The sequence below is a fragment of the Halomonas sp. 111 genome (assembly GCF_052379685.1).
GTDB lineage: Bacteria > Pseudomonadota > Gammaproteobacteria > Pseudomonadales > Halomonadaceae > Vreelandella > Vreelandella citrativorans.
This window is the reverse complement of the sequence record NZ_JBQSYV010000010.1, coordinates 1-113750: the sequence shown is the minus strand read 5'-3', so window position 1 is coordinate 113750 and position 113750 is coordinate 1. Positions and strand designations below refer to the sequence as shown.

At 56.0% G+C, this 113750-nt stretch carries 108 protein-coding genes, 3 pseudogenes, 1 CRISPR repeat array and 1 riboswitch (1 of these 113 running past the window's edge); of the genes and pseudogenes, 58 read left to right on the top strand and 53 right to left on the bottom strand.

All coding sequences use genetic code 11. The annotated features are described in order from the left end of the window. The 9 genes and pseudogenes from casA to ACT3T7_RS09540 form a co-directional block, all read left to right on the top strand. Window positions 1-631, top strand: partial view of a type I-E CRISPR-associated protein Cse1/CasA gene (gene casA, locus ACT3T7_RS09580; protein WP_444630885.1) — the final stretch only. It extends 1064 nt beyond the left edge of the window; only the last 631 of its 1695 coding nucleotides appear in the window; the start codon falls outside the window, past its left edge; its stop codon occupies window positions 629-631. Beyond that, a complete protein-coding gene (casB, locus tag ACT3T7_RS09575) occupies window positions 628-1326 on the top strand; it encodes a type I-E CRISPR-associated protein Cse2/CasB (protein ID WP_444630884.1) in 699 nt (232 codons plus the stop codon). Before casA ends, casB begins: the two co-directional genes overlap by 4 nt. Window positions 1327-1395: 69 nt before the next feature. After that, window positions 1396-2493: a type I-E CRISPR-associated protein Cas7/Cse4/CasC gene (gene cas7e, locus ACT3T7_RS09570; RefSeq protein WP_444630883.1), complete on the top strand. Its 1098-nt coding sequence runs from the start codon at window positions 1396-1398 to the stop codon at window positions 2491-2493. Between the two features lie 11 nt (window positions 2494-2504). Continuing rightward, the gene (gene cas5e / locus ACT3T7_RS09565) at window positions 2505-3287 is read left to right on the top strand and encodes a type I-E CRISPR-associated protein Cas5/CasD (RefSeq protein WP_444630882.1); all 783 of its coding nucleotides are present in this window, start codon (window positions 2505-2507) and stop codon (window positions 3285-3287) included. Further along, window positions 3287-3985 carry a type I-E CRISPR-associated protein Cas6/Cse3/CasE gene (gene cas6e, locus ACT3T7_RS09560; RefSeq protein ID WP_444630881.1) on the top strand — a complete coding sequence of 233 codons (699 nt, stop codon included), beginning with the start codon at window positions 3287-3289 and terminating at the stop codon, window positions 3983-3985. The genes cas5e and cas6e overlap by 1 nt, the downstream gene beginning before the upstream one ends. 3 nt (window positions 3986-3988) lie before the next feature. After that, window positions 3989-4909 carry a type I-E CRISPR-associated endonuclease Cas1e gene (gene cas1e / locus ACT3T7_RS09555; RefSeq protein WP_444630880.1) on the top strand — a complete coding sequence of 307 codons (921 nt, stop codon included), beginning with the start codon at window positions 3989-3991 and terminating at the stop codon, window positions 4907-4909. A 1-nt stretch (window position 4910) separates the two neighbouring features. Then, window positions 4911-5207, top strand: coding sequence for a type I-E CRISPR-associated endoribonuclease Cas2e (cas2e, locus tag ACT3T7_RS09550; RefSeq protein ID WP_444630879.1), 297 nt, complete (start codon window positions 4911-4913; stop codon window positions 5205-5207). A 110-nt stretch (window positions 5208-5317) separates the two neighbouring features. Beyond that, window positions 5318-7117: a CRISPR direct-repeat array (repeat unit 29 nt; unit sequence CCGTTCCCCGCAGGCGCGGGGATGAACCG). A gap of 225 nt (window positions 7118-7342) precedes the next feature. Then, on the top strand, window positions 7343-7528 hold the full coding sequence (relB, locus tag ACT3T7_RS09545; protein WP_444630878.1) for a type II toxin-antitoxin system RelB family antitoxin: 186 nt from the start codon (window positions 7343-7345) through the stop codon (window positions 7526-7528). A gap of 115 nt (window positions 7529-7643) precedes the next feature. After that, window positions 7644-7877, top strand: a pseudogene (locus ACT3T7_RS09540) (transposase); the annotation flags it as partial. 89 nt (window positions 7878-7966) lie between these two features. Here ACT3T7_RS09540 and ACT3T7_RS09535 read toward each other — a convergent pair. Beyond that, complete coding sequence (locus ACT3T7_RS09535; RefSeq protein WP_444630877.1) at window positions 7967-8827, bottom strand: LysR family transcriptional regulator; 861 nt, start codon at window positions 8825-8827, stop codon at window positions 7967-7969. 135 nt (window positions 8828-8962) lie between these two features. Here ACT3T7_RS09535 and ACT3T7_RS09530 point away from each other — a divergent pair, with 135 nt between their 5' ends. From ACT3T7_RS09530 to ACT3T7_RS09520, 3 genes are all read left to right on the top strand, one after another. Then, complete coding sequence (locus ACT3T7_RS09530) at window positions 8963-9595, top strand: ankyrin repeat domain-containing protein (protein ID WP_172117895.1); 633 nt, start codon at window positions 8963-8965, stop codon at window positions 9593-9595. Then, window positions 9592-9726: a hypothetical protein gene (locus tag ACT3T7_RS09525; protein WP_264298659.1), complete on the top strand. Its 135-nt coding sequence runs from the start codon at window positions 9592-9594 to the stop codon at window positions 9724-9726. Before ACT3T7_RS09530 ends, ACT3T7_RS09525 begins: the two co-directional genes overlap by 4 nt. A 241-nt stretch (window positions 9727-9967) precedes the next feature. Continuing rightward, window positions 9968-11155, top strand: a complete 1188-nt coding sequence (locus ACT3T7_RS09520) for an amidohydrolase family protein (RefSeq protein WP_444630876.1) — start codon at window positions 9968-9970, stop codon at window positions 11153-11155. Window positions 11156-11264: 109 nt separating this feature from the next. On the opposite strand, the gene ACT3T7_RS09515 is transcribed toward ACT3T7_RS09520, so the two are convergent. The 5 genes from ACT3T7_RS09515 to pdxR all read right to left on the bottom strand — a co-directional run bounded on the left by ACT3T7_RS09515 (window position 11265) and on the right by pdxR (window position 15463). Further along, window positions 11265-11669, bottom strand: coding sequence for a VOC family protein (locus tag ACT3T7_RS09515; protein WP_444630875.1), 405 nt, complete (start codon window positions 11667-11669; stop codon window positions 11265-11267). Between the two features lie 38 nt (window positions 11670-11707). After that, window positions 11708-12400 (bottom strand): uracil-DNA glycosylase family protein, encoded by a 693-nt coding sequence (locus ACT3T7_RS09510; protein WP_444630874.1) that lies wholly within the window; start codon window positions 12398-12400, stop codon window positions 11708-11710. A 31-nt stretch (window positions 12401-12431) separates the two neighbouring features. Further along, window positions 12432-13157 carry a phosphatidylcholine synthase gene (pcsA, locus tag ACT3T7_RS09505; protein WP_287076878.1) on the bottom strand — a complete coding sequence of 242 codons (726 nt, stop codon included), beginning with the start codon at window positions 13155-13157 and terminating at the stop codon, window positions 12432-12434. Between the two features lie 181 nt (window positions 13158-13338). Then, window positions 13339-13947 (bottom strand): DNA-3-methyladenine glycosylase I, encoded by a 609-nt coding sequence (locus tag ACT3T7_RS09500; RefSeq protein WP_444630873.1) that lies wholly within the window; start codon window positions 13945-13947, stop codon window positions 13339-13341. Window positions 13948-13984: 37 nt separating this feature from the next. Then, entirely contained in the window at window positions 13985-15463 is a 1479-nt protein-coding gene (pdxR, locus tag ACT3T7_RS09495) for a MocR-like pyridoxine biosynthesis transcription factor PdxR (RefSeq protein WP_444630872.1), read from the bottom strand. Window positions 15464-15556: 93 nt separating this feature from the next. Here pdxR and ACT3T7_RS09490 point away from each other — a divergent pair, with 93 nt between their 5' ends. Further along, entirely contained in the window at window positions 15557-16012 is a 456-nt protein-coding gene (locus tag ACT3T7_RS09490; RefSeq protein WP_444630871.1) for a GNAT family N-acetyltransferase, read from the top strand. A gap of 79 nt (window positions 16013-16091) precedes the next feature. Here ACT3T7_RS09490 and ACT3T7_RS09485 read toward each other — a convergent pair whose 3' ends face one another. The 4 genes from ACT3T7_RS09485 to ACT3T7_RS09470 form a co-directional block, all read right to left on the bottom strand. Beyond that, window positions 16092-16589, bottom strand: a complete 498-nt coding sequence (locus ACT3T7_RS09485; protein WP_087110995.1) for a 6,7-dimethyl-8-ribityllumazine synthase — start codon at window positions 16587-16589, stop codon at window positions 16092-16094. A gap of 109 nt (window positions 16590-16698) precedes the next feature. After that, a riboswitch (FMN riboswitch) is annotated at window positions 16699-16864 on the bottom strand. Between the two features lie 79 nt (window positions 16865-16943). After that, window positions 16944-17090 (bottom strand): hypothetical protein, encoded by a 147-nt coding sequence (locus ACT3T7_RS09480; protein ID WP_444630870.1) that lies wholly within the window; start codon window positions 17088-17090, stop codon window positions 16944-16946. A 100-nt stretch (window positions 17091-17190) separates the two neighbouring features. Continuing rightward, a complete protein-coding gene (locus ACT3T7_RS09475) occupies window positions 17191-18039 on the bottom strand; it encodes an ABC transporter substrate-binding protein (protein ID WP_444630869.1) in 849 nt (282 codons plus the stop codon). 222 nt (window positions 18040-18261) lie between these two features. Further along, window positions 18262-18450 (bottom strand): YqaE/Pmp3 family membrane protein, encoded by a 189-nt coding sequence (locus ACT3T7_RS09470; RefSeq protein WP_172117904.1) that lies wholly within the window; start codon window positions 18448-18450, stop codon window positions 18262-18264. A 450-nt stretch (window positions 18451-18900) separates the two neighbouring features. On the opposite strand from ACT3T7_RS09470, the gene ACT3T7_RS09465 reads away from it, so the two are divergent. Further along, window positions 18901-21993 (top strand): bifunctional diguanylate cyclase/phosphodiesterase, encoded by a 3093-nt coding sequence (locus ACT3T7_RS09465; RefSeq protein WP_444630868.1) that lies wholly within the window; start codon window positions 18901-18903, stop codon window positions 21991-21993. A 2-nt stretch (window positions 21994-21995) separates the two neighbouring features. Here ACT3T7_RS09465 and ACT3T7_RS09460 read toward each other — a convergent pair whose 3' ends face one another. The 4 genes from ACT3T7_RS09460 to mobA are packed head-to-tail and all read right to left on the bottom strand — an operon-like array spanning window position 21996 to window position 25866. Then, on the bottom strand, window positions 21996-23027 hold the full coding sequence (locus ACT3T7_RS09460; protein ID WP_444630867.1) for a CobW family GTP-binding protein: 1032 nt from the start codon (window positions 23025-23027) through the stop codon (window positions 21996-21998). Window positions 23028-23030: 3 nt separating this feature from the next. After that, window positions 23031-24023, bottom strand: coding sequence for a GTP 3',8-cyclase MoaA (gene moaA, locus ACT3T7_RS09455; protein WP_172117907.1), 993 nt, complete (start codon window positions 24021-24023; stop codon window positions 23031-23033). Further along, on the bottom strand, window positions 24020-25267 hold the full coding sequence (moeA, locus tag ACT3T7_RS09450) for a molybdopterin molybdotransferase MoeA (RefSeq protein WP_444630898.1): 1248 nt from the start codon (window positions 25265-25267) through the stop codon (window positions 24020-24022). The genes moaA and moeA overlap by 4 nt, the downstream gene beginning before the upstream one ends. After that, a complete protein-coding gene (gene mobA, locus ACT3T7_RS09445) occupies window positions 25264-25866 on the bottom strand; it encodes a molybdenum cofactor guanylyltransferase MobA (RefSeq protein ID WP_444630866.1) in 603 nt (200 codons plus the stop codon). Before mobA ends, moeA begins: the two co-directional genes overlap by 4 nt. A 242-nt stretch (window positions 25867-26108) precedes the next feature. On the opposite strand from mobA, the gene ACT3T7_RS09440 reads away from it, so the two are divergent. From ACT3T7_RS09440 to ACT3T7_RS09430, 3 genes are read left to right on the top strand one after another with little or no spacing between them, the layout of a single operon-like run. After that, complete coding sequence (locus tag ACT3T7_RS09440; protein ID WP_172117909.1) at window positions 26109-26435, top strand: DUF1244 domain-containing protein; 327 nt, start codon at window positions 26109-26111, stop codon at window positions 26433-26435. 4 nt (window positions 26436-26439) lie between these two features. Further along, on the top strand, window positions 26440-26958 hold the full coding sequence (gene moaB, locus ACT3T7_RS09435) for a molybdenum cofactor biosynthesis protein B (protein ID WP_444630865.1): 519 nt from the start codon (window positions 26440-26442) through the stop codon (window positions 26956-26958). After that, window positions 26951-28186 (top strand): molybdopterin molybdotransferase MoeA, encoded by a 1236-nt coding sequence (locus tag ACT3T7_RS09430; protein WP_444630864.1) that lies wholly within the window; start codon window positions 26951-26953, stop codon window positions 28184-28186. The genes moaB and ACT3T7_RS09430 overlap by 8 nt, the downstream gene beginning before the upstream one ends. A 21-nt stretch (window positions 28187-28207) precedes the next feature. Here the strand turns inward: ACT3T7_RS09430 and ACT3T7_RS09425 are convergent, their stop codons facing one another. The 6 genes from ACT3T7_RS09425 to ACT3T7_RS09400 all read right to left on the bottom strand — a co-directional run bounded on the left by ACT3T7_RS09425 (window position 28208) and on the right by ACT3T7_RS09400 (window position 32494). Next, complete coding sequence (locus ACT3T7_RS09425; protein WP_444630863.1) at window positions 28208-29374, bottom strand: glutathionylspermidine synthase family protein; 1167 nt, start codon at window positions 29372-29374, stop codon at window positions 28208-28210. 18 nt (window positions 29375-29392) lie between these two features. Next, entirely contained in the window at window positions 29393-30004 is a 612-nt protein-coding gene (locus ACT3T7_RS09420; RefSeq protein WP_444621549.1) for a DUF1190 domain-containing protein, read from the bottom strand. Between the two features lie 11 nt (window positions 30005-30015). Continuing rightward, the gene (locus ACT3T7_RS09415; protein WP_172117914.1) at window positions 30016-30426 is read right to left on the bottom strand and encodes a DUF350 domain-containing protein; all 411 of its coding nucleotides are present in this window, start codon (window positions 30424-30426) and stop codon (window positions 30016-30018) included. Between the two features lie 65 nt (window positions 30427-30491). Beyond that, window positions 30492-31217 (bottom strand): DUF2491 family protein, encoded by a 726-nt coding sequence (locus ACT3T7_RS09410; protein ID WP_193054238.1) that lies wholly within the window; start codon window positions 31215-31217, stop codon window positions 30492-30494. Window positions 31218-31321: 104 nt separating this feature from the next. Further along, on the bottom strand, window positions 31322-32017 hold the full coding sequence (locus tag ACT3T7_RS09405) for a PspA/IM30 family protein (RefSeq protein ID WP_172117916.1): 696 nt from the start codon (window positions 32015-32017) through the stop codon (window positions 31322-31324). 21 nt (window positions 32018-32038) lie between these two features. Then, window positions 32039-32494 carry a DUF2170 family protein gene (locus ACT3T7_RS09400; protein ID WP_172117917.1) on the bottom strand — a complete coding sequence of 152 codons (456 nt, stop codon included), beginning with the start codon at window positions 32492-32494 and terminating at the stop codon, window positions 32039-32041. A 448-nt stretch (window positions 32495-32942) separates the two neighbouring features. Between ACT3T7_RS09400 and ACT3T7_RS09395 the strand changes: the two genes are divergently transcribed. The 5 genes from ACT3T7_RS09395 (at window position 32943) to ACT3T7_RS09375 (ending at window position 36498) form a co-directional block, all read left to right on the top strand. Further along, window positions 32943-33626: a GntR family transcriptional regulator gene (locus tag ACT3T7_RS09395; protein WP_444630862.1), complete on the top strand. Its 684-nt coding sequence runs from the start codon at window positions 32943-32945 to the stop codon at window positions 33624-33626. Between the two features lie 87 nt (window positions 33627-33713). After that, window positions 33714-34754, top strand: a complete 1041-nt coding sequence (locus tag ACT3T7_RS09390) for a GlxA family transcriptional regulator (RefSeq protein ID WP_444630861.1) — start codon at window positions 33714-33716, stop codon at window positions 34752-34754. Continuing rightward, window positions 34745-35911 (top strand): MFS transporter, encoded by a 1167-nt coding sequence (locus ACT3T7_RS09385; RefSeq protein ID WP_444630860.1) that lies wholly within the window; start codon window positions 34745-34747, stop codon window positions 35909-35911. The genes ACT3T7_RS09390 and ACT3T7_RS09385 overlap by 10 nt, the downstream gene beginning before the upstream one ends. Before the next feature lie 48 nt (window positions 35912-35959). Continuing rightward, a complete protein-coding gene (locus ACT3T7_RS09380; protein WP_444630859.1) occupies window positions 35960-36325 on the top strand; it encodes a hypothetical protein in 366 nt (121 codons plus the stop codon). Next, entirely contained in the window at window positions 36325-36498 is a 174-nt protein-coding gene (locus ACT3T7_RS09375; protein ID WP_444630858.1) for a DUF1289 domain-containing protein, read from the top strand. The genes ACT3T7_RS09380 and ACT3T7_RS09375 overlap by 1 nt, the downstream gene beginning before the upstream one ends. Window positions 36499-36534: 36 nt before the next feature. Here ACT3T7_RS09375 and ACT3T7_RS09370 read toward each other — a convergent pair whose 3' ends face one another. From ACT3T7_RS09370 to ACT3T7_RS09350, 5 genes are read right to left on the bottom strand one after another with little or no spacing between them, the layout of a single operon-like run. Then, entirely contained in the window at window positions 36535-36984 is a 450-nt protein-coding gene (locus ACT3T7_RS09370; protein ID WP_441677503.1) for a phosphatase domain-containing protein, read from the bottom strand. After that, window positions 36981-38084, bottom strand: a complete 1104-nt coding sequence (locus ACT3T7_RS09365) for an MBL fold metallo-hydrolase (RefSeq protein WP_444630857.1) — start codon at window positions 38082-38084, stop codon at window positions 36981-36983. The genes ACT3T7_RS09370 and ACT3T7_RS09365 overlap by 4 nt, the downstream gene beginning before the upstream one ends. Then, window positions 38081-39127: an ABC transporter ATP-binding protein gene (locus tag ACT3T7_RS09360; protein ID WP_444630856.1), complete on the bottom strand. Its 1047-nt coding sequence runs from the start codon at window positions 39125-39127 to the stop codon at window positions 38081-38083. The genes ACT3T7_RS09365 and ACT3T7_RS09360 overlap by 4 nt, the downstream gene beginning before the upstream one ends. Next, entirely contained in the window at window positions 39115-40815 is a 1701-nt protein-coding gene (locus ACT3T7_RS09355; protein ID WP_444630855.1) for an ABC transporter permease, read from the bottom strand. Before ACT3T7_RS09355 ends, ACT3T7_RS09360 begins: the two co-directional genes overlap by 13 nt. 2 nt (window positions 40816-40817) lie before the next feature. Next, a complete protein-coding gene (locus tag ACT3T7_RS09350) occupies window positions 40818-41810 on the bottom strand; it encodes an ABC transporter substrate-binding protein (RefSeq protein ID WP_172117926.1) in 993 nt (330 codons plus the stop codon). Between the two features lie 146 nt (window positions 41811-41956). Between ACT3T7_RS09350 and ACT3T7_RS09345 the strand changes: the two genes are divergently transcribed. Beyond that, the gene (locus tag ACT3T7_RS09345) at window positions 41957-42712 is read left to right on the top strand and encodes a DeoR/GlpR family DNA-binding transcription regulator (protein WP_444630854.1); all 756 of its coding nucleotides are present in this window, start codon (window positions 41957-41959) and stop codon (window positions 42710-42712) included. Window positions 42713-42844: 132 nt separating this feature from the next. Continuing rightward, on the top strand, window positions 42845-44122 hold the full coding sequence (gene mtnK / locus ACT3T7_RS09340; RefSeq protein WP_444630853.1) for an S-methyl-5-thioribose kinase: 1278 nt from the start codon (window positions 42845-42847) through the stop codon (window positions 44120-44122). An 86-nt stretch (window positions 44123-44208) separates the two neighbouring features. Here mtnK and ACT3T7_RS09335 read toward each other — a convergent pair whose 3' ends face one another. The 6 genes from ACT3T7_RS09335 to mtnB form a co-directional block, all read right to left on the bottom strand. Continuing rightward, window positions 44209-45261 (bottom strand): substrate-binding domain-containing protein, encoded by a 1053-nt coding sequence (locus tag ACT3T7_RS09335; protein ID WP_444630852.1) that lies wholly within the window; start codon window positions 45259-45261, stop codon window positions 44209-44211. A gap of 42 nt (window positions 45262-45303) precedes the next feature. Beyond that, window positions 45304-46392, bottom strand: a complete 1089-nt coding sequence (locus ACT3T7_RS09330) for an ABC transporter permease (protein ID WP_444630851.1) — start codon at window positions 46390-46392, stop codon at window positions 45304-45306. Beyond that, window positions 46328-47821: a sugar ABC transporter ATP-binding protein gene (locus tag ACT3T7_RS09325; protein WP_444630850.1), complete on the bottom strand. Its 1494-nt coding sequence runs from the start codon at window positions 47819-47821 to the stop codon at window positions 46328-46330. Before ACT3T7_RS09325 ends, ACT3T7_RS09330 begins: the two co-directional genes overlap by 65 nt. A gap of 168 nt (window positions 47822-47989) precedes the next feature. Then, a complete protein-coding gene (locus ACT3T7_RS09320; RefSeq protein WP_444630849.1) occupies window positions 47990-48538 on the bottom strand; it encodes a 1,2-dihydroxy-3-keto-5-methylthiopentene dioxygenase in 549 nt (182 codons plus the stop codon). Between the two features lie 40 nt (window positions 48539-48578). Then, window positions 48579-49304, bottom strand: a complete 726-nt coding sequence (gene mtnC, locus ACT3T7_RS09315; RefSeq protein WP_444630848.1) for an acireductone synthase — start codon at window positions 49302-49304, stop codon at window positions 48579-48581. After that, window positions 49301-49888, bottom strand: coding sequence for a methylthioribulose 1-phosphate dehydratase (mtnB, locus tag ACT3T7_RS09310; protein ID WP_444630847.1), 588 nt, complete (start codon window positions 49886-49888; stop codon window positions 49301-49303). Before mtnB ends, mtnC begins: the two co-directional genes overlap by 4 nt. 139 nt (window positions 49889-50027) lie before the next feature. On the opposite strand from mtnB, the gene mtnA reads away from it, so the two are divergent. After that, on the top strand, window positions 50028-51044 hold the full coding sequence (gene mtnA / locus ACT3T7_RS09305; RefSeq protein WP_444630846.1) for an S-methyl-5-thioribose-1-phosphate isomerase: 1017 nt from the start codon (window positions 50028-50030) through the stop codon (window positions 51042-51044). A 13-nt stretch (window positions 51045-51057) separates the two neighbouring features. Here mtnA and recQ read toward each other — a convergent pair whose 3' ends face one another. The 7 genes from recQ to ACT3T7_RS09270 all read right to left on the bottom strand — a co-directional run bounded on the left by recQ (window position 51058) and on the right by ACT3T7_RS09270 (window position 59511). Continuing rightward, on the bottom strand, window positions 51058-52878 hold the full coding sequence (recQ, locus tag ACT3T7_RS09300; protein WP_444630845.1) for a DNA helicase RecQ: 1821 nt from the start codon (window positions 52876-52878) through the stop codon (window positions 51058-51060). A 78-nt stretch (window positions 52879-52956) separates the two neighbouring features. Next, entirely contained in the window at window positions 52957-53817 is an 861-nt protein-coding gene (locus ACT3T7_RS09295) for a carbohydrate ABC transporter permease (protein WP_444630844.1), read from the bottom strand. Continuing rightward, window positions 53814-54698 carry a carbohydrate ABC transporter permease gene (locus ACT3T7_RS09290; RefSeq protein ID WP_193056699.1) on the bottom strand — a complete coding sequence of 295 codons (885 nt, stop codon included), beginning with the start codon at window positions 54696-54698 and terminating at the stop codon, window positions 53814-53816. Before ACT3T7_RS09290 ends, ACT3T7_RS09295 begins: the two co-directional genes overlap by 4 nt. A 60-nt stretch (window positions 54699-54758) precedes the next feature. Then, window positions 54759-56039, bottom strand: coding sequence for an ABC transporter substrate-binding protein (locus ACT3T7_RS09285; RefSeq protein ID WP_444630843.1), 1281 nt, complete (start codon window positions 56037-56039; stop codon window positions 54759-54761). Between the two features lie 18 nt (window positions 56040-56057). Continuing rightward, window positions 56058-57185 (bottom strand): ABC transporter ATP-binding protein, encoded by a 1128-nt coding sequence (locus tag ACT3T7_RS09280; RefSeq protein WP_444630842.1) that lies wholly within the window; start codon window positions 57183-57185, stop codon window positions 56058-56060. Window positions 57186-57347: 162 nt separating this feature from the next. Then, on the bottom strand, window positions 57348-58295 hold the full coding sequence (locus tag ACT3T7_RS09275) for a hydroxymethylglutaryl-CoA lyase (RefSeq protein WP_444630841.1): 948 nt from the start codon (window positions 58293-58295) through the stop codon (window positions 57348-57350). 10 nt (window positions 58296-58305) lie between these two features. After that, complete coding sequence (locus ACT3T7_RS09270; protein ID WP_193056703.1) at window positions 58306-59511, bottom strand: CaiB/BaiF CoA transferase family protein; 1206 nt, start codon at window positions 59509-59511, stop codon at window positions 58306-58308. A 150-nt stretch (window positions 59512-59661) separates the two neighbouring features. Between ACT3T7_RS09270 and ACT3T7_RS09265 the strand changes: the two genes are divergently transcribed. From ACT3T7_RS09265 to ACT3T7_RS09250, 4 genes and pseudogenes are all read left to right on the top strand, one after another. After that, on the top strand, window positions 59662-60564 hold the full coding sequence (locus ACT3T7_RS09265; RefSeq protein WP_193056704.1) for a LysR family transcriptional regulator: 903 nt from the start codon (window positions 59662-59664) through the stop codon (window positions 60562-60564). Window positions 60565-60966: 402 nt separating this feature from the next. Further along, window positions 60967-61854 (top strand): annotated as a pseudogene (locus tag ACT3T7_RS09260) (TRAP transporter substrate-binding protein). Between the two features lie 57 nt (window positions 61855-61911). Continuing rightward, window positions 61912-62451 carry a TRAP transporter small permease gene (locus tag ACT3T7_RS09255; protein WP_444630840.1) on the top strand — a complete coding sequence of 180 codons (540 nt, stop codon included), beginning with the start codon at window positions 61912-61914 and terminating at the stop codon, window positions 62449-62451. After that, a complete protein-coding gene (locus ACT3T7_RS09250; RefSeq protein ID WP_444630839.1) occupies window positions 62448-63743 on the top strand; it encodes a TRAP transporter large permease in 1296 nt (431 codons plus the stop codon). Before ACT3T7_RS09255 ends, ACT3T7_RS09250 begins: the two co-directional genes overlap by 4 nt. Before the next feature lie 78 nt (window positions 63744-63821). Here ACT3T7_RS09250 and ACT3T7_RS09245 read toward each other — a convergent pair whose 3' ends face one another. The 3 genes from ACT3T7_RS09245 to ACT3T7_RS09235 are packed head-to-tail and all read right to left on the bottom strand — an operon-like array spanning window position 63822 to window position 67749. Further along, complete coding sequence (locus tag ACT3T7_RS09245; protein ID WP_444630838.1) at window positions 63822-65249, bottom strand: FAD-binding oxidoreductase; 1428 nt, start codon at window positions 65247-65249, stop codon at window positions 63822-63824. Further along, window positions 65246-66550, bottom strand: coding sequence for an L-fuconate dehydratase (locus ACT3T7_RS09240; protein ID WP_444630837.1), 1305 nt, complete (start codon window positions 66548-66550; stop codon window positions 65246-65248). Before ACT3T7_RS09240 ends, ACT3T7_RS09245 begins: the two co-directional genes overlap by 4 nt. A gap of 35 nt (window positions 66551-66585) precedes the next feature. Further along, window positions 66586-67749: a fumarylacetoacetate hydrolase family protein gene (locus ACT3T7_RS09235; protein WP_444630836.1), complete on the bottom strand. Its 1164-nt coding sequence runs from the start codon at window positions 67747-67749 to the stop codon at window positions 66586-66588. 314 nt (window positions 67750-68063) lie between these two features. On the opposite strand from ACT3T7_RS09235, the gene ACT3T7_RS09230 reads away from it, so the two are divergent. The 5 genes from ACT3T7_RS09230 (at window position 68064) to nanR (ending at window position 73018) form a co-directional block, all read left to right on the top strand. Then, window positions 68064-69065 (top strand): sialic acid TRAP transporter substrate-binding protein SiaP, encoded by a 1002-nt coding sequence (locus ACT3T7_RS09230; RefSeq protein ID WP_444630835.1) that lies wholly within the window; start codon window positions 68064-68066, stop codon window positions 69063-69065. Window positions 69066-69122: 57 nt separating this feature from the next. Then, complete coding sequence (locus ACT3T7_RS09225) at window positions 69123-69665, top strand: TRAP transporter small permease (protein ID WP_444630834.1); 543 nt, start codon at window positions 69123-69125, stop codon at window positions 69663-69665. A 42-nt stretch (window positions 69666-69707) separates the two neighbouring features. Continuing rightward, a complete protein-coding gene (locus tag ACT3T7_RS09220) occupies window positions 69708-71087 on the top strand; it encodes a TRAP transporter large permease (protein WP_444630833.1) in 1380 nt (459 codons plus the stop codon). A 55-nt stretch (window positions 71088-71142) separates the two neighbouring features. Next, window positions 71143-72219 carry an Ldh family oxidoreductase gene (locus ACT3T7_RS09215; RefSeq protein ID WP_444630832.1) on the top strand — a complete coding sequence of 359 codons (1077 nt, stop codon included), beginning with the start codon at window positions 71143-71145 and terminating at the stop codon, window positions 72217-72219. Between the two features lie 76 nt (window positions 72220-72295). Next, on the top strand, window positions 72296-73018 hold the full coding sequence (gene nanR / locus ACT3T7_RS09210; protein WP_444630831.1) for a transcriptional regulator NanR: 723 nt from the start codon (window positions 72296-72298) through the stop codon (window positions 73016-73018). Window positions 73019-73029: 11 nt separating this feature from the next. Here nanR and ACT3T7_RS09205 read toward each other — a convergent pair whose 3' ends face one another. The 5 genes from ACT3T7_RS09205 to ACT3T7_RS09185 form a co-directional block, all read right to left on the bottom strand. Further along, window positions 73030-74607 carry an aldehyde dehydrogenase (NADP(+)) gene (locus ACT3T7_RS09205; protein ID WP_444630830.1) on the bottom strand — a complete coding sequence of 526 codons (1578 nt, stop codon included), beginning with the start codon at window positions 74605-74607 and terminating at the stop codon, window positions 73030-73032. Between the two features lie 11 nt (window positions 74608-74618). Then, a complete protein-coding gene (gene araD1, locus ACT3T7_RS09200) occupies window positions 74619-75617 on the bottom strand; it encodes an AraD1 family protein (RefSeq protein ID WP_444630829.1) in 999 nt (332 codons plus the stop codon). A gap of 26 nt (window positions 75618-75643) precedes the next feature. Then, window positions 75644-76927, bottom strand: a complete 1284-nt coding sequence (locus ACT3T7_RS09195; protein WP_444630828.1) for a TRAP transporter large permease — start codon at window positions 76925-76927, stop codon at window positions 75644-75646. A gap of 3 nt (window positions 76928-76930) precedes the next feature. Then, window positions 76931-77524: a TRAP transporter small permease gene (locus tag ACT3T7_RS09190; RefSeq protein ID WP_172117969.1), complete on the bottom strand. Its 594-nt coding sequence runs from the start codon at window positions 77522-77524 to the stop codon at window positions 76931-76933. Between the two features lie 106 nt (window positions 77525-77630). Next, entirely contained in the window at window positions 77631-78707 is a 1077-nt protein-coding gene (locus ACT3T7_RS09185) for a TRAP transporter substrate-binding protein (RefSeq protein WP_444630827.1), read from the bottom strand. A gap of 330 nt (window positions 78708-79037) precedes the next feature. On the opposite strand from ACT3T7_RS09185, the gene ACT3T7_RS09180 reads away from it, so the two are divergent. The 4 genes from ACT3T7_RS09180 to ACT3T7_RS09165 all read left to right on the top strand — a co-directional run bounded on the left by ACT3T7_RS09180 (window position 79038) and on the right by ACT3T7_RS09165 (window position 83589). Continuing rightward, window positions 79038-80840, top strand: a complete 1803-nt coding sequence (locus ACT3T7_RS09180) for an IlvD/Edd family dehydratase (RefSeq protein ID WP_172117971.1) — start codon at window positions 79038-79040, stop codon at window positions 80838-80840. Between the two features lies 1 nt (window position 80841). Next, window positions 80842-81786: a DMT family transporter gene (locus ACT3T7_RS09175; RefSeq protein ID WP_172117972.1), complete on the top strand. Its 945-nt coding sequence runs from the start codon at window positions 80842-80844 to the stop codon at window positions 81784-81786. A 31-nt stretch (window positions 81787-81817) separates the two neighbouring features. Continuing rightward, window positions 81818-82588 carry a FadR/GntR family transcriptional regulator gene (locus tag ACT3T7_RS09170; protein WP_444630826.1) on the top strand — a complete coding sequence of 257 codons (771 nt, stop codon included), beginning with the start codon at window positions 81818-81820 and terminating at the stop codon, window positions 82586-82588. 74 nt (window positions 82589-82662) lie between these two features. Continuing rightward, a complete protein-coding gene (locus ACT3T7_RS09165; protein WP_444630825.1) occupies window positions 82663-83589 on the top strand; it encodes a Gfo/Idh/MocA family protein in 927 nt (308 codons plus the stop codon). Between the two features lie 59 nt (window positions 83590-83648). On the opposite strand, the gene ACT3T7_RS09160 is transcribed toward ACT3T7_RS09165, so the two are convergent. The 5 genes from ACT3T7_RS09160 to ACT3T7_RS09140 all read right to left on the bottom strand — a co-directional run bounded on the left by ACT3T7_RS09160 (window position 83649) and on the right by ACT3T7_RS09140 (window position 89208). Then, on the bottom strand, window positions 83649-84557 hold the full coding sequence (locus ACT3T7_RS09160) for an NAD(P)-dependent oxidoreductase (protein WP_172117975.1): 909 nt from the start codon (window positions 84555-84557) through the stop codon (window positions 83649-83651). An 83-nt stretch (window positions 84558-84640) separates the two neighbouring features. Further along, window positions 84641-85696 (bottom strand): Ldh family oxidoreductase, encoded by a 1056-nt coding sequence (locus tag ACT3T7_RS09155; RefSeq protein WP_172117976.1) that lies wholly within the window; start codon window positions 85694-85696, stop codon window positions 84641-84643. A gap of 38 nt (window positions 85697-85734) precedes the next feature. After that, the gene (locus tag ACT3T7_RS09150; RefSeq protein ID WP_444630824.1) at window positions 85735-86613 is read right to left on the bottom strand and encodes an NAD(P)-dependent oxidoreductase; all 879 of its coding nucleotides are present in this window, start codon (window positions 86611-86613) and stop codon (window positions 85735-85737) included. Window positions 86614-86681: 68 nt separating this feature from the next. Then, on the bottom strand, window positions 86682-87650 hold the full coding sequence (locus tag ACT3T7_RS09145) for a GntR family transcriptional regulator (RefSeq protein ID WP_444630823.1): 969 nt from the start codon (window positions 87648-87650) through the stop codon (window positions 86682-86684). A gap of 28 nt (window positions 87651-87678) precedes the next feature. Continuing rightward, window positions 87679-89208: a UxaA family hydrolase gene (locus ACT3T7_RS09140; RefSeq protein WP_172117979.1), complete on the bottom strand. Its 1530-nt coding sequence runs from the start codon at window positions 89206-89208 to the stop codon at window positions 87679-87681. Window positions 89209-89623: 415 nt separating this feature from the next. Here ACT3T7_RS09140 and ACT3T7_RS09135 point away from each other — a divergent pair, with 415 nt between their 5' ends. From ACT3T7_RS09135 to ACT3T7_RS09105, 7 genes and pseudogenes are all read left to right on the top strand, one after another. Continuing rightward, the gene (locus ACT3T7_RS09135; protein WP_444630822.1) at window positions 89624-90769 is read left to right on the top strand and encodes an iron-containing alcohol dehydrogenase; all 1146 of its coding nucleotides are present in this window, start codon (window positions 89624-89626) and stop codon (window positions 90767-90769) included. 128 nt (window positions 90770-90897) lie between these two features. Further along, window positions 90898-91890, top strand: coding sequence for a tripartite tricarboxylate transporter substrate binding protein (locus ACT3T7_RS09130; protein WP_444630821.1), 993 nt, complete (start codon window positions 90898-90900; stop codon window positions 91888-91890). Window positions 91891-92156: 266 nt separating this feature from the next. After that, window positions 92157-92954, top strand: coding sequence for an HpcH/HpaI aldolase family protein (locus ACT3T7_RS09125; RefSeq protein ID WP_444630820.1), 798 nt, complete (start codon window positions 92157-92159; stop codon window positions 92952-92954). 67 nt (window positions 92955-93021) lie between these two features. Further along, window positions 93022-94008 (top strand): Bug family tripartite tricarboxylate transporter substrate binding protein, encoded by a 987-nt coding sequence (locus ACT3T7_RS09120; RefSeq protein ID WP_444630819.1) that lies wholly within the window; start codon window positions 93022-93024, stop codon window positions 94006-94008. Window positions 94009-94017: 9 nt separating this feature from the next. Next, window positions 94018-94512: a tripartite tricarboxylate transporter TctB family protein gene (locus ACT3T7_RS09115; RefSeq protein ID WP_444630818.1), complete on the top strand. Its 495-nt coding sequence runs from the start codon at window positions 94018-94020 to the stop codon at window positions 94510-94512. Next, a complete protein-coding gene (locus ACT3T7_RS09110) occupies window positions 94500-96005 on the top strand; it encodes a tripartite tricarboxylate transporter permease (RefSeq protein WP_444630817.1) in 1506 nt (501 codons plus the stop codon). Before ACT3T7_RS09115 ends, ACT3T7_RS09110 begins: the two co-directional genes overlap by 13 nt. 73 nt (window positions 96006-96078) lie before the next feature. Continuing rightward, window positions 96079-96340 (top strand): annotated as a pseudogene (locus ACT3T7_RS09105) (dihydroxy-acid dehydratase); the annotation flags it as partial. A 97-nt stretch (window positions 96341-96437) separates the two neighbouring features. On the opposite strand, the gene ACT3T7_RS09100 reads toward ACT3T7_RS09105, so the two are convergent. Then, window positions 96438-97406 carry a LysR substrate-binding domain-containing protein gene (locus ACT3T7_RS09100; RefSeq protein ID WP_444630816.1) on the bottom strand — a complete coding sequence of 323 codons (969 nt, stop codon included), beginning with the start codon at window positions 97404-97406 and terminating at the stop codon, window positions 96438-96440. A 168-nt stretch (window positions 97407-97574) separates the two neighbouring features. Between ACT3T7_RS09100 and ACT3T7_RS09095 the strand changes: the two genes are divergently transcribed. The 13 genes from ACT3T7_RS09095 (at window position 97575) to ACT3T7_RS09035 (ending at window position 111318) form a co-directional block, all read left to right on the top strand. Further along, window positions 97575-98795, top strand: a complete 1221-nt coding sequence (locus ACT3T7_RS09095) for an aldose epimerase family protein (protein ID WP_444630815.1) — start codon at window positions 97575-97577, stop codon at window positions 98793-98795. Window positions 98796-98870: 75 nt separating this feature from the next. Further along, window positions 98871-99863, top strand: coding sequence for an arabinose ABC transporter substrate-binding protein (locus tag ACT3T7_RS09090; protein ID WP_087111166.1), 993 nt, complete (start codon window positions 98871-98873; stop codon window positions 99861-99863). 40 nt (window positions 99864-99903) lie between these two features. Beyond that, on the top strand, window positions 99904-101397 hold the full coding sequence (araG, locus tag ACT3T7_RS09085) for an L-arabinose ABC transporter ATP-binding protein AraG (protein WP_444630814.1): 1494 nt from the start codon (window positions 99904-99906) through the stop codon (window positions 101395-101397). Window positions 101398-101434: 37 nt separating this feature from the next. After that, window positions 101435-102445: an L-arabinose ABC transporter permease AraH gene (gene araH / locus ACT3T7_RS09080; protein ID WP_087111170.1), complete on the top strand. Its 1011-nt coding sequence runs from the start codon at window positions 101435-101437 to the stop codon at window positions 102443-102445. Between the two features lie 56 nt (window positions 102446-102501). Then, entirely contained in the window at window positions 102502-104247 is a 1746-nt protein-coding gene (locus ACT3T7_RS09075) for an IlvD/Edd family dehydratase (protein WP_087111171.1), read from the top strand. 502 nt (window positions 104248-104749) lie between these two features. Continuing rightward, the gene (locus tag ACT3T7_RS09070; protein WP_444630813.1) at window positions 104750-105037 is read left to right on the top strand and encodes a hypothetical protein; all 288 of its coding nucleotides are present in this window, start codon (window positions 104750-104752) and stop codon (window positions 105035-105037) included. Between the two features lie 172 nt (window positions 105038-105209). Further along, window positions 105210-106316, top strand: a complete 1107-nt coding sequence (locus ACT3T7_RS09065; protein WP_444630812.1) for an acyltransferase family protein — start codon at window positions 105210-105212, stop codon at window positions 106314-106316. An 11-nt stretch (window positions 106317-106327) separates the two neighbouring features. Beyond that, window positions 106328-107488, top strand: a complete 1161-nt coding sequence (locus ACT3T7_RS09060) for a serine hydrolase (protein WP_444630811.1) — start codon at window positions 106328-106330, stop codon at window positions 107486-107488. 86 nt (window positions 107489-107574) lie between these two features. Next, window positions 107575-107853 carry a peptidylprolyl isomerase gene (locus ACT3T7_RS09055; RefSeq protein WP_087111190.1) on the top strand — a complete coding sequence of 93 codons (279 nt, stop codon included), beginning with the start codon at window positions 107575-107577 and terminating at the stop codon, window positions 107851-107853. A gap of 183 nt (window positions 107854-108036) precedes the next feature. Further along, window positions 108037-108972: an ABC transporter ATP-binding protein gene (locus tag ACT3T7_RS09050; RefSeq protein ID WP_193056716.1), complete on the top strand. Its 936-nt coding sequence runs from the start codon at window positions 108037-108039 to the stop codon at window positions 108970-108972. Further along, window positions 108969-109730, top strand: a complete 762-nt coding sequence (locus ACT3T7_RS09045) for an ABC transporter permease (RefSeq protein WP_172119068.1) — start codon at window positions 108969-108971, stop codon at window positions 109728-109730. Before ACT3T7_RS09050 ends, ACT3T7_RS09045 begins: the two co-directional genes overlap by 4 nt. 58 nt (window positions 109731-109788) lie before the next feature. After that, window positions 109789-110793 (top strand): nucleoid-associated protein YejK, encoded by a 1005-nt coding sequence (gene yejK / locus ACT3T7_RS09040; protein WP_444630810.1) that lies wholly within the window; start codon window positions 109789-109791, stop codon window positions 110791-110793. A 36-nt stretch (window positions 110794-110829) separates the two neighbouring features. Next, complete coding sequence (locus ACT3T7_RS09035) at window positions 110830-111318, top strand: tellurite resistance TerB family protein (protein WP_444630809.1); 489 nt, start codon at window positions 110830-110832, stop codon at window positions 111316-111318. Window positions 111319-111335: 17 nt separating this feature from the next. On the opposite strand, the gene ACT3T7_RS09030 is transcribed toward ACT3T7_RS09035, so the two are convergent. Beyond that, complete coding sequence (locus tag ACT3T7_RS09030; protein ID WP_444630808.1) at window positions 111336-112355, bottom strand: serine hydrolase domain-containing protein; 1020 nt, start codon at window positions 112353-112355, stop codon at window positions 111336-111338. Between the last annotated feature and the right edge of the window lie 1395 nt (window positions 112356-113750).

Here is a 113750-nt window from a genome sequence, read left to right as displayed (position 1 = left end):
GGAGGCCGCGCGAGAAGACGGGGAAGCATTCGAGGCATTGTTCAAGCATGCCCGGCTCTGGGTGTTCGGTTATGACATGGACAACATGAAGCCGCGCGGCTGGTACAGCGTGGAAATGCCGCTGGTGGGTGTGCCCGAGGGGCAGCAGGAAACGCTGCGCGGTTGGGCCAAGCGCTTCGTCGATTTGGCCTCGGATATCAGTTGGACGCTGCGCAATCAGCTCAAGCGCGCCTGGTTCAAGCGCCCGGAGGATGCCAAGGGCGACATGAGCCAGATCGACGCCCAGTTTTTTGAGGCGACTCAACTGGCGTTTTTCACCGCCCTGCGCGAGATGGGCGAGGTTCTGCGGGGGGATGGTCTGAGCGATGACACGCTCGAACTCTCACCCGAGACCTACCGCCAGTGGTATGTGTCGCTCAAAAAAGAAGCCATGGCGCTGTTCGACGCCCAAGCCATCAGCGGCCCGCTGGAAGGTATGAAGATGCAGCAGCTCGACCGCATCACCAGCGCGCGGCGCTATCTGCGGGCGTACCTGAATGGTAATGGCAAGAAAGTCCAAGCGTTTGCTAACGACGGTGGTTTTGACCTAAAAGCGCCCATGGCGGAACGTAATGAGGAGAGCCCAGCATGAATGAAGTAGACCAACAAACGTCGCCGCCAGCGACAGAGGGCGAGGCCAACGCGAGTGCCACGGTAGAGCGCTATCTGTATGCCCTCGACAGGCAGGAAGCCTATGAGCTGCGTCTGTGGTGGCGACGGCTGGTGATGGACGATCAGGAACTCAAGCGCTACACCAAACTGCGGCCTTTCCCGCGCGGCGTGCGCGCCGTGCTACGCCGCTGCGACAGCGTCGAGACGGTCATGCTGACCGAGGCGTTTCGCCATCTCTGGCAGGCGCTCGAGACCAAAGCATGGGAAGACACCCCGAGCGATGCCAACAGCCGCAAGCGCGATCAGCGTATCACGACGTGGGCCGCCATCGCTGCCGTCGCGAGCGAGCTGCGCGCCGAGACATTCGATGCCCCGCTGGGCAAACGCCTGGGCGAGAAGCGCCCCAGTACCGGTGATACCCCGCGAATGAGTGATCTGCGCTTTCAGCAGCTGCTTGATTGCCATACCTCAGAAGAGCTGATTCGCCGCTTCCGCCGGGCGCTTAAACTTGCGGATAACGCCGGTGTCAGCGTTGTCCGCTTGGCCGATATGGTCGCGCTCTGGGCGCGCGAACAGCGCGGCCAGTACCGGGCTGAGGCCACTCAGCGTTTCGCCTTCGTTATGAGCGACGCCTACTTCCAAGCGCGAGCACTGAAACCGGCCGCGGGCGACTGAACGGAAGCTGTCACTTATCAACAACCACTTTTTCGGCATTCGGCACATTTTTTATTCAGGGAACCCATCATGAGCCACTTTATCCAGCTTCACTTGTTGACCTCCTACCCGCCTTCCAACCTCAACCGCGACGACCTGGGCCGCCCCAAAACGGCGTTCATGGGCGGCGCCCGGCGGCTGCGTGTGTCTTCGCAAAGCCTCAAGCGCAACTGGCGCACCTCCGAGCTGTTCGAATCGGCGGTCGACGGCCACAAGGGCACGCGTACCAAGCGCCTGGGCAAGCAGCTGTATGAACGTATGAAAAAAGCAAATGCTGACGACAAAACCGCTGAAAATAGTGTAAAGCAGATCGTTGCTGTTTTTGGGAAGGCGAGCGGCAAAGAAAGTCATGGATATGAGACCGAGCAGCTAGTCCATATTGGTCCCGAGGAATTAGCAGCTTTAGAAAAATTGGTAGATGTGCTGGGAAGCGAGAATCGCTTACCAAATGAAAAAGAAATTATTGAGGTTCTTGCAAGACGCCCGACGGCTGTTGATATCGCTCTGTTTGGACGCATGCTAACCGGCGATAAAAACAAGATTTCCCAATTTAGTGTCGAAGCCGCCTGCCAGGTGGCCCACGCCATCACCGTCCACGCCGCCGAAGTCGAGGACGACTACTTCACCGCCGTCGATGACCTCAATAGCGGCGACAGCGACCGCGGGGCAGCGCATATCGGCGAGGCCGGGTTCGCCGCCGGGCTGTTCTACCTCTACCTCTGCATCGACCGGGACCTACTGGTCGAGAACCTCCAAGGCAAGGCCGAGTTGGCCGACCGCGCTATCGCCGCGCTGGTGGAATCTGCCGTCAAGATCTCCCCCAAGGGTAAGCAGAACAGCTACGGCTCTCGCGCCCACGCCAGCTACGTCTTGGCTGAAAAGGGCGATCAGCAGCCGCGTTCGCTGTCGGCATCGTTTCTGCAGCCTGTCATGAGCGAAGGTCAGGGCGTCGAAGCGATTAGAAAACTGGAAACCCAGGCCCAGGCGTTTGATGACGCTTACGGCGCAGGCGCGGATCGGCGCTTTATTCTCTCGGCAACGCCCGAGTACGAAACGCCAGCCCTGAAAGGCGACATTCAGCGCGGCAACCTGCAAGAGTTGCTGACCTTTCTCAAGGGCGACGACTAAGCGGAGGCGATATGCCATACCATCTGGTTTTTCGCCTCTATGCGCCCATGGCGAGCTGGGGCGAGGCCGCCGTTGGCGAGACGCGGCCGACGGCCACCTACCCAAGCCGTAGCGCCATTCTGGGGCTGATCGGGGCGGCGCTGGGTATCAAACGCGACGACGATGACGGTCAGCGCCGCCTGCGCGAAGGCCTTCAGGTAGCGGTCAAGCAGCGCTCGCCGGGGCTTTTAATGCGCGATTATCACACCGTGCAGATGCCTTCTTCGCAATCAAAGGTAACCCACCGCACCCGCCGCGAGGAGTTGGCGGTGCCTAAAGAAGCGCTCAATACCATTCTCTCCTCAAGAGACTACCGCTGCGATGGACTGTGGAGCGTGGCGGTGCGTCTCACCGCTAACGCCCTCTGGTCGCTCGATGAGCTCAAGGCGGCGCTAGAAAAACCCCGTTTTCCGCTCTATCTCGGCCGCAAGGCGTGCCCTCTGGCCGCACCTTTATTACCCACAGTGGTTGAGGCCAGCCATTGGCGCCAGGCGCTGGATCACCGCTTTGAAAGCGCATTGGACCCGGCGCGCACCTGGCTTGCGATGGTCGGTAACGAGAAGAAGGATCAGCAACTATTGTGCCTGCCCGAGCAAGTGCTTTACGCCTGGGAAGGCGATGCCGATGCACTCGATGGCAGCGATACAGCCAACGAATCTAGCGAGGTATGGGACGAGCCGCTACACCGCCGTCGCTGGCAATTCGGCCCCCGCCTGGAAAACCGGCGCACCGAGAAAGTGGAAGGAGAGCGCTAATGTATCTTTCAAGTGTCAGGCTGGATCTCAATAGCCTCTCGCGCGCCGAGCTGTTCGACGTATTGGAAGGCGGCGCCTATACCGCCCACCAATTGCTCTGGCGGCTGTTTCCCGGCGTGCCCAAAGGCGAGCGGCCGTTCATCTTTCGTCAGGAAATGGAAGAAGACGCCAACGGCAAGAGTGCCGGGCTGCCGCGCTTTTATGTCTATTCGACCCAAGCTCCGGAAACCATGGATGGGTTTGAGGTGCAGTGCAAGGCGTTCTCGCCTCAGCTCGTTGCAGGTGAACGACTGGCCTTTCGTCTGCGTGCTAACCCTACCATCGCAAAACCGGTGGGCGAGGGCCGTCGCTCTCGCCGCGCCGATGTGTTGATGGATGCGCGCTACCCCTTCCCCAAAGGGGAGCGCACGAGCCAGGCCTGCGTCGAGGCGATGGACGCTGCGGCGCGCCAGTGGCTCAAAAGCCGTGCTGAAAGCTTCGGTTTCACGCTGCCGGTCAAGCCAGAAGTAGGTGCTTATCGCCAGCACGCGCTGAGCAAGAAAGAGGGCGGGCAACCTATCCGCTACTCTAGCGTGGATTACGAAGGCCTGTTGGAGGTGGTCGATCCCGAGCGTCTCGGTCACGCTCTGCAGCAAGGCATCGGCCGCGCTAGGGCATTTGGCTGCGGAATGCTGCTGCTACGTCGCGTACCGGAGTGACTCATGAGCTTCATTCCCCTCAAACCCATCCCTCTCAAGGACCGTATGTCGATGATCTTCGTCGGCATGGGCCAGATCGACGTGCGCGACGGCGCGTTCGTTGTCATCGACGAGGTCAACGGCGAGCGCATGCATATTCCCGTGGGCTCGGTGGCCTGCCTGCTGTTGGAACCTGGCACCCGGGTTTCCCACGCGGCGGTCAAGTTGGCTTCGGTGGTGGGTACACTATTGATCTGGGTGGGCGATGCGGGCGTGCGGCTCTACAGCGCTGGGCAGCCAGGTGGCGCCCGCTCTGACAAGCTGCTTTACCAGGCCCAGCTGGCGCTAGATGAAAGCCTGCGGCTCAAGGTGGTACGCAAGATGTTCGAGCTGCGCTTTGGCGAAGAGCCGCCTTCGCGGCGTAGTGTCGAACAGCTACGTGGCATTGAAGGCGCGCGAGTACGCAAGACCTACCAGATGCTTGCCAAGCAGTACGGCCTGAAATGGCAGGGGCGGCGCTACGATCCGAAGCAGTGGGACGCCTCGGACGTGGCCAACCAGTGCCTGTCGGCGGCCACCGCCTGCCTCTACGGGATTACCGAAGCGGCAATTCTGGCCGCAGGCTACGCCCCGGCCATCGGTTTTCTACACACCGGCAAACCGTTGAGTTTCGTTTACGACATCGCTGATATCGTCAAATTCGAAACCGTGGTTCCGGCGGCGTTTCGTATCGCCGCCAAGAACCCGCCGATGCCGGAGCGGGAAGTGCGCATTGCCTGCCGTGACGCCTTCAAGCAGACCCGGCTGCTCCAGCGCATCATCCCCATGATCGAAGAGGTGCTGGCGGCAGGCGAGATCGAACCGCCACCACCCCCGGCCGATGCCGTGCCGCCGGCCATCCCCGAGCCGGCATCAATAGGCGATAGCGGCCACAGGAGTCATTAACATGGCCATGCTCGTCGTCGTCACCGAAGCTGTGCCACCCCGCCTACGTGGGCGGCTCGCCGTTTGGCTGCTGGAGATTCGCGCCGGTGTCTATGTGGGAGACGTCAGTAAGCGTATCCGCGAAATGATCTGGGAGCAGATCGAGGTATTGGCCGAGGAGGGCGGCAACGTCGCCATGGCTTGGGCCAGCCATCACGAATCCGGCTTCGAGTTTCAGACCTTCGGCGATAACCGTCGCGTGCCCATCGACCATGACGGATTACGCTTGGTGCGTTTTTTACCGCCTAAGGATAAGTGACTGTTTTTAATGCTCTTTAATAATATGGAGCTGTTCAAAAAATGATCAAAATCGCCGGTAGATTTTCTGCTGGCGATTTTTCTTTTTGAAAACAATTGACTACAATTAGACCGTTCCCCGCAGGCGCGGGGATGAACCGCGTCATAGCCGTCCGCGCCGTCTTTGAAAAAGCCGTTCCCCGCAGGCGCGGGGATGAACCGCCAGTAGCACGCCGCGAAGGGTCAAACGAAATCCGTTCCCCGCAGGCGCGGGGATGAACCGCGGCCTCATCAAAAGGTAGGTCGGCGTCTCGGCCGTTCCCCGCAGGCGCGGGGATGAACCGTCAATAGGTATTAGAAATGAAACACTAGGTGTCCGTTCCCCGCAGGCGCGGGGATGAACCGCAATGGGGGTTATTGCAAGAAGAGCTAATGATCCGTTCCCCGCAGGCGCGGGGATGAACCGTAGCGCCTTCAATTCGTTATTCGTGAGCTTGTCCGTTCCCCGCAGGCGCGGGGATGAACCGTCGAGGCGATTTTATAGGTGATGCCAAAAAGCCCGTTCCCCGCAGGCGCGGGGATGAACCGCATCATTGCAAGCATGAGATCAATTAGAAACACCGTTCCCCGCAGGCGCGGGGATGAACCGTATCGCCACAACATGGCGACGCTCTTGGGCGTCCGTTCCCCGCAGGCGCGGGGATGAACCGACGTGTTACTGCGATGGGTACCACTACCCCCACCCGTTCCCCGCAGGCGCGGGGATGAACCGTTTCGCGAGGCTATCGAAAACAACTGTAACCCCCGTTCCCCGCAGGCGCGGGGATGAACCGTGACTGAGGTGGCCACTCTTGGTTTGCGCGTCCCGTTCCCCGCAGGCGCGGGGATGAACCGGCCTTGCCATGCCTCTGCAACGTCTGTCTCAACCGTTCCCCGCAGGCGCGGGGATGAACCGAATCTATCTTCTAGTTAAGTTTCAGAGCTAAACCGTTCCCCGCAGGCGCGGGGATGAACCGCCCCTTGAGTAAAGTTGACATTAGAAACCACGCCGTTCCCCGCAGGCGCGGGGATGAACCGACTTTTCTATTTTTTCGCGGGAACGTTTATCACCGTTCCCCGCAGGCGCGGGGATGAACCGGACTCGAAAAAATCACAGAAAAACGCGCGAATCCGTTCCCCGCAGGCGCGGGGATGAACCGTCGCGGGACTGCTGTCGGAGAGCAATGTAACGCCGTTCCCCGCAGGCGCGGGGATGAACCGGCGCCGGATGCTTTCAGCGTCGCGAGCAGTACCCGTTCCCCGCAGGCGCGGGGATGAACCGTTCGGCCTCGGTGAGCGCCGGGCTGGTGATGCCCGTTCCCCGCAGGCGCGGGGATGAACCGATTGGTCTCACCGATGCGGATAGCGTTGCCAACCGTTCCCCGCAGGCGCGGGGATGAACCGCCGGCCCACTGCCCTAATAAAGGCCTCAATTACCGTTCCCCGCAGGCGCGGGGATGAACCGAGTTTAAGCAGTGGGCGAAGCGCGGTAATTGCCCGTTCCCCGCAGGCGCGGGGATGAACCGTCGTAAATATCGACAGCCGCGGGGACCAGCGTCCGTTCCCCGCAGGCGCGGGGATGAACCGTTTGGCTGGGATCACGCTGTTGATATGGAAACCCGTTCCCCGCAGGCGCGGGGATGAACCGTTGGTCGCTGGGTGCTTGTTGTCGTAAGGCTTCCGTTCCCCGCAGGCGCGGGGATGAACCGGTAAAGCCATTAGCAGCAATCGCCGTGGCCACCCGTTCCCCGCAGGCGCGGGGATGAACCGTTGGGGTTGTTGCCCAGCGCTTCGGCGATTTCCCGTTCCCCGCAGGCGCGGGGATGAACCGCACCGGATCCGCAACATTCTCAAAAGCCGGCCACCGTTCCCCGCAGGCGCGGGGATGAACTCAAGTCCTGAACGTCCTAATGGCTCATGGAGATACGTTCCTCACTGGCGTGGGGATGAACCAAACTCAAGATAAGACGGAAATCACTGAAAATGATGGGTTTTGATGCTGATTGAAACGCTGATCGCGGCGTATGCTATACGTGTATATCAAATCTCCAGGAGAGACCATCATGTTGGCAATACGACTGCCCAGCGACATCGAAGCGCGCCTAGAGGCCGGAGGCCTTGGCCAAGGCCTCCGGCCGCACCAAGACCTATTACGCCTGTGAAGCTATTCTCAAGCACCTCGATGACCTCGATGACCTCGAGGACGTTTACCTCGCCGAGCAGACCCTGGAGCGTCTGCGTCGTGGCGAGGAAACCACGCACTCCCTGGATGACGTGGAGCGTGATCTTGGGCTGGAAAATTGAGCTGACGGGGCCGCCCACAAGCAGTTGAAGAAGTTGGGTCATGTTGAGGCCAAGCGCATCCGTGACTACCTGCGCGAGCGGGTACAGCCGCGAGGCCCCGCGACAGCTGGGCGAGCAGGGCGTGACCCAGAGCATGTCACGCAAGGGGAATTGTCTAGATAATGCCGCGATGGAGAGCTTCTTTGGAACGCTGAAGTCAGAATATTTTTACCTGAACCGCTTTGACACGATTGAGCAATTACAGGCGGGCATCCGACACTACATCCATTACTATAACCACGAGCGCATCAAGTCCAAACTAAGAGGCCTGAGCCCGGTGCAGTACCGAACTCAGGCCTTATCCGCTTAGTGTTTTACTGTCCAGGTTTTTGGGGTCAGTTCAGATGAATGAGTCTTCTATATTTTCGACGTCCGATGGCACCACCATCCCTAAGAGGCCTATCGCTCAACCTCATCCGCAAGTATCTGAATGATCTCGGATACGAAAGGACTGTCCTGGTCCGCTTGGTGGATTGCGATTTCCATGGCGTCAACAGCAGGCAAGGTCGGAACTTCTTGCATGCCAGAATTGACCACGCGCCTTGGAAGAAGACTAATCCCGAGACCGGCATTGACCGCGCTCAGCAGGCCGGCGAGGCTGGAACTCGTGTAAACAAGATGCCATCCGCGCCTGACGTTATCGAGGGCAGTAATCATTTGGGCGCGATACAATCCATCCGAAGGAAAGGCAACAAGCGGCAGCGGGTCGCAATCGGCCAGCGCATGATTTTTGCTTTGATACCAGGACAGCGGCTCGGGCCAATGCATTACTCCGCGGGCCTCGCCGCGATGCTGTTTGACCAGAACTAGATCCAGTTCCCCTCGGTTATAGGCACCGTATAGATTGCGGCTCAGGCCACTGGTAACTTCCAGCTTCAAGTTCGGATGCTGCCGGACAAGCGCCGCAAGTACTTGTGTCACCCGGCCCGAAGCGAAATCCTCGGGCAGACCGAGCCGAAGGGTAATTTGACGCGCTACTCCAGACACGACGGCGGCAGCTTCCGCATTCAGTGCCAGGATACGACGTGCATAACCCAGTAGTCGCTCGCCCGCTTCGGTGGGTGTGATGCTATTGCGTCCGCGATCAATCAAAAGCCCGCCTGCCACCTCTTCCAGCCTCATTATCTTCTGGCTGACCGTTGATTGAGTTGAGTTCAATTGCCGTGCTGCGGCTGTAAAGCTGCGCGTGTCGACTACCGCCACGAAACTGCGCAACAGGTCGGAGTTGAACGGCTTATTCGATTTATCACTGGTTTTCATTCAGATATTTAATTTCCAAATGGCTTTTTTGTCCACTATATTTTTGTCTATGATTTTTATCAGCAAGAAGGGACTTTTATGCGCAGCCGCTTACAGGCCACTTTCGCCTTCACTCTCCTCGTAGGATGTATAACCATGATCGATTCCGTTGCTTTTGGCGGAGTCCCTGTCGCTCAGGCTAATCCTTTGCTGATCTCCGCTGCTGAAAACGATGATATCGCTGGTGTTCGAGAAATGATCGCCAGCGATATACCGCTCGACGCGCGGGATAGTCGTGGGCGGACAGCATTACTCGCTGCAACCCATGCGAACCGAGTTGAGACCGCTCGTCTACTTATTAGCGCCGGGGCTGATGTGAATGCTAAAGACGACATCGAAGATAGCCCCTACCTCTATGCGGGCGCGCGCGGACATCTGGAAATACTGCAGATGACGCTATCCCATGGCGCTGATTTGGCGAGTGTCAACCGCTATGGCGGTACGGCGCTGATTCCTGCGGCGGAACGGGGGCATGTGGAGACTGTTCGAACCCTAATAGAGGCCGGCACGGATATTGATCATGTCAACAACCTCGGCTGGACGGCGTTGCTGGAGGCTATCATCCTCGGCGATGGCGGACCGCGATACGGAGAGATTGTGGGGCTGCTGGTCGACGCCAACGCGGACGTGAACCTGGCTGATAGGGAAGGGATCACGCCGCTGCAACATGCGCGACAACGCGGATATGCTGACATCGCTAGTTTGCTAGAACAGGCGGGTGCGAAATGAATGACAAGGCGTATCTGGACGAGGCGATCAATCTTGCCCACAAGAATGTTGCCAATGGAGGGCGTCCATTCGGTGCCGTGCTGGTCACGGATGGCAAAGTGATCAGCCGAGCTGTCGCAGCCGCTTGGTGATCAACAATGGGCCTCTATCCAGCATCTGCCTCCTGACGACGCGGAGCAGTCTGACCTTTATCGTAATTGGGCTGGGTGTTCGGCGAAAAATGCCTAGCCACTTGGCATTTTATCGATTGGATCGTTGATTTACCTCTTCGAGGAAAATAGCACTGTCCTGATTCTATCGGAGGCACGAGCAGTTCCTCCTGAGCAGAGCTTAGTCGTATGACTCCAAAACCAGAATTGGAAACACACTGATATGAATGAATGCATTTACGCCAACGCTTTGACCCCTGATGGCAACAAAAGTGATCTCGCCACGCGCGATGGGTGCTTCGTTCCTATCGATACTGTCTCAACCGACGCCAAAAAAATCGATCTTGATGGACTGACTGTCCTTCCCGTTTTTGTGGAGGGCCATATTCATCTCGATAAGAGCTTTGTTGGCGACGGTTGGTTTCCTCATCGTCCGGTTGGCTCCCTTCGTGAGCGGCTTGACGTTGAAAAGCGCCTTCTATCCAGCGCATTGCCGGTTGTTGAACGCGCTGAGGCACTGCTCGCGCAGGCTCACTCTTTTGGCACGGTAGCAATGCGCAGTCACGTTGATATCGACCCAGTGCTCGGACTCGATAATCTGAATGCCGTCGTTGCTGCCTGCGAGATGTGGAAGGGCCGGGTCGACGTAGAACTCGTTGCTTTTCCGCAGGCTGGCATTGTGTCTAGTCCCGGTACAGCGGATCTGCTCGATGCCGCCATGCGTGAAGGCGCGACAGTGGTGGGCGGGCTTGATCCTACCGAGTTTGACGGTGACGCGGATGCGCATCTTGATGTGGTGTTTGGCACGGCCGAGCGCCACGGTGCGAAAATCGACATCCACTTGCATGAGCACGGCGCAGGCGGTATCAAGCAGATTGAGCGTATTGCCGCACGAGCGACAGCAGCCGGTATGTCGGGCCTCGTTACCATTAGCCATGCTTACGCACTTGGCGATGTGAGCCGTGATGAGGCACGTCGTGTGTCGGCGATCCTCGCCGAAGCGGGCGTTTCTATACTAACCAATGCGCCGGGAGATCATCCGTTCCCACCGATCGACGTACTACGCGCGGAAGGCGTTCATGTATTCGCGGGCAATGACAATATTCGCGATGCGTGGTGGCCTTACGGCAATGGTGATTTGCTTGAACGCGCGATGCTGATCGGCTACCGCTCCGGTCTTTATACCGACGAACAACTGGGTGTCGCTCTTGACATGATCACGGTGGACTCCGCAAGGGCGATTGGTCGTACGCTACCGGGATTCGCGATCGGTGACGAGGCGAGTTTCGTGATTGTGGACGCACTCAATGCTGCAGCCGCTGTAGCATCACCGCCCTCGGAGCGACTGCTGGTCCAACACGGCAAAATTGTTCAACCAACTCGCCCGTCGATTCGCTCGCGATTGCTTTGAAATGGCACACGAGTTTGCCCGTGCGAAAACTCAAGATAAGGACAATAATGTTGAATTTATCTTTTATCCACTCCCCGCAGGCGCGGGGATGAACCTCTGGGCTAGTGACTCACGTCAGGTCCATAAAGGGGTTGTAGGCGACTTCCCAGTAGTGGCCTTCCGGGTCGCGAAAATAACCGGAGTAACCGCCCCAGAACACTTCTTCTGCTGGTTTGATTAGCTCGGCGCCTGCGGCAACCGCTTGTTTGAGCACTTGGTCAACGGCCTCTTGGCTGGCGACGTTGTGGGCCAGCGTGATACCGCTGAAACCACCTTTTGAGTCGTCGGCAATGCCGATATCCTTAGCCAATGACGTTCTGGGAAACAGCGATAGCCAGGCGCCTTCCATCTTGAAAAAGGCCACCTCGTCGCTGTCTGTCTCGTGTTCTGGCAGTCCCAGGCCGTCCCGATAGAACTGGATGGCGCGCTTTAGGTCATGCACGCCGAGGGTAATCAGGCTGATCTTGGGTTTCATAGCGGTGCCCTTTAGATGTTGTTTTAAATAGGCCGCTGTCACAGGGTGAGGTTGTCTTGGCGCACGTCCAGCTGTTCCAGGCGCTGTTTCAATAACCCTGGAAAGCGCGCATACCAGGTTTGATTGAGCGGCGAGGGGTGCGGCAGCGGGTAGAGCGTAAAGGTTTGCTCTTTTCCATGATCACCCTCTAGCGTCACCTCAATGCTACTTTCAAAGCGGTCCTCTTGCTTCCAGAAGGCTTCCAGGCGCGCACGCTCCTCTTTTGAGCGGCCGATACCGAACCACAGGAACGCTTCTCGGCCCAGCGTAATCAGCGTTCGTCCTTCCCAGCGCGATATCAGCACTTCGTTCATTAAACCGTGAAAGTGACGTTTAACCTTCATCGACCACGCCTTGTTGCCTACGGGCTTGTAGGGCACGGTATTGATCCAGAAAAAGTGCTCGCCCACGGCTTTTGATGCTGTAAAGTCCGGCATCGTCTCGCCGTAAAGCTGCTCATAAAGCGCTTTTCTGACCAACTGGCCACCAGCACCGATAAACGGCTCGCCGTGACGCACCTCGTCGCGGCCTGGGTCGCGGCCAAAAAAGCCGATGCGCAGGTTCGGCTTGCCAAGGCCGATGATCGGCTCCAATGGATCGCGTTCAAAACGTTCGTAGACCTCGACATCAATCCCTTCGATGTCTGCCGCCAGGGCTCTGAATTTCTTCTCCTGAGTTGGCGTTAGTGACATCGTTCTACCTCTTTGTTAACCAATGTCGGGTTCAGACGAACCACTCTTGGGCTGTCCGCCATAAGCACATGCCAAAAAAGTAGACCGAGGCGACGCCCCATCCCCATAGTGCCCAAACAGCATGCTCAGTGCTTGGGAGAATAAGAAGCGTTGCACAAAGGCACCACAACAACGTAACGGCGATATTAAGCGGCATAAATTTGCGCACCCGGAAGGGGTGCAGGAACTTCATGCGAGTAACGGTGAGAATGGCCAAGACGATGATGGCGGCAAAGGTAAGCCAAGGCGGGAAGTCGAGAATGTAGAAATAGGCCGCAGCGATATTCCAAGCGGCCGGAAAGCCAACAAAATAGTTATCCTGGCTTTTCATATTGGTGTTGCAGAAACAGAACATCGACGAAAGCAGGATAATAAACACCGCCAGCAGTGAAAAACCGGTCGGCAAATCGATAAAGTAGTAGATAAACAGGGCGGGAATAAACGCCCAGGTAAGATAATCAATGACCATATCCAGTGTTGAGCCATCGAAGTGCGGCAGGATGGTCTTCACTTCATACTTGCGCGCCAACGTGCCGTCGAAGCCATCTACCATCATCGCCGCCCCCAGCCAGAGCAGACAAGCCACCGGATTGTCGTCGATCAAAGCGAATAGCGCCATGACGCCCAGTAGTACGCCGCTAGCGGTGAGAGCATGTACGCTCCATGCTTTGCATCGCGATGCGTGAGAGTCTGCTTGCGAAGAGAGCGGTTGAGCCACATTAAACCCCGTTGAGAACGTTATGTTCTGCTGCTGTTTGGTGTATAGATAAGCGTGTCAGTCGATACACTACTACAAGAAGGCATACCGAGAATACGCAGGCCGTTGAACTGCTCTAAGCATGGCCGTTTCTGACGCCGTCCGCCAGGCGATTGTCTGCGTCCTAACGTATGTAGAAGCCCTAAACGGGCCGCTGAAACTGTAAGCGTGCCTGCTTTACGCGTTCACGTGTTACGCAGGTCAGCGAATGGTCATTGAGCAGCCCCATCGCCTGCATCAACGCAAAGGCCGTAGTGGGGCCTATAAATTTCCAGCCGCGTTTTTTCAGCGCTTTGGAGAGCGCGATGGATTCAGGCGAGACGGTCTGGGTTTGCGGCGCTTTTAACGCATTGTGCGCTGGCTCGAAGCGCCAGAAGAACGCCGCCAGCGAACCTTCCTGTACGACTAATTCCTGTGCCCGTTGCGCGTTATTGATCGCTGCCTCAATTTTCCCACGATGGCGGATAATGCCCGCGTCTTGCAGTAATCGCTGCACATCACGCTCATCAAAACGCGCGACCTGATGAAAATCGAAGTGATGAAAGGCCGCACGAAAGTTCTCGCGCTTGTTGAGAATCGTCCGCCAGCTCAAGCCGGACTGAAAGCTCTCCAGGCAGAGCTTTTCAAACAGGCGCTGATCGTTATCAACGGGAAAGCCCCACTCGTTATCGTGGTAGGGCAGAAACTCCGGTGCACCGCCGCACCAGTAGCAGCGGGCGTGCCCATCGGGGGCGATAAATGCGTTCGCCATAGTGATTCCCCTGTTTTAGTTATAAAAATGTCAGGATTTATAACGATGTCAGATTTAGCCATGCGTGGCTGAGCCAGCGGCCCGCACGTAGTAGCTCATCCTCCGTCGCGCCTGCATAGCCCAACACAAGCCCTGCACGCTGTGGTTGCCCCAGATAGTACCGGGAGAGAGGGGAGAGCGTAATGTGTGCCTGTTGGGCCAGTTCAACCAGGCGCGCTTCCTGATTTAAAGTATCCAACTCGGCGACCAGATGCATCCCCGCATGGCCTGAGGAGAGCTTTAAACCGGCGTCAATAGCCGGGGCCAGTGCACGGCGCAGGCAAGCCTGGCGCTGACGATAGCCCATGCGCATTCGGGCGATATGGCGTGAAAAGTCACCTTTGGCAATGAACTCAGCAAGCGCTGACTGAATGGGATAGTTGCCTTCGCGGTGCAGGCGAGCGTGAGCCAACCGAAACGTATCGGCCAACGCCTCGGGCAGCACGATATAACCCAGCCTAAGCCCTGGATAGAGCACCTTGCTGAACGTGCCGATATAGATGACGGATGCCTGTTCCGATAAACCTTGAAGCGACGGCGTGGGCGGCGTGTCGTAGCGAAACTCGCTGTCGTAGTCATCCTCAACAACCCAAGCGCCGTGCCTGGCGGCGTGTTCGAGTAATGCCAAGCGTCGTGGAACCGGCATGGTAGCGCCGCTCGGGTATTGGTGGGAGGGCGTCACGTAGATCAACCGCGGCGAAGGCGTATTAGCTGGACAAAGCAACGGATTTAGTCCCTCTTCATCCACCGGGACAGGGATAATGTTCAGTCCCGCTGCCAAAAAGCAGGTTTGCGCGCCGCCGTAGCCGGGTTCTTCCATCCACACTGAGTCGCCGCTATCGGTCAGCAGCTGGGCCACCAGCTCGAACGCTTGCTGTGCACCTTGCGTGATCACAATTTGCTCAGGGCGACAGCGCACTGCGCGGGAAAGCGTCAGGTAATCACCCAGTGCCTCTTTCAGCGCGGGCAAGCCGCCATGCGTTTGATAGGAAAGCCATGCCGTATCGGCCTGGCGATAGTGGCGCCTTAAAAGGCGTTGCCACTGAGCGTGGGGGAACAGATCCAGCCCCGGCACGCCCGGCGCAAACGCTTGATAGTGTTGGCTTAGCGTACCGCAACGATCAATCAGCGCCTGCCCGCGGGTTGAGTAGCTAAACGCCGTTTCCAAAGGTGGCTTGGGATGAGTCGGTAGCGTAGGCAAGTTGGCCACATACATGCCCGCGCCCCGCCGAGAAACCACCAGCCCCTCGGCCAGCAGGCGGTCCATTGCCGCTAATACGGTATTACGGCTGATACCCAAGCCGCGCGCCAGGTGCCGTGAAGAGGGCAAATGACTCCCGGCGGCCAGTTCGCCGTGTTGAATCCAACGGCGCAACGCGCTGTAAAGCTGATGTACTAGCGTGGTTGTTTCTTGGGTGCCAATCTGTAGCGCCAAGGCATCAATAAGCCATTCACTCGACGGCGTTCGCTGCTTCACTGGTTCCCTCGCTATTTAATAAACTGGTTCTTCACCAAGAGCCACTATAACGAGAGACTTGCCTATTCCCACCTCTTTTTAAGGAGCGCTACTGTGAATAATGTTCGGGCTGCCGTACTTGATGACTTGGACGCGCTTAGCGTGCTGCTGGATGACTATCGCCAGTTTTATCAGCAACAAAGCGACCTAAAGGGCGCCCGCTACTTTTTAAATCAGCGCTTTGGGTTGGGCGACTCGTTCATTCTGGTGAGTGAAGAGGCGCAGGGAACAATCAGCGGTTTTGTGCAGCTTTTTCCCGGCTTATCGACGGTAGGCATGAATGCACGATGGACGTTGAACGATCTTTACGTGCTGCCTGAGTATCGCCGCCAAGGCGTAGGTAGGGCGCTAATGAGCGCCGCCGCCGATTTGGCCCAGGATCACGGTGTCGCAAGGCTGGTACTGATGACCCAAGTGGAGAACAAGCGCGCGCAGCACCTGTATGAGTCACTTGGCTGGCAGCGTAATACGGCGTTTTATAGCTACCTGCTGGATGTGAATGAGGCGTGAGTAGAGCAGGAGAATCAAGCAGAGAATCATGTTCGCTGATGGGGCCCTTGGCCCGGCGTTCGCCGGGCCAGGATAGTGCTCACGCGTCGCTAAGTTTGCGTGCGCGGTGCAGGTTTTCCATGGTGTTCAGGCACGCACTGGCGGCTTCCTTACCTTTGGCCAGGAAGTGCTGGAAATAAAAGTCGTGATGGGTGCTGTGCTCATGGAAATGGTGCGGCGTGAGCACCACCGAAATGACCGGCACTTGGGTGTCGAGCTGGACGCGCATCATGCCGTCGATGACCGCGTGGGCGACGAAGTCGTGGCGATAGATGCCGCCATCTACCACGAAGCCAGCACCGACAATCGCGCCATAGCGGCCGCTTTCGGCCAGTACCTTGGCTTGCAGCGGAATTTCATAGGCGCCTGAAACGGTAAACGTATCTACCTGGTCCGCAGATAAACCGTTGCGCTCCACTTCCTCAATAAATGCCTGGTAGGCCTGGCCGACGATATCGTTGTGCCAATGGCCCTGGATAAACGCAATGCGCTGGGACGTGGTATGTGAGGAGAGTGTTAAAGGAAAGGTCTGATTCATGGTCATTCTCTTGGATAAGTGGTACCAGAATCAGGGCATTCGGCATCCGCCATAGGCATAACGTACGCCTCCAGGGGGCTTTCTCCGTGGAATAACGCCGTTGAATGGATGCCGTTCTCTTTCATCCGGACTATCACCGTCGGCTTCGGTTTCTCACCGAATCTGCTGACCTCTCACGGGCAGACCAGTGAGAGCGCTCGCGGGCTTAGGCCGCTTTCGTTAGGAAAGGTACCATCACCGCCGGTGGGGACTTTCACCCCGCCCTGAGAACATTGCTGCATAGCAGCCTACCTATCTTACGCCGATTGTGAATGCGCAGCTAGAGGCCAAGTAAAACCTTGTCGAGCGCGCTGCTTAATCGACCCAGTCGGCATTTACCAGCTCGGTAAGCCGTTTGGGGCAGGCACTATTGGAGGCGTCTGCGGCGGGCAGTACTTCGTTATACGTTAAAAGCGACTCATCACAATAAATGGGCACGTTGGTCGCCAAGCCAACGGACATACGCCGCCCGGGTGACTGGTGCGCTCCTTAAGCATTGATACCTAATGAAAAGCCCCCGGTCTAGCGACACGGGGGCTTGGTCATGCATAGTGGTAGACGCTTATAGCGCTTCAACTACCTCATCAACTTGCAGTTTCAGGCTCTGCAGGCCGCCGCCTGATAAGTACCAAAGGGCCGGGGTTAGTACGACCAGGCGTGTATCCGGTGTGCCCGCGTCTGCTAGCGCTTGCGTTAACGCATCGGTATCAGCGGCGTCGTTACCAATGGCGGCGCTGCGGTCAACCACCAGCAATACGTCGGGTTGGATCTCACCAATGGCATCCATCGTCAGCGGCGTAAAGGTGCGGCTACCGCGCGTTATGCTGGTAACACTATCCGGCATTTCTAATGTGTTGATACCCAGTACGTCATGGACGACCGGATGAGTGTTCAGCCCCAGGTTGCCGTCATTGGAGGTAACCACCAGTACGCGCAACGCTTCATCCAGCGCTTGACGGTGATTTTCAATATCGGCATGCAGCTCTTTTAGTGCTTCTTCAGCGCGCTCTTCAACACCAGCATGGCTGGCAAGCTGGCGCACGTTGTCGTCAAAGGCTACTAGGTAATCATCGCCCTGTAGGCTGGTATTGAGCACCGGAGCGATCTCTTCGAACTCCGCTTCCCACTCGCCTTGACGGCCGGTGTAAAGGATAAGGCTGGGCTCGCTTGCGGCGACGGCTTCAAGGTCAGGAGAGCGTAAGCCGCCAAGGTCGGTATACGCGTCGTCGTTATAGGTTGACAGGTAGTCGGGCAGAATCTGTTTGGGAATCCCCACGATTTGGTCACTAACACCCAGTGCATCCAGCGTATCCAGGCTGCCTAAATCAAAGGTGGCAATACGTTCCTGGGCATGAGCAACAGAGCTAACCGCTGTGACAAGCAGTGTTGTGACGAGAACCTTGGGCTTCATGGGTATTCCTTTTATGAGAAAAAGTTTTATATGAGACTATTTCTCATATTGGCAAAAAAATGAGGTGCTGTCGTTACCGTGTTATGGAACAGGACGTTTCACTTTTTCGTTTTGGTGGGACTATCGAGGATTGGCGTTGTCAGAAGGGGAGCACGTATATGGGCGTTATAAAGCACTATCCCGCCTTACTGGGCGGGATAGTTAAGGTGCTGGGCAGGAGGACTATCTGCCGGAAGCGTTACGAATCTTTTTATCGGTTTGATATTGGCTCAGCGCATAGACAGACCAGATCGCCGCGGGCACCCAGCCAATGATAGTAAGCTGGAGTACCAGGCAGATAAGCCCGGCAAAAGGGCGACCGATGGTAAAGAACTGAAGCCACGGCAGTAGCAGGGCGAGTAGCAGACGCATGTCATTCTCTCCTTGATCTAAACAGCGAAAGGTTAAGTAACCGATGGCACATTATTGCAGATTGGCTGTTGCTACGCATATTCATTACACCACCGCTGCCAACATTAACCTGCCGCTGGTTGATTGAAGCAGTTTTCGTACAAAGCCTGGAAATGCCGTTTTCCCTTGGCGCACAGCGATAATAAAGCCAGATAATCGTGAGAATAGCAGTGAGAATTAAGTGTAATGTTTTTGTCTGCTGCCTCCATGCGCCAATGAAGAGCATTTTATGTTTGTAATATGGTAAATCGCGTTACTAAGGCACTCTAAATGGATGGAATGATTAAATTGTTTGCCGTTATTCTATCTAACGGTTGGCAGGATAAAGGGTAATGCTGACGACGTTTACGTGGTACATCATCACATCAATTTATGCGTTCTCTTTTGTTCTCTGGCCAAGGTCGATGCGCTATGCCTGTTGTAGATATGTTGATGAGAAAGGACCAGAACAAAGAGAGCGAAAAGTATGCCGATGATGCCTTTCGCCGCCAATGTCGCAATGTCTACGCGTTATACGTTGCTGCTTTACTGCTGCTGTTCAGCCTGTTCGGCTGGTTTTTAAAGGAGCAGCGTGAGCAGGAGATAGCCTCTGCTGAGGCGCAGAGCGATGCGCGTGCCAGCCTGATTGGTGAGTGGGTAGAAAGCATCTTCTCTCAAACGTACCACGTGCTGGTCAGTGTCGCTGACCTTCAGAACATGCCTGATGTGGTCAGCGCCACGCAAATGTCCCGAATGTTAAGCGATCGTCATCGCTATGCCCCCCCGGTCCAACGAGTGGGTCTGTTGGATAGCCAGGGAATCATGATCGCCAGTAGTGGAGATAACCACTATCAGGGAGCGGATTTTAGTCACCAGGATTTTTATAAAGTCTTGAGCGACCCTGACTATCCCATGGAGGACATCGTTACGCCGCTTTACTGGTCCAGCGAGGAACAAACCTACTCTCTGATACACGCGTTACGTCTGACAGATTCATCAGGTGCCTTTGCGGGCATGGCATCAGCACGTGTGGCATCACAAGCATTTGCCGACATGGTTAACCAAATGCAAATTCGTCAGGGTGAAAGCATCGCCCTGGTAGACGCCACGCTTACATTAATCGCCCGCAATCCTGGTGACGAGCACACGCAAACCGGGGGGCAAGTGGAAGGTGCGACCGTACAACGCGTCCTGAACAGCGGCCAGACCCCGTGGTCGGACGTGATGTGGTCCACTTTGGATCAGCGTGAGCGAATTTTTTGGATACAGCGCGTTGGAAACTACCCGATATGGGTGGTCGTCGGTATGAATTTGGACGAGGTGTTAGCGGGGTGGCGTCAGCGCGCCGGGATTACCATTGGTATCTTTATCGCTATTACGTTGTTGGGTGCATGGGGAGTGCGTCATTACCTTAAGCGGATAAGGTTAGCTCAGTTATTACAACATCGCCTTAAAGAGCTTGATCAGGCGCGTACCCAGGCCCAGACAGGAGAAGCTCAGCTCAGAACGCTTATTAACTCTATCCAGGATTTGATCATCGTTTTCGACCAAAACAATCAAATAACCTATACGCATGCCTTGGATGAAGGAATGTTGCTGAAAGGCAACGATAGTCTGTTAGGGAAACATTATAACGAGGTAATGCCCGCTGGTTTATCCAAGCGCTTTGATACTGTCTTTGAGCAGGTAAGGCAGCATCGCCAAGCAGTGACGCTTGAATATCAGTTGAGGGTGCCCAGGGGAGAACACTTTTTTCAGGCCGTAGTAAGCCCCTTGGTGCATCCTGATGGCCGCTTTTCAGGCACGTTGCTGGTCGCGCGCGATATTACCGAAGCCAAACAGAGTGAAGCGGAGCTTAATATCGCGGCTGCCGCTTTTCAGGCACACCTGGGCATCATCATCGCGGATGCCGAAGGGAAAATACTGAAAGCCAATCCCATGTTTACTCAGATTACCGGCTATAGCGAAGCCGAAGTGATTGGCCGTGACGCAAAGATGTTTAATTCGAACCGTCACGACCCTGGTTTCTATCGCCGTTTATGGCGCAGCGTCAAACAGCATGGCCGTTGGGAAGGCGAAGTTTGGAACCAGCGCAAGAACGGCGATATCTTTCCCGAGTGGGTCGTTATTAGCTCAATTCGCAATGCTGACCAGCAGCTAACCCATTACGTGGCCACCGTTGTCGATATTAGCGAGCGCAAAGCCGCTGAACAGGAGATCCACCAACTGGCGTTTTATGATTCGGTGACGGGGCTGGCGAATCGCCGCCTCTTTATGGACCGCTTGGGCGCAGCGCTTAAAGAGGCGCGCCGACATCGCTCTTATGGTGCGCTTCTGCTGATCGATATCGATCATTTCAAACAGGTTAACGATGTGTTTGGGCACTCTATCGGTGACCGTTTGCTTCAGGGTGTTGCGCGTCTGCTTCATCAACAGCTGCGGGAAAGTGATACCTTGGCACGTTTTGGCGGTGATGAGTTCGCGATACTCATTCAGTCGCTGGATACCGATGCGGCTAAAGCGGCTCAGTTGGCTGAGCTCATCGCCCATAAGTTGATGGTTGCCATACGCCGTACCAGTTCACTCATTGAGCACTCGGTCAGCGTGACGGCCAGCATCGGTATCACCCTCTTGGACTATTCGACCAACGAGCAAAATGAGTATCTTCAGCAGGCGGATATGGCGCTATTTCAAGCCAAGGCGAGAGGCCGTGATACGCTGTGCTTTTTTGACCCCGATATGCAGGCAACGCTGTTAGCCTCAACGCGTCTGGAACGTGACTTGCGGCAGGCACAGGCGCTTAACCAGTGGCAGCTTTATTATCAGCCCCAAGTGGAAGTAAATGGAAAGACGACCGGGGTCGAGGCACTTTTGCGCTGGCAGCATCCCGAGCGGGGTCTTGTATCACCCGGGGACTTTATACCGCTGTTAGAGAGTACCGGCCTGATTATTGAAGTAGGTGCATGGGTGCTGGAGAGGGCCTGCTACCAGTTGGCGAGCTGGGCACAGCATGATCGGTTCTGCCACTTGACGATGTCGGTAAATATCAGCCCTCTGCAGTTTCACGATGCTGAGTTTATACCGCGTATCACGGCTATCTTTGAACGTACCCAAGCACCGCTTGACCGCTTAAAGCTTGAAGTGACAGAGTCGCTGTTTGTGGATGACCGCGACAGGGCCCGCGATAAAATGTTGTTCCTAAAAGCGCTGGGCGTTCGCCTCTCACTGGATGATTTTGGTACCGGTTATTCATCCCTTGCCTACCTGGCCCAACTACCCTTGGACCAACTGAAAATAGACCAGAGCTTTGTGCGCCAGGTGCTGACCAGTAGCGCGAATGCGGCGATTGTCGAGAGTACCATTGCGCTGGCAAAAAGCCTGAACCTGGAGGTGATCGCCGAAGGAGTCGAAACGCAGGCGCAGCAGGCGTGGTTATTCGCCCATGGCTGCCACGCCTATCAAGGTTATCTGTTTGGGCGCCCGGTCACCATCGACGCGTTGGAAGCGGAGCTTGATGTTTTTTGATATCAGCCGTTTTGATGAAATGGCGCGGGGGAGAGCATTGACGCAAGTGCCGTGATATCTGGCACCGTACTCGCCAGCGCTTCAGGGATAATGATTTCCAGCCGCGAGTCCTGCCGCCAGGCGCTACTTTCTACGTTTAGCGCACCATCAGCGCGGTTAAGCTGCTGCCAGCCGTTGGTCGTATGAAACACGCCTTTAATACGGGCATCACGGGGTAATTCACCTAAACATTGCGCCAGGCTGTCCAGGTCAAAGTGCTCGTCAGGGTGCCAGCGCAATCCCAGGCTTACATAGCCCAGCGCCACACCGGTTTCCTGCTGTGGTGCGCCTTTGGCTGGTGGAAAGTCAAAAAATCCGCCCTCCAAACCAGGGGGCGCGGTTAACGTGCGGTGCGCTTCCGGAACGGCCTGGTCGTGGGCAGGGCTTTGGCCACTGTGTGTTAATCGTTCAAGTGGCAGTTCGCCATTGGTAACCGGCTCGACCCATTTACGCGGCGGCCATAAGGCATTGGCAAACTGCTGCGCTGCCTGCTGCTGTTGATCGGTGGCCTGGTCCCATAAGGTGATGGCTACCGCATCGGCGATCGCCAACTGGTCCTGAAACGTTTCATGATTGAGCGCACGCGGATCATCCAGACGGCGTGGGTCCAGCGTGGCAATAATATCGCGCACATCAACGACAGCGTGAAAGGCCTCGCCGCGCAACAGGTCCAGCAAACCGGCGGGGTGGCCAAGTCCAGATGGCTCGATAATCACGCGGTCTGGCTTACTGCGTGCCAGCAGGTTAACAAGCGCTGCCTGCATCACAAAGGCGAGCTGGCAGCACAAACAGCCGCCAGGCAAGCCTTTAATAACGATATCGTCGCGTTGCTCAAACATCGCCTGGTCGATACCAATTTGACCGAACTCATTCACTAAAATGGCCCACGTTTCATGCGCAGGCTTTTGTTCAATCAGACGGTGAATGAGGGTGGTTTTACCACTTCCCAAAAAGCCGGTGATGATATGAACCGGCACTTTTGCCAACGCTGCCACGAGTTAACCCCCTGTCATATTCATAAAGCGAACAACCTGAATATCGCCGTCGGTGGTGAAATGGTGCCGCTCGGGTTTGAGCGGTAGCGCATTCACAATCGCCTCTTTAAGGCGCGGCATATCACCGGGATAGCGGCGCAGCACGGCGCGCAAGTCGACCGAGTGTTCGTTACCCAAACAGAGCAATAAACGGCCTTCTACCGTGACCCGCACGCGATTACAGGTGTCGCAGAAGTTGTGGCTGTGTGGCGATATAAAGCCAACCCGGCTGTCACTGTCGGCCATCTTAAAGTAGCGCGACGGGCCTGGCGTGGTTTCGGTGGTTGGGGTTAGCGTATAGCGCTTTTCAATCAGGGCCTGGACATCATCGCTTGAGTAGAAGGTTTCTGCGCGTGAGTGATCGGACACATCGCCCAGCGGCATCTCTTCAATAAAGCTGATATCCAGCCCTTCGTCACGCGCAAAGTCGACAAGGTCCAGCACCTCATCATCATTACGACCTTTTAAAATAACCGCATTTAACTTGATGCGGGTAAATCCGGCCTCTTTTGCCGCATGGATGCCGTCAATAACGCGTGTTAAATCGCCGGTGCGGGTGAGCTTTTTAAAGCGCTCCGGGTCCAGTGAATCCAGGCTGATATTGAGACGGCGCAGGCCACCTGCGTAAAGCCTTTGGGCATGTTTACGCAGGCTGGCGCCATTGGTGGTCATGGTGAAGTCGCTAAGCCCGGGCAACTGGCCAATGTCATCGACCAGCTGTTCTATGTCCCGGCGCACTAGGGGCTCACCACCGGTCAGGCGAATTTTTTCAACACCCAGTTCGGTAAAGGCCTGGGCGACCATGCTGATCTCTTCAAGGGTGAGCACTTGGGCACGCGGAAGAAACGTCATTTCCTCGCTCATGCAGTACACACAGCGAAAGTCACAGCGGTCGGTCACCGAGATGCGGACGTAGCTAACTCGGCGACCAAAGTCATCAATTAGTTGCTTAGTCATGGCCATCTCACCAGTGGTTGAATGCAGACTACCTCGCCAGCTTGTGCACCGTCCTGGTCTTCGGGTAGTTCGATCAGACAGTTAGCCGCGACCATCGAACTTAACATGCCGGACCCTTGAGCACCGGTCGTGCGTACGTGGAGCACACCTTGCGTATCGCTATGGTAAATGCCGCGCAAAAAATCAGTACGCTGGTAGCGGCTGTTAAGCACTTCATCTGCGACAGCGTAAAGCCTGGGTGGCGGAGTCATGGCGAATGCCTGCAAGTGATGGAGCAACGGCACGACAAACTGTGAAAAGGTTACCATGACAGCGACAGGGTTGCCGGGCAAGCCCACAAAGGGCGTACGCGACTCTCCCAGCCAGCCGCAGGCCAGTGGCCGCCCTGGGCGTAACGCAACGCGCCAAAACGTTAGTTGGCCCAGTTGTTCAAGGGCAGGCCGTGTAAAGTCAGCTTGCCCCGCCGATACACCGCCGCTGGTGAGTACCAGGTCGCTCACTTGGGCGGCGTGGGATAACGCCTTACGTATCGCCTGCTGATCATCGGGAAGAATACCCAGATCAATCACCTTAGCGCCCTGTTCGGTTAATAAACCCATCAAGGTAAACCGATTGGCATCATAAATGCGGGCATTCTCCAGCGGCTCGCCAGGCGCTGTCACTTCATCGCCGGTGGAAAACAGCGCCACCGTCGGTGGCCGGACCACGCAAACCTGTGCCACGCCGAGCGATGCCAGTAGCCCCATACTGGCAGCGTCCAAACGCGTTCCTTTTGGAAGCGCCAGGTTGCCCTTGAGAATATCTTCCCCGGCCAGGCGTACGTTCTGGCCACGCTTAACGCGCTCAGGGTTTGCGATGTGGAGGTGCTCGCCGTGCGTTGTTAACTGCTCCTGCATAATAACTGTATCGGTGCCCTCTGGTAGCGGGGCACCCGTGGTAATCCGCGCGCAAGCGCCTGGCGGCACGGCGCCCTGAAAACCATGCCCTGCCAAAGAGTGACCGATAAGCAGCCATTGGGATGGCTGTGTGTCTGGCCAGGCAAGGGCAATACCATCCATCGCGGCGTTGGTACCGGGCGGTACGTTGATCGGCGCCATAATATCGTGCGCCAAGCGGCGGCCATGGGCACGATGCAGGTCAATGACTTCATGGGCAAGCGGTCTTTCGATAAGCGTTGTCAGCGCTTGGCGGGCTTCTTCCACGCTTAGCATCTGGTCGCCAAGCTCAAAGCAGGAGAGCGTCATGGTACGTTCCTGGCGGATAGGCATTGCGCTTCCAAGCGGCTTTTCTCTTCGGCGGTATTGAGATTGGCGAAGGCGTCGAGACAGTCGGACATATCCACACGGCGCATATTATGACGTGCGTACCAGCGCTGAATTTTACGCTCGCCGCTTTTCAGGGCCGCCTGAAGATCATCCGCCAGTGTGGTGCGTATCAAGGCCACCGTAGGATGCAGATGCTGACCATCAAACGCCACGGCGATATCGGCGCTTTGTATGCCTGCCAGCATTCGTGCGACCAGGTTGTCCGGGAGAAGCGGCGTATCGCAAGGAGCTATCAATAGCCACGGCGTGTTTGCTGCGCGCAGCCCGCTATAAATGCCCATTAAAGGACCCTGGAAGCCTGACTCCGCATCACTGATCACACGCCCAAACAGGCGGTAGGCGTCAAGGTTACGGTTAGCGCTAATCAGCAATTCAGCAACCTGCCCTTCAAGCCTGGCCGCTGTGTGGGCAAACAGAGGTCGCCCAGCAAAGGGCTCCAGCCCCTTATCGCGCCCGCCCATGCGGCGGCCTTCGCCACCAGCGAGCACCATGCCGGTTAATGCGTGGGTCGTGATCATTGGCATGTCTCCTCTGGCCGATCAGCCTTGCCATTTCCAAGTGTAGATCCCTTGTCGCTATGATGGCGGCCAAGGGCCTTGCTTGTCTATGCGCTTGTCTATGCGTTAGATGCTTGATGGTAAGCACTATGACCCATATCAAACAGTGGGTTCGCCTGGCTACGTTATCGGGTGGAACAGCGCCTATAAGCGGTGTCTTTTGGTATGCTGCACGACAGTCACTTTTTATGAGGGAAACGCTAATGTCAGATTTTAACGAGTTTGATCAGGCTACTCGCACTGAGCTTGAGGCTGCTGCCTTTCGGCGTTTGCTGAGCCACCTGGACGATAACAAGGACGTACAGAATATCGACCTGATGATCCTGGCGGACTTTTGCCGTAACTGCCTTTCCAAATGGCTGGTGAGCGCAGCCGAAGAGCGAGGCGAGCGGCTTGATTACGAAGCCGCGCGCGAGTACGTCTACAAAATGCCCTACAGCGAGTGGAAAACGCACTATCAGGGCACTGCAACGCCTGAACAGTTGGCGGCGTTGGACGCTCGCCAAGCCAAGAAAAGCGGTCAGGAGTAGCGTTATGGAGCCGATGGTTGCCCTCAACATAGCCATACTGACGATTTCAGATACGCGCACCGAAGAGAATGACCGCTCCGGCCAGCAGTTGGTCGAGAGTTTGACCGCCGCCGGCCATCGGCTCGCCGATAAGCGTATCGTGGCTGACGATATCTACCAGATTCGCGCTATCGTGGCCCAGTGGATTGCTGACGCCGGAGTGCAGGTGGTTATTACCACCGGCGGCACCGGCTTTACCGGGCGTGATTCCACACCGGAAGCCATTTCGGTACTGCTGGATAAGCATATCGAAGGATTTGGCGAGCGTTTTCGCCAGTTAAGCGGTGAGGAAATTGGCAGCTCCACCATTCAAAGCCGCTGCCTGGGTGGCTTGGCGAATGCCACGGTCATCTTCTGTCTGCCCGGCTCAACCGGTGCATGCCGTACGGGCTGGGAAGGCATTTTGAAAGAGCAACTCGATAGCCGCCACAAACCGTGCAATTTTGCCAACCTGGTGATCCCCGGGCGAGGTCAGCATGGCTGATTTGCAGCCGACTGATTTGCAAACAGCTGATTTGCAACCAGTAAGCGCCGCGCTTGAAGCGCTGCTGGCTGGCGTGAGTCCCGTCAGTGCGGAAGAAGCCGCCTTGGACGCCGCTGGCGGGCGGGTGCTGGCTGACGACGTGATGGCAGCGCTTAACGTCCCGCCCTTTGATAACAGTGCGATGGATGGCTATGCGTTGCGCACAAGCGATGCGGGTCGGTGGCTGCCCATCAGCCAGCGCATTGCGGCAGGAACGCAGGTAGCGCCGCTGGCCCCCGGTAGCTGTGCACGCATCTTTACCGGTGGCGAATTGCCAGCAGGCGCGGACTGCGTCGTCATGCAGGAGCGCGTTAGCGTTGAGGCAGGCAAGGCCTTGATACCGGACAATATTCCGCCTGACGATAATGTACGCCGCCAAGGGCGGGATGTGCGTGTGGGCGACTGTTTGCTCAACAAAGGGCTGCGTCTGGAAGCGGCCGCGTTGGGGCACTTAGCGGGGCAGGGCATTACCCAGGTAAGCGTACGCCGCCGCCCTAAGGTTGCCCTGCTCTCGACCGGCGATGAAATCGTCGACCCCGGCACGCCGCTGGCACCGGGGCAGATCTACAACTCCAACCGGCCCATGTTAAAGCGCCTGCTTGAGCGCTTTGGCGCTGACGTGGTGCAGGTCGTTAGTGTGCCGGATGACTACGCTCAAACGGTGGCACTATTAACCCAGGCCGCCGCTGACGCCGATGTCGTGGTAAGCACTGGCGGTGTCAGTGTGGGGGAAGAAGACCACGTTAAGGCCGCGCTTGATGCCTTGGGCGAGCTGGATTTATGGCGCTTGGCCATACGCCCAGGCAAGCCCTTGGCGCTAGGCCGCTTGCCTCGCGCTGACGGCAGTGAGGCAAGGTTTGTGGGTTTGCCGGGCAACCCGGTTTCGGGATTTGTGGGGGCCTGGCTATTTTTGCGCCCGCTCATGGGGGCGTTGTTGGCTTGCCCAGCACTGAAGGCATTGCCAACGTTAACCGCAACGGCGAATTTTGAGACCTCGACCGGACCGCGCCAGCACTATATGCGCGTAACGCTTAATTTTGCACCTTCCGGTATAACGGCCCAGGCCTTTGCTGACCAGAACTCCGGCGTATTGTCGTCGTGTATTGAGGCCGATGCCTTGGCGGTTATTCCTCCCCATCATCAGGTAACGCCAGGCGATACCATTAGCTGCTTATGGTTGGCGGAGTAAGCAGGCGTGTTCTCCTGACCGTTAAACAATGGCGTGGGGCACAAAGCAGGATGAATCCTTGGTAATTCGCCCTACGTCTTCCCGCACGCCGATCCCGCAAGCACGATCACCCACCACCCAACTGCCGATTAACGCGTGATGTTCGCCAAAGCGCGGCATGGGGTGGTAGGCCTGGCGAATCCAGGGGCTGTCCGTATAGGGGCCATCCACTGCCTCACGCTGCCCCTCTGGCGTTAACAGTTCAATATTGCTGCCTTCGCGTGAAAAGAACGGCTTGCGTACCCAGCCGGGCGGCAGCGGTGAAGGCGAGCGCTCTTCAAAATAGGCAGGTAGCAAATTAGGGTGGCCCTTAAAGTGCTCCCACAGCAGGGGCAGAATGCCCTTGTTAGACAGAATCGCCTTCCACGGTGGTTCAAACCAGTGGGTGTGCAACTGGGGAATCTTTTCGCCAAACGCATCGTCGGCCAACTCTTCCCAAGGGTAGAGTTTAAACAGTGCCTGAATGGGCTGATTATCCAGGTCAACAAAGTAGTCGCCGTCGCGCTGGTAGCCAATATCTTCGGTATAAATGAAGGGCGCTTTTAAACCGGCCTGAACGGCTACATCCTGCAGGTAGTGTACGGTTGCACGCTCTTCGTCATTATCCTTGATGCATGAAAAGTACATCTCGGCGCTGCCCAACCGGTCGCCAATATGCGCCATCGCGTTGATCAGGCGCTCCTGAATGGAATTATATTGGTCAGCGTGGCGCGGGATGATGCCCTGTTGGATGGCCTGCTCAAGCCATACCCACTGGAAAAAGCCCGCTTCATACAGTGAGGTGGGCGTATCGTAGTTAAGCTCAAGCAGCTTGGCGTGGCCCTGGCCTGAATAAGCAAAGTCCATTCGCCCATAAAGGTGTGGCTGACCAGACACCCAGGAGTCGTGAATGGTGTCCCACATGAACTCCGGCAGCGCCAGGCGTTGCATCAGCGCATTGGAGTGACAGACACGGTCAACAAGCTCCATGCACATTTCATGCAGCTCTTCGGTAGGCGCCTCAATATCCCGCTCTATTTGATCCAGTGAGAACTGGTAGTAGGCGCTCTCTTTCCAGTAGGGTTCGCCGCCGATGGTATGAAAATGAAACCCCAGCTCGTGGGCCAGGGTTTTCCAGTTGGCGCGTTCTGCAACATCAACTCTAAGCATGGGGATTTCCGAGGTACATCACGAGCCCCAGCCGCCGCGAGCGGATGAGCGAGAACCGAAGCCGCTACGCTGCGTGGCCTGGCGGTTCTGAGTCGCCGTGGTACGCAGGGCCTGGTGGCGCTGATTGACACGCTGGCTGGCCTGGTTAGTGGCGGTATTCCAGTTGCCCTGGTTCTGACGATTGCGGTAAACCGGTTCTTGGTATACTCCCCGGTTGGTCGCACCGTGGCTGGTGCGCGACATCATGTTACCCACCATGTAACCCATCATGGCGGGCATAAACCAGCCACCGCCGCTGCTGCCGGTGGCCGCCTGCGACTGCTGTTCGGTGGGGGCCGTGCAGGCTCCTTCACCGTGTTCAGCCTCACACTCTTCAAGCGTATTGAAGCGGGGGACTTCTTTAATGGACGCCTCGTAGGCATCTTCACAGGCGCTGCGGGTATATACATCGGCGGCCACGCACTCATCAACACTCTGGTAGCTGCGTGGGCTGTCAAAGCTTACATCGGTCGTTTGCTCTGGCTGGCCACACGCCGTTAGCCCGAATGCGCTGGCGCCCATCATCGCAAGCGAGAGGCGGGCGCTGCGTTTGCGTCGCGGCAGGTGTGGGGTCTGATCGTTATGTGCCATCGTTAAACTCCTTACCACGTCATCGAGGCGGCATTAATCAGGCCAACTGCAATGGAGACACTACCCGCCAGAATACCGTAAGCCATATGACCTTCAGTGATATGCAGTGACAGGCTTTCTCCCTGATTCTTCAGCACCATCTTCAGACCAAAGAAAGCCGCCAGTTGAACACCAAACGCGATGATGCCCCACAAGATGAAATCGATGAAACTGATGGAGTTGGCCATAGCGCTGTAGAGCGGCAGTGTAAAACCGACGATAGAACCCGCATAGGCCGTGGCCGCCGCAGCATTACCTTCGCGAATTAACGTCCACTCGTGGTGGGGCGTGATACGGCTATAACAGTACATAAACGCAACGAGAAGCACGAGTGCGCCGATCAGATAGCCCAAAAAGTGGGGTAAGCCTTGTAAATACTGCATGTATAAAATCTTCCTTGGTTGAGAGTCAACGTTGTGGTGATGGCGTGTGTTGGGGCTTGCCGCGTTTAAATAGCATCAATATCGACCGATGTAACATCAACACCGAGATTTTGTACCAGCATAAACCCACCCTCACCGTCATCTTCTGCATTCAGCAATACATATTCCATGCGTTCGGAGTCTTCAATAGGGCGCTCGTACAGCATGGCATGGTGGGTAACGCTGCGCGTCATGACGCTTTCGGTGGTCATTACCTGCTCTTCAAGCACGACGGGCGGCGACCAAAGGCTCGCTTCATCGCCCCACACACGCTGAAACTGGCAGGTGCGCTCGGAAGCATCGGTCGCCTCGACAGCAATCGTTTGTGCACCCAGCTGGCCTGCCTTTTTATCGCTTGCGTTGATCAGCGCATCGAACTCGATATCCGACAAATGTGTCACACGATAAAAATCAAACAGCTTGTACTCAATCACGCGCTGGTTTTCGACGTTGGCTTGCAGCCACGTATCGTTATCCAGATAAAAGCGTACCAAGTGGGCGCCCTGGCCAAGGTCGATATGCCCTACGGCCGCAACATGATGATAGGGCGTGCTGTCCCACCCAAAGAGTGCATCGGAATAGGCGCTTAACTCAGCCAACTGAATGTTGACGCGCCCATCCAGACGCAGCCCTGCAAAATCTTCTTGTGACATCCCGGTCGGCAGGCCAGCAGTGAAGGTGGATGCGTTTTCTGCCGCAGGGTTCGCCGCCTCATTGGAAGTGCCGAACAGGGCCTTAAGTGTCTTGAACATTCGAGAAGCCTCCAAAGGGCAAGCCGATAGCGCGAATCGTTGGTGCAGAATCAATATGGCTCAGTGACGTGCAGGCCCGCCGGTGGGCGGGCGCTGTGCCACGTTTACGCTTGTGGAGTATTTTTCTTGGCTTTCAGACGTGCCAGCACGTCTTCGGCTTTGCGCTCATTGGCGCCAATACCCGCCGCTTTCAGGCGTGCATCCAGTGATGAACCGCTCTCTTCGGCAGCCATTTGGTCGGCCGCCTGCATCTGGGCTGAGTTAAGCTGCTGGCGCTCACGGATCCGGTCAAGAGACTCCATCGCACTACCCATAGCGCTATTTTGCCCGGAGTGGCGCGCCGCTACGGCAGACTGAGCCTTCTGTGCAGACTCTGTCGCTTTTACCACGCTCACCTGCTGTTTTAGCTGGCGCAGCTGATTTTCCGTATTGCGAATGGCTCCGCGCAGGCTTTCAATGCTGGCGTCGTACTCGCTGACGATGCTGCGCTCGGCGTCCAGCTCATCTTGCATGCTGACCATGCGCTCGGCAACTTCGACCGCTAACGCTTCTTCGCCTTTATCCAGCGCGGCTTCAGCGCTCTGCTCAAGCTCGGCAATTTTGCTTTCCAGGGTATCTGCCTTGTTACTGTTCAGCTGGCGTTGACCCATTAAGCGCGCAAGTTCGGTTTTGGACTGTTTCAGGTGATTTTCAGAATCACGGATTTCCTGGTCCAAAATGCGCAGCGCTTGAGAGTCAACGACGGCCTGGCCGGTCTCATTCGCTTTACCACGTAACGCCGTCATGATTTTGCTTAACATAAAGTTGCTCCTAAACGCGTATTAAGAAAAGTGATCGTGAATTAAGTCGGCGACTTCCATGGCTGCGCTGGCCGTGGCATGTAATTCAGCACAAATAGACACCAGCTTTGAATCGCCAAACAGCTGCCCGTAGGCCACGTAAAAATCTCGATTATCGATGGATACGATACCGATAGAGGCAAGCGGAAGCGCAAGGCCCTGGCGCAGTAACACGTCGTTAAGCTCAGCCGGATTCGATACGCTGTCCAGCGGGGCAATGGCGGTCATAGCAATCCACTCATTGTCGCTGCGCGAAAGCGTTAAGGTTAAATTGCCGTAATCGTGAAGCTCCCAAATCAACGTTTGGTTGGCTTCATCTAAACTAACATTGGCCGCTGGCCACTCCAGTTCAACGGCTTCTTCCTGTGCGGAGGCATCGTTAATAACGCGATAGAGTTCGGCTGCCGAGAAAGCACCCGTTTCATTATGAGTAATCAAAGCAGCAAGCTCCTTATGCAAAATGAAGGTTATGTTAGCACTGACAATTCATCATCTTCTAATAACGCACTATCGCATTTGAGTAAAAGGCTACGCTAACACGCTGCGCGCCTGGATGTTTCACTATCAACAGCGCTGCTTGAGCGAGCCTATTTAAGACCCTCAGGCAGGAGAGGAGTTCTCCGTTAAGCGTACGATAAAAGGAGTCGATAACATGGATAAGGATAGTCAACCGCCCAGTTACGCTTCAGCAGCAGGCTGAGGTGCTACTGCTTACGTTATCTCCGTGAGCTTGTTTTAATGTAGGAGTGTTGGAAAGCTACTCGAATGTATATCAAGACGTATGATATATATTTCGCTAGTGGTGGAAGATGTTAAGCGTCACGTTCCGGCCCTGAAGACAGTAAGGCGGTCGGTCGCTCTTATAAATAAAAGGGGTGGGAAACAGATGGCTGAGAGCAAACGTTCCAACGCTCAACGGCTTAGGGACTCGTTGGAAGATGACATTATTAATGGACGGCGGGTGCCAGGTGAACGGCTCGACCCGGACGAGCTAGGGCGAACGTTTAATGTTTCTCGCACGCCCGTGCGTGAAGCCTTCCAGCAGCTGGTGGCTAGCGGTTTGGTCACCGTATCACCGAAAAAAGGCACCTTTGTGGCCAAGGTCGGCATCGACCAGTTAATCGAGATGTTTGAAGTCATGGCCGAGCTTGAGGGCATGTGCGGGCGCCTGGCGGCCCGACGCATTAGTGACCCGGAGCTGGCAGAGCTTCAGGCGGCCCATAAACGCTGTGAAGCAGCGGCACACGCGGGCGATACGGACGAGTACTACTACGAAAACGAAGCGTTTCATGACTGCATCTATGCGGCGAGCCACAATACGTTTCTAGCCAGCGAAGCTCGTCAGCTAAAACAGCGCTTAAAGCCCTATCGTCGCCTGCAATTGCAGGTTCGCCAGCGCATGCATAACTCCTTGAGCGAGCACCAGACCATTGTCGATGCCATTACCCAAGGCGATGCTGCTCTGGCTGAGCAGGCGCTATGCGACCACGTGCTGATTCAAGGCGAGCGATTCAGTGACTTTGTGGCCAGCGTGCGCCGTATGGAAGCGCCGATCAGCCAGCCGGGGTAGGTAATGTCCGTATTGGTGGGGTAATGGTCCTTGCCGACACGTCGAACTCGGCGGAAACTCTCACTATTAACGATCTGGAGAGAGAACGTGACGCGCCATATTGCCTTATTGGCTTACCCCGATTGTCAGCTGTTGGATGTCAGTGGCCCCTGGCAGGTGTTTGCCAGCGCCAACGCATTAACCCCGAAACCCCTATACCGCTTAACCCTGGTCGCCGATGCGCCTGGGCCGGTAATGACCAATGGCGGCCTGGCGGTGTACGCCAGCCACACCTATGCCGAACTTTCCCAGCGGCTGCCTTTGGATACGTTACTTATTGCAGGTGGCAGCGGTGTAATGGCGTTACGCCAAGACCCGCACGTGCTGGCTCTTTTACGTGAGCTGGCGCCTCACGTGCGCCGGTTAGGCTCTATCTGCTCAGGGGCTTTCTTGCTTGCTGCCGCCGGACTTTTAGATGGCCAGCGCGTCACTACCCATTGGCGCCACGCCGACCAGCTTGCCGAGGAGTACCCCGCGCTTAATGTTGAGCCCGATGCGCTGTATATTCAAAGCGGTGATCACTACACCAGCGCCGGGATAACGGCCGGTATCGATCTGGCGCTTTCGCTGGTAGAAGCCGACCACGGCGCTGCCCTTGCCGGGCAGGTAGCACGAGAACTGGTGATGTTTCTGCATCGCCCCGGCGGGCAGTCGCAGTTCAGCGAACTTCTACGCTGCCAGCAAGATGCTGGCCCGTTGCGTCGTTTGCTGGATCATCTGCATGCCGACCCAGGCGGGGCACATTCGCTGGAAAGTATGGCGGCCTTAATGGCCGTATCACCACGTCATCTTACCCGGCTATTCAAGCGCCACTTAACCACGACGCCGGTTACTTATTTGACCCAGCTACGCTTGGAGCAGGCGCGTTTGGCGCTGCTGGATGGGCATCAAACGGTATCGCTTGAGCGGTTAGCTGAGCGTTGGCGTTTGGGCGGCGCCGAGCAGCTGCGCCGCCAGTTTCAACGTTACTACGGTGTTTCCCCTTCTGTGTATCGTCAGCGCTTCGGCGCGGCGGCTAAATCTGCCCTTGCGTCTACCCTCACGCCTACTCTTGGGTCTACGCTTTTGGAGCCATCGCCATGCCAATAACCGTTACGCTGTTATCGCTGTGCCAAGCGCTGTTGGTCAGCGGTAATATCCTGCTGATCGCCGTGTCGCCCCTCATTGGTGCCTCGCTGGCACCTACCGCCAACTGGGCCACTGTGCCGGTGGCCAGCCAGTGGCTGGGGCTAATGTGTGCCACCATTCCCGCCTCGCTGATCATGGGGCGGCTGGGGCGCAAACGCGGGTTTGTGTTGGGCAATCTTATTGGCTTGATAGGTACGGCCGTGGCCATTTTGGCGCTACGTCAGCAAAGCTTTGGACTGTTCCTGCTGGCGACCTGGCTAATTGGTATCGGCATTGGCTTTGGGCAGCTCTACCGCTTTGCAGCCCTTGAAGCATCCCCCACGGCACTGCGCGATAAAGCGCTTGGTTTAGTGATGGGCGGTGGAGTGGTAGCGGCATTTGCAGGCCCGTGGCTTGCCCGCTTTAGTCGTGAGCTGAGCGAGACGCCGTTTTTGGGCAGCTTTGTCGGGCTCGGCGTGCTGTATGTGTTGGCACTTGGCATATTGCTTTGTACGCGGTTGCCGGTCGCTTTTGTGCAGGTAGTAGAGGGTGAGAAAAAGCCCTTGCCCGCTATCCTGCGCCAGCCCGGTTTTCTACTGGCCGTTAGCGCGGCGGCCATTGGCTACGGCGTGATGAATCTGGCCATGACCGCCACACCGCTGGCGATGGAAGGGGCCGGGCACAACTTTAACCATGTCGCCACCACTATTCAGTGGCATGTGGTTGCCATGTTCTTGCCCTCATTTTTTACCGGCCATTTGACGGCCCGTTTTGGTGCCCCACGCATGATTAGCGCTGGCTGCTTGCTGCTGGTGGCAAGCGCAATTGCTGCACAGTTTGATGCCGGGCTAGCGGGCTTTAATGTTGCGTTGATCCTGCTGGGGCTTGGTTGGAATTTCACTTTCCTGCCCGCTACCGGGTTATTGACGCAAAGCTATCAACCGGCAGACAAGGCGCGCACTCAAGCGGCCAACGAGTTTCTGGTATTCGGTACGGCGGCCTTGACAGCGCTACTGGCGGGGCCGTTGGTTAACACCCTGGGCTGGGCGATGCTCAATGCGCTGCTGATTCCTGTCTCGTTACTGCCTATGGTGCTGCTGGCATGGCAGCGGCGGCCAAACGCGCCTCTGCTTTCTTAAGATGTTATAACATAGTCATGTTTTTTATTTGTTACGTCAGGTGGTTGAATGATTGCTAAACGGGAACGCGGCAAGCTGGAGCGCCAGCTTGTTGCCTCGCTGACTGAAGTCTGTGAGCAGGCCAAGGCCGAGGTGGTTGGGTTCGTCTGGTTAACTCACTGCGTGGACTACCAACACTTCCCCGAAAGCCTGGTGGTTATCTGGGTATTTGATACCGATGCCCATTTAGCCTCAGCGCTAAAGGGCGAAGCCAAACAGCGCCTGCATGATTTCACGGCCAGCGCTTTGGACGAGGCGGGTGTGGCGCTGGATAGCATCACACCGCACATCGACTTCGATAGTGAACAGGCGTGCCAGCGCGCCCATGGCGGTGACTGGCAGCGTCGTCTGCGCGCGCGAAGTGTGAGGCACTGATGGCCAAGAAAATCGAAAGTCCTTGCATATCCGCCTGCCAGTTGAAGGGCGGCATGTGCACCGGCTGCGGGCGAAGCATAGAAGAAATTCGCCACTGGAAATCCATGAAGCGGCCCGAAAAAATCGCCACCATCAAGAGGGCCGAACAGCGTTACAAGAAGCTCAACAAGTAACGGGCGTTAGGAAAATATCGTTCGGGCGGCGTTTGGTTAAAAATCACCTGGGGCGCATTGCAGGCAGGTAAGGCCTAGAGCGCGCCACTGGGCGACGACTGCATCGCGGTCGTCCAGCACCAGCCAGGGCTCGAAACCGTCTTCACGCATGGTGCTGAGCAGGGCTTCTTTGACGGCTTCGTCATCCACGTGGTCATGGCCATCCGGGCGCAGGTACATGGCGTCAAACGGGATCGCGTTGCGCGTCAGCCACTCATGGGTATGTTCGCGGTGAGTGTCCGGGCGGCCGCTGCAAATGATGATCTGCTGCCCCTGGGCTTTCAATAATTTCACCAACCGGGCGACCGGTTCGATCACCGGCGCTTCGGCCATATGCGCAAAGAAGGGATCCCACTGTTTGGCGGGGCCTAATACCCATTCGTGTACTTTTGTGGGGTGAAATTCAGCTAACGTACCGTCAACATCGACAATCACGGCGTGGGTCATGCAAGGCTCCTGCTATTCAAGGTGTTGGCATTTAAAACGTGCGTATTCAAGGCGTGAGTATTTAAGAACAGGGTCTTTTGCGTGGCGAGGCGCGCACCCAGTAACGTGCGCCAAGCGTCGAGCGCGGGTTCGGGTAAGGGGGTAAATAGCGGCACGACACGTTCGGCCTTTACCTGGTCGGCAAGCTCGACCAGATGCGAGGCGCGCAGATGTACGTTCCAGCGCTGCCAGAGGATGTCACCAGCGGCAAGCTCGGCGCAGCGCGAAGGCGTCAGGTAACCGGTGTGCAGCAGGTGAAAGCCTGGCCACATGGCCGCCGTATCACCCCGGTCGCTAATCAGCTTGAGGCTTGGCTGGGAGGCATCGGAGCGCGCCAGAAGCGCTTCTATTCTTTTATCCGCATGGGAGCGGCGAAGTGTTGCGGGGAGCGCCAGCAGGGTTTGTAGATTGGCGCGAATAATCGGGTCAATAGCAAGCGAAAGCCCGCGAGCGTCCGCTTCTTCGGCTAGCCAAAGTGCCATCTCAAGCGCTCGGCCTGATTCAGGCACCGGGAAAACCAGTGGGCGGCTCAAGTGTTCGCTGATGGCGTCCACACATGCCTGCTGGGGCTGATCGTAGGTGCCGTAGGACGCATCAAGCAGTGCCATACGCGCCGGTGGCGGCGTATCAAACGGAAATAGCCGGGACTCAAAGCAGGCGTCGCCGCTGTAGAAAATGCCGCCCTCGACATCCAGGTGAATCCAAACCCCGCCCAACGAATGGCCCGCCTGCCCGGTAGTCACCGTAATACCGGCAATTTGGCAGGAGCCGCGTTCAGGCAGCGGCTGCCAGGCGCGCCCGTTGGGAAGTGCCTGAGCCACTAGAGGTGTGCAGTAAAGCGGTAGCGTAGCGGGTAGCTCGCTGACGCCGCCAATATGATCGATATGGTCGTGACTGATAATCACCGCATCGACATCAAGCCCGCGCGCCCAGGTAATTGGCTCGCCTGGGTGCAGTGCGCCGCCGGCATCCAACAGAAGCCGCTTGCCGTTGGCTTCCACCACAATGGCTGCGGGGCCTTTATCGCCCAGGCCGCTCAATATATTGATGCTGGCACTCATTGGTCTGGCTCCAGACACCAGCCTTCCAATAGCGTTAGCGCCACTTGCTGGCCCTCTTTCAAGGCGTGGGGATGATAGGCGAGCAGCGTTTCGCCGCCCGTCATGCGCAGGTGAATCTCATAGCGCTCGCCACGAAAGGTCTGGCGCTCGACGCGGGCGGTTAAATCCTGCTGGGTGGGCGCTTCGGGGTGCACCCGAATATGCTCCGGGCGCACCAGCACTGCCTGGTGACGCTGGACAGCGGGAGACGTCAGCCCCTGCATCAGTTCATGACCACTAACGCGCCTGCCCGGTGCGCCGGTGCTTATCATCAACTGGCTGCCCTGGCCGATAAAACTTGCTACCCAGGACGTGCGCGGCTCGCGGTAGAGCGTTTCGGGCGTGGCCCACTGCACCAGCTTGCCCGCCTGCATCACCGCGATACGGTCGGCCAGCGCCATGGCTTCGCTTTGGTCGTGGGTGACGTAGACCATGGTGGCCTCGGTGCGGCGATGAAAATCTGCAAAGCTGTGCTCCATGGACGCGCGCAGGTGGCGGTCCAGGTTCGCCAATGGCTCATCCAGAAGTACCACTGACGGGTTGGTGACCAGGCAGCGGGCGAGTGCCACGCGCTGGCGCTGGCCGCCGCTCAGGTCCTGGGGCGTGCGCTGGGCGTAGGGCTCAAGCGCCACCAGGGCAAGCGCCTGCTCGACGCGTCGTTGATAATCTGCTCCGCGCACACCGCGAAGCTTGAGTGGGTAGCCGACGTTATCGGCCACGCTCATATGCGGCCACAGCGCGTAGGATTGAAACACCATGGCCATATTGCGCTGCTCGGGGAGCACGTGGTGCTGCTCGCTCGCCAGAAGCTGGTTGCCCAGATGGATTTCGCCGCCGCTTACCTGCTCGAAACCGGCCAGCATACGCAGCATGGTGGTTTTGCCACAGCCGCTGGGGCCGAGCAGGGCGACGAATTCACCCGGCTCAACCGTTAATGAAAGCCCATCCACGGCTTTGTGTTCGCCAAACTGCTTGGTGACTTGCTTAAGGGTTAGCCCTGCCATGGCACGACTCCTTTGGGTAAACGCGGGGCCAGAAGGCTAAGCGACAGCATGAGTGAAGCGACCATCAGCACGACCAGCACGGACACCGCTGAGGCCAGAACGCTTTCGCCGCCTTCATCAAGGTTGAAAATCAGCACGCCCAGGGTTTCGTTACCGGCGCTCCATAGCAGTGCCGAGACGGTCAGCTCGTTGACAGCCAGCAGAAACACCAAAAGCCCACCGGCAAACAGCGCAGGTGCAATCAGCGGCATCACGATAGTGGAAAGGCGGCGCCACGGGCCGGCACCGGCGAGCTGGGCGGCTTCTTCAAGGGAAGGGTCAAGCTGTGCCAGGCTTGCGCTGACCGGTTTGAGGCACACCACCAGAAAACGTGCCAGATAGGCCACGAAGATCAGCCCCAACGTGCCGTAAAGTGCGACGTTGATAATGGGCAGTGGGCGCACGAACAGCAGAATGCAGGCAATTGCGAGTACCACGCCGGGCAGGGCGTAAGGCAGCTCGATAATACTCAGCGTCAGATTTTGCAGGCGCGCTGGAAGCCGCTGAAGGCGATAGGCCAGCGGCAGGCTGCACAGCATGAGCACCACGGCTGCGCCACCGGCAAGCCAGAAGCTATTGCGCATGGCACGCCACGTGGCGCCCTGGCGGCCAATCACTTCATGGTAGGCGTTCAACGTGGCGGTATCGGCGTTGAGCGGTACGCCCATGGCCGGCACCAGCGAGCTGACTACCAGCGCCACCAGAGGCGCGACAAGAATGACCAGCAACACGCTGACCAGTAGCGCCGTGACCAGCGAGCGAAAGCGGCCGAGTGAGAAATCATGGGCGCGCCCGCTATGCCCCACCAGCCCGAAACGGCTGCGGCCCATCCAGTGTTGCTGAAGCGCCACACCCGCCAGCGCCAGCACGCCGATCAGCAGCGAAAGGGCGGCCATCTCAGCCAGTACGCCGGTGCCAAAACTGGCCATGCGCTGATAAATCAGCGTAGGCAGTACGTAGTAGCTTGCTGGAATGCCCAGCATGGCCGGGATGCCAAAGTTACCCAGGCTTGAGATAAACGCCATGGCGGCACCGGCCACCAGGCCGCTTCTCGTCACGGGCAGAACAATATGCCGCCATACCTGATTCTGCCGGGCGCCGCTAATGCGGGCGGCTTCGACTAGTTCGCGGGGTAGAGAAAGTAGCGAGGTGCGCAGCGCCAGAAACACCAGCGGGGCGCTTTGAATACCTAACAGCAGGGCGATGCCTTCCGCCGAGTAGAGCGGCTGCGGGCTGCCCAACGGCGGCGCCATGCCGATGCTTTTTAATAGCGGGCTTGCCGGGCCAAATAGCTGTAACCAGCTAAGTGCCGTGACCTGGGGCGGAATCATCATCGGCAACATAAAACAGAACACCAGCCATGCCTTGCCGCGAATGTCGGTGAGGGTAATCACGAACGCAAACAGGCTGCCCAGCGCAAGGGCAATCAGCATGCCCAGCCCCGAGGTATACAGGCTGTGCCACAGCGCTCGCCAGGTACTCGCAGACTGGAGCACACGCCATAGCGGCGCGTTGCCCCCTTGGGTCAGGTCGCTTAACGCTTCAACCAGCAGGCGCAGGCTAGGCGCCAGGCTCAGCAGGACGACGGTAAGTGTCAAAAGGGTAAGCAGCCAGCGATGCTGGCTGCCTTGAGTAAGACTCGGTGACATGATCAGCCGCCGAACAGGTCGCTAAAACGCTGCTTCAGGGCTTCTTCCTGCTCAAGCGCTTGGGCGATATCAACAGGCATCAGCTCGATGGTGTCGCGGGCGGGGAAGCCTTCCGGTGGTGTAACACCCGGGTGGGCAGGCAGATAACCCTGCTCGCTGACCAACTGCTGACCCTCTTCCGAGAGTACGAAATCGACAAACTTCTGCGCCGCGTCGACGTTCTTGGCACCAGCCATAATGGCGACGGGTTCAGTGACCGCGCTCACACCCTCTTCAGGGAAGACAAACTCGACCGGCGAGCCTTTGGCCGCTTCGCGGATGGGCAGGAAATCCACCACGATGCCGTAAGGCTTGGTGCCCGCTGCCACTGCGTTGAACACCCCGCCGTTGCCACCCTGGGCCTCGGTGCGGTTGTCATGCAGGGCATCGTAATAGCTTTCCCCCAGCTCGGAGTTCTCGCTAATCGCTGCCATATGAATCAGTGCAGCACCTGAGTAAAGCGGGCTTGGCATGGTCACTAAGCCTTCATATTCAGGCTTGAGCAGGTCCTGCCAGCTTTGCGGCTGCTCGTCAGCGCCGGTGTTATACACGATGCCGGTAGTGATCAGTTTGGTGCCGTAGTAGAAGCCTTCGGGGTCAAAAAGCTCGGCATCAAAGGCTTCACGATTAGGGCTCAAATACGCCTGAAGCTGGTCTTCCTGCTTTAACGACTCCATGGTCATGCTGTCGGCGATCAGCAGCACATCCGGGTTACTGACCCCGGCGGAAAGCTCGGAGCGCAGTCGGGTCATCAATCGCGTGGTGCCGTCGCGTACCCACTCCACCTCAATATCCGGATAGGCTGCCTGGAAGGCATCGACCGTTTGCTGGGCGTCGCTGTTGGGCTGGCTGGTGTAGAGCACGAGCTTGTCGTCGGCAACGGCGTTTGCCGAAAGAGCCAAACTTGCCATCGTGGTGGTAAGAGCAATGGCGGTGCAGAGTGAGCGCTTAAGCATCAGAAAGTCTCCAGTGAGTTGACCCTCCTCACACTACTGTCATCACCTTACAACATCGTGACACTACCCTTTCGTTTGAAGGAGGAGAGCTTTCGTAAGCATCGGAAAGTCTTTCGTTAATAAAAAAGAGGGGAGATGAGAGCAGAATGAAAGGCTTAAACGAGCGTCGCCGAGCGCTGCTTGAGCGGGTGCGCCAGGAGGGGCGCCATTCGCTAGAGGCGCTGGCTGATCAGTTTGGGGTATCCGTACAAACGCTGCGCGGCGATATTCGCTTTCTTGCCGAAAAGGGCATGGTGCTGCGGCGCCACGGCGAGGTACTGCCGTTTCCCGACCGCGAAAATATCGACTACGACCAGCGCCAGATCGTCAACGAAGCTGGAAAACACCATATTGCCCGCCAGGCCGCTTCATTGATTCAGCCTCATCAGTCGCTGTTTCTAGGCACCGGCACCACCGTTGAGCAGCTGGCTGACGCGCTGCACGACAAACAGGGCCTGCATATCATGACCAATAATCTTCACGCGCTTATCAGGCTATCTGCGCTGGAGTGTGAGCTGGTGGTGGCAGGCGGCCGGGTGCGCCGCCGCGACCAGGACGTGATTGGCGGCGACGCGTGGCGCTTTTTTCAACGCTACCGAGCGGATGTAGGTATTGTTTCGGTAGGCGGCATGGATGCTCACGGCAACCTTTTCGACTATAACGACGATGAGGTCATGGCGCGTGAAGCGCTGTTGGCCAATGCGGCTTTGCGCGTTCTGGTGTTGGATAGCACCAAGTTTGATTTACCGCTGCGCTGTACGGCGGGACAACTAGCCGATTATGACGCGGTGATTACCGACGTGGCGCTCCCTGACCGATTGCGCAGCCCTCTTGCCGCACAGGGCGTTAGGTTTTTGATATGAGCAGTTTGATATGAACAGTTTGATATGAGCAGGTATAAGTGGTCGGCGAGGTAGCCGCAGCCGCGGGTATCTATTTGACATTGGCTCTCAGGTAATGACAAATACCCCAAAAATTGGCTTGAGGAGCACGCTGTGGAAAACGGTCAATCAGAAGCGACCTTGCGTTATGAAGCGCTATCCGTCGATACGCTGGCAACGCGGCTGGGTGATGTACACGAAGTCGCCAGCCGTGTTGGTGGCGACCCCGCGAGCTGGGAAATTTGTGAGGTGGGCGATGGCAACCTGAATCTGGTGTTTATCGTGACGGGTACCACGGGCAGTGTGGTGGTTAAGCAGGCGCTGCCCTATGTTCGTATGGTGGGCGAAAGCTGGCCGCTGCCGCTTTACCGAGCCCATTTTGAGTATTACGCCCTGGTGCGCCAGGCCAAGCGTGCCCCCAATATTGCGCCTGACGTGTTTTATTTCGATAAGCCCCAGGCCCTGTTTGTGATGGAGTATCTTTACCCGCACACGATTTTGCGTCGCAAACTGATTAAAGGTGAGCGCGTGGCTCGCTTGGGGGAAATCATCGGCCAGTTCTGCGCGCGCACGGCGTTTCGCGGCTCGGAGCTTTCCCTGCCAAGCCCTGAGAAGAAACAGGATGTGGGGCTTTTCTCCGGCAACGTGGCCATTCCCGCGATTACGGAATCGCTGGTGTTCACCGACCCCTATTATGGCGCCGAGATGAATCACCACACGCCGGAGCTTTCGCCGGTGGTGGACGAGCTGCGCCGCAACGCGCGCTTAAAAGCCAGGGTTCAGCGGCTATTGATGAAGTTCACCGCTAACACCGAAACCATGCTCCACGGTGACTTGCACTCGGGCTCGATCATGGCGACCGACACCGATGTGCGCGTGATCGACCCTGAGTTTTCCCAGTACGGGCCGATGGCCTTTGATTTGGGAATGGCCGTAGCCAACTTCCTGATGGCGTACTTTAGTCAGCCTGCCCATCGCCAGGATGACGAACTGGAGGCGTACCAGACGTGGATTCTCGACGTCATCGAGGCGTGCTTCACAAGCTTTGATGCCGAGTTCCGCCACTTATGGCAAACCGAGCGCACCGGCATTCTGTTCCCGAGGGCGCTGTTTGAAGACCAAGGCAACAGCGCGGACGACGCCTGCGATGCGCTATTGGAGGAGATTCGCCTGGATGCGCTGGCCTACTGCGGTATCGAGATGCATCGCCGGGTGCTGTCACTGGCCCATAATGCGGATTTCGAAGAGATCGAAGACACTGCCCTGCGCGCCCGGCTTGAAGCCCGCAATGTGTTGATGGGCCAGGCGCTTATTATGAATCCTGAGGCGGTTTGTGAAATACCTGCGCTTATTGAACTGGCCCAAGCGTATAACCGTCAGGATGTTCTATAAACAGCCTTCTATAAAAGACGTGCTATAAAAAAGCCGCGGGCTCTAGGCTCGCGGCGTTTGAACGGCTGTTGTATGACTCGCAAGGATTAACGCTCAGGCAGGGGCAGCCAATCAGCAAGCGCCACCTCAGCATGGGAGAACTGCGGCATATTCTCGCCCAGCGTTTCCATGTTGGTGATAGCGTTATCGTTCAGGAAGTCCTGAGTAATCAGCGTGGGCGGCACGATAACCTGCTGGCCGGGCGCTTCACCGGCCATCAAAAGCGCCAGTGTACGTACCGAGACTTCGCCTACCACCGTTGGGTTGGTGGCAACCGTTGCGGCCCAGGGCGAGCCGGGTTCACGCATGGCGGCAATATCAGAGGTGGAGATGTCGGCGGAATAAATAGCGATATCCTCACCCAGACCCATTTCATCCACGGCTATTTTCACGCCCGCTGCAAACTCATTATAGGGCGCGAAGAACACATCAATCATTGGGTTGGCCTGAATCACCGCGCGGGCCTGATTGGCAACCGAGTTGGCGATCGGGTTATCCAGCGTGCCGAATACGGCGGCTTCGGTCACACCTGGGTGAGCCTCTTTAAAATCTTCCCAAGCGGCGTTGCGGCGATCAAGCGGCGCGATACCTGGCACGTAAACATAGCCTGCGGTAAAGCGGTCACCGTTATCCTGTAGCGCCTGGTTAAGCACCAACTCGCCCAGCAGGTAATCGGACTGCTCGACTTGCGGGATGGCGGGGTTGTCCACTTCCACATCGAATGCCACAACATCAATACCTGCCTCTACGGCGCGTTGGGCGGCATCTTTCATGGACTCCGGCAGCCCGTGTTGAATGATGATGCCGTCGACGCCGAGCGCGATGGCCTGGTCCACCATATCTGCCTGCAGGGCCGCATCCTGGCGGCTATCCAGCACGCGCAGATCCACGCCCAGCGCAGCGGCTTGCGCCTCTACACCCGACAGATAGGCCTGGAAAAAATCGCCCGTGGAGATATAGCGGATAAGCGCGATGGTGACATCTTCCGGCGCATCGAAGGGTGCCGGGCGCTCCTCAGCCGTTGCCAGGATCGTTCCCAGTAGCGCCATGGCGGCGGTAAAACTTACAGCAAAGCGTTTGAGCATACGGTGTTTAAGCATAGCGGTGTCCCGATTGTTAACGTTTTTAGCGTTGAAGCGTTATTAATAACGGCCTGATTGGCCACGCCGTGAGGAGAGGTAAAAGGTGAACATGAGCGCCACCACCAATACCGCGCCTTTAACAAAATCCTGCGTGTAGTAGGGCGCATTCATCAGCGTCATGCCTTGAAGCAGTATCCCCACAAAAAGTGCGCCCATGGCAGTGCCAAATGCGTTGGGGCGTGCAGCACCTAGTACGGCAAAGCCAATTAGTGCCGCGGCCACGCTATCCAGCAACAGGTTATTGCCGCTGGCAATATCGCCCCGACCTAAACGGGCGGCCAGCAAAATACCGCCAATCGAGGCGGTAACACCAGAAATCATATACGCCGCGATCTTGTAGCGCTCTACCGGCGCCCCCACCAAGGCGGTCGCACGCTCGTTGGAGCCAATGGCATACATCAGCCTGCCGTGACGGGTAAAACCTAAAAACAGCCAAATAGCGACCGCGATCAGAACAAATACCACCACCGGAACCGGAATCAGGCGCTCCAGAATCAGGTCAAAGCGGTGCCTGCCCAGCCACAGAAACGCCGCCGAGAACGTGCCTTCCGCGGTGGAGCCATCGGCCAGCGACATACCGGTGGCGATAGAGTTGCCCTGGGTAGGAATGCGCTGAAGGCCAATCAGCAAAAACATCATGCCCAGGGTGGCCAGCAGGTCAGGAATGCGGAACTTGACGATCAGCAGGCCATTAATAAGCCCGATGAACGCACCCATCAACAGGCAGACTGCCACGGCCACATAGGCGGGCTGTTCAAGCACCACCATGCAGTACGCCGCCAGCATCAACGAGGTGGTGGCCACGGCACCAATGGATAGGTCAAACCCGCCTACCACCAGCGTGGTGGTCACGCCCAACGCCAGAATGCCGGTAATTGCCACAGACTGAAGCACAAATACCGCCGAACGCGGGTTCGCAAAGCCTGAGGCCGCCAGGCTGAAGTAAACGACTAGCGCCACCAGCAACAGCAAGAAACCGTAGCGAATGGCTAGCTCCAGGCAGCGAGCTTTCGCGGCGCTGGCGTTAGGCTTTTCCGGAGGCCTGGGCGACGAGGGCGTTGAGGTCGATATCTCGGTTGGATTGCTCACCGGCAATGGCTCCTTCATGTAACACAATAATTCGGTCAGCGATTTCAATCGCCTCGTCTAGTTCAGAAACAAACACCAGGGTGGCGCGACCTTTGGCGGTTGCCCGGATATGGCGGCCTATATCCTGTCTTGCCCCGATATCCACGCCTTGAAAGGGCTCATCCAGCAGCAACACGCGGCTGGGCGATTGAAGCCAGCGCCCGATCATGACCTTTTGCTGGTTGCCCCCGGAAAGCGTGCCAATCGAATCCGCGTGGGATTGGCAGACAATCCCCAACTGGGCAATCATCTGTTCGGTACTGGCGCGCTGCTGACGGGCGCTCAGAAACGCCCCACGGGTAAAGGCTTTTAAAAACGGCAGCGTCATATTGTCGGCTATATTAAAATCCCCAATCACGCCGTTGGTCGCTCTGTCTTTTACCGACATGAACACACCCCGGGCAAGCGCTTCACGTACATTGGCGGGCGCATAGGGCTGCCCATCGACCTGCATGATGCCGCTCGTTAAAGGACGCAGCCCAAACAGGGTCTCGACAAGCGCCGACATTCCACTGCCCAGCAGGCCGGTAAACGCGACGATTTCGCCGTCACCCACGCTCAAACTGATCGGCGCTGCCCCTTTAGCCAGTTCGATATTTTGCAGCGTTAGGATAGGCGCGCCCGGTGTGGCCGGTTCGATATCAGCATTATTGATCGCTTGGCCCAGCATGGCGTGCACGGCGGCCGTGAGATCCAGCGGCGCTTGATCAAATACGCCGGAGATCTGGCCATCGCGCAAGCAGATGATGCGATCCGCCAGGCGCCTGATATCGGACATGCGGTGGGAAATATACACAATCGCCACGCCCTGGGCGCGCAAGCGATCGATCACCGTAAACAGGCGCTCGGCTTCGGTAGCGGAGAGCGATGAGGTCGGTTCATCCAGAATCAAAAGCCTGGGCGCATGGGCCATGGCCCTGGCAATGCTGATCATCTGCCGGTCGGCCACCGAAAGATCGGCAACGCGGGCGTTCAGATCGATATCCAGGCCCATGGCATCGGCAACCTCGCTTGCCTGCTGACGAAGCTTCTTGGCACTGACCCATAAGCCGTGCGCGCCGGAGGCTAATCTATCCAGCATCAGGTTGTTGGCCACGTCCAGGTCGGGGATGACACCGTCATCGATGGATTGATGTACGGTCACCACGCCGTGGTGGATCGCCTCACGCGCATCGCGCGGGCAGTAGGGCATGCCGGCAAGCTGCATCTGGCCGTGGTCGGCTGCGTGGTAGCCGCTAAGTACCTTAACCAGGGTCGACTTGCCTGCCCCATTGGCGCCCATCAATACGACGACTTCGCCAGCATTGATATGCATATCAATGCCACGCAAGACCTGATTGTTGCCAAAGGATTTATGAATCCCCTGGATATCAAGCACGCTCGCTTGCAAGACGTTTCTCCTTGGTAGGCATACGCTGTGAAGGGCGCAAGATCATCGGTAACGGAGGCTGGAAAGTCAATCGCCGTGGCAGGGCATATGGCAAGCACGAAAAGCCTGAGGCCAGCGCAAAAAAGGACGCGGGAATTGAACCCGCGTCCTTTTAGTTACTGCCGATATTTACAGCTGATCAATCCGGTCAAACTTGCCAGCGATATCGCTCTCGGTCCAGTGGGGCACCCAGCCTTCTACGTTGTCGAAGAAACGCAGCGCGGTAAATTCAGGCGCGGGGCCCATATCGAACCAGTGGGGCGTGTTGGCGGGTACGCTGATCAGGTCGTTGCGGGTGCACAGCACCTGATACACCTTGTCTTCGATATGCAGGCAGAAAAGTCCCTGGCCTTTGACGAAAAAGCGCACTTCGTCTTCATTATGGCGATGCTCGTTTAAAAACTTCTGACGCATGGCATCCTTTTCAGGATGCGTAGGTACCATGTGCAGCACATCCACCGTCTGGTAGCCGCCCTGGGCTTTTAGCCGCTCAATATCATCCTGGTAGAGCGCCAGAATATCGTCCTGAGTGGCGTCGTCGGCAATATCGCCCGGCGTTGCCCAGCGCTCGAACAGTACGCCTACACGATTAAGCTCAGTTTTTATCTGCTCGCCGTCGGTAATATCGACCAGCGCGTTGTTCGGATCTTGATCGGCAAATACTTTAAGTTGTGACATTGAGGCGCTCTCCGCTAGCTAATACTTGAACTGTTAAAGGCTAAGTCGTCAGGTCGATCTCATCGAAGCTTGTGACGCAAGCGTGCTGTGTTCCTGCCTGGGTGCCTTCACGCACCAGTTGCAGCGTCTGCATTCCTGCCTGCTTGGCAGCATCAAGCTCTTCTACCACATCGGATAGGAACAGGATTTCGTCGGCGGGCAGCTGTAGCTTGCTGACGATATGCTGATACGCCTCAGCTTCACGCTTATGGCCGATATGGGTATCGAAGTAGCCACTGAACAGCGGGGTCAAATCGCCCTCTGTGCTGTAGCCAAACAGCAGCTTTTGCGCCTGCACGGAGCCTGACGAGTAGACGTAAAGCTGCTTACCGGCCTCTGCCCATTGGAGAAGGCGTGGGGCGACATCGCTATACAGGTGCCCTTTAAAGGCACCGCGTTGATAACCATCGGCCCACATCATGCCCTGAAGCGCTTTCAGCGGCGTGACTTTCTGGTCAGTTTCGATCCAGTGAAGCAGGGTTTCGACCACTTTATCCAGCGAGGCGTCTGGTTCCTTTAGCTCATTGCGTACCGCGTCTATCTGCTCTTCCACATCAGGTTGGGCTGAGTGGGTGTGCACGTACTCGGGCAGCTGATCATGAGCGTAGGGGAACAGCACCTTATGCACAAAGCTGATATCCGTCGTGGTGCCTTCGATATCGGTGACCACGGCGCGAATGCTGGTGTTATCAAGACCTAGCTTATTAACATCTGAACGATTGATCATTTGGACCACCGGCTCTCTTCAAGGATACAGGCAAGTAAAAACTCAATGGCTTCCAAATGGCGGCGACACTCGGCAATGCTGCTGCCCACGGCATAAATACCGTGGCCCGCCACCAGAAAGCCCCAGGGCATCGGCCAACCTGCCCGTACATGGTCGGCCAGCTCGCTCATATCCTGGGAGTTGGGGACCACCGGCAAGTGAATGGTGGCGTCATGCGTGCTATTACCCTGTAGCGCCTTTTGCATTTCAAAGCCGCTTAGCGCAATGCCTTCAGGAAAACGACGCGAAAGGACGGTGCTTGCCACGGTGTGGGTGTGCAGTACGCAGCCAATCTGTTCATCCATCCGATAAAGTGCCGCGTGAAGGTCGCTTTCGGCGCTGGGTTTGCCACTGCCTTCAAGTACGCGCCCTTCAAGGTCGCAAAGCAATAAGTCATCGGCTTGAATGTGTGTTTTATCACGGCCCGAGGCGGTGACCAGATAACCTTGCGGCACTCGGGCAGAAAAATTACCGCCCGTGGCGGGCGTCCAGCCTTGTTGGGCCGCCCAAGAGATCGCTGCTAGCAGTTCGTCTTGTAATATCATCGTAGGGTCAGTATCGCGTCGCTTTCAAAGACCTTCATTCTATATGATATGCTCCGCGGCTGATAAGCCACGTGCCGTATTCGCTCTTTCCAAACGATCTTTCCATACGTTCTTTATCGCAGTACTCAAGGAGCCTCTGATGCCTCATCTTCAGTCACGCAGTTTACGGGTGTACGCCGACTCGCTTGAGTATCTGGATCAGACTCGCCTGCCGCAGGCCGAAACGTGGGTACGCTGCGCAAGCCCAGAAGATTGGCAGGTGGCGGTAAAAAGCCTGGCGATTCGCGGCGCGCCATTAATCGGCCTGAGTGCGGCCTTTGTGTTGGCGCAGTATGCCGCGCAACATCCAGGGCAGGAGAACGAATGGCAGTGGGTAAGTGATCGCTTACGGGCTACGCGCCCCACGGCAGTTAATTTGATGTACTGCCTGGATGCCATGGAGGCCTGCTTTGCTCAAGGACCGGCTGCGCTTGCTGAGCGCGCCGCCATGCTGTTTGAAGAGGACCGCGAGCTGTGTTTGCAAATGGCCGAGCGCGGCGCGGACTTACTGAAAGACGGCGAGCGAGTGCTTACTCACTGCAATACCGGCGCCCTGGCGACGGCCGGTGTCGGCACGGCGATTGGCGCGCTGGCGGTCGCCAAAAAGCGCGGCGTAGCACTGCATGTGTACGTTAACGAAACCCGCCCGCTGCTTCAGGGCGGCCGATTAACCGCCTGGGAAATGGCCGACCTGGATATTCCATATCAGCTAATTGCGGACAGCATGGCGGCAAGCCTAATGGCCGCAGGCAAAGTGGATAAAGTGATGGTCGGTGCCGACCGCATCTGCGCCAACGGCGACTTTGCCAATAAAGTGGGCACTTACATGCTGGCAGTGGTCGCCAACCACCATAAGGTGCCGTTCTACGTAGTGGCGCCCTACACCACGGTAGACAAAGCCTGCGCCACCGGCGATGACATTCCGATTGAGCAGCGCGACGCCGCGGAAATACGCGGCGCCACTGGGGCATTCGGGGATGTCGTTTGGGCGCCGGAAAATGCGCCGGTGTGGAACCCTTCGTTTGATGTTACGCCCGCCGCGCTAGTCACCGGCTGGGTGCTCGATACCGGCGTGTTTGACCAGGCTGCCATCGCCCGCGGCGAACACTGCCGGTAAACGGTCTCTGCATTTAAAGCGTGGCATCCGCGTGGGTTTGAATCACCGCTAGAAAGCCTTCGCCATAATCCTCAAGCTTGCGGGCGCCAATGCCGGAGATATCGCCAAGCGCCTGCAAACTATGCGGCTTCTGTTCGGTCATTTCGGCAAGCGTGGCGTCGTGGAAGATAACGTAGGCAGGCACGCCCTGGGCTTCGGCAAGCGCTTTGCGGTGCTGGCGCAGGGCTTCCCACAAAGGGCCGTGGCCGGGTGCTGCCGAATTGCTCTTGCTGCCGCGCCGGGCGGTCCTGGTTTTGCTGGGCTTGCGCAGGGTTAGTGGCTGCTCGCCGCGCAGCACCGGCTTGGCGTCTGCCGTTAAGCGAATCCCGCCATGACCTTCCATATCCACGCTTAGAAAGCCGCTGGCGATCAATTGGCGAAACAGCGCCTTCCATTCGTTGGCCGAGAGATCCTTGCCGATGCCAAAGGTGCTGATCTTGTCATGACCAAAGCGGGTGATGCGCTCGTTGTTTTTGCCCAGCAACACATCCACCAAGTAGGTGACGCCGAAGCGCTGCTCGGTGCGGTAAACGCACGACAGCGCCTTTTGCGCGGCCACTGTGGCGTCCCAGGTCTCAGGCGGCGTCAGGCAGTTGTCGCAGTTACCGCAGGGCGCATCCAAATGATCGCCGAAGTAGTGCAAAAGCGTCTGGCGGCGGCAGCTGATGATTTCGCAAAGCCCCAGCATGGCATCGAGCTTTTGCTGCTCGATGCGCTTTTGATGATCATGAGCGCTGGAGTCTTGCTGCATCTGGCGCAGCGTAATCACATCCTGCAAGCCGTAAGCCATCCACGCATCGGCGTGGAGACCATCACGCCCGGCGCGGCCGGTTTCCTGATAGTAAGCTTCAATGCTCTTGGGCAGATTGAGGTGGGCGACAAAGCGCACGTCAGGCTTGTCGATGCCCATACCAAAGGCGATGGTAGCCACTACCACCACGCCATCTTCGCGCAGAAAACGCGTCTGGTAATGCTGGCGCTGCTCGGCGGGAAGTCCTGCATGGTAGGGCAGCGCGGTTAGCCCTTGGCGCTCCAGCCAGGCGGCGGTGTCATCTACCTTGCGCCGAGATAGGCAGTACACAATCCCGGCTTCGCCATTATGATTTTCGCGGATAAAGCGCAGCAACTGCTCACGGGCGTTGCCCTGATTTTCAGCGATATGGTAGCGGATGTTGGGGCGGTCAAAGCCGCTGTTATAAAGCGCCGCATCTTGAAGCTGCAGATGCTCAACGATATCGCCTCGCGTGGGTACATCGGCGGTGGCAGTTAGCGCAATGCGCGGCACCTGGGGAAAACGCTGATGAAGCTGAGAGAGCTGGCGATACTCAGGGCGGAAGTCATGGCCCCATTGGGAAACGCAGTGGGCCTCATCAATCGCAAACAGGGCAATCCTGGCCTGTTCCAGAAGCGCCTGCATACGCGGCATGGCAAGCCGCTCGGGAGCGACATACAGAAGATCCAGCTCGCCTGAACGCAGGCGATTCTCCACCTCGACCGCCTCATGGTAATCAAGGCTGGAGTTGAGATACGCAGCGCGTACGCCGTTCTGAACCAGTGCCGCCACCTGATCCTGCATTAACGCGATCAGTGGAGAAATCACAATGGCGGTGCCGTCGCGCAACAGCGCAGGAATCTGGTAGCACAGTGATTTTCCACCGCCGGTGGGCATCAATACCAGTGCATCGCCACCGGCAACCACATGATCAATAATCGCCTGCTGCGGGCCGCGAAAGCTGTCGTAGCCAAAGACTTCCTGCAGCACTTTGAGGGCCACCGGGTTGGGTTCGCCGTGCATCCTCGCTCTCCTTTTTGCCGAGCGGGGATTGTCGCACGAAAAGCCGCTTGCCCGTTGATTAGGGTTTTCGTACTAAGCCTAACGGATGCCAGCCCGTAGGAAAGACTGCACAAACTGGCGCTGAAAAAGCAGAAACGCGACTAACAGCGGCGCGATACTGAGTAGCGTGGCCGCGCTGACCGTTGCCCAGTTAACCCCCGTTTCCGGGGCGGAAAATACGCCCAAGCCAACGGTTAACGTGCGGCTTTCCACCGAGTTGGTGACCACCAGCGGCCATAAAAAGTTGTTCCAGTGGTGGCTAATGGAAACCAGTCCATAGGCTAGGTAGGTAGGCTTGGCCAACGGCACGTAAACCTTCCAGAGAATTTCCAGCCAGTTGCAACCTTCAATACGCGCGGCATCTTCAAGCTCGCGGGGAATGGTCTTAAACGTCTGGCGTAATAGAAAAATGCCAAAGGCACTGGCCACATAAGGCAGGCCAATACCGGTGATGGTGTTGATTAACCCTAGCTCGCTGGCGATACGGTAGTTTTCCACGATCAGCACTTCGGGAAAGACAAACAGCTGAATCAGCACCAGCATAAACAGCAGGTTTTTACCCGGAATGGGAAACCGTGCAAAGGCAAAGGCTGCCAGCGTACACACCACAAATTGGCCCAATACCACGCCGGTAACCAGGGCAAAGGTGTTGAAGTAATAGCGGGCGAAGGGCGCTTGGGACCAGGCGTTAACGAAGTTATCCAGCGTCAGCGGGGCGAATAGATCAAAGCGCACCATAAATTCGCTGGGGTGGAAGGCCGCCCAAAAAGCGTACAGCAGCGGAAAAATCCAAATCACCGCCAATAGCCACGCCGCCAGAGTTTCAAGCGATGGAAGTGATAGTTGGCGAGATCGAGGCGTAGGTTTTTTGGCGCTTGAGTGTATTGTCGTTGAACTCATTGGTAGTGCGTCCTGCGGTCCAGGATCGTGAACTTCAGCGTGGCAACCACCGCGAGTACCAGCAGAATCACCACTGTGATGGTGGCCGCCGTGGTGCGATCAAAAAACGAGAAGGCATTTTCGTAGACGTAATACAGCAACAGGTTGGTCGCGTTATTGGGGCCGCCCTTGGTCAGAATAAACAGGTGATCAACCACGCGTACCGCATTGATTAATGCGTTGATCAGCACAAACAGCGTGGTGGGCATCAAGAGCGGAAACGTCACTCGCCAGAAGAAGCTCCAGCGGCTGGTGCCTTCAAGATCGGAGGCTTCTTTTAGCTCGGGCGGAATGCCTTGAAGCGCCGCGAGATAAAAAATCATAAAAAAGCCGGCTTCTTTCCAGACCGACATCACCATCACCGAGCCCAGCGCGACACTTGGGTCGCCCAGCCAATTCACCCCGGAAAACCCCAGCGCCCCGAGCAGCTTGTTAAACAGGCCAATTTGCGGGGCATAGAAAAACATCCAGATATTGGCTGCGGCAATCATGGGCAAAATAGTTGGTGTGAAGTAGGCCATGCGCACAAGGCCGCGCCCCGGCAGTTTGCCGTTAACGAATAGTGCCATGCCGAGCGCCAAGGCGATGGAGGCGGGGATTGTGCCCAACGCGTAGATCAAGTTATTGCGCGCCACCTTCCAGAACTTGGCGTCATCGAACAAAAAATGATAATTCTCAAGCCCGACAAATTCCGGCGGGGCACCGCGAAAGCCGGGCAGAAACAGGCTTTGAATCACAGTCGTAATCGTGGGCAGGTACGCAAAAGTGGCTAACAGCACGGCGGCGGGCAGTAACAGCAGTGCGCCATACATCTGCATTTTGTGGTGGGCGGTTAATGCCATGGGTAACGGCTACTTATAGGAAACGCCGGGGCGAACCCCGGCGAATGGGTAAGAAAGGGCTTAACGTGCGTAACGCCGCAGTATGGCGTCCGCTTCCTGCTGGGCCTGGTTAAGCGCGGCTTCCGGTTCCATCTGGCCGGTTAACGCTGCCTGAACGGCGTTATCCAGCGTGCGACGAATGCGGCCACCCTGATAGGTGGAAAGCTCGGCAGTACCATATTCCAGCTGGTCGCGGGCAACGGCAGCGGGCGGGAAGCTCTCCACGTATTCGCGCAGCGCGTCAGTCTCGTAAGCGGCGGGGCTAACGCCCATATAGCCTGTTTCAATCGACCAGTCGGCGGCGCGTTCGGGGGCGGTCATCCAGCGGATAAACGTCATCGCAGCGCGCTGCTCCTCTTCAGAGGAATCTTTAAAGACATAGAAGTTGCCGCCGCCAGTGGGGCTGCCGCGCTGGGTGTTCATGGGCAGCATGGCGACGCCAAAATCAAAGTCGGCGTCATTGCGCACGGCGGTTAGATTGCCGGTGGTATGCCACATCATGGCGGTAGATTGCTCAAGGAAGTTCTGGCGCAGCGTGCCCCATTCGATGGTGCCATCTGGCATGGCGTCATGTTCGGTTGCTAGCGACACCCAGTACTCAAGCGCGTCAACGGCGGCGGGATCATCAAAATAGACCTCGGTGCCGTCTTCACTCATCAAGCGGTGGCCGTTCTGAAATGCGAACGCCTGGAACATCCAGTACGGGTAGCCGGTAGACGGCACCATGACCCCCCACTGCTCCCCGTTGGAGGCTTCACGAATCGTTGCCGCCATCTCGGCCATTTCCTGCCAGTTTTCTGGCGGGGTTTCAGGGTCTAAACCGGCCGCTTCAAAGGCGTCCTTATTCCAGAACAGCACAATGGTGGAGCGCTGGAAAGGAATGCCATAGGTGTTGCCATCCAACTGGCCGTTTTCCATCAAACCGGGGTAGAAACCGTCAAGCCAGTCGCGCTCTTCATCGGTTTCGACCAGATCATCGAACGCCACGATGGCGTCCTGTTCAACCAGTTCGTAAAGATCAATCGAGAACATCACCGATAGCTGCGGTGTATCGCCTGACTCAATTGCCGACATGGTGCGCACGCGGGTGTCGTCGTAGTTGCCCGCGTAGATGGCTTCTACCGAAATGTCGGGATGCTCGCTCTCAAACTCGGCCACTAAGTCGTCAATGACATTGGTCAGCGCGCCGCCCACTGAAACCGGGTAGTACATGGTCAGGTCAACGGTATTCGCGTTGACTTGGGTGGCGCTTAACATGCCAGCCACAAGCGCGGTGGTAGCGAAGGGGATACGCAAACGCATAAAAAGACTCCACGAATATCAGTCTTGGAAAGAGCCCACCGCCGGTGGACGAGAAACAACGCGAGGCGAGCCTGGTAACGCACTTGGCAAAACGCTATCCAGACGTAAACCGTTATTCGCAAACAAGTGGGCGTTTTCTGGCGCCCAATAGAGCCGACACGTGCCGTTAGTCAGTGCGGGTTTGCCGTTGATGCGCACGCGCAGGCTGTGTCCGCCCACCGCCACATGGACAATCGTGTCGGCGCCTAAATACTCCTCGCTAAGTACGGTGGCCAGCACGCCTGGCTTCGACGCCGGGCGCAGCTCAATATCCTCCGGACGAATACCTAGCTGACCGCCAACGGCTTCCAGCGGTGCGACCGTGGTGGTTGGCTCGCCGTCGATAACAGCGCCTTGGTCGCCTTTAACAAGTGGCAGCAAGTTCATGGCAGGACTCCCTATAAAGCTAGCGGCAAAGGCGCTGGCAGGCTGGTTATAAAGCGCGTCAGGCGACCCGTCCTGAACGATGCGGCCGTGCTGCATCAGAATCACGCGGTCCCCCATGCTCATGGCCTCGACCTGATCGTGGGTCACGTAAATCACCGTCATATTCAGGCGGCTTTGTAGCGCCTTGATTTCCCGGCGCATATCGCTGCGCAGCCGCGCATCCAGATTGGAGAGTGGCTCATCCATCAAACAGATCGGGTGTTCCGAGATAATCGAGCGGGCCAGCGCCACCCGCTGGCGCTGGCCACCAGAGAGTTGGGCAGGTTTACGGTTCAGGTAATCGGTAAGGTCGACAAGCTCGGCCACCTTAGCCAACCGCTCGCGCTGTTCAGCTTTAGGCACTTTGCGGCTGCGCAGGCCAAACACGATATTGTCGGCAACGCTTAGATGCGGGAACAGCGCATAGGATTGAAACACCATGCTTAAGCCACGGTCGCCCGGCGGCAAGCGCGTAACGTCACGCTCACCAATATGGACCTGCCCGTCGCTTGCCTCTTCCAGGCCCGCAATCATGCGCAGCGTGGTCGACTTCCCACAACCTGAAGGGCCCAGCAGAATGACAAACTGGCCGGGCGTTACTTCAAAAGAAATTTCATCGACCGCAGCCGTCGCGCCCCAGCGTTTAGTAACGCGCTCCAGGCGGATACGCGATTGGCTCATACACACAGGCCCATGTCTTCACCACCAGCTGTTATTTATTGTTGGCCAGCTTGCGGTGAAAATGTTGCTGTTGTGTGACGTTTGTATGGCGAAGTTGTGTCAGGTAATAGTTATATAGCTCTTTTGGCTAAAGGTCTCAATGTAGCCTGGGACTAGTGCCGTTCATTGTTGAATAGCGGATGCTGGCATCGCATAACGCCGTGTCGATTTACCCGCTTTCACCACCTGCCCCGGTACCTCATGGCCGATAAGCTCGGGGAGAGTAGCGGCGACGTCAAGTAGGGCGTCCAGGTCAACACCGGTGTCCACGCCCATGGCTTCAAACATATGTACTAGATCCTCGGTGCATACGTTGCCGGTGGCGCCGGGGGCAAAGGGGCAGCCGCCCAGGCCGCCGAGTGCTGAGTCGAAGCGGGTAATCCCTGCCTGCCAGGCTGCCAGGGCATTGGCCAGGCCCATGCCGCGGGTGTTGTGAACATGTAGGGTAAACGGCGTTTCGGGCCAGCGCTCAAGCACCGCTTCACACAGACGTTTGACCTGAGCTGGGTTGGCCATGCCGGTGGTGTCGCACAGCGTGACACCCTGGATGCCCAGCGCAATCAGCTGTTCAACCAGTTCCAGTACCCGCGCTTCGGGCACTTCGCCTTCAAAAGGGCAGCCGAACGTGGTGGAGAGCGAGGCGTTGATAAACACGCCGCTGCCCTGAGTCACGTCCAAAATAGCCGCAAATTGTTCAAGAGATTGCTCGGGCGTCATGCGCAGGTTAGCAAGGCCGTGGCTATCGCTTGCCGACATCACCAGGTTGATCTCATCAACGTTGCAGGCAAGTGCGCGTTCTGCACCTTTTACGTTAGGTACCAGCACGGTGATGTCCACGCCTTCCCGGCGCTGAATGCCGGTAACAACGTCGGCGGCATCGCGCAGGTTGGGAATCGCCTTGGGGGAAGTAAACGACGTCGCTTCGATGCGCTTGAGGCCTGTCGTGGAGAGTGCGTCAATCCAGCGGATTTTGTCCTGTGTGGGTACAAAACGCGCTTCAATTTGCAGGCCGTCACGGGGGGCGACTTCATTGATTTCGATTCTCAAAGGGCAGGGTGATAACTGGCTCATAACAAACTCCTTAAATGATGCCTGCTTGGCGCAGTTTGGTGCGGGTTTCTTGATCGATACCCAGCTCGTCCAGTACGTCGTCGGTGTGTTGACCAAGGTTCGGGCCGCCATTGCCCAGGCGCCCGGGCGTGGCGCTTAGCTTGGGCAGTACGCCGGGCACTTTGAGCGGCTGGCCGTTGGGGCGGGTAAAGGTTTGGATCATCTCCCGCGCCAGGTAGTGGGGATCAAAGGCGATATCTTCAGCGGTGTAGGGGTAGCCGGCGGGCACCCGGGCATCGTCTAGGGCCTGTAGAATGGCGTCCCGCGGGCGTTCTAGCGTCCAGGCTTCAATGGCTGCATCAATCATGGTGGCTTGCTGGCTGCGCCCATCGTTATGGGCAAGCGCTGGGTCGCTTCCTAAATCCTCGCGGCCAATCACGCCCATCAAGCGTTTAAAGATGCTGTCGCCATTGCCAGCGATAAGCACGTAGTCGCCGTTCAGGCAGCGGTAGGCGTTTGAAGGCGTAATGCCGGGAAGGGCGCTGCCGCTGGGCTCGCGGACCTGGCCGCTGGCATCAAATTCCGGCAGCAGGCTTTCCATCATGGCAAATACTGATTCATACAGAGCGACATCAATTTCCTGGCCAAGGCCGCTGCGGTTTCGCTCTTGAAGGGCCAGCAAGGTGCCGATCACCGCGTAAAGGGCGGAAAGCGAGTCGCCGATGCTCACGCCCACCCGCACGGAGGGTTCGTCCGGCTGGCCGGTAAGGTAGCGCAGCCCGCCCATTGCTTCGCCAATTACGCCAAAGCCGGGCTTGTCGCGGTAGGGGCCGGTCTGCCCGTAACCTGAGATATGCACCATGATCAGCCGTGGGTTGAGGGCTGATAACGCTTCCCAACCCAGCCCCCAGCTCTCCAGCGTGCCGGGGCGAAAATTCTCCACGACAACGTCTGCCTCGGCAGTAAGTTGGCGCACCAAGGCCTGGCCCTCTTCGCTGCGTAAGTCCAGCGCCACTGAGCGCTTGTTGCGGGTTTGCACGTGCCACCAGAGCGAGGTGCCGTCTTCAATCATTCGCCATTTGCGAAGTGGGTCGCCGGTGCCGGGCGGCTCAATCTTGATCACGTCAGCGCCAAATTCACCCAGCAGTTTGGTGGCGAAGGGGCCGGCAATCAGCTGGCCTAGCTCAAGCACTTTTAGGTCCTGCAAGGGAAGCTTGCGCGCTTCAGGAGCATTCATTAAGGCTCTCCTCTACTTGTCGTTATTCGTAGTGAGCGCCAGCATGGGGCAGCCGTTTTGGGTCGACAATTAGGCAATGGGTAACAAAGGGTTCGTGGCTGGCGAAGGTATGCGTTAGCATAAGCAGACTGTTGGTTAAGAGATGTGATCATGCGCCGCTTCGACTTTGTCACCCTCAAGCTGTTTATTTCTGTGGCAGATGAAGGACGCCTGACGGCAGCGGCCGAGCGTGAGCATTTAGCGCTTGCTGCGGTGAGTAAGCGGATTAGCGACCTTGAGGCGCTGGTAGGGACCACGCTGCTGTATCGCCGCCCCAGAGGCGTTGAGCTAACCCCCGCAGGCCAGGCGTTTCTGCACCACGCCCGGCGCATCATGGATAATATCGAGCGCCTGGAAGCAGAGCTAAGTGAATATGGCGAAGGGGTGCGCGGCCATGTGCGCATCCACTCCAACACCTCGGCCATTATTGCGTTTCTTCCCCAGGATCTCAGCACTTTCTCTTGCCACTACCCCGATATTAAAATCGACCTGCAGGAGCGGGTGAGTAGCGAAATTGTGGCCGCCGTGCGCGATGGATTGACCGATATCGGCATCTTCGCGGGGCATGTCGCGGCACCTGACCTTCAACAGCTTTCATACCGGAATGACCGGCTGGTATTGGTAACGCCTGGCAATCACTCGCTGGCGGCGCGTGAAAGTATTGCCTTCAATGAGGCGCTCGACTTCGATTTTATCGGCCTCCAGCAGGATGCCTCGCTGCAGGCGCTGCTGCATGAACAAGCCAATATTGCTGACAAGGCGTTACGGATGCGCATTCAAGTGCGTAGCTTCGATGCCATTTGCCGCATGATTCATCACGGGATGGGCGTGGGCATACTGCCTGAAAAGACCATCTATCGTGAATTGGGGGATCTGGAGTTAAACAGTATTCCGCTTAGCGACCCCTGGGCGCAGCGCGAGCTGGTGATCGGTATGCGCCGCTACGCCACGCTACCGGCCACTGCCCGTCATTTGGTCGATCATCTGGTTAAGGCTGAAACGACGTCTTCTTAAAGGCTACGCGTCCTCCTCCGGGTTCGCGTTTGGAGAAAGCTCATTAACATTCTGAGCCCTCCCTTATCGACTGGCCCTGAACAAACCTGGCTAACGACTGCTGATGCCTCTCCATCTTTAGTCGTATGCTATTTTACAAGAGCCCTCAAACACCCGCTGTCATGGAGTCTCCAGCCATCGTATTTTGCGAAGTCAGCCTTCTCGAACGTCGATTTGAGCGTATCGGCGGCTTGTTTCAAGATCGATAGAACAACATCGCACCATTCTGCCTATAACGACAAATTGAGAGAGTACATCTCATGCAAAAATCACTACTTGCCACGCACGCTCACTGCATTAGGCATTTTAGCGGTTGCTCCCTTCGCGCTGGCCAACCCGATTGAAATTCAAGTTAACAACACCATGAGTGAAGGCGGCTCTGAAAGTGCTGCGGTTGAACGCTTTGCGGAGTACCTGGAAGAGCAGGCGCCGGGGCGCTTCAACGTGCGGCCTTTCCTGGCGGGTTCCCTGGGCGGTGAAGATTCCGTACTGGAGCTGCTCAACCTGGGCCAGACCCAGCTTTCACTCACCGGTGGCAACTGGCGCCAGCAATATGCGCCGGAGTACGACGCCATTACCGTGCCTTTCCTGTTCACGACCTAAGATGAGGTAGATAGCTATATCGATAGCCCATCGGGCCAAACGCTGATTGAGCAGGCAGAACAGCAGGGCGGCCTCAAGTTTCTGGGGGTTCAGCACCGTGGCCCGCGCCATATGACTGCCAATAAAGAGATTCATACGCCAGAAGATTTGCAAGGCTTCCGGCTACGTCTGCCGTCATTGCCGATCTGGCTAGAAGTTTGGGAAGAACTGGGCGCGCAGGTGGTGAACGTGCCCGCGCCGGAAATCTATCTCGCCATGCAGACCCGCCAGGTTGATGGCCATGAAAACTCCCTCTCTTCGCCCTACACGCGGCGCCTGTGGGAAGTGCAGGACTACCTCATTACCACCAGCCACGTGCAGTTCCCCTGGAGCTGGGTTGCCAGCGCGCGTTGGTGGGACGGTTTGGAGGAAGAGGATCAGGCGCTGATTTCTGAGGCGGTTGATGTCGCTCGTGCCTACGGCACCGAGCAGGAGCTCGAACTGGATGATTACTACCTGGATGCCCTTCAAGAAGAGGGTATGACGGTCGTCCAGCCGGATACTGAAGCCTTTCGTGAAGCGGCCATGCCCGCCATTGATCGTGTGCTGTCAGAAATGGCCGACGGTGTACGCGACGACGCAATCAGCGCGAGCCAAGTAAGCGACTGATCATCATTAGGTGGCGGCATGATGATGCCGCCACCGTCTTAGGTAAGGAGTTATCTTGTGGATGGAGCACTGCCACCCGCAAACGGAGCCGATCGTTTGGCTTTTTATGTCCTGCGCTATGTCACTCGCCTATGCGATGCCTTGGGTGTCGCGTTATTGGTTGGTATTTTAGGCTTGGTCGTGGCCGCCGTGGTTGCCCGCGACCTGCTCAACTGGGGCATGCCCTGGAGCGAGGAAGTCGTCTCGCTACTGGCTATTTACGCTATTGGTTTCGGCTCGATCTCCGCCTGGGTACGTAGCGACCATCTGGTCGTGGACCTGTTTAGCCACCGGCTTGGTGCGCTGGGCCATCAAGTGCAGTATCGGCTGACGGCCATTATCTCCGTTGGTTTTTTTGTACTGGCGAGCTGGGGCGCCTGGATCATGTCCGATATGAGCGCCAATAATAAAACGGTCTCGTTGAGTATCAGCTTCTCCTATCTCTATTACGGCTTGTTATTCAGTTTTGTTGCCATGGCGCTGATCGCCACTTGGCAAACCTTACGCGGTCCCGTTACGTGGTTGAATAAGCCCGCACACGAGGAGATAACGCCATGATGGAACTTGCGATATTCGTCGGCGGGCTGCTGCTGTTAATGATGATCGGCCTGCCCGTGGTGGTGTCGATTGGGGTTACCTCGTTTATTGCGCTGGCGGTAACCGGAGCTGGCGGTTTGCCGGTTGAGCTGCTTTCGCTGCGCATGGTGCAAACGCTTAATAATTTCACCTTGATGGCGATTCCGTTGTTTATCCTGGCGGCCAATATCATGAACCTGGGCTCGACCACCACCCGAATATTTGATTTTGCGACGGCTTTGGTGGGCTTTACCAAAGGTGGGCTAGGCCACGCCAACGTAGTGGCGAGTTCTATCTTTGCCACCATGTCCGGCACGGCGGTGGCTGATGCCGCAGGGCTTGGCAGTATCGAAATCAAGGCGATGAAAGAGCGCGGCTATGCCTTGGACTATACGACCGGAATTACCGCGGCATCGAGCGTGGTTGGCCCGATTCTGCCGCCGAGTATTGCGCTGGTGGTTTACGGCTGGCTCGCCAATGTAAGTATCGGCGGGCTCTTTATGGCGGGGTTGGTGCCGGGTATTTTAATGGCGCTACTGCTCATGGGCATGACCGTTTTACTCGGCGCCACAGGGAAAGTCGTGATGCCTGCTCCCGTACCGTTTGATGCAGCTGAAGTCGTACGAACCGGTAAGCGGGCTATTTTACCCTTGATGATGCCTGCAATCATCGTTGGCGGTATTTGGGGCGGCTTCTTCACGCCGACAGAAGCCGGCGCGATTGCCTCGCTGTATGCGGTGATACTGGGCGGGGTGATCTATCGCGACTTGAGCTGGAAGAGCCTGTACGATGCGTTTCGGCGTACGTTGATGTTCAGCGCGGTCATTCTGCTGATCATTGCGGTATCAAGTTTTTATGGCTGGATTCTGGTGCGTATGGGCATTCCTCAGGCGCTGGCTGGTCAAGTGGCCAGTATCGATATGCCCACTATTGCGCTGCTGCTCTGCTTTGCGCTGTTCTTCCTGCTGATCGGCTGCTTTATGTCGGTGATCGAAAGCATCCTGATTTTTACCCCCATTGTGGTACCTGCCGCGTTGAGTGCAGGCTTGGACCCGATACATTTCGGTATCGTGATGGTGATTACCCTCTCGGTCGGGGTCATTACGCCGCCGTTCGGTACGGTGTTGTTCATGATGGTGGGCATTACCCGGCTGCGTTACGGCCAGGTGGTCAAGGCGGTACTGCCGTTTTTGCTGCCTATTATAGCGACGATTCTGCTGTTGATTGCTGTGCCAGGATTGGCCACCTGGTTGCCTGGGGTGATGGGCTACTGAAAGATTGTGAATATTGATGAACGTACACCGCCCCGCAGGGTTAACCTGCGGGGCGGTGTACGTTTACGGTGGATGCTTTTAGGTAGAAGTGGTAGGCAGAATACGCCCCGGATTCATTAGCCCTTTCGGGTCGAACAGGTTTTTAACCCCGCTGATCAACTCCAGCTCGATAGGCGATAACCGTGCCAGGTAGGCTGCCTGCTTGGTGCGCCCAATGCCGTGTTCAGCGCTGATGCTGCCATGAAACTCATCAAGCACGTCAAAAAGCCGCTCTTCCAAGGCGTGCAGATGGGCTTTTTTATCTGCGTCAGGAAGCGTAGTGGGCGGCAAGATATTGAAGTGCAGATTGCCATCGCCCACGTGCCCGTAAGCGATGATTTCACACTCGGAAGAGGCGTTCATTACTACGTCACTGGCGCGGGTGACAAAGTCGGGAATGGCTGAGATGGGTATTGAGATATCGGTACGCAAATGCTCGCCGCGCCGCCGTTGGCCTTCCAGCATGCTTTCACGGAACTGCCACAGCTGCGCAGACTGGCTAGCGCTGGATGCCAGCGCCCCGTCAAGCACCAGCTCACGCTCCATACCGGTTTCCAGCAGTTGCTCCAGCATGGCGCCTAGATCCACTGGTCCCGTGGCCGCGACTTCCATCAATACGTACCAGGGGTAAGCGCTTTCCAGCGGGTCGCGTAGCTCGGGCGTTGCCTCTATCGCAAGCTCAATGCAGCGGCGGGGGATGAGCTCAAAGGCGGTTAGCAAGTCGCAGCAGTCGCGTCGCGCTAAACCATATAGATCGATCACCGCTTGTACCGATGGCAGGCCGAGCAGGGCGGTGCGGTTCTGGGTAGGTCGAGGCGAGAGTTTGAGTACAGCACCCGTGACAATTCCCAGCGTGCCTTCACTGCCCAGAAACAGCTGTTGAAGGTCGTAACCGCGGTTGTCCTTATGCAGAGCATTCAGGCTATCCAGCACGCGTCCATCCGGCAGCACGACCTCAAGGCCGAGCACCAGCTCACGCATCATGCCGTAGCGCAGCACGTTGAGCCCGCCTGCGTTAGTGGCGATATTGCCGCCAATCTGGCAGCTGCCCTGGGCGCCGAGTGAAAGCGGAAATTCGCAGTCATGCTCAAAAGCGGCCAGCTTGACGTTTTCAAGGATACAGCCCGCATCTACCGTGATGGTGAAGTTGATCGGATCAATGGCGCGCACGCTATTTAACCGCTCCAGGCTGATTACCAGCTCCTGACCGCTTGCGGCGGGCAAGGCGCCTGCCACCAGGCCGCTGTGGCCGCCCTGGGGCGTCATCGCGACACCTTGTGCATAGCAGCGCCTGACGACCTCAGCGACTTCTGTTGTATCAGTCGGGCGTGCTACGGCCAGCGGCATGCCCAGTGTATCGCCCGCCCAGTCGCTTACGTAGCGCGCCATGGCCTCCGGCTCGCGCAGCAGGCCACGCTCGCCAAGCAGGCTGGTGAGTTCATTTAGAAAGGTATTAGTGTCTGTCATTGGTCCGCTTCCTGCCAAGCAGCACCCTCTGGGTAGCGATGCTGTGCCTGAGACTGCGCGTGCATGGCAATGCTGTAGCCAGGTGCCTCGGGTACCTGATAGCGGCCATGATTGATCACTACCGGGTCGATAAAGTGCTCGTGGAGATGATCCACGTACTCAAGCACACGCCCTTCAAGCTCGCCGGATACCGCGATGTAGTCAAACAGCGAGATGTGCTGGGTGTATTCGCACAACCCAACGCCGCCGCCATGCGGGCAAACCGGTACGCCGAACTTGGCGGCCATCAGCACGACTAAAATCACTTCATTGAGGCCTCCCAGGCGGGCAGCGTCCAGCTGGCAGTAGTCAATGGCGTCCGCCTGGAAGAACTGCTTGAACATCACTTTGTTGTGGCAGTGTTCGCCGGTGGCGACTCCAATAGGCGCGACGCGATGGCGGATCTCTGCGTGACCCAGAATATCGTCGGGGCTGGTGGGTTCTTCGATCCACAGCGGATCAAACTCAGCCAGGCGACGCATCTTGGTGACTGTCTCGTCGACCTCCCACACTTGGTTAGCGTCCATCATCAGCACGTTGTCCCAACCGATCTCTTCTCGCAGTAGCGCTGCACGGCGGGCATCCTCTTCAATATCGCCGCCAATTTTTTGCTTAAAGTGGGTCCAGCCTTCTGCTAACGCTTCCCGGGCCAGGCTGCGTACTTTTTCATCGCTGTAACCTAGCCAGCCTGCGGAAGTGGTGTAGCCAGGGTAGCCATCGCGGCGCATTTCGGCCTCACGCGCCGCTTTGCCGGGAGCCTGGCGGCGCAGCAGGCAAATCGCCTCTTCAGGCGTTAGCGCATCGGTAACAAAGCGGAAATCAAGGCAGCGCACCAGCTGCTCTGGGGTCATATCCACCAGCAATTTCCATACCGGCTTGCCTTCGCGTTTTGCCCACATATCCCACACGGCGTTGACGATGGCGGCGGTTGCCAAGTGAATCGCACCTTTATCAGGGCCAATCCAGCGCAGCTGACTGTCGCCGGTGAGCTCGCGCCAGAACGCACCCATATTGTCGGTAATGGAGGAAAGCTCGCGGCCCTCGATCAGCGGGGCCAGGGAATGCACGGCGGTGACCACAATCTCGTTACCCCGGCCAATGGTAAAGGTTAAGCCATGGCCTTCCGGGCTTTCGTCATCGGTATGCAGGATGACATAGGTGGCTGAGTAATCCGGTGCGGCATTCATGGCATCAGAGCCATCGAGCGAGCGCGAGGTGGGGAAACGGATATCCTGGATATCAATGTGTGTAATTGTTGTCATTGCTCTCTCCTAGTGTGATTTAAAAAGTGAAAAGATCAGCGGCGGGCCAAGTGACGCATCAGTTCGCGAATGCCGTAGGTCCAGGGCGGCAACTGATCGCTTCTGCCCACCGGGTTCACCAGGGAGCCCAAGGCTGGGGTAGAAATAGTGACGCGATCACCTAGGTGGTGAGTAAAGCCCTGGCCTTTGCCATCGCGGTCTTTGATAGGGGAGAACATCGTACCCAGAAACAGCATGAAACCATCCGGGTACTGGTGGTGATCACCGATGGTTTGGCGTACCAGGTCCAGCGGGTCGCGGCTGATTTCACGCATATCGCTCTCGCCTTGAAGCAGGAAGTCGTCATCCTCGCCTTCAATACGCAGTGAGACTTGGCAGTTGCGCACGCTATCGATAGTAAAGTGGTCATCAAACAAGCGAATAAACGGACCGATCGAGCAGGAGGCGTTGTTATCTTTCGCTTTGCCAAGCAGTAGAGCGCTGCGCCCTTCAACGTCGCGCAAGTTGACATCATTGCCCAAGGTGGCGCCGCGTACCTGACCGCGGCTGTCCACGGCCAGCACGATTTCGGGCTCAGGATTATTCCACTCCGAGGAGGCATGCAACCCCACTGGCGCACCAAAGCCTACCGAGGAAAGCGGCTGTGCTTTGGTAAACACTTCCGCATCGGGGCCGATACCTACTTCCATATATTGTGACCAGCCACCGCGCGCCTGAAGCGCTGTCTTAAGCGCCATGGCCTCTTCAGACCCGGGGGCAATCTTGGAAAGGTCGGTGCCAATCAGTGCCTGCAGGTCATCCCGCAGCGCAACGGCTTTAGCCGGATCGCCGCCCGCCTGCTCCTCGATTACCCGCTCCAGTAGGCTGACGGCGAAGGTGACGCCGCAAGCTTTAACAGCCTGAACATCGCAAGGGGCGAGCAGGTAGGGCGCTTGTGGTTGAGCCAGTTGGGAATTCGCCAGCAGCGTCTCGATGCTGCCCAACGATGCACCCTCTGCGCGTTGCACCACCTCCAGCACATCGTCGCGTTCCAGTAGGTCAGCCATGGTAGGGCCAAACTCTGTAATATCGATGATGTTGCCCTCGTGCACTGTGACCAATGCGGGACCCGGGTGTGTGCCATCCAGCCATACGCGGCCCACGAGCAGGGCATTATCCAAGTCGGTGGGAAGAGTATCAGTCAGTGATAGTGGTTGCATGAGCGTCTCCTGGTTGCCAGGCGACCGGCAGCTCATGCCTTGTCGCCTATGTTGTTATAGATGGTTGTAATAGGTGTTGCTCTGTATGACAGGTATACCAGAACATGACTTACTCTAGCGCACCGCTACATTTCGGGTCGATAGGCAAATCTGTTTAGATGAAGGTAGTTGCGCAATTGAAGGCCACCAGCTAGGTTTTAAACTGCTGGTATGATACGTATACAGCAAGATGATCGGTTACATCCGCTATTGCTATTCGCAAGTGCTACTCGCAAATAACCAACAATAAATCTAATGGTTGTGAGGAAAATAAGATGCGCTACAAAAGCCAATACCACCTAGCCATGTCTCGCCTGTTAACCGCTACGCTAATCGCTGCAGGTATCAACGTGGCCGGTGCGGTACAGGCCGCCGAGAACCTGCGTTTTGCCCACGTTTATGAAACGTCGGAACCTTTCCATAAGTGGGCACTGTGGGCGGCGGATGAAATTGAAGAGCGCACCGATGGCCGTTACACCATGGAGGTATACGCCGCTTCTTCTTTGGGTAAAGAGGAAGATATTAACGAAGGGCTTGGGCTAGGTACGGTGGATGTCATTTATACCGGCACGCAGTTTGCTGGCCGCGGTTATGGGCCAATCGGTATTGCGGGGGCTGCGTATATGTTCCGTGATTTTGATCACTGGCAGGCCTTTGCTGACAGTGACCTGTTTCAGGAAATTGCCCGGGGCTACCAGGATGCAACCGGGAACGTGCCATTGACGCTCAATTATTATGGCGAACGCCATGTAACGTCGAATGCGCCGATCAATACACCCGAGGATATGGCAGGCCTCAAAATACGTGTGCCCAACGCGCCGATGTACATGATGATGCCTAACGCAGTAGGCGCTAACCCCACCCCGATTGCTTTCGATGAAGTCTACCTGGCCCTGCAGCAAGGCGTGGTTGACGCGCAGGAAAATCCGCTGCCAACCATTCGCGCCAAGGCGTTTCATGAGGTACAGGATTACATCAATCTGACCGGCCATATTACTGATTCGCTGATCACGATCGTAGGTGGACCGCGGTGGAACCAACTGAGCGAAGAGGATCAGGAAATATTCCGCGAGGTATTCCAGGAAGCCGCTGAGAACAACACCCAAGATATCCTGCAGGCTGAGGCAGAGCTGGTCGCCTGGTTTGAAGAGCAGGGTAATACCATCAACGAAGTGGATCGCGACATCTTCCGTGAGGCCGTTGTACCCGCTCATAACGGCGATGCCGCCACCTGGGATCAGGAAACCTATGATCGCCTACAGGCTATCGGCCAATAATCCAACCTCAGCGAGCACTTCGCTAACTTTTTAGCGAAGTGTCTGGAGTATTGTGCCATGAGTGACGCACGCGAAGATGCACCGCCCAGCATTGATCCGATGGTGGATTTTGAATCCGCCTTTGAAGATGCCCCCTTCAAACTGAGTGATTATCGAATTGAAGACTTTGTGACCCTGACGCTGTTCTGGGCACTTATTCTGGTGGTCTTCGCTCAGTTTTTTAGCCGCTATGTGCTGGGCAGTTCTATCGGCTGGACCGAGGAAATTGCCCGTTATCTGCTGATTGGGGTTGGCTTTTTGGGCAGCGTAATGGCCGCCCGCAACGGCAGCCACATCCTGGTGGAGTTCTTCTACCATTACATGCCGGAGTGGCAGGCACGCTTACTGGAGCGCCTAGTGGGCCTGGTAAGCCTTGGCTTTTATATAGCAATGGCGTGGATCGCCTATCAACTGGCAGCACGTACCAATAGCCTGATGGTATCGGTCGACCTGCCCAAGAGCATCATCTATTTCACGGTTTGTGCGGCATTTTTATTAATGGCGCTACGTACCATCCAGCGGCTTTATCTGAGGTGCCGGGATCGTACCGATGTCGCTTGAAAAGTGGTATCCCGTTATGCCATTTTTATCGAGAGGCCTGCTATGTCCCGAATCTCCATGATGCGCTGGCAAAAACCGTTAGTGTCGCCGCTGCTCTCGGCACTGGCCGTGCTGGGTTGCGTGATATTACCGCTGATGGGCTATGACCTCGGCTTCTTGTTTTTCGCATTATTCACCATGTTGGTGCTCGGGGTCCCCATTGCGATTAGCTTGGCGGGCGCCTGCTTGATGTTTGTACTGATCACCGGTCAGGTACCCAATATCGTCATAGCGCACCGCATGATCAACGGCATCGACAGCTTTCCACTGCTGGCCATTCCGTTTTTTATCTTTGCTGGCAGCCTGATGAATAACGGCGGCATCACGGAGCGGATTTTCAATTTTGCTAAGGCCCTGATGGGCTGGATGCGCGGTGGGCTGGGGCACGTGAACGTGGGCGCCAGTATCGTGTTCTCTGGAATGTCAGGGGCGGCCGTGGCGGATGCCGGTGGCCTTGGCATGATTGAAGTGAAGGCGATGAAAGATGCGGGCTACGATGAGGAGTTTGCGGTGGGTATTACCGCGGCCTCATCCACCATCGGGCCGATTATCCCGCCGAGTTTACCCATGGTCATTTACGGCGTTATGGCCTCAGCCTCTGTGGGCCAGCTGTTTGCCGCCGGGTTAATTCCTGGGCTGTTAATGGGGGGGATGTTAATGCTGATGATCTTTATCATCTCGCGCCGGCGGGGCTATCAGCGTGACGCGATATTTTCGATGCGCGTGCTTGGGCATACCTTTAAGCGGGCTTTTCTATCCTTAATGACGCCCGTCATTATCGTGGGCGGTATTATCACCGGTGCTTTTACCCCTACCGAGGCGGCGGTCGCTGCTGTGTTTTATGCGCTGATACTGGGAGTAGTGGTTTACCGCACCCTGACCTGGCGGAAATTGTTAAAAGTCAGTATGGAAACCATCGAGACAACCGCGGTAATCCTGTTCATTGTCTCTTCAGCATCGATATTTGCCTGGATACTCACTAGCAATCAGGTTACCCAGAACGTGATTGCCTTAATGGGGCCCTTTGCCGATAGCAAACTCGCCGTACTGATGATGGCCAACATTGTACTCATCATTGTCGGCTGCTTTATGGAAACTATTGCCGCGATCACCATCCTGGTGCCGGTCCTGTTGCCCATGGCGGTTGCCGTCGGTGTTGATCCCGTTCATTTTGGCGTGATTATGGTGCTCAACCTGATGATCGGCCTGTTGACGCCGCCGGTGGGAATGGTGCTCTACGTACTTTCCCGAGTATCCAATGTCAGCTTTGAGCGCTGCATGCGAGGAACCATTCCGTTCCTGATTCCGCTGGTGATCTGCTTGTTATTAGTGACCTTTATTCCGGCTATTTCCATGTGGCTTCCCACGCTGATATACCGTTGAGCACGACCGGCTGATTAGCCGTTAACAACAATATTAGGCTTTGGAGTATTGTTTGATGACCGATACGTCATTGGATTTTCGCGTTACCCGTGAGGATTTAACGCGCTTTATGCAAGCGGCACTTGTGGCTGCTGGCGCCAATCAAGCATCTGCAGATGCCGTGAGCCGAGCGTTGGTAACCGCTTCACGCATGGGTACAGATAGCCACGGGTTACGTCTATTGCCGCACTATTTACAGGCACTCAAAGGCGGACGTATCAACGGCGCGCCTGACATGGTGTTTCACCAGCGCTTGGCGGCAACGGGCTTTTTAGATGCCGATGATGGGCTAGGCCATTTGGCAGGCTACACCGCCATCGAGCAGGCCATGACGATGGCAGGCGAAGTGGGAGTGGGAGCTGTAGCGGTTGGTAACTCATCGCACTTTGGGGCAGCGGGATGCTATGCGTTGGCGGCGGCCGAGCGGGGCTACCTAGGCATGGCGTTCTGTAACTCGGACCCATTCGTGCTGCTGCATGACGGCGCCAAGCCTTTTCACGGCACTAACCCCATCGCTTTTGCTGCACCGGTGGCAGGGAGCGCGCCGTACCTGTTGGATATGGCGACCAGCTCGATTCCCTGGAACCGCGTGCGGCAGTTCGGGGCGATTGGTCGCGAGCTGCCGGATCAGGTTGCTGCTAATGCTGAAGGTAAGGTGAGCCGCGTGCCTAGCGAGGTTACAGCATTGCTGCCGTTAGGAGGCAGTAGCTTTGGGTTTAAAGGCGCAGGGCTTGGCGGCATGGTCGAGATACTTAGTTCGATGCTCTCGGGAATGCAGCACGGCTTCAAGCTTTTACCCATGGTCGGGCCGGATATGTCGACGCCACGTGGCGTGGGGCATTTCTTTTTAGCAATGAAACCCGATGCGTTTGTGGAAGAAGGCACGTTTGCACGCGGACTGGCTGAATATTTAGCGGATCTCCGGGCCCAGCCTGCTACACCAGACGCGCGGGTAATGGCGCCAGGTGATCGCGAATGGCGCTGTCAGGCGCAGCGCGATGTCGGCGGCATTCCACTGGATTCTGCCAATCAGTCGGCTTATGCAGAGATCGCCAAGCAGTACCAGCTAGCGCCGCTGTTTCGGCTCGATTGAAGGTACAGTTAAAGGATTGCAATGGGAAATGCAGTAAAGTGGCGGTGAATTCCAGGTTAATCAGGAGTGACTGCCTATGAGCAGATACCGGATCGAGCGTAAAACGTTGTCTGAACAGGTCGCCGAACAGCTCGAGGCAGAGATTCTTGAGGGGCGGCTAAGCGAAAATGATCAATTGCCTTCAGAACGGGAATTGATGGAGCAGTTTGGTGTGGGCAGACCCGCCGTGCGTGAAGCGCTGTTCCATTTGCAGCAGCTTGGGCTAATCGCGATCAACAGCGGTACGCGTGCCAGGGTGATCCGACCTACTGCCGAAGCCGTCATGGCGAGGCTTTCTGGCGTTACCCGACAATTGCTTTCCAAGCCTGATGGGCAGCAGTATTTTCAGGAAGCCCGGGCGATGTTCGAGATATCGCTGGCGCGTCATGCTGCGCGCCACGCAAGCGACGAGGATTTGATGCGATTGCGCGATGCGCTGTCAGACAATCGTGACGCTATTGGAGATGAGGCTCGTTTCAAGCGCTCCGATAACGACTTCCATGGCGTATTGGCGAGTATCGGCCGCAACCCGATCTTTGATGCTATTCACGTGGCGCTTTCTGAGTGGCTGGATGATCGACGCGCTTTGGTATTACAGCAAAAGGGTGAGGATAAGGCGGCCACTGCTGCTCATACTGAAATCATCGAAGCGATCGAGTCCCGGGACCCTGATGCGGCCGAGGCGGCCATGCGGCGCCACCTCGACCGTCACTACGGCACCTATAGGCAGCTTAAAAAACGCCTATCGGATGCTTCTTAACGTTGCTGGGGCTAGCCCTCACGTTTGCCATCGACCAGTCGTGAAACCTTAAAAGGATTATCGTCGCGCAATGCTTCTGGCAGTAAGCCAGCAGGCAGGTCCTGATAGCAGACGGGGCGCAGGAAGCGATAAATCGCGGCGCTGCCGACGGACGTGGTGCGGCTGTCGGACGTTGCCGGGAACGGTCCTCCATGCACCATCGCGTGACCCACTTCGACCCCGGTCGGCCAGCCATTGGCCAGGAGTCGGCCGGCGCGCTGCTCAAGCGTGGGAAGAAGTGATTTTGCGGCCTCCAGGTCGCCATCGTCCATTTGCAGGGTAATCGTCAGCTGACCTTCGAGCTGGTCGGCAACACGCTGCATCTCCCGCGTATCAGCGCACTCAATGACCAGCGAGGTAGCGCCGAAGATTTCGCCCTGAAGCGCGTCATTGTTAAGGAAGTCCTGAGCGCTGGCTACAAATAGCCCCGGTTGACAGCTATACGGGCCGCTACCTGACTGACCACGGGCTACTTCCTTGACGCTTGGTTGGCCCGAAAGGGCGGAGACACCGCTTTGATACGCCTCATGGATGCCGGGCGTCAGCATCGTTTGGGCGCCGCTGGCTTTAACGGCTTCCCCAGCGGTAGTGATAAACGCATCCAGGTCAGCGCCTTTAAGGCCAATGACCAGACCAGGGTTGGTGCAGAACTGACCCGCGCCCATATTCAGCGAGGCAACAAAGCCTTCGGCAATCTTGTTGCCGCGTGCTTTCAGCGCCTCGGGGAACAGGAATACCGGGTTGATGCTGCTCATCTCGGCATAAACGGGAATCGGCTCGGGACGCGCTTGGGCCGTCGCCATCAAGGCCATGCCGCCGCTGCGCGAGCCGGTAAAACCAACCGCTTTAATACGCGGGTCTGAGACCAGCGCCTGGCCAATATCGCGACCTGAGCCGAACAGCAGCGAAAACACCCCTTCCGGCATGTTGCACTTGGCCGCAGCGCGTTGAATAGCGCGGCCTATCAGCTCAGAAGTGCCGGGGTGGGCAGAGTGGCCCTTGACCACCACCGGGCAGCCTGCTGCCAGTGCCGAGGCGGTATCGCCCCCTGCTACGCTGAAAGCCAATGGGAAGTTGCTGGCACCGAACACGGCCACGGGGCCAAGCGGAATATGGCGCTGACGTAAGTCGGCACGCGGCATGGGTTGGCGATCAGGCTGGGCCGGGTCGTGGCGTAAATCCAGCCATTCGCCCGCACGTACTACCGAGGCGAACAGCCGCAGCTGACCGCAGGTCCGGCCTCGCTCGCCTTCAAGGCGCGCTTCAGGCAGGCCCGTTTCGGCCACGCCGCGCTGGGTCAGGTCAGCACCAATGGCCTCAATTTCTTCGGCAATGGTTTCCAGGAAGTGAGCGCGCGCTTCAAGTGAAGTTTCGCGGTATTGATCAAACGCCGCTTCGGCAAGCTGGCAGGCTTTTTCAACCTCGGCGCGGCTACCACCGGGGTAGCGCGGCTCCAGTGTCTCGCCGGTGGCCGGGTTAACGGCAACAATATCGGCTTGAGTACCGGTGACGGCCTGTTGACCGATAAGCAGTGTACCTTGCAGTGTCATGTAGCCTCCTGTTAAAGCGCGTTGACGATGGTTGTTTCGTGCTTGTGATTCGTTGGCATGCGTAGCGTGTTGCGTAGTGAGCGGCCAAAATCGTTAAGCGTGATCTCGAAACGATCACCATCGCGAGTTTGAATCTGATCGGCGAAGCTAAGAGTAGCCGTGCCGAAGAAGTGGACGTGGACATCGCCCGGTCGGCGAAAGCCTGCGTATTTGAAGTGGTGGTGCTCAAGATTGGCGAGGCTGTGGGCCATATTGGACTCACCGGTTAAAAACGGCTTTTCCCACAATGTTTGGCCATCGCGCACAATGCGGCTGGTGCCTTCAAGGTGGGCAGGCAACTCTCCGATCAACAGCTCTGGGCCAACGCTACAGGCGCGCAATTTAGAGTGCGCCAGCCATAGGTAGTTAAAGCGCTCAGTAACATGGTCGGAAAATTCGTTACCCACAGCGTAGCCAATCCGCCACGGAGTGCCATCGTCAGCCACAATATAGAGCCCCGCAAGCTCTGGTTCTTCACCAGCATCTTGGGCAAACGCGGGAGAAGGCATGTCTGCTTCCGGCGCGACGATACAGTCGCCATCGCCTTTATAGAACCATTCCGGCTGCGACCCTTCGGCGTTATCGGAAGGCTTTCCGCCTTCAACGCCGAGTTTGAACATACGCATGGAGTCGGTCAGTTCCTCCTCGGCCACTTGAGTTTTAGCATGCATGGCGGATCGCGTATCGGCACTGCCCAAGTGGGTGAGGCCGGTGCCGGTCACCAAGCAGTGGGCGGGGTCGGGATGCGTGAGCGGCGGTAGCAGGCGCTGCTCGTCGATTAGCGTTTGGTAATCAATCTGCGTGTCGCCAAGCCGTGATTTAATGGCTTGTTCAAGCGACTCCCCAGCGGCAATAGCGGCTTTAGCTAGCGCGTAAGTGCCGCCCTCGATGGCGATGGGGCGAACCGTCTGGGCATCCTCTACCAGAGCAACGTGAACTTGGTTCTGGTCAAGGTACTGAATCAAGCGCATATGATTTCCTTATATAATGTCAGTGATTAGTTGCCGCGCACAGCGGTGAGGTCCGGCAGCCATGTCACAATGCCGGGGAAGGCAATCAAGATAACCAGTACCACTAGCAGGGCGGCGTAGTAGGGCAGCATGGCCTTAACTAGCTGTTCCATGGAGACCTTACCGACGCCACAGCCAACGTAAAGGCAGGTGCCCACTGGCGGTGTTAAAAGGCCGATACCCAGAATGAACGCCATGAGCACGCCAAAGTAGACGGGGTCAACACCCACCGAGGTAACGATAGGCGTCAGCATCGGCGCCATGATGACCATGGCGGGGGTCAGGTCCATCACGAACCCCACTAGCAGTAGTAAGCCCGCAACGATTAACAACAGTAGGAAAGGGTCCTGAGTGATTGCCTGAACCTGGGTAACCAGTGTTTGCGGCACCATATTGATAGTCAGAAACCAAGCGATGACGGTGGCAAAGGCCAGCAGAAGTAACACCATCCCGGTTAATCGAGCTGTGCGAATTAACATGCCCCACAGCTCGCGGATGTGAAATTCGCGATAGATCACCAACGAGATAAACAGCGAGTAGAGCAGGGCGGCAACGGCGGCTTCAGTAGCGGTAAATACGCCACCAATAATTCCACCGATGACGATCACCGGCAGCACCAAGGCCAGCCACGCCGCCTTGAAGGCTTTCCACAGTACATCGAAACGGAACTTGCGGGTCTGCCCGGCGTGGCCGATGGTGGCCATGATAAAGGTCGTGGCCATTAGCCCAAGGCCAATCAATACCCCTGGCACGATACCGGCGATAAACAGGCGGCTAATCGAGGTTTCGGTCACAATGCCAAATAAAATCAGAGGTATAGACGGCGGAATGATGATGCCGATGACCGAGGAGACAGTATTGATCGCCGTGGCCTGCGGGGCGGTATAGCCCTGCTTGGTCATGGACGGAATCATCATTGCGCCGGTCGCGGCTGTATCGGCCACGGCAGAACCACTAATGCCGCCAAAGAACATTGAGCCGGTAATCGCGACCTGGCCCAGACCACCGCGAACGAAACCGACCAAAGCCCCAGCAAGCTCCATTAAGCGGCGGGCAATGCCGCCGTTGCTCATTACTTCGCCCACTAGAATAAAGAACGGGATGGCCAACAGAGGGAAGCTATTTACCCCACGTATTGACTGCTCAATCATGATGGAGAGAGGAATATCCGAGAGTAGCGCCATCACCACGGCCGCAACGCCCAAACCAAAGGCGATGGGTAAGCCCAAGGCCAGCGACGCGAACAGAATGCCTAAAAAAATCCATAGCATGGTCTAATGGTCTCCATCAGCGGTGGAAATAACGTCCGGCGAGCGTATCTGCAAAATGCTTTGCCAAGCGCGCCAGATGGCTACCGCGGCAATGAAGGCAGCGCAGAGTACCAGCGAGACATTCACGATATTCCATGGCACGCCAAGGATCGCGGTGCGCCCGGAAGCACGTGACATCACCAGAAAGCCACCCCAGACAATGACGCCCATCAACGCGGTGATCACCAGGTGCTGAAACAGATACAGCGCATGGGCGGCGCGTGGTTTTAACCTGCGCACTAAGATATCCACCGCAATATGTTCATAGCGGGCAAATGCCGCCGCAGCTCCCAGGAAAATCAGCCAGATGAACAGCATGCGTGCCAGCTCATCGGCCCAGGGCAGCGAGTGATTCAATACGGCGCGGCCCACCACGTTAGCCGATACCGACACGATGAGCGCTACCAGCAGAGCCGCAATTGTGTGCTCCATTGCCAGTGTTAGCCATCGGAACAGCGCAGGACCACGGCGCTGCTCGGTATCGATCTCCAGCGGCTCGCGCTGAGGGTCATCGAAAAAGGCCGTGGTATCCGGAATAGGAGTATCAGGTGTGTCCATGAGCTCTCCGAAAAGACAGGTAACGACCATGCAAGAGGCGTTGGCCTCTTGCATGGTCTAATCGTGGAAAATGCGCACGAGAGCAATCCGAAGTATCAGCGGATACCTATTGGGCTGCTGTCGACCCGGCGAGCCGCTGGAACTCTGCCACCAGGTCTTCACCAATGCGCGGGGCCCATTCGTCATAAACAGGCTGTACGGCTTCCTGGAAAGCAGCTATCTGCTCGTCATTAAGGCGGGTAATTTGCATGCCACGTTCTTCAAGCTGGTCGCGTGCCCAATCGTCATACTCGGCCGAAAGCTGAACTTCATAATCGGCAGCCTGTAGCGCGGCTTCCTGAACCAGCTCCTGATACTCAGGATCGAGGCGATCCCAGGTGCGCTGAGAGATCATCTTGATAAAGGGGGTATACACGTGGCGCGTTTCCGAGCCGTAATCCTGCACTTCATAGAAGTTGGACGTCAGGATGGTACTCCAGGGGTTTTCCTGTCCATCGACAACGCCCTGCTCCATGGCTGAAAACAGCTCACCAAATGCCATGGGTGTCGGGTTGGCTCCTAGCGCTTGCCAGATAGCCAGGTGAACGGGGTTTTCCATGGTGCGTACGGAAAGACCGCGAACGTCTAAACCGGCTACGTCTTCCGGCGATGAGACTTCGCGTGCGCTATTGGAAAGCTGGCGGAAGCCGTTTTCAGCAAAGGCCAGCGCTTTGATGCCGGTGCCATCAAACGCGTCGAGCATCTCTTGCGCGGCGTCGCTGCGCATGGCTTCAATGGCAGCCTCACGGGTTGGGAGCAGGAACGGCAGATCGAAAACGGCCAGCTCTTCAACGTAGCCGGTAGCGGGGGAGGAGGATGGGTAGGTCATGTCCAGTGTGCCGGTCTGGAGCATTTCCATCATTTGCACGTCATCACCGAGCTGGCTGTTGGGGAAGATGTTGACGCTGATTCTTCCTTCGCTACGCTGGTCGAGAATATCCGCAAAGTATTGGCTGGAGATGTACTGAGGCGAGCTTTCGGCAAGGCCAAGCCCCATGCGTAGGGTCACGCTACCATGATCACCTACAACGCTACCTTCGATCTCGGGCGGGTCAGAAAGGTCGGGCGTTTGCGCGTAAGCCATGCCTGAGCTGAGCAGCGTAGCACCGGTCATTAGCAAGGTGCGCTTCCAAAGATAATGCATCGTTATCACTCTCCTGGCGTACTGCAGACCGCTTCGCGAAGAACGTCTTGCAAGCGAGCTGCAACGTGGTTGTTGTTATGTTTGAGCGGCACTTCCCTCGTGGGGTCAGCACCGCAGCCCTGAACTGAATGTCTAACGTTTTGAGTATATGTTCAACATATACTTTTGTATGTATCGACGGCGCTGTAAAGAACGCGTACCGTCATGGCGACCCCCTCTCCTTATGTTTAAAGGAGATTATTGAATTTAATTGAGAATGTTAGTAGACGGTTAAGTGGCTTAGGCACGCCTGCTGACGTTTTACCTTTACTTTAGGCGTGGAGCGTAGCCATGGCCAACCCTCATCGAATAACCCCTGAGCAGTTGCGTTCACGTTACTGGTTCGATAACCCTGATCATCCCGGCACTACGGCGCTGTGTATTGAGCGTTACCTCAATTACGGCATTACGTTGGATGAGTTGACGAGCGGTAAGCCGATTATTGGTATCTGCCAGTCGGGATCTGATTTAACCCCGTGCAACCGTCACCATATTGATCTGGTCAAGCGGGTTAAAGACGGTATTCGCGCGGCGGGTGGCGTGCCGTTCGAGTTCCCCATGCATCCTATCCATGAGAATGTGCGTCGGCCGACCGCAGCGCTGGATCGCAATCTTGCATACTTGGGGTTGGTGGAAGTGCTCCATGGCTATCCGTTAGACGGCGTGGTGCTCACCACCGGCTGTGACAAAACCACTCCCGCTGCGCTGATGGCCGCGGCAACGGTGAATATCCCCGCGATTGTGCTGTCCGGTGGGCCGATGCTTAACGGCTGGCGGGGCGCCGAGCGGGTGGGCTCGGGCACGATTATCTGGGAGCTACGCAAGCGCCTGGCAGCGGGGGATATCGACTACGCAGAATTCCTTTCCCGCGCCAGCGACTCAGCGCCTTCGATTGGCCACTGCAATACCATGGGCACCGCGTCCACCATGAACTCCATGGCTGAGGTATTGGGCATGAGCCTGCCGGGCTCGGCAGTCATCCCCGCGCCCTACAAAGAGCGCGCCATGGCGGCCTATGACACCGGTGTGCGAATCGTCGATATGGTCTGGGAAGACCTGCGCCCGCTGGATATTCTGACTCGTGAAGCGTTTGAGAACGCCATTGTGGCCTGCTCGGCCATGGGCGGCTCGTCCAACGCGCCGGTACATATTAACGCTATCGCCCGTCATGCAGGCATTGAGCTGAATAACGATGACTGGCAGCGCCTGGGCCACGAGATTCCGCTGCTGGCCAACGTGATGCCCGCCGGGGCTTTTCTATGTGAAGAGTTTCACCGCGCGGGGGGCGTGCCGGCAATCCTTCATGAACTCCAGGGGGCCGGCAAGCTGCATAGCGATGCGCTGACGGTGAATGGTCGCTCTCTGGGCGATAATCTGCAGGGCCGGGAAACCCAGGATCCCAATGTGATTTGCCGCTACGCCGAGCCGCTGGTGGCCCATGCAGGGTTTCTTAATCTCAAGGGCAATTTGTTCGATTCCGCGCTGATGAAAACCAGCGTTATCTCTCGAGATTTCCGCGAGCGCTTCTTGAGCGATCCCGGCGACCCTGAAGCCTTTGAAGGCAAGGTGGTGGTGTTTGATGGCTCAGAAGATTATCACGCGCGTATCGACGACCCAGTGTTGAATATCGACGCTCGCACCATTTTAGTGATGCGTGGCGCTGGCCCGGTAGGGCATCCCGGCGGCGCCGAAGTGGTTAATATGCAGCCGCCAGAGGCGTTGATAAAACAAGGGATTGAGTCGCTGCCCTGCCTGGGCGATGGGCGCCAGTCGGGCACATCCGGCTCGCCGTCGATTCTCAACGCGTCTCCGGAAGCGGCCACCGGGGGCGGGCTGGCGCTGCTTGAGAGCGGCGATCGGCTGCGGGTTGATCTTAAGCGTGGCGAGGTGCAACTGCTGATTGACGCCAGTGAGCTGGAAGCCCGCCGCAAGCGTTTGGCCGAGCAGGGCGGCTACCGTTACCCAGGCCACCAGACCCCTTGGCAAGAGATTCAGCGCAGCATGGTCGAGCCGCTGGATCGTGGCATGACATTAGAACCTGCGACCAAGTACCGCGATGTCGCCCGCCAGCATCCGCCCAGGGATAATCACTAGCATGAGCCGCTTTAGTGCTTTATCACATCGCCAGCAGGGGCTGCTGTTGACCGGTGGCGGCGCGATGATCATGGCGCCGGATGCCTTGCTGATCAAGGTAGCCGACCTGCCCGATGCTGAGATACTCATGTGGCGCGGCTTTCTCTCCGCGCTGGGGTTTTTGCTAATCGCCTTGGCGCGCTATGGCCGCGGCACATTGGCGGCTTATCGCCGCTGCGGTTGGACCGGCATCGCCGTGGCGCTGCTGTTCAGTCTAACCACCTGCGGTTTTGTACTTGGCAATCAGTACACCAAGGCAGGTAACGTGTTGATGATCCTGGCCAGCGCACCATTGATCGCGGCAATTCTCTCCTGGGTCATTCTCAAGGAGCGCTTGCCCCGACGCACTTGGCTTGCGATCTGTTTGTGCATGGCAGGTGTCGCCATGATTGCGTTAGATGACTCGGGCGCAGGCTCGTGGGTAGGCAACGCTTTCGCCTTGGTGACGGCGACGACTCTGGCGATTAACTTTACCCTCTGCCGTACGCGGCCGGGGGTGGATATGAGCCCGATGCTGGTATTCAACGGCCTTATTGTGGGAAGCGTAGCAGGGATTTTCTGGCTGGCGGGCAGCGAGCCATCCTTACCCGCTACGAACCAGCTAGCGGTGGTGGTATTGCTTTGCCTGTTCATTGTGCCTTGCGGCGTCACACTGTTGCAGCGTGGGCCGTTGTATCTGCCTTCCGCTGAAGTCGGCTTGCTGCTGTTGCTGGAAGTCGTGGTGGGCACACTGTTGGCTTGGTGGATTCTGGCGGAACAGCCCGCACCGGTCGCCATGGTGGGCGGCGCCTTGGTGCTTGGTACGTTAAGTGCTAAAGGGCTTTATGAACGGCGGCTGGAGCTGAGACAGCGCGCCGGGCTTGAAACGACGACACCCGTAACCGTAGACAGGTCAAGTACGTTATGATTGTCTGGAATTGAAATAGGGTCTTATCGCAGTGACATCATCTCTCAGTAAGCCGCTGGCTCGCCCCAGTATCGCTGAATACCTTGCCGAGAAAATCTTCGGCGGGTGCTATCGCCCCGGCGACTTTGTGCCGCGTGAACTGGACCTATGTGAACGCTTTTCGCTTAACCGTTCGGCGGTACGTAGCGATCTGCGCCAACTGGTGGAGGCGGGGATTATCGAGCGTATCTCAGGCCACGGCTCTAAGGTGCGTGAGTACTCAGAGTGGCATATTCTCGATGTTCAGGTGACCGACTGGCTTACCCGTTATGCGGCCCCCAATCCCGATATTCAGCGCGAAATTCTCGCGTTTCGTCTGGATGTTGAGCCCTATGTGGCGATGACCGCCGCCAAGCGCGCCAAGGCGCGTGATTTAGTGGCCATCGAAGAGGCCTTTGAAGGGCTGGGCCAGAACCTGCGCAATGCGACCTGCCAAGAAGAACGGCGTTTACACAGCGAGTGTGATATCGCCTTCCACGAGGCGATCTTTAAGGCGACCCACAATATCGTCTGGGTGCAGCTGTCGCATATCCTGCGGCCCTCTATCTACCTGCTGGTCTCGATGTCGAACGAAAGCGCCTCTGATCCGGAAGAAAGCCTGGAGCGTCATCGCCAACTGATGGAAAGCATCCGGCTGCGTCGCCCTCGCGAGGCGTTTCTAGCGGCCCAAGCGGTATTGGCAGGGACGGCAGAAGCGCTAGGGCTTGAGCATAGCGTCAGCTCATTAGGGCGCAGCGTTGAGCTGCCCCACGCTGCGCCCTGAATCTATTTCTCGTTAAGCTTTCACATTAAAACCTTTTACATTAAAACCTTTCACATCAAAACAAAGGCAAGCACATGTCTGACTTCAACCTCGGCTTAGTGGGTGTGGGCAAAATCGTTCGTGACCAGCACCTTCCGGCGATAGCTACCATCCCGCATTGCCTGCTTGTCGCCACTGCAGATCCTCACGCTACGTTACCGGGCGTGTCCGGCTATCAAGACCTGGGCGCGATGCTCGATGCCCACCCTGAAATAACCGCCGTGGCAATCTGCACGCCGACGCACCTGCGTTACTCACAGGCGCGCCTGGCGTTGCTGCGTGGCAAGCATGTGCTGCTGGAGAAGCCACCTGGGGCCACACTCAGTGAGGTGGAAAGCTTGATTTCGCTGGCTGCCGAGCAAGGCGTTAGCTTGTTTGCCGCTTGGCACTCACGCTTTGCCCCCGGCGTAGCAAAAGCCAAGCAGTGGCTGTCAGCACGCCAGGTTCAGCGCGTCGAGATCGAGTGGAAAGAAGACGTGCGAGTATGGCACCTAGGTCAGGCGTGGATATGGCAGCCGGGCGGTATGGGGGTATTTGATCCAGGTATCAACGCGCTTTCGATCGTCACCAGCATTCTTCCTCAGGCGTTTTTTCTGCGCCAGGCACAGTTATGGGTACCGACTAATTGCCAGACCCCAATTGCCGCTGAGCTGTCTTTTGCCGATCCAGATGGTGCCGAGATTGAGGCGGTCTTTGATTTTCGCCAAACCGGCCCACAAACCTGGGATATCCACGTCGCTACGGATAACGGACGTTTGAGCCTGACCCAGGGAGGGCGGCGCCTGATGATTAACGACGAGCTTATAGTGGATGAGGAGGAGCGCGAGTATGCAGGCCTTTATAGCCACTTTATTGAGCTTGTCGCCAGTGGGCGTAGTGACGTGGATGTAGCGCCACTACGCCAAGTGGCTGACGCATTTTTGTATGGCCACCGCGAGGCTACCGACGCGTTTGTGGAGTGAACGCTGCCAATTCGCGATGGAAAGTTAAGCCGCGATGGCGAGGTAACCTAGGGTTTATCTCAGTGCTTGTTGCCGTCTGAGCCCATACCATTACGCTGCATGCAGCTGTCGTAAGATTGGGGAACGAAGCTCTCTTCCCCCACGTCATTTCGAGCCTGTTTAAGGAACTCACAAAGTGGGGGAAGCATGTCGGATGTTAGCCGGTACTCGGTTAACGTTTCAGCTAGATAACGCATGTCTTTCTCTGCATTTCCAAGGCTGAACTGCAATTTTGTGCACTCTTTCTGCAGCACCCACTCCATAACCGGGGCCAGCATGGCGCTGTTGGCGCCACCCTGAGAACAGATTTCCAGCAATTTATTCTGCGGGACATCCATTCCGGCAGCCATGGTAGCGGCTTCGCTAACCAGTGCCGCCGCACCCAGCGACAGGAAGTTATTGATAAGTTTCAGCTTATGCGCTGACCCGACGGCACCCACATGAAAGATGTTCTCGGCGAAGCTTTCGATGACCGGCGTAATACGCGTAACCGTTGAGGTATCGCCTCCCAGCATGACGTTGAGCCGCCCCTCACGGGCTTCGCGCGGTGTGCGGGCTAACGGCGCATCAACCAGGGTCACTCCGTGCTCTGCGACAGTTTCAGCAAGGCGCTCGGTCGATTCAGGATGAGCCGTAGAGCAGTCGACAATAATCAGCCCTTCATGGGCCCCGGCCATCAAACCATCGGTTCCGGTCACAATTTCGCTAACCTGTTCGGATGTTTTGACGCAGATAAAAACAATATCGCTGTTTTTGGCCATCTCGGCAGCACTTGCAACTTCAACTGCCCCTTCGGCAGAGAGCACCTCTAAAGGCGAGCGATTGCGATGCGCCATAACGCTGAGCGGGTAGCCATTACGCACTATATTGCGGGCCATTTCCTTACCCATTAAGCCGAGCCCGATGAATCCGATACGTTCCTGTTTCATGGTGACCTCCAATCAGTTATTTGATGACGTCCTGGATAACGCTCACTTGTCTGAACTTGACCATAAACCTAAGCAGAAAGCGGTTATTGGCGTGCCTGAGGGAAGGCAACGCCTAAACGCTCTGACCAATCGTGAAGCGCTTCGGGAACGCCCTCTGGAAGCGGAACACCTTGTTGTGAGTAGCGCTTATGGAGATCGAGCCCGCGCTCTCCAGGAATGCGTACCTGAGGATCGCCTTCAGCGACGGGATTGTTACGGCACGCATCGGCCAACGCGCCGGTTTCACGCTTGAACGCTTCAAGCCCACCAAAGGCTTCCGGGTCCAGTACCTGCACCATGACCGAAGCCCCCCACTGCGAAGGTGACTGGACGCGCCCGAACCCTGCCAGGCCAGACGTCAAGGCTTCTACCATGAGCCCTAGTGCGTAGCCTTTATGGCCGTGATCTAGCCCGCCGATGGGCATAATGCTGCCTTTGGGCTCGTCGAAAAGTACCTCGGGGCGATCGGTTGCCTGGCCCTGATTGTCTTTAAGCCACGGATAAGGCAAGCGGCTATTTTGCTTGTTAAGCCGCCCGACCATGCCATTGGTGGTAATGGACGTACTGACATCCAAAAGAACAGGGCCTGAATCAGTCGGGTAGCCCACGGCGATAGGGTTGGGCGTATGGGTCGCCACTAACCCGCCATAGGGGGCAACGGATTTGGTCGCCGGGTCGGATGATTCAATCACCACCACGAGGTCTTGATCGGTAGCACGCTTTAGGTAGGCAGCCAGACAGGCAATATGGTTAGAGCGCCGAATCACCACCGTACCGGTACCGCAGGAACGCGCCATGGATTCCGCAGCTTCCATGGCTTTGAGAATCAACCACGGCCCAGGTAAGTAACAGCCATCCCAGGTTTGTACGGCGGCTCGTTGAGAAATCACCTCATAGTCACCAGTGACTGGCATGCGGCCTGACTGTATTTCCTCAAGATAAGGCGCAAGGAGTTGCAGCCCGTGAGTGGTGTGCCCCATCAGGTCGCCTTCGACAAGCATTTCAGCGACGGCATTGGCTTTACCATCATCGAGCCCTGCGGCTAAAAGTAAGTCAGTGCTGAATCGCGTTATTTCCTGAACATCGTAATGTTGGCTCATTGTGTTTATTTTCCCGGCGTTATGGGTGGAAAGAAGGTTTATTGATTGTGGCGCCTGAGCTGGCGTATCAGGGCGCTATGGTCAAGATCACCCTCTCCCTGGGCGATAAGCGCTTCATAAAGCCCGTTGACCAGCGAGGATACCGGCAGCTTCAGCTGCCATTCCTGGGCTAAAGCCATGGCAGTCTGGGTGTCTTTCAGTTGCCATTTCGACGGCCCGCCGGGAGCGAAATCTTCCTTGATCATGCGCTGGCCGTGGATACGCAGAACAGTCGAGTCGGCAAAGCCTCCTTCTAGCGCATTCAGCATCTGCGCAGGATCAGCTCCCCCTTGCTCTGCCAGTAATATGGCTTCGGCCACGGTAGCAATGGTGTTGGCCACGATCATCTGATTGGCAAGCTTGACCAGCTCACCGCTGCCCGCAGGGCCAACATGGACCGGTCTGCCGAGCGATAAAAGAATAGGCTCAACGGCTTTAAAGCTTTCAGTATCTCCGCCCGCCATGATGGCCAGAGTGCCGTCAATCGCTCCCTGCTCACCACCGGATACCGGCGCGTCCAAGTAGTGAATCTGATGCTTTGAGGCCTCCTTAGCTTGGCGGCGTGCCGTCTCGACCGGAATAGAACTCATGACGATCAGAGTGGCGCCGGGCTGCATGGCGTTGAGCAGGCCATCTGTACCTAACAGTAATTCATCGCACACCGGACCCGAGCTGAGCATAACGATCACGACCTCGCTTTCGGTGGCTGCCTGTTCAGGCCTTTCTACTGTCTCGATACCTACCGTTTCCAAGCTGTCGGCCTTGCTTCTTGTCCGGTTCCAGGCGCGCACCTGATGACCTGCTTTGGCCAAGCGCCGTGCCATAGGAGCACCCATAATGCCGGTGCCAATAAAGCCGATAGACCGTAACGTTGTCATTATTAGTTCCTCTAACGGTGGGGAGGCTGTTGAACCGCTTTTATTGTTATTGAGGTAATGCTATTGGCTTATCCTCGTAGATAAAGCGGTATTTTAATATCGCCTGATTCTCTGAAATTGATAAGACGTTCAAGTACTTTAGATTCTGAGCGCTCCAAGTGGACCATTAATAATTTTGCAGCCTGGTGAGGCTTTTGCAGACGTATTTTCTCAAATACCCACAAGTGCTCATCAAAAAAAGGATCTTGATCGGGAAGTTTAAGCACCCGCCCAAGCAGGTGTTTGCTGATTAACAAGATAGGATGAGTGCGCCGTAGCATATTCATTACCTCCTGGTTATCACCTAGACTGACGGCGGTGTGATGAAGGTCATTTTCTAACTCATCCAGTAATTCACCTTTAATATCTGGATAACTGTCTGCGGCGTGTTTGAGTTTGGCAATATAGCCGTTGAGTACACTTTCTGAAATATTGTTGGCGGCACGCGCAATCATGTAAGGCTCTAATTGGCGGCGTGCTTCATAAAGGTTGTGTAGTCGCTTGTCGTCTAAGGGGACTACGCTCCAACTGTTGTATTTAATCTTTTCGACCAGGCCGATGGACTGCAAATGGAGAAGAATTTGATGGGTAACCGTGCGGCTGACATTCAGTGATTTGGAAAGCTGTAGTTCATTAAGTTCAAAGGCGCCCTTGATTGAGCATAGGACAATGTCATGTTCGACGCTGTCGATGTGGGCACGCCAGGACGCGGTACGATCTACTTTGGGGGCATGGCCAAGTTGCTTGAAATCACGCTCGCTGAGGGAGCGACGTACTATCTCACTTGGCGATGCACCCACCAGATAGCCGCGCCCTTCAAAGCGGCAGATATACTGCTCTTCATGCAACCGGCTCAAGGTTTGGCGAACAGGGGAGCGGCTGATACCAAACAGCTCGGCTATATTCCCTTCAAGTAGCACAAGGCCAGGTTCCAGGCGCTTTCCAACAATACCCTGCTTAAGAGCCGTATAGAGCTGGTCGCGCAGCGTTTGTGTCATGGTTAGTTAGTTGCCTTTCAATATACGATTAAGTGATGGCACCGACCAGCCAGGGAACGAACTCATTACTACCATAACCCAGTGACTCGCTAGCGCTCATGTCGCCTGAGGCAATGGCGATGATACGCTCAAAAATCTGTTCCCCGACGTCTTCTACACTGGCAGTGCCATCGACGATAACGCCACAGTTTATATCCATGTCTTCATGCATTTTCTCATACATGGAGGTATTGGTTGCGAGCTTCAGGCAGGGCGCGGGTTTAAAACCTGAAACCGATCCACGTCCGGTAGTAAAACAGACAACCGTTGACCCAGAAGCAATTTGCCCAGTTACAGAAACGGGGTCGTAGCCCGGGCTATCCATAAAGTTAAAGCCACGAGTGGTTATCTTTTCGGCATAGTGCAGCACGTCGTTTAGGCTTGAACTGCCACCTTTCGCAACGGCTCCTAGGGACTTTTCAAGAATCGTCGAAAGCCCGCCTGCTTTATTGCCCGGCGACGGGTTGTTGTTTAATTCAGCACCATTTATTTCGGTGTAATGTTTCCACCATGTAATACGATCAAGCAGTTTTTGCGCGACGTTTTCATTGATAGAGCGGTCTATCAAAAGATTCTCAGCGCCGTAAATCTCGGGAGTTTCTGCAAGGATCACGCTGCCCCCGTGTTGCACGATAAGATCAGCCGCGTGGCCAAGCGCAGGATTCGCCGTAATCCCTGAATAACCGTCTGAGCCGCCGCACTGCAGTGCCACCACTAGGTGCTTTAGGGGTGCAGGTTCACGCCGCATCTGCCCATGCTGAGCAGCCATCTGCATGATGTGATCGCACGCGGTTTTAATACTGGTGCGAGTGCCTCCCGCATCCTGAATATTAAAGTAAGCAAGCCGCGAGGCGTCTTCTAAGCCTTTTTTTGCGACGAGTGTTTTGACCTGGTTGGTCTCACAGCCCAAACCGATAATGAGTACGAAGGCAAAATTGGGATGCTGGGCATAACCGGCGATGACGCGCTCAAGAAAGGAAAAGCCTTCTGAGTCCGTATTCATGGCACAGCCCGAGCCATGGGTGATTGCGACGACGCCATCGAAGCCCATCTGGCTGAGTTCGTCAGACTGATTGAGTGTGTCTGCCGCTGCTTTCGCTACCGTCGCGGAGCAGTTAACGGTCGACAGAATACCAATGTAGTTACGCGTGCCCACGCTACCATCATCACGTTGAAAACCCTGGAAGGTCCGTGAACTACTTGTGGTGTCTGTTTGCGGGTGAGGCTGAAAATCTTTTAATGAGGAATCGAGTTCTATCATGGTGAGGTTGTGGGTGTGCACATGCTCACCGGGTTCTACATCCTGTGCCGCTATCCCAATAAGTTGGCCATATTTATAAATAGCCTCGCCCTTATTGATGTTAGTTAACGCAACTTTATGACCAGCATCGATGTTCTCTTTAGCAAGTGTGCCATTTTTATCAATTGGAAACCCGTTGGGTACCGCTTTCGAGGCTACGCCCACGTTATCCCGCGGGTTGAGCTGAATAATAACTGACGGGGAATTAATGAGATCCATTGTTTACCTCAAACTGGTTATTGAGCTTTCGATACAGGAGCCAAGCGCAAGCTCAAAAGCGGTCATTGTAGATGCACTCTAACAAGCAGGCCGCGTACGTCGATTAGACTATCGTTCTATATAATGGACATTGAAGACAATGTTCATTTGACCTAGATTGCTTTCAAAGGTTGAATATTGAACCCCTATGGGAAGGAGTATCGTTAACCAAATGTTGAGTTTTAGCGTACTGGTAGTGATAGGTAGAGTGATGATTTAAAACGATTTTAATTAATATCTTTTCCTGTCACTTTTTCCTATAAGGCATGAGTGGCCAAAAAATCATCAATAAACTATTGTCATGTAGGTATGCTGTATGACACCTTTAAGCAAGATGCATATTTGGTTTCAAGCAAAACAATAATGAGAAATGAAAATGCCCTACATCATCAACTACTTAACAAAAATTCAGTTCGGTGAGAATGCAATTGCGGAGCTAGCGAATGAGCTGCAGTTGCTTAAGGTGAAAAGGCCTTTATTTGTGACTGATAAGGGGCTGAGCAGTACTCCTCTTATTACGCAGGTGATTGAATCTGCAGAGCTTTCTGAAGAGTTTAATGAAAAAGCCTGCGTTTTCGATGGCACGCCTTCCAATCCTACTGAAGCTGCTGTAGAGCAAGCCCTGTCTTTCCTACGAGAAAACCAGTGTGATGGCATCGTAGCCGTGGGCGGTGGCTCCAGCATTGATTTGGCTAAAGCGGTCGCTTTACTTTTTAACCACCCCGCTCCATTACGCCAGTACGCGGCGATTGAGGGTGGGGTCGCTAAGATCAATGCCGATGTGCTGCCGCTGATTGCGGTACCCACCACCGCGGGGACGGGCAGTGAGGTGGGGCGAGCTTCCCTGATTACTATGAACGATGAGCGGAAACTGGGTTTTCTTTCCCCGTATCTGATTCCTTCAGTTGCTATCTGCGACCCACGTTTAACACTCGGTTTACCGCCGTTTCTAACTGCCGCAACGGGCATGGATGCTATCGCTCACTGCGTTGAAACCTTTTTAAGCCCTAAAGTGAACCCTCCTGCTGAAGCGATTGCATTGGACGGCCTGAGGCGCGCAAGTGCCTATCTGGTCGAGGCGGTTGAAAACGGCACTAACTTAACCGCTAGAAATGAAATGATGATGGCGGCTCTGGAAGGTGCCATGGCGTTTCAGAAAGGGTTGGGGGCGGTTCACTCTCTATCCCATGCATTAGGCGGGCTGCATGAGCTAAAACTTCACCACGGCACGCTCAATGCCGTGCTAATGCCGACTGTTCTCAGGTTTAACCAGCGTGATTGCGAGGAAAAATTTGCTCGCCTCAAAGACGCGATGGAGCTTGCTCAGGGGGACGATTTAGCCGAAGCGTTTGTAAAGCTCAATGCTAAGTTGGGAATGCCTTCCAGCCTGAGTGAAATGGGCGTTAGAGAAGAACATTTAGACCAAGTGGCACAGTGGGCATTGGAAGACCACTCTACGGCTACCAACCCACGTGCACCTTCCAGAGAAGACTTTTTCAAGATGCTTAATGAGGCTTTCTAAAAGATAAGGTTTATCGACTTAATAGAAATAAAGGAAGTTTTTGGCAGGATCGCAATAAAGGATGGAACCCGGCAGTTTCAAAAAACCATAATCGAATCCAGGCAGTTAACGACTAAAGGAAAGTGGATATGACAATTACAAACCATTCTCTCAAGATCAAGACACTCCTCGCTTCCAGCGTAGCGGCAGCGGTTCTGGTGGCCTCTGGCGCAGCCCTTGCGGATTATCCAGAACGTCCTATTACGCTGATTGTGCCCTGGGCTGCGGGCGGCGGTACTGATGCGACAGCGCGTACTATCGCCCGTGCACTGGAAGAGGAGCTGGACCAGAACGTTAACGTTGTTAACCGCACCGGGGGCAGTGGCGTTGTTGGTCATACTGCCATGATCAATGCCAAGCCGGATGGCTATACGCTTGGCCTGGCGACCGGTGAAGTGAACATGATGCATTGGCAGGGTTTAACCAACCTTACCTATGAAGATTTTACCCCGATTGCGCAAATCAACTATGACTTCCCCGGCATACAGGTCGCCGCAGACTCCCCTTATGCAAGCCTTGAAGAACTTCTCGACGCTATACGTACTGAGCCTAAAGGCACGTTTACTGCCTCAGGTACCGGTCAAGGCGGTGTTTGGCACTTAGCCTTTGCGGGTTTTTTGATGGATCAGAATATTCCCGCCGACCAGGTTACCTGGATTCCTAGTGAAGGTGCGGCGCCAGCGATGGTAGAGCTGGTATCTGGGGGTATTGATATCGTACCAAGCTCTGTGCCTGAAGCCCGCTCAATGATGGAAGCCGGTCGGGTTAAAAGCTTTGCGGTCATGTCGCCTGAGCGTATACCCAGTTTTCCTGATACTCCCACTACCAACGAGTTAATCGACAGTAGCTATCAAGTGGGCGAGTGGCGAGGTATCGCCGGTCCTAAAGGTATGGACCCTGAGATAGTGGCAACGCTTGAGGCAGCATTAGAAGCTGCTTACAACAGCGATACCTATCAAGAGTTTATGGATCAGCAAGGCTTTGGCACCGAATGGCGTAACGCGGAAGAGTTCGGGCAGCTGATGCAAGAGATGGACAGCGTCTTTGGTGAAATTGTTGAACAGGTTGGCTTAGCTAACTGAGGCACGACTTGGTAGGCGGTTTCTCACAACAGGATCTGTTGTAGAAACCGCCACTACTTAACCATTTCCTGATTTGCCTCGTTTATACGACCCTTGCTTTCCTCCTTTCTCACCGGGAGGAGTGTGTCTTAAACAGGCCGTATTCGCGCTATGGCATAGACGAAGACGTAGCGTTCAAGAAGCCAGCGCTTATAAAACTTGGTCAGTCAATGATGTAGGTGATCTTCAGTCAGTGGTTTTCATTTGCCTTCCAAAGGAGTCAATGCATGCAATTGCCCACTAATCCCTTTAAAAACATGCTGGTCAAGCACGAACCCATGTGGGGTTGCTGGGCTGGCTTTGCGACGGGGTATGCCGCTGAAATAATCGCTAACACCGGGTTCGACTGGCTGCTAATCGATGGTGAGCATGCCCCGAATACGGTACCCACTATTCTGGCCCAACTGCAGGCCGTGGCACCTTACTCATCTGCCCCCGTTGTGCGTAGCGTTAATCATGACCCTGCGTTGATCAAGCAGTTACTGGATATAGGTACGCAAACATTGATGGTGCCGATGGTGGAAAGTGCTGAGCAAGCGGCCGCCTTGGTACGGGCAACGCGGTACCCGCCGCGTGGCATACGCGGTGTGGGCGGTGGGCTGGTGCGTGCAACCCGATGGGATGGCGTGGATGACTACCTGAACAAGGCGCATGAGTCGCTTTGTCTGATTGTCCAGATTGAGTCACCTAAAGGTGTTGAGCAGGCAGAAGCCATTGCCGCCACTGACGGCGTCGATGCGGTTTTTGTTGGTCCGGCAGATCTTTCGGTGGGAATGGGGTATCCCGGCAATCCTGGCCACCCCGATGTCCAGAGCGCGATACAGAAAGTGATTAACACAGTTCATGCGGCAGGCAAGCCGGTAGGGATTTTGGCGCCGTTAGAGGAGGATGCACGTCGCTACCAGGCGTTAGGCTGCCAATTTATTGCGGTGGGTATTGATATCAGCCTGCTCCGTCAGGGAGCGCTGGCAACGCTTGCCCGCTATAAAGAGCTGCCACCTCAGCCGTCAACCAGAACGTACTGATATAAGGCGCTTTAAGCCATCTTAGCCACTATAAAACGTAGGTAAGCAATTACCAGAGGAAGTAAACATGATAATTACAAACCGTTCTCTTAAGACGCTCTGTATTTCAAGTTTAGCGGCAGTTGTGATGGTGGCCTCTGGCTCAGCTCTGGCGGATTATCCAGAACGCCCCATTACGCTGATTGTGCCTTGGGCAGCAGGTGGCGGTACTGATGCAACAGCGCGCACCATTGCCCGCGCCTTGGAGGAGGAGTTGGGACAGAACGTCAACGTGGTGAATCGTACCGGCGGCAGCGGCGTGGTTGGGCATACCGCCATACTTAACGCAGCACCTGACGGCTACACGCTCGGCTTAGCCACTGTTGAAGTTAACACTATGCATTGGCAAGGCTTGACAGAGCTTACCTACGAAGACTTCACGCCCATCGCGCAAATCAACTACGACTCCCCGGGTCTCCAGGTCGCCGCTGATTCTTCATACGAGAGTCTGGATGCGTTGCTGGAGGTTGTTCGTACTGAGCCGAAAGGCAGCTTTACCGCTTCGGGAACCGGGCAGGGGGGTATCTGGCATCTGGCCTTTACGGGCTTTTTGATGGACCAGGACATTCCTGCCGATCAGGTTATCTGGATCCCCAGCGAAGGTTCGGCGCCCGCGATGACGGAGCTGGCGTCTGGTGGGATCGATATTGTATCTACGTCGGTGCCTGAGGCTCGTTCGATGATGGATGCAGGGCGTGTAAAAAGCTTTGCCGTCATGGCTGCAGAGCGTCTTTCAGCCTTCCCCGATATTCCTACCGCCAACGAGCTTGTGGGTAGTGACTACCAAGTAGGTGCGTGGCGAGGCATCGTTGGTCCTCAAGGGATGGACCCAGAGGTTGTCGCAACGCTTGAGTCAACTCTTGAGGCTGCTTACCAAAGTGATACGTACCAGGATTTCATGACGCAGAGAGGGTTTGGAACCGAGTGGCGCAATGCGGAAGAATTTGGCCAAATGATGGAAGAGATGGACGGTATTCTCGGTGAAATTGTTGAACAAGTTGGCTTGGCTAACTAAGGAATGACAATGAGAGATGTGTTCGCCGGCATAGGATTTATGATTGCAGGGATTGTGACGATTATCACAGCTCAGCAATTTCCTACTCTACCCAGCCTTCAGTATGGGCCTTCTCTGTTTCCCTCTCTTGTTGGAGGGGGATTTTGCATCGGCGGCGCGGTACTTACCTTAAATGCGCTATGGCAGAGACGAAAAGCGGCTGCTCAAGAAATACAGGATGATCCGACACTCACTACCCCGCCGCCTGAAAAAATAAGCTGGGCGATGGTGCTGCCCCCCATAGCGATCGTTTTTTATATCCTGGCAAGCGATTACCTGGGGGCAATGTTTACCATAATGATCATTATGTTTTTGCTCATGTTATTGAGAAAAACAAAGGCTTACGTGGCTCTGATAACCTCGGTGGTTATGTCATCCGCTATTTATTTTATTTTCTCTCACTATTTGCTTATTCCATTGCCGCAAGGGGTTTTATTAGGGGGTAGCCTGCCATGGATATCTTGATGAATGGAGTGGGGCTGGTTTTAAATGTTGATACCCTATTGGTTATCTTGGCAGCTTCATTATTTGGCATATTTGTTGGCGCCGTGCCCGGCCTTACGGCGACAATGGCCGTAGCCCTATTAGTGCCTTTAACCTTTTACATGGACACTATTCCTGCTATCGCGGCCATTGTCACCACATCGGCTATGGCGATATTTGCGGGGGATATTCCGGGTACATATCTCAATATACCGGGTACACCTGCCTCAGCCGCCTATGTGGGCGAATCACACGCATTAGCCAGAAAAGGCAGAGCGAGAGAAGCGTTAGGTATCAATTTAGTATGTTCCGTTTTTGGCGGTATTTTTGGCACCATTATTTTAATTGTCGTGGCTCAGTCACTCGCTGAAGTGGCGCTCAAATTTAGTGCTTTCGAGTACTTTTGGCTCGCGGTATTGGGGCTAAGCTGCTCAATTTTTATTTCTGTAGGCTCTAGAACAAAAGCATTTCTGTCACTACTGTTTGGCGTCCTGCTATCAACGGTAGGGCTGGATATGATGAGTGGCGCTCCTCGCTTCACGTTTGGAGTGCCCGATCTTATGGCTGGCGTTAACTTCATACCCGTTATGATCGGTATGTTTGCCCTCAATGAACTGATGAGTTACTACGGATCAAAATCCGAGAAAAAAACCATCAGCGTTGTTGATAAAGATAGTGTTTTCCACAATGTGCCGAGACACATTAAACGTTATTGGCGCAACATGGTGCGTGGCAGCTCAATCGGCACAATGATTGGCGCGTTACCCGGTGCGGGTGCGGATATCGCCGCTTGGATCTCATATGGTGTGGGAAAAGGCAGGTCAAAAGACAGTTCCAAATATGGTACTGGCAATATCGAGGGCATTGTCGATGCCAGCTCGGCCAATAATTCCGGAATCAGTGGCGCATGGGTGCCCGCTCTGGTCTTCGGGATTCCCGGCGACTCCATTACCGCTATCGTGATTGGCGTTTTATATATGAAGGGGATGAACCCCGGCCCCACCATTTTTATGGATGGGAGTGGCCTAATCTATGCACTTTTCATTGTGTTTATATTGGCTAATTTGATGATGCTACCTATTGGGTATATAGCCATTAGATTGTCAAAACTTTTCATCCTTACACCCAGCCGAGTATTGATGCCCATTATATTGTGCTTTTGCATTGTGGGTGCTTTCGCTATCAATAATAGCGTTGTGGATATCTGGTTAATGCTAATCGTTGGCTTAGTGGCCTATTTACTCGCCGTCAATGACTTCCCGATGGCGCCCGCCATACTCGGTTTGGTCCTGGGCTCCGTTGTTGAAAACAACTTTATGAGCGCCATGTTGCGAACTGGTGGCGACCTGACCAGCTTCTTTGCAAGGCCCATCAGTGCCGGGCTTGGCATTGCGGTCATCTTGCTGTGGTGCTCCCCCTTGTTGATTAAAGCCTATCGCTATCAGAAGCGTAGAAAAGAAGAGGCATCAGCATAATCTGTGCTGACAAGGGTCATGCTGGCTTGCAAAAGAGCGCTTTATAAAGTGCTTGCCGTTAACGGTAAAACCCTATAACGATTATAAAGCGCGCATCAACGACTCGGGCCTGGACGTTGAAGCAAGGACACTCTGATCATGAAGCACTGCGGTCCGCGGAGATATCACAGCATGGTGGAAGTCGGCAATATGGGCCTGTCGCCCAAGATCCTTGCTCAAGGCGTTACCGATATGGTGCGTATCTCTGATGCGCGCATGAGTGGAACCGCTTACGGCACCGTGGCACTCACGTGACACCAGAAGCTGCCGCTGGTGGCCCCCTGGAGTCCGTGAAGAGAAGATTCAGGCACGTCTCGCCGAGTTTGATGCCAAGGCGGCTATCACCAGCCCTATATCGAGCGAGTGCCGCATTATTCGCATGCGACTACCTCGTTATGTTTCACTGCGCCCATCTTCGCGCTGCGCATCCTGAGCGATAATCTCGCGGAGGGTGCTCATTAATAGTGCAGCCCCCGGTGAAAGTCGTTGGTGGCGTAAGCTGACCAGGCCGTAGGGCTGCACGCTAAGCGCTTCGACGAAGGGCAACTGGTGAAAGCGTTGCGGGGTGCAGAGTAGATCGGCCGTTTCGCGCGTGGTCACGGTGATGGTGTCGGACTTATCGACCAGCGCTAGTGACACCAGTAAGTCGGCAGTATCAACGACTTGCCGAGGTGGCGCGACCTGATGATGCAGAAACAGACTGTCAACACGCTGTCGCATGAGTGCGCCGGGTGGCTGCAGTGACCACGGGTAGGCGGCCATGTCCGCCAGTTTTAACGACGTTTTGCCTACCAGCGGATGTCCTTCACGACACACAAAGCACAACTCCTCCTCGCCAATTTCTTCAAAGACAAAGCGCTCAAGATCGCTGCCTGGTGGAAGGCGTGTAATCGCAAAATCCAGCTCACCTTCCAGCAAACGTGGCACCAGCGCTTTGCTGACATCCACATCCACACTGATTTTAAGCTCCGGGCGGTCTCTGTGGACCCGTTCAATAGCGCTGGTTAGAAGCGTAACGGCGGGTGCCATAACGGTGCCGATAGCCACGGTGCCCGTATTGCCGTTGCGCAGCGCGGTCAGCTCTTCAGCGGTGTGGTGTAGTGTCGACAGCACACTATGCGCATGACGAATCATGACCTCCCCATACCAGTTAGGGGTTAGCCCACGCGGCTGACGATCAAACAGACGCATACCCAGGTTCGCTTCCAGGTCGCTGAGCAGTTTTGAGGCAGCGGGCTGGCTCATGTTGAGTTGGGCAGCGGCACGATGCAGGTTGCGGTGCTCGTCAAGCGCCAAAAATAGCTGAAAATGACGCAACTTTAGTCGAGCGTTGAGAAACCAGTTACTGTCAAGAACGCTCATGGAATAAGCCTTTCAGTGCTTTTGATAGCAATAAGTGTATCGGAATTAACGTGTTCCTATATTGGTTAGTTATGTAAGAGCTGTCTAGTGTAGGGCGTGTAGTAGTGAACCTGGTAATGAACCGCATACCGCACGAATAACAATAACGATGTTAACAGGAGGAACACCATGCCCTCTCATACAGGTAGCGTTGGCTCAAGATTGTTACTGAGCGCAGGCGTCATCGCGCTGATGACAAATGTAGCCCAGGCCCAAAGTGATAAGGAACCCATGGCGAACAGTAAAGCAGAGAGCGCCGTCGAACAATCGACGTTCGGCCAGTTGCCGGACGGCCGTGAGGTGCAAAGCTACCGGCTAACGAACGCCAATGGCGTTGAGCTTCAGGTCATTAATTACGGGGGCACAATCGTATCCCTGAAAGTACCTGACGTAGACGGAAACATTGACGATATCGCGCTGGGTTTTGAATCGCTGGATGGTTATCTGTCTGACACTTACCAGCAAGCGAATCCCTACTTTGGCGCACTCATTGGCCGCTACGGCAACCGTATCGCCGAAGGTCAGTTTGCGCTGGAGGGTGAAACCTACTCGTTAGCCACCAACGATGGCGATAACCACCTGCACGGCGGCGAGCAAGGGTTTGATCGTGTGCTCTGGCAGGCCGAGCCTTTTGAAAATGATGAAGGGACGGGGCTGGTGCTGCGCTATGTCAGTGAGGATGGCGAAGAGGGCTATCCTGGAGAGCTGACGGTTGAAGTGACGTATACCCTTACCGATCAAAATGAATTGATTGTCGATTACCAGGCCGAGACCGACAAGGCAACGCCCGTCAATCTTACCCAGCACAGTTACTTCAACCTTAAGGGTGAGGGGAACGACTCCATCCTTGATCATCAGCTTATGCTCAATGCCGATGCCTTTACCCCGGTGAGTGAATCATTGATTCCGACGGGCGAGCTGCAGCCTGTTGAAGGGACTCCGTTCGATTTCACCCAGGCCACGTCGATTGGCGAGCGTATTGAGCAAGACAACGATCAACTGCGCTTTGGGCAGGGCTACGACCATAACTTTGTGCTTAACCAAGATAACGCCGAGCAAGGCGATCTGGTGATGGCCGCCAAGGTGTGGGAGCCACAAAGTGGACGGCTGCTGGAAATTGAAACCACTGAGCCTGGTATTCAATTTTATTCGGGGAATTTTTTGGCCGGTGATTTAACGGGCAAAAGTGGCAATGCCTATCCACAGCGCTCTGGTTTTGCACTGGAAACGCAGCACTTTCCCGATTCGCCTAATCAGGACGCCTTTCCCAGCACGGTTCTACAGCCAGGAGAGACCTACCGTTCACGCACCATCTTCCGCTTCTCTGCCCAAGACGATATGGGCGTCTAGCCATGCGCCTGACGAGCAGCAGACGGTGATTGCAGCAATAACATCAATAATAATTGGAATATCAGGAGCACAACAATGAGCATCGTAACCACGTTTACGCGCCTGGCGCTGGGTAGCGCCGTCATGCTGGCCTCGCTGGGTTCTGTGCAGGCACAGGACGACGTGAAGATTGGCTTTATCGTCAAAAAGCCGGAACAAGCCTGGTTTATTAACGAACAGCGCGCCGCAACAGAGGCGGGCGAGGAACTCGGATTCCAGGTTGTTCGTCTGGGTGGTGAAGATGGTCAAGAGGTGCTTAGCGCGATTGATAACCTTTACTCACAAGGCGCTCAAGGGTTTGTCATTTGCCCGCCAGATGTACGTCTTGGGCCTGCGATCATGAATCGCGCCGAACAGTACGGCATGAAAGTGGTTACCGTCGATGACCAGTTTGTTAACGCCAGTGGTGAGCCTATGGAAGGCGTACCGCATCTAGGTATGTCCGGCACCAAAATTGGTCAGCAGGTCGGTGAGGCAATTGCCGCCGAAATGGAAGCTCGTGGCTGGGATGTTGAGAACGTAGGTGCGTTGCGTATTACCAATAACGAACTACCGACTGCCGTTGAGCGTACGGATGGAGCGACCCAAGCGCTGCTTGCTTCGGGCTTCCCCGAAGAGAACATCTTCGATGCGCCTCAACAAAGTACGGATACGAGTGGTGCATTTTCCGCTGCATCACCGGTGCTTTCTCAACGCGGTGATTATGAGCACTGGGTAATCTACGCGCTAAATGAAGAGAGCGTTCTGGGGGGCGTTCGGGCGACCGAACAGTACGGGCTGGCCGCTGAGGATGTCATTGGGGTGGGCATCAATGGTTCAGGCGCGGCGTTTGCTGAGTTTTCCCGCGACAACCCCACGGGCTTCCACGGCACCGTTGCGGTGAGTTCTACCATGCACGGTCGACAAACGGCTGAAGACCTTTACCGCTGGATCAGCGAAGACCAGGAGCCTCAGGCGATTACAGAAACGTCTGGTACGTTAATGACGCGTGATAACTGGGAAGAAGTGCGCGATGCGCTCGGTCTGTAACTGACTTTTTGTGACGGGCTATTTGGTGGAGTGCTCACGTATGTCTGATCCATATCTTCGCTTTGACAATATCAGTGTTGTATTCCCTGGGGTGCGCGCGCTGGATGGGGTGAGCTTTGCTGCTCATACCGGTCAGGTGCATGCGCTGATGGGCGAAAACGGCGCGGGTAAGTCGACGCTGCTGAAAGTGCTTAGCGGGGTGAACCGCGCTGCAGAGGGGGCTCTCTGGATCGATGGGCAGCGCCACGTGTTCAGCAACGCCCGTGAAGCATTGCGCGAAGGGATCGCCATTATCTACCAGGAGCTAACGCTCTCGCCCAATATGTCGGTCGCTGAAAACCTGCTGCTGGGCCAGCTGCCTACGCGTCAGGGGTTTGTGAACCGGCGAAAGATGCGGGAAAGGGCACTGGCGATTCTGGCTGACCTTGGCGAGGGTGACATTCATCCCTCGACCAAGGTGCGTGATCTCTCTATCGGCCAGCAGCAGATGATTGAGATTGGCCGTGCATTGCTGCGTGATGCCCGCGTTATCGCTTTCGATGAACCTACCAGTAGCCTTTCCATTCAGGAAATCCGTCAGCTTAAACGCATCGTCAAACGCCTGCGCGACGAGGGGCGGGTGGTGCTCTACGTGACCCATCGCATGGAAGAAGTGTTTGAGATGTGCGATGCGGTCACTATCTTTCGCGACGGCCAGCATATTCGTACCCACGAAGATATGTCGCAGCTGACGCATGATCTATTGGTTAGCGAGATGGTAGGGCGGGACATCGATGACGTATACGGCTATCGCGCCCGCGAGCACGGCGATGTGGTGCTGTCTGTTGACGAGATTCAAGGGCGCGGCCTGAATGCGCCGGTTAGCTTCTCCGTGAAGCGTGGCGAGGTATTCGGCTTGTTTGGCCTGGTAGGCGCCGGTCGCAGTGAGCTATTGCGGCTGGTATGCGGGGTGGAAGCGCCTAAAGCGGGTAGCGTGACGTTCCAGGGCGAATCGCGACGCTTTAAAAGCCCCGCAGAGGCGATTCGCGCCGGTATCGCCATGTGCCCAGAGGATCGTAAATCTCAAGGGATTTTCCCAGTAGCGAGCGTTGCCGACAATCTCAATATCAGCTGCCGGCGGTTTTTTAAGCGCTGGGGCGTTTTCCGTCACCCTGGCCGCGAACGACGCAATGCTGAAGCCTATATTCAGCAGCTTAGCGTTAAAACCCCTAGCTATCGGGCACCGATAGGCAAGCTATCCGGGGGCAATCAGCAAAAGGTAATTTTGGCCCGCTGGCTCGCGGAAGAGATCGACCTTTTCGTGATGGACGAGCCCACGCGCGGGATTGATGTGGGCGCGCGTAGAGACATTTATAGCCTGCTTTACGACTTGGCCGAGCAGGGGAAAAGCATTGTCGTGATTTCCAGCGACCTTGCCGAAGTTAGCTCCATCTGTGACCGCATCGCAGTGATGCGCGACGGTGAGCTGGTCGACGTGGTGCCAAGAGACGCCGCCACGCCCGAACGACTATTAGGCCTGGCACTACCCGCCTAAGCGGTACCCATTATCGAACACGTTCAGGACACCTGTGATGACATCGAACAAATTAACCCAAGAAGGTGTTGAGCCAACGCGCCCTGCGGGGCGCCAAGGGCTCATTAAACCACTGCGCACGCTGTTGGACACCTCTGGGCTGATCGCCGTTTTTATGCTGCTCTTTATCGCCCTGGCGGTGTTTATCCCCGACTTTCTTACCGGGCGAAACATGGTGGGGCTGCTGCTTTCGATCACCCTGATAGGCAGTCTGGCGACCACGATGATGCTGGTGTTGGCGCTGGGTGAGGTGGATCTTTCGGTGGCCTCAATCGTGGCGTTTGCGGGGGTAGTGGCAGCGGTTGTGACCTCTAGCTCCGGTAGCGTTTTTATCGGCGTTATAGGTGGCATTGTTGCCGGGGGCGCGGTGGGGGCCTTTAACGGGTTTGTGATTGCCAGGTTTGGTATTAACTCGCTGATTGCCACGCTGGCGGCGATGGAGTTTGTACGCGGGCTGGCTTATATCACGTCGGGTGGCGACGCGGTGATGATTACCGTGCCGGGTTTCTTTGATCTGGGTAGCGCTTCATTTCTAGGCCTGACGCTGCCGGTGTGGACCATGTTGGCCTGCTTTGTCATCTTCGGTGTGGTGCTCAATATGACCGCCTTCGGACGCAATGTCCTTGCCACGGGTGGTAACTCGGAGGCCGCGTCGCTCGCGGGGGTCAATGTCCGCCGCCTCAAGATTATTGTCTTTGGTTTACAAGGCGTTGTTGCGGGCGTCGTGGGCGTGTTACTGGCCTCACGGATGGGCTTGGGCGACCCCAATACCTCCATGGGGCTAGAGCTTGCGGTGATTTCTGCCTGTGTACTGGGTGGGGTGGCGCTATCGGGCGGCGTTGCCACTATTACCGGCGTAGTCGTCGGCGTGCTGATCATGGGCTGTGTGCAGAACGCCATGGGGCTACTCAACGTACCAACGTTCTACCAGTACCTGGTACGTGGGGCAATTCTGCTGCTGGCGGTAATGTTTGACCGCTGGAAACAGACGCGACGCCAGCGCGCCTAACGACACTTTTTCCTGTTTTGTTTCTATCTTTTACCGAATTGTACGGAGAGACGTCCATGTCTGAACGAAAGCCGCCCCTACGCTCTGCCCAGTGGTTTGGAACCGCCGATAAAAACGGCTTTATGTACCGCAGCTGGATGAAAAATCAGGGCATTCCCGACCATGAATTCCAGGGCAAGCCGATTATCGGGATCTGTAACACCTGGTCGGAACTAACGCCTTGCAACGCTCACTTTCGCAAGCTGGCGGAGCACGTAAAGCAAGGCATACTGGAAGCGGGCGGCTACCCGGTGGAATTCCCGGTCTTCTCCAGCGGTGAATCCAACCTCCGCCCGACCGCAATGTTTACTCGTAACCTTGCCAGCATGGATGTTGAAGAGGCGATTCGCGGCAACCCGATTGATGCGGTGGTGCTGCTGGTAGGTTGCGATAAAACGACCCCGGCGCTGTTAATGGGCGCGGCGAGTTGTGATATTCCCACCATCGTCGTGACCGGCGGGCCCATGCTTAACGGCAAGCACAAGGGCAAGGACATCGGTTCGGGTACCGTGGTCTGGCAGCTTTCTGAGCAGGTCAAAGCGGGCGAGATTTCATTGCACGACTTTATGGCCGCTGAAGCGGGCATGTCGCGCTCGGCGGGCACCTGTAACACCATGGGTACTGCGTCTACCATGGCTTGCATGGCGGAATCCTTGGGCACCTCACTACCTCACAATGCGGCAATTCCTGCGGTGGATTCGCGTCGTTATGTGCTCGCACACCTTTCCGGTAATCGCATTGTCGAGATGGTTAATGAAGACTTAAAGCTCTCCAAAATCCTTACGAAAGAAGCGTTTGAGAATGCCATTCGTACCAACGCAGCGATTGGCGGCTCCACTAATGCGGTAATCCACCTGAAAGCGATTGCCGGGCGCATGGGGGTAGACCTTAAGCTGGACGACTGGAGCCGGGTGGGGCGCGGTACGCCCACGGTGGTAGATTTACAGCCCTCCGGGCGTTATTTGATGGAAGAGTTCTACTACGCTGGCGGCCTGCCCGCCGTGCTAAAGCGCTTGGGGGACGCCGACCGCCTGCCCTTTAAAGACGCACTCACCGTTAACGGTAAAACCCTGTGGGAGAACGTCAAGGATGCCCCGCTGTATAACGACGATGTTATTCGTCCGCTGGATAACCCGCTGACAGCGGATGGCGGTATCTGTGTGCTGCGCGGCAATCTTGCACCCAATGGCGCGGTGTTAAAACCCTCGGCAGCGACCGCCGAACTGATGCAACACCGTGGTCGTGCCGTCGTGTTTGAAGACTTCGACGATTATAAAGCGCGCATCAATGACCCGGACCTGGACGTTGAAGCCAACGATATCCTGGTAATGAAACACTGCGGGCCTCGCGGTTATCACGGCATGGCGGAAGTCGGCAATATGGGGCTACCGCCCAAGGTCCTTGCTCAGGGCGTCACCGATATGGTGCGTATTTCTGATGCGCGCATGAGTGGAACCGCTTATGGCACCGTGGTGCTGCACGTGGCACCTGAAGCTGCCGCGGGTGGCCCCTTGGCCGCGGTGCGTAACGGCGACTGGATTGAATTGGACTGCGCCAGCGGCCGGCTGCACCTGGACGTCAGTGAAGAGGAGATTCAGGCACGCCTCGCCGCGTTTGATGCCACGGCGGCCTCGACCCTCATCGCAAGCCAGGGCGGCTATCGCCAGCTCTATATTGAGCGAGTGCTGCAAGCCGATGAAGGCTGTGACTTTGACTTCCTGATCGGCTGTCGAGGCTCTGACGTGCCGCGTCATTCGCACTGATAAGAATTTCCTGATGATTTTTTTAACTATGATCGATGGCGGGAGTGGCCTGGGCAGGGTCTCCTTCCTGAACTTTTTATTGCATTCTGCACATGTTGTCTAAGCACTTTCCTCAGCATCCTGTTGCTCAAGATGGATGTTCTGACGCCAGCTGTTGGGAAGGTCTATTGTGTTTGTGGATCAGTCGCTGCCCGTTTTCATTTAAAACCTAAATGACGAAGCCATTAACCGCACCTGGCATGACCAAAGCGGGCTCATGTGCCACAGTTAAACAGTAAATTATTAAATATATTTCATAAAATCAATAGGTTGGTATGCTCTTGTTGAGTTTAAGTTTTTGACTTTATATATGTTTTTTGTTTTTTAGAAAAACCTGGTACGACGCGTGCAGTAACCAGGACAAGAACGCAGCATCAGGATGATGGTTGGTTCTTGGCTAGATGTTCCTTGTTTGATTTATTTTTACGAAGCAACAGAAAGCAGATTACTTAGGAGGCACGACATGAAAATGGAAGCTCTGAAAAAACTAGGTATTTTAGGCGTATCATTTGGTCTGATCGCAAGCCCTCTTGCGTTTGCTGAAATGGAAAGTGGCACTGAGCAAGAACCAGTGCCGCAAGAAGAGGCGACGCAGGACGAGCAAGGCAGTTTTAATTCGTATGACACTGAGCAGCAAGATCAAGATGTAACCACTGAGTATGAAGAGGAAGAGCAAGAATTCACCTATGAAGAAGAGGAAGAGGAGCAGGAGTACGAAACCACGGATGACGATGACGACACCCAGTGGTAATTAACCCGCTAATGGAATAACACTTGCTCTGGCTTACGGATGAGCCACAAAATGCCCCGCCGCCTGCGGGGCATTTTTGCGTTTAAAGCCCAAAGCAAAAGTTGTTGCCTTATCGTCTATTGTTAACATTACGTACCCCTTGGCCCGTTATGACTATAAGGAAGCTTGTATCGTGGTGAACTGGAAAGAGGCGCCGCAGCTTCCTAAAGCGGAAGGGCGAATCGCGGCTATCGATTTGGCGCGAGGCATTGCGATTGGCTTAATGATTGTCAGCCACACGGTTAGCGGGCTGATAGGCATACGTAATGTGCCTGACTGGGGCATGGTGCCTATTCATCTATTAACCAAATTCTCCTCATCACTGTTTATTTTGGTATTCGGCATTGCCCTGGCAGTGGCCTTTCTTTCTCACACTCAAAGAGATGATTGGCCTAAACGACGCCTTAAACTATGGCTACGCGCGATTGAAGTGTGGTTCTGGTACAAGGCGCTCATTATTATCGAGATGCTCCCGTTTAGTAGCCCTGGCGATATTGTCGATACGCTGCTTTATGGACGCTTTGGGATCTGGGTCGAGATTTTAGGCTTTTATGCCATTGCCCTGCTTTGGGTGCCGCTTATTCTACCGCTATGGGCACGGGCGCCTCTTTGGAGCCGGATTGCCACACTGGTTGGCTTAACCGCGCTTTCTGCCTGGTTACAAGGGCTTAGCTTTGGCGGTAACGATATCCTGAAAGCCTTACTGGTCGACCACCCCGACCACTATGCCTGGGGGCAGATTAGCCGGGCGCCCCTTATTCTGGTGGGGTTATTGGTAGGCGAAGCGCTATTGCGCTGTTACTTTACGGCTCACTTGCGCCGCCGCTTGGTGTTAATACTGCTGGCGGCAGGCGCGTTAATGGTAATGGCATTTTATGGTCTCGCGTTGGCGGATGGCCGTGTTTATGCCGCCATGATGGCCGTTGCCAATAACGCAGGCAAACATCCGCCTGGCCTGGAATTCATGCTGTTTAGTGTAGGTGGCGCGCTTATTTTGCTCGCACTGGCACTGGCCGGTGGAGCGGCTGCCGCCAGGGCACTTTTGCCGCTCACCGTGGTCGGCAGCGATGCGCTAAAAGCGTTTATTTTTCATATTGTGATGATCTTTCTCGTGCTGCGCTTTTTGCTGCAAGGCGAGGGCATGTATACCTATCCACAGGCGCTGGCGATTAGCGGCGTGTTGATACTGGGCGCCGCCGTGTGGATTTGGGTGACACGTTGGATCGCAGCGCACCGCTAAGAGGACATGGTTTGCAACGACAGCAACGACAGCAACGACAGCAACAATGGCAACGCTGGCTGTTAGCCGTAGTGTGTTTAATGGCACTGCCAGCCTATGCCGACGGTGCTCAAACACAGGAACTTGAAACACAGGCTTTTGAGACGAACTGGTACTACGAGGTCGATAAACAGAGTACATGGCAGGCTGACTTGAATACCCGAGTCGCCGCTATTGAGGGCATCTTTGAAGGCACGTTAGGGGTGTATGTACAAAACCTGGCCACCGGAGAGGCCTACTCGTGGCACGCGGACAGGCCCTGGTATTTGGCCTCGTTGGTAAAAGTGCCTATTGCCGCCCAAGTGCTTGCTGAACGTCAAGCAGGCACGCTGTCACTGGATGAGCGCTTAACGCTTTCGCGCAGTGACTTTGTGGATGGCGCGGGGCCGGTGATCTGGCACGACCCAGGGGCGCCGATCTCGATTCGCTACCTGCTTGAACAGATGATTACCGTCAGTGATAACACGGCATCCGATATGTTGATTGACCGCGTAGGCCTTGCCGACGTCAATGCTCGGGCGAGAGCAATGATTGCGGATAGTGGAGGCAATCCTGATGATATCGGCCCGATTAGCAAGCTGGTTGGCGTTCGTCAGGGCGTTTATGGGCAGCTACACCCTGACGCACGAACGCTGGGCGGCATGGATTTTATCGCCTTGCGCCAGCACCGGTTAGGCCAGCGTGCGGCGGCGCTGGCTCAGCGGCTGGATGTTGATCCCTCCACGCTCAAGCAACCTGACTATGACCACGCGTTCGATGCCTATGAGGCGACCGGTGAAAACGTCGGCACGCTGCGTGCCTACGGCGACCTGTTGGCAAGTGTGTATAAAGAAGCAGAGAGCGGTGGCTTAGGTGCGCAGCCGAGCCAGGCACTTCTGGAGATAATGCAGCGAACAACATCGGGCAACAATCGACTAACGGCCGGGTTGGGCGACACCACCCGTTTTGCGCATAAAACCGGTACCCAGCATCGGCGTAGTTGTGATGCGGGCATTGCTACGCGTGAAGAGGCTAATGGCCCCTGGGTGATCGTTGCTTGCAGCCGGGGGCCGGTAGCGGTGAATGACCATGAACGTGCGCTGGCGCGAGTAGGCGATGCGTTACGCTATAGCGGTGTGCTTGGGAAGCCTTGAACATGCTGTGTCGCAGGTACACCCGCCGCCAAGGCGAGCGTGATAAACTAGCGGCTTCATTTCATTGATACAGGCAGGAGGTTGTTATGGCAAACGCCAGCGCCCGTCATATTTTGGTTAGCAGCGAAGAGCAGTGTTTAGCGCTTAAACAGGAAATCGAAAACGGCCGTGATTTTGCCGATGTCGCCAAGCAGCACTCTAGCTGCCCTTCTGGCCGCCAGGGCGGCGACTTGGGTAGCTTCGGCCCCGGCCAAATGGTGCCTGAGTTCGACAAGGTGGTGTTCAGCGGTGAGTTGGGTCAGGTACACGGCCCGGTGAAAACGCAGTTTGGTTATCACCTGCTCGAAATCACTGACCGCACCTAAACGTTGCGTCTCTATAGCCGTGCAATACGATAAGACGTCTGCACGGCTATTGTCGCTTTGGCATTCGGTCCTGCCTGAAAAGCGCTTATGCTCGGTCACTTTTCAGACAGAATCGCATGTTTAACCTCGCGTTAAATCGCCTCCAGCGTCGTGGCGTTTACGTTGCGGTGTGAGGAGAAAGCCATGAACGACCCCATTATTTCGATTAACGGCCTGAATAAAACCTACGAAGGCGGCTTTCAAGCGCTCTCGCGGGTGGACCTCACCATTCAGCGTGGTGAGATTTTTGCGCTGCTTGGCCCCAACGGGGCAGGCAAAACCACGCTGATCAGCGTGGTGTGTGGGCTGGTAAACCCGACCCAGGGCGAGGTGGTGATTGACGGCTTTAATAGCGTTAGCCAGTACCGCCAGGCGCGTGAGCGTATCGGTCTGGTGCCTCAGGAGTTGACCAACGAAGCCTTTGAAACGGTGTGGAATACGGTCAGTTTTAGCCGTGGCCTGTTCGGTAAAGCGCCTGCCCCTGCGCATATTGAAAAAGTGCTTAAGTCATTGGCGTTATGGGATAAACGTCATAACCGCTTAATGACCCTTTCCGGCGGCATGAAGCGCCGCGTGTTGATTGCCAAGGCGCTCTCTCACGAGCCGCGCATTCTGTTTTTGGATGAGCCAACGGCGGGGGTCGATGTTGAGCTGCGCCGGGATATGTGGGAAGTGGTTCGCGGGCTGCGCGAAAGTGGCGTCACGATTATTCTCACCACCCACTATATTGAAGAAGCCGAAGAGATGGCCGACCGCATCGGGGTGATTAATCGAGGTGAAATCGTGCTGGTGGAAGAAAAGGCGGCCTTGATGCAAAAGCTGGGCAGCAAGCAGTTAATTCTTCAGCTGCAAACGCCGTTAAAGGCGCTACCTGCCGCTTTTCAGCAAACGGGGTTAAGTCTAGCCGCCGATGGGCATGAGTTGGTGTACAGCTATGATGGCCGTCAGGATGAAGAGGGCCACAAAATATCAGCGCTGTTAGCGAACCTTGAGCGCGAAGGCATCGCCTTTAGAGACCTGCACACACGGCAGAGTTCGCTTGAGGATATTTTCGTCGACCTGGTTAAGGAGCGTGCATGAATCTGTATCCTGTTCGCGCCATTTATATGGCAGAAATGGCGCGTACGCGGCGCACATTATTGCAAAGCATTGTGTCGCCGGTTATTTCAACCTCGCTCTACTTTGTGGTGTTCGGCGCGGCCATCGGTTCGCGTATCAGTGAGATTGGTGGGGTCAGCTACGGCGCCTTTATCGTGCCTGGGTTGATTATGCTCATGCTGCTGACCCAAAGCGTGTCCAACGCCTCTTTCGGGATTTTCTTTCCCAAGTTTTCGGGCAGTATCTATGAAATTTTATCGGCGCCCATCTCCTATCTTGAAATAGTGATTGGCTACGTAGGGGCGGCCGCCTCGAAGTCGATTCTATTGGGGCTGATCATTCTTGGGACATCGAGTTTTTTTGTGCCGCTGGAAATTGCGCACCCCTTCTGGATGCTGACGTTTCTGGTGCTCACCGCCGTCACGTTTAGTTTGCTGGGGTTCATTATCGGCATTTGGGCGGATGGCTTCGACAAGCTGCAGCTTGTGCCCTTGCTGATCATTACGCCACTGACCTTTCTGGGCGGCAGTTTCTACTCGATAGATATGCTGCCCCCTTTCTGGCAGACCGTCACGCTCGCCAACCCCGTGGTGTATCTGGTCAGCGGCTTTCGGTGGAGCTTCTACGGGATTAGCGATGTCAGTGTGGTAGCCAGTGTGGCCATGATCAGCCTGTTTTTACTGGCGAGCCTGGCCACTATCGCGTGGATATTTCGTACCGGCTATCGCCTGAAACCCTAACGCGCAGTATTTTTTTGCATAGCACTTCTTTTTATTGACGCTAGGAGCCAAGGCCCTTATGCCACTACTGCAAAGCATTGTTCACCGCCTGGACCCTTCGCTTGACGGTGAACGCTTAACGCTAACCGCTGCGCCATCGCTTGCCGAAAGTGATGACCCGGCCATGACAAGCCTGGTGAATACGCTGAACGACACGTATAACACCAAGGCTAAAGGTTGGGGGCGCTTTGCTGAAGAGGGCGAGCAGGCTGGCCCACTAGTTGCCTGGCTGCGCGATTATAGTGCGGGTGCCCAGGACTTTACCCAGCTTTCGACCGCAATTGCTGAGCGCCTGGCGCGTGAGCTGCAAGAGCAGTTATCCGTCAGTGGCTATTTGCTGCTTGCGCACATACGCCAAGGGGACACCGAAACGCTGTTTATCGCGTTGGTACATCAGCGTGAAGGTATTGGTATTAACCAAACCCACCAGGCCGTGCCTGCCGCTCAGCTGAATACCAGCCAGCTTACCCTGGCGGCCCGGGTCAATTTAACCCAGTGGCAGAGCGAGTCGCCTGGTGCGCAGTACGTCTCTTTCTTGAAAGATCGTGGTGGTAAAAAGCTTGCCGAAGGCATGGTAGCCCTGTTGGGCATGGAAGAAGGGATCGATGCGCCCGCTGAAACTCGCACGCTGCTCAAGGCCTTCAGCGACTATGTGGAAAAAGAGGATTTCGACGACGAGGCGAGTCGAGAAAAAACCGACACGCTGGTGGACTACGCCAATGAACAGCTTCGCCGTGGCGAGCCAATGACCTTGGAAGAGCTTTCTGGGCTGGTGGACGAACAGCAGCCGAAAGCCTTTTATGACCATATTCGCAACGCCGATTACGGGCTTTCGCCGGAGATTCCCCCCGATAAACGCACCTTAAGCCAGTTCCGCCGCTTTACCGGCCGAGCGGGCGGTGTCTCGATTAGTTTTGACTCCCACCTGCTGGGCTCAAGCATTGAGTACGACGCCACTCAAGATCGCCTGATTATCAAGCAAGTGCCCAAGCAGTTAAGAGAGCAGCTTACCAAGAAGGATTGAGGTAAGGACGATGCTGTAGCAACCCAGGAGCCCCTTATGCTGAACGCTATTAGTGATTTCTTCCAGCGCACGCTTGCGCAACCCGAGCAGCGCGAAAATCAAACGCTCACCCTGGAACTGGCCACCGCAGCACTGCTGTGTGAAATCGTCCGCGCCGATTACGACACCACCGATGAAGAGCTTGCCGCGCTGCGCCTTATGCTTACCGAGCGCTACCAGCTCAGCACAAGCGATGTGGAAGAGCTGATGGCGTTGGCACAAGCAGAAGTGGATGAGGCCGTCGATCATTACCAGTTTGTGAGCCTAATCAAAGAGCACTATAACTACGACCAGCGCTGTGAGCTGGTAGCGCTGATGTGGCAGCTGGCGTGGGCCGACGGCAGCGTTGACCCACTTGAAGAGCACCGTATTCGGCGGCTGGCCGATTTACTGCATGTTAGTCACAGTGATTTTATTCGCACCAAACTACAGGTTGAAGTACAGGTTGAAGAGCGCCGAACAGCGCAAGATGGGCCTGAGCGATAACGTATTAGCTTTCTACGTTACTGTTCTTCAGGTGCGCTGAGCAGGCCCTCGACTAGGCGATGCAACTGTTGTTGAAACTGGCCGCCTGGGGAGGGCGGCGTGGGGTCTGCGGTGATCACAATGGTCATATCGCGCTCAGGGACCACGTACAGCGCTTGCCCGCCATAGCCACGCCCGTAGTACACCGCTTCCCCCGCGAGTTCGGTAATAAACCAGCCATACCCATAGCCATCACCCGTCCAGGCAGAGATACCACGGGGTGTCCATGAAGCCTCCACCCAGCCTTCTGGCAATAGCCGCACGCCCTCCATCACGCCGTCGTTACGATAAAGCTCGCCCACCTCAATCAACGCGCGTGGCGAAAGTTGCATATTGTTGCCGCCAAAATAAATGCCTTGCGGGTCACGCGGCCATGCCGGAATCGAAATAGTAAGCGGCTCCCCCAGCAGGCGTTGTGCGAGTACATGCGTGGTTTCACCGCTTGCCTGGGTAAGCGCTGCGGAAAGCAGGTGGCTAGTGCCGGTGGAGTACAGCATCCGCCCGCCGGGCTCATCGACAAACGGGCGAGTAAGGGCATCGTTAACCCAGTTTGAGCTTGCCACCCAAGCGCTGTAGTTAGCGCCGGATGTGCGCTCAAGCCCCGCCTGCTGTGCCAACAAATGCCCTACGGTAATATCTTCCACGCGCGGGTCCAGCCCGGCGGGCAATGGCTCATCCAAGAGCGTTACCAATCGCTGCTCGGTGGATTCAATAATGCCCTCTTCAATAGCTGCGCCTGTTATTGCCGCCAGCACCGTTTTGGAAAGTGACTTGATACTGGCAGGCTGCGCAACACCGGGGCCACCCTGATGAAGTTCGTGGATAATCTCGCCGTTGTAAGCGACCACAACGCTGTGAAGGCGTGAAAGCTTGCCAACTTCATCATCCAATGCTGCAAACGCAGCAGGCGCGGGTGGGCTGGCGCCAATGCTTTGGCTGACGCCTATCGCTATTGCGCAGCCCATTCCCTGGATAAACCTTCGCATAAGCCTTTTCATAACGCGTCTTCCTTGTTGGTGACCCTGCTAATTAGGATAGCGAGCGTTTAAGAACAAGACATAATGTGTGCCTAAAAGGGCGTAACGGATTGTTTTAAAAACAAAAAGGTGGCGAGTACGCAAAAAGTTGAAAAGCCTGCTAGGCTTTAATCGTTACTGGGCGTAAGCAACCCTTTGATTTCAACCAAAACGCAAACCAGCAAGGAGTGCCAACATGCGTAATATTATCTATATCGTAGGCCTAATCGTCGTTGTACTGTTTATCCTTTCACTGCTTGGCCTGCGCTAACATCAGCGACCGCCAGCACGCCCGCAGATTCCCCCTGCGGGCTTTTTACGCACCTGCCTAAGCAATCGAGTGACAAAAGTGACGCGGTAAGCACGACATAAGCGTTATTAACCTCACTCTTCAAACAAATATTTCATATAGCGACTATCGCTGCATCACTGCCATAACCCAGCGGCTATAGGCATTAAACGTAGCTGGGTCTGCCTCGAACGGCTGTTATCGCTCAGTAGAAAAGTGCGGGGCCACCGGAATGTGCGCAAAGCCGTCACCGGTATCGCAAGGCGAGTTCTATTGCTTAGAGCAGCAGTAGCAAAGGCCAAGTTGAGCGCGGAAGATACTCATTTTGGAGCATTGCAACTACCGTTAGCCCAAGGCTGAGGCCGAAGAGGCCGATTAATAATGTTGCAGAAAAAAAACAAAACTTCACAAACGCGACGGATTAAGCAGGCATACTAAAAGCCAAAGTATGGTGTAGACATGTTTTTTACTGACGGTAAGGCGTTGTATAATTATCCCGTATTATTTTTCTATTAAAAATCAAATGGATAGTATTTTTTATAACGCGCTAGGGCGATAAGAAAGCGATGCAGTATATCGTTGCTATATAAGATATTTTGTCGTGAATAGGAACTTCGTTAATTTTTATTAAATAAAATTTAACGCGGGAAATGTCTGATATTAATCGGTTAAGCTCATGTTTTTTATCGAGGATCGTTTTAAGTGGCGGCGTTTTAATTGTTCAAACGTTTGCTTTAAAGGTGGTTAGTAGCAGGCTGCCGCCACAGAGGGATGATTGATTTTAACCGATAAAAAAGCAGTAATAGCTGTGTGGTACCGTTGATAGCCGCAAAATAGTGAATGATGTAGCGATAAAGAGGGGCGTGCTGGATATGAATAAAATGTCTTTAAACGTTGCAAACGAACCTGAAGCATCTAAAAAACGCTAACGAGTACAAAAAGTGAAACAAACACAAGGAATACTCTTTTCCGCATACGTAAAGAGGATGAAAGAATGATTTTTTTCAGTAAAGCCTTTTCAGAAGAGGTAAAGGACGTATCAGAAGGGCAGTGTCATCAAGCTCTCTCGAGTTCCCAGTTATTGCAAC

Excerpts from the sequence above, each read along its gene's own strand:
- casB (WP_444630884.1), top strand. The coding sequence starts at position 628 with ATGAATGAAGTAGACCAACAAACGTCGCCGCCAGCGACAGAGGGCGAG.
- cas7e (WP_444630883.1), top strand. The coding sequence starts at position 1,396 with ATGAGCCACTTTATCCAGCTTCACTTGTTGACCTCCTACCCGCCTTCC.
- cas5e (WP_444630882.1), top strand. The coding sequence starts at position 2,505 with ATGCCATACCATCTGGTTTTTCGCCTCTATGCGCCCATGGCGAGCTGG.
- cas6e (WP_444630881.1), top strand. The coding sequence starts at position 3,287 with ATGTATCTTTCAAGTGTCAGGCTGGATCTCAATAGCCTCTCGCGCGCC.
- cas1e (WP_444630880.1), top strand. The coding sequence starts at position 3,989 with ATGAGCTTCATTCCCCTCAAACCCATCCCTCTCAAGGACCGTATGTCG.
- cas2e (WP_444630879.1), top strand. The coding sequence starts at position 4,911 with ATGGCCATGCTCGTCGTCGTCACCGAAGCTGTGCCACCCCGCCTACGT.
- ACT3T7_RS09535 (WP_444630877.1), bottom strand. The coding sequence starts at position 8,827 with ATGAAAACCAGTGATAAATCGAATAAGCCGTTCAACTCCGACCTGTTG.
- ACT3T7_RS09530 (WP_172117895.1), top strand. The coding sequence starts at position 8,963 with ATGATCGATTCCGTTGCTTTTGGCGGAGTCCCTGTCGCTCAGGCTAAT.
- ACT3T7_RS09525 (WP_264298659.1), top strand. The coding sequence starts at position 9,592 with ATGAATGACAAGGCGTATCTGGACGAGGCGATCAATCTTGCCCACAAG.
- ACT3T7_RS09520 (WP_444630876.1), top strand. The coding sequence starts at position 9,968 with ATGAATGAATGCATTTACGCCAACGCTTTGACCCCTGATGGCAACAAA.
- ACT3T7_RS09515 (WP_444630875.1), bottom strand. The coding sequence starts at position 11,669 with ATGAAACCCAAGATCAGCCTGATTACCCTCGGCGTGCATGACCTAAAG.
- ACT3T7_RS09510 (WP_444630874.1), bottom strand. The coding sequence starts at position 12,400 with ATGTCACTAACGCCAACTCAGGAGAAGAAATTCAGAGCCCTGGCGGCA.
- ACT3T7_RS09500 (WP_444630873.1), bottom strand. The coding sequence starts at position 13,947 with ATGGCGAACGCATTTATCGCCCCCGATGGGCACGCCCGCTGCTACTGG.
- ACT3T7_RS09485 (WP_087110995.1), bottom strand. The coding sequence starts at position 16,589 with ATGAATCAGACCTTTCCTTTAACACTCTCCTCACATACCACGTCCCAG.
- ACT3T7_RS09480 (WP_444630870.1), bottom strand. The coding sequence starts at position 17,090 with ATGTCCGTTGGCTTGGCGACCAACGTGCCCATTTATTGTGATGAGTCG.
- ACT3T7_RS09475 (WP_444630869.1), bottom strand. The coding sequence starts at position 18,039 with ATGAAGCCCAAGGTTCTCGTCACAACACTGCTTGTCACAGCGGTTAGC.
- ACT3T7_RS09470 (WP_172117904.1), bottom strand. The coding sequence starts at position 18,450 with ATGCGTCTGCTACTCGCCCTGCTACTGCCGTGGCTTCAGTTCTTTACC.
- ACT3T7_RS09465 (WP_444630868.1), top strand. The coding sequence starts at position 18,901 with ATGCCTGTTGTAGATATGTTGATGAGAAAGGACCAGAACAAAGAGAGC.
- moaA (WP_172117907.1), bottom strand. The coding sequence starts at position 24,023 with ATGACTAAGCAACTAATTGATGACTTTGGTCGCCGAGTTAGCTACGTC.
- moeA (WP_444630898.1), bottom strand. The coding sequence starts at position 25,267 with ATGACGCTCTCCTGCTTTGAGCTTGGCGACCAGATGCTAAGCGTGGAA.
- mobA (WP_444630866.1), bottom strand. The coding sequence starts at position 25,866 with ATGATCACGACCCACGCATTAACCGGCATGGTGCTCGCTGGTGGCGAA.
- ACT3T7_RS09440 (WP_172117909.1), top strand. The coding sequence starts at position 26,109 with ATGTCAGATTTTAACGAGTTTGATCAGGCTACTCGCACTGAGCTTGAG.
- moaB (WP_444630865.1), top strand. The coding sequence starts at position 26,440 with ATGGAGCCGATGGTTGCCCTCAACATAGCCATACTGACGATTTCAGAT.
- ACT3T7_RS09430 (WP_444630864.1), top strand. The coding sequence starts at position 26,951 with ATGGCTGATTTGCAGCCGACTGATTTGCAAACAGCTGATTTGCAACCA.
- ACT3T7_RS09425 (WP_444630863.1), bottom strand. The coding sequence starts at position 29,374 with ATGCTTAGAGTTGATGTTGCAGAACGCGCCAACTGGAAAACCCTGGCC.
- ACT3T7_RS09420 (WP_444621549.1), bottom strand. The coding sequence starts at position 30,004 with ATGGCACATAACGATCAGACCCCACACCTGCCGCGACGCAAACGCAGC.
- ACT3T7_RS09415 (WP_172117914.1), bottom strand. The coding sequence starts at position 30,426 with ATGCAGTATTTACAAGGCTTACCCCACTTTTTGGGCTATCTGATCGGC.
- ACT3T7_RS09410 (WP_193054238.1), bottom strand. The coding sequence starts at position 31,217 with ATGTTCAAGACACTTAAGGCCCTGTTCGGCACTTCCAATGAGGCGGCG.
- ACT3T7_RS09405 (WP_172117916.1), bottom strand. The coding sequence starts at position 32,017 with ATGTTAAGCAAAATCATGACGGCGTTACGTGGTAAAGCGAATGAGACC.
- ACT3T7_RS09395 (WP_444630862.1), top strand. The coding sequence starts at position 32,943 with ATGGCTGAGAGCAAACGTTCCAACGCTCAACGGCTTAGGGACTCGTTG.
- ACT3T7_RS09385 (WP_444630860.1), top strand. The coding sequence starts at position 34,745 with ATGCCAATAACCGTTACGCTGTTATCGCTGTGCCAAGCGCTGTTGGTC.
- ACT3T7_RS09380 (WP_444630859.1), top strand. The coding sequence starts at position 35,960 with ATGATTGCTAAACGGGAACGCGGCAAGCTGGAGCGCCAGCTTGTTGCC.
- ACT3T7_RS09375 (WP_444630858.1), top strand. The coding sequence starts at position 36,325 with ATGGCCAAGAAAATCGAAAGTCCTTGCATATCCGCCTGCCAGTTGAAG.
- ACT3T7_RS09370 (WP_441677503.1), bottom strand. The coding sequence starts at position 36,984 with ATGACCCACGCCGTGATTGTCGATGTTGACGGTACGTTAGCTGAATTT.
- ACT3T7_RS09365 (WP_444630857.1), bottom strand. The coding sequence starts at position 38,084 with ATGAGTGCCAGCATCAATATATTGAGCGGCCTGGGCGATAAAGGCCCC.
- ACT3T7_RS09360 (WP_444630856.1), bottom strand. The coding sequence starts at position 39,127 with ATGGCAGGGCTAACCCTTAAGCAAGTCACCAAGCAGTTTGGCGAACAC.
- ACT3T7_RS09355 (WP_444630855.1), bottom strand. The coding sequence starts at position 40,815 with ATGTCACCGAGTCTTACTCAAGGCAGCCAGCATCGCTGGCTGCTTACC.
- ACT3T7_RS09350 (WP_172117926.1), bottom strand. The coding sequence starts at position 41,810 with ATGCTTAAGCGCTCACTCTGCACCGCCATTGCTCTTACCACCACGATG.
- ACT3T7_RS09345 (WP_444630854.1), top strand. The coding sequence starts at position 41,957 with ATGAAAGGCTTAAACGAGCGTCGCCGAGCGCTGCTTGAGCGGGTGCGC.
- ACT3T7_RS09335 (WP_444630852.1), bottom strand. The coding sequence starts at position 45,261 with ATGCTTAAACACCGTATGCTCAAACGCTTTGCTGTAAGTTTTACCGCC.
- ACT3T7_RS09320 (WP_444630849.1), bottom strand. The coding sequence starts at position 48,538 with ATGTCACAACTTAAAGTATTTGCCGATCAAGATCCGAACAACGCGCTG.
- mtnC (WP_444630848.1), bottom strand. The coding sequence starts at position 49,304 with ATGATCAATCGTTCAGATGTTAATAAGCTAGGTCTTGATAACACCAGC.
- mtnB (WP_444630847.1), bottom strand. The coding sequence starts at position 49,888 with ATGATATTACAAGACGAACTGCTAGCAGCGATCTCTTGGGCGGCCCAA.
- mtnA (WP_444630846.1), top strand. The coding sequence starts at position 50,028 with ATGCCTCATCTTCAGTCACGCAGTTTACGGGTGTACGCCGACTCGCTT.
- recQ (WP_444630845.1), bottom strand. The coding sequence starts at position 52,878 with ATGCACGGCGAACCCAACCCGGTGGCCCTCAAAGTGCTGCAGGAAGTC.
- ACT3T7_RS09295 (WP_444630844.1), bottom strand. The coding sequence starts at position 53,817 with ATGAGTTCAACGACAATACACTCAAGCGCCAAAAAACCTACGCCTCGA.
- ACT3T7_RS09290 (WP_193056699.1), bottom strand. The coding sequence starts at position 54,698 with ATGGCATTAACCGCCCACCACAAAATGCAGATGTATGGCGCACTGCTG.
- ACT3T7_RS09285 (WP_444630843.1), bottom strand. The coding sequence starts at position 56,039 with ATGCGTTTGCGTATCCCCTTCGCTACCACCGCGCTTGTGGCTGGCATG.
- ACT3T7_RS09280 (WP_444630842.1), bottom strand. The coding sequence starts at position 57,185 with ATGAGCCAATCGCGTATCCGCCTGGAGCGCGTTACTAAACGCTGGGGC.
- ACT3T7_RS09275 (WP_444630841.1), bottom strand. The coding sequence starts at position 58,295 with ATGAGCCAGTTATCACCCTGCCCTTTGAGAATCGAAATCAATGAAGTC.
- ACT3T7_RS09270 (WP_193056703.1), bottom strand. The coding sequence starts at position 59,511 with ATGAATGCTCCTGAAGCGCGCAAGCTTCCCTTGCAGGACCTAAAAGTG.
- ACT3T7_RS09265 (WP_193056704.1), top strand. The coding sequence starts at position 59,662 with ATGCGCCGCTTCGACTTTGTCACCCTCAAGCTGTTTATTTCTGTGGCA.
- ACT3T7_RS09250 (WP_444630839.1), top strand. The coding sequence starts at position 62,448 with ATGATGGAACTTGCGATATTCGTCGGCGGGCTGCTGCTGTTAATGATG.
- ACT3T7_RS09245 (WP_444630838.1), bottom strand. The coding sequence starts at position 65,249 with ATGACAGACACTAATACCTTTCTAAATGAACTCACCAGCCTGCTTGGC.
- ACT3T7_RS09240 (WP_444630837.1), bottom strand. The coding sequence starts at position 66,550 with ATGACAACAATTACACACATTGATATCCAGGATATCCGTTTCCCCACC.
- ACT3T7_RS09235 (WP_444630836.1), bottom strand. The coding sequence starts at position 67,749 with ATGCAACCACTATCACTGACTGATACTCTTCCCACCGACTTGGATAAT.
- ACT3T7_RS09230 (WP_444630835.1), top strand. The coding sequence starts at position 68,064 with ATGCGCTACAAAAGCCAATACCACCTAGCCATGTCTCGCCTGTTAACC.
- ACT3T7_RS09225 (WP_444630834.1), top strand. The coding sequence starts at position 69,123 with ATGAGTGACGCACGCGAAGATGCACCGCCCAGCATTGATCCGATGGTG.
- ACT3T7_RS09220 (WP_444630833.1), top strand. The coding sequence starts at position 69,708 with ATGTCCCGAATCTCCATGATGCGCTGGCAAAAACCGTTAGTGTCGCCG.
- ACT3T7_RS09215 (WP_444630832.1), top strand. The coding sequence starts at position 71,143 with ATGACCGATACGTCATTGGATTTTCGCGTTACCCGTGAGGATTTAACG.
- nanR (WP_444630831.1), top strand. The coding sequence starts at position 72,296 with ATGAGCAGATACCGGATCGAGCGTAAAACGTTGTCTGAACAGGTCGCC.
- ACT3T7_RS09205 (WP_444630830.1), bottom strand. The coding sequence starts at position 74,607 with ATGACACTGCAAGGTACACTGCTTATCGGTCAACAGGCCGTCACCGGT.
- araD1 (WP_444630829.1), bottom strand. The coding sequence starts at position 75,617 with ATGCGCTTGATTCAGTACCTTGACCAGAACCAAGTTCACGTTGCTCTG.
- ACT3T7_RS09195 (WP_444630828.1), bottom strand. The coding sequence starts at position 76,927 with ATGCTATGGATTTTTTTAGGCATTCTGTTCGCGTCGCTGGCCTTGGGC.
- ACT3T7_RS09190 (WP_172117969.1), bottom strand. The coding sequence starts at position 77,524 with ATGGACACACCTGATACTCCTATTCCGGATACCACGGCCTTTTTCGAT.
- ACT3T7_RS09185 (WP_444630827.1), bottom strand. The coding sequence starts at position 78,707 with ATGCATTATCTTTGGAAGCGCACCTTGCTAATGACCGGTGCTACGCTG.
- ACT3T7_RS09180 (WP_172117971.1), top strand. The coding sequence starts at position 79,038 with ATGGCCAACCCTCATCGAATAACCCCTGAGCAGTTGCGTTCACGTTAC.
- ACT3T7_RS09175 (WP_172117972.1), top strand. The coding sequence starts at position 80,842 with ATGAGCCGCTTTAGTGCTTTATCACATCGCCAGCAGGGGCTGCTGTTG.
- ACT3T7_RS09165 (WP_444630825.1), top strand. The coding sequence starts at position 82,663 with ATGTCTGACTTCAACCTCGGCTTAGTGGGTGTGGGCAAAATCGTTCGT.
- ACT3T7_RS09160 (WP_172117975.1), bottom strand. The coding sequence starts at position 84,557 with ATGAAACAGGAACGTATCGGATTCATCGGGCTCGGCTTAATGGGTAAG.
- ACT3T7_RS09155 (WP_172117976.1), bottom strand. The coding sequence starts at position 85,696 with ATGAGCCAACATTACGATGTTCAGGAAATAACGCGATTCAGCACTGAC.
- ACT3T7_RS09150 (WP_444630824.1), bottom strand. The coding sequence starts at position 86,613 with ATGACAACGTTACGGTCTATCGGCTTTATTGGCACCGGCATTATGGGT.
- ACT3T7_RS09145 (WP_444630823.1), bottom strand. The coding sequence starts at position 87,650 with ATGACACAAACGCTGCGCGACCAGCTCTATACGGCTCTTAAGCAGGGT.
- ACT3T7_RS09140 (WP_172117979.1), bottom strand. The coding sequence starts at position 89,208 with ATGGATCTCATTAATTCCCCGTCAGTTATTATTCAGCTCAACCCGCGG.
- ACT3T7_RS09135 (WP_444630822.1), top strand. The coding sequence starts at position 89,624 with ATGCCCTACATCATCAACTACTTAACAAAAATTCAGTTCGGTGAGAAT.
- ACT3T7_RS09130 (WP_444630821.1), top strand. The coding sequence starts at position 90,898 with ATGACAATTACAAACCATTCTCTCAAGATCAAGACACTCCTCGCTTCC.
- ACT3T7_RS09125 (WP_444630820.1), top strand. The coding sequence starts at position 92,157 with ATGCAATTGCCCACTAATCCCTTTAAAAACATGCTGGTCAAGCACGAA.
- ACT3T7_RS09120 (WP_444630819.1), top strand. The coding sequence starts at position 93,022 with ATGATAATTACAAACCGTTCTCTTAAGACGCTCTGTATTTCAAGTTTA.
- ACT3T7_RS09115 (WP_444630818.1), top strand. The coding sequence starts at position 94,018 with ATGAGAGATGTGTTCGCCGGCATAGGATTTATGATTGCAGGGATTGTG.
- ACT3T7_RS09110 (WP_444630817.1), top strand. The coding sequence starts at position 94,500 with ATGGATATCTTGATGAATGGAGTGGGGCTGGTTTTAAATGTTGATACC.
- ACT3T7_RS09100 (WP_444630816.1), bottom strand. The coding sequence starts at position 97,406 with ATGAGCGTTCTTGACAGTAACTGGTTTCTCAACGCTCGACTAAAGTTG.
- ACT3T7_RS09095 (WP_444630815.1), top strand. The coding sequence starts at position 97,575 with ATGCCCTCTCATACAGGTAGCGTTGGCTCAAGATTGTTACTGAGCGCA.
- ACT3T7_RS09090 (WP_087111166.1), top strand. The coding sequence starts at position 98,871 with ATGAGCATCGTAACCACGTTTACGCGCCTGGCGCTGGGTAGCGCCGTC.
- araG (WP_444630814.1), top strand. The coding sequence starts at position 99,904 with ATGTCTGATCCATATCTTCGCTTTGACAATATCAGTGTTGTATTCCCT.
- araH (WP_087111170.1), top strand. The coding sequence starts at position 101,435 with ATGACATCGAACAAATTAACCCAAGAAGGTGTTGAGCCAACGCGCCCT.
- ACT3T7_RS09075 (WP_087111171.1), top strand. The coding sequence starts at position 102,502 with ATGTCTGAACGAAAGCCGCCCCTACGCTCTGCCCAGTGGTTTGGAACC.
- ACT3T7_RS09070 (WP_444630813.1), top strand. The coding sequence starts at position 104,750 with ATGAAAATGGAAGCTCTGAAAAAACTAGGTATTTTAGGCGTATCATTT.
- ACT3T7_RS09055 (WP_087111190.1), top strand. The coding sequence starts at position 107,575 with ATGGCAAACGCCAGCGCCCGTCATATTTTGGTTAGCAGCGAAGAGCAG.
- ACT3T7_RS09050 (WP_193056716.1), top strand. The coding sequence starts at position 108,037 with ATGAACGACCCCATTATTTCGATTAACGGCCTGAATAAAACCTACGAA.
- ACT3T7_RS09045 (WP_172119068.1), top strand. The coding sequence starts at position 108,969 with ATGAATCTGTATCCTGTTCGCGCCATTTATATGGCAGAAATGGCGCGT.
- yejK (WP_444630810.1), top strand. The coding sequence starts at position 109,789 with ATGCCACTACTGCAAAGCATTGTTCACCGCCTGGACCCTTCGCTTGAC.
- ACT3T7_RS09035 (WP_444630809.1), top strand. The coding sequence starts at position 110,830 with ATGCTGAACGCTATTAGTGATTTCTTCCAGCGCACGCTTGCGCAACCC.
- ACT3T7_RS09030 (WP_444630808.1), bottom strand. The coding sequence starts at position 112,355 with ATGAAAAGGCTTATGCGAAGGTTTATCCAGGGAATGGGCTGCGCAATA.